This is a genomic window from Kaistella gelatinilytica (genome assembly GCF_015679325.1).
GTDB classification, from domain to species: Bacteria; Bacteroidota; Bacteroidia; order Flavobacteriales; family Weeksellaceae; genus Kaistella; species Kaistella gelatinilytica.
The window spans coordinates 173,015-288,357 of record NZ_JADPVI010000002.1 but is presented as its reverse complement, the minus strand read 5'-3'; the positions used below and the strand labels follow the sequence as shown (position 1 = coordinate 288,357).

The following is a 115,343-nucleotide window of genomic DNA, read 5'->3' as shown; positions in this document are numbered from 1 at the left end:
ACAGCTTCCTGGGCTTCGAATACGATCACTTTAACCGGAGCTCCACAGGAATCAGGATCATTTGATTACAGCATTCCTTTAACAGGAGGTTGTGGTTCGGTGAACGCGAAAGGTAGTATCACTGTTAATGAAATAATACCCGCTTCTGTAACGATAACGGTTTCGCCCACGAATATCATTTGTGCAGGAGCCAAAACACCGCTCACTTTCACCGCATCCCCGGTTAACGGCGGAACAGCTCCAGCTTATCAATGGAATGTTAACGGTAGTCCGGTGGGGACCAATAATTCTCAGTTTACGAGTACTACTTTAAATCCTAATGATGTGGTAAACGTAATCCTTACCTCTAATGCGAGTCCGTGTCTGGCGGCTTCACCTGCAACCTCCAATTCGATCACTATTATTACTCAAACTACCATTTACACTGGATTCTGGACCATCGCGCCGGCTCCAAATTTATCAGCAGAGATCCGAGCACCTTACACGACGACCCTTAACGGAAATCTGGATGTATGTTCATTATTAGTGACGAATAACGCAACAGTTGCCATCAATTCCGGAGATTATTTTAAGATCCAGAATCAGGTAAAAGTAGATGCAGGAAGTATTTTAAAAATTGAATCAGAGGCTAATCTTATTCAGGTCAATGACCTGTCGGTTAATTCCGGTTCTATCATTTCAGAAAGGGAATTTAAAATCGGCGCCGCACGGGTACAGTATAATTACGTCGGTTCACCGGTAGCTTTTGAGGCGGGACAAAATTACCGAACTATTTTTCCGGCTTCAACGACTACGGTACTTTACCATAATCAGGCAAATAATACCTTTGCAACTTCATCTGGTGCCAATATTCCGGGAAGAGGTTCGGCAGTAAAAGAACCACCGGTGACCACTGTTTTAGTCGGAGGAAAAACCACTGCTCAATTTAAAGGAGTACCGCAAAATGGGTATATCTTATTCGGTATTGTGAACAGCGATATTAATACAAAAACTTTAGGGTATAATCTAGTTGGTAATCCATATTCTTCCAACATCGATTTACGAAAGCTCTATGACATTAATGGGGGAAAAACAGATGCTGCACAGATCACGTCTTTAAATATCAGTCCCACCTTTTATTTATGGGACAATAATACCAATGCCCTATTTCAGCAGCAGTCGAATAGTTATAATGGGCAGTCGTATGCGCTGTTTAATGTGCTCACGGGGTCCAACGGTACAGGGACAGCAGCCGGCTCCCTAAATGGAGGCGCGACCACAGGTACTAAAATCCCTACAAAAATTGTAAAGGTGGGGCAGGGTTTTATGACACGATCTTTACTGAGTACCTACAATTTTAAATTTAATAACAGCATCCGAACCAGCGAAACTTCCAGTGTGGATTTTTTAGGAAAAGGAAATTCCGCTACTCCGGATGACCGCTACTGGCTGAAGATGACTGCGCCTTCAGGTATCGCCTCAATGATCGCTGTTGTTTATTATACGGGAGGAAATAATCTATTCGGCGCAGAAGATTCCCGCTCTATGGGTAATTCTGATGGAATTTACAGTATCGTTGAAAATGAAAAGACCGCCATCAACGGCAGAAGTGCTTTTAATACAAGCGATACCATTCCTTTAGGTTCCCAGCATTTTGTGGATGGCAATTATACCATTGGCATTGAGGCGGTAGAAGGAATCTTCGAAAACGGTCAAAATATCTACTTGAAAGATCTGCAAACTGGGATCATCACGAATTTGAGCGAAGGCAACTATACTTTTGCGGCAAACGCAGGTGAAAGTACGGGTCGATTTGAAATTATTTATAGACCTGAAATTTTTTTAGCAACCAACGACACTACGAAAAATCAAATTATTGTTTATCGTGATGGCACTGATGTGATCATCAGATCACCAAAAATTATTTCAAATGTAAATATTTACGATCTGTCTGGAAAACTGATGATGGATATGATGCCTAATAATGAACTAACAAAAATAGACATTTCAATGGTGCCCAACGGCATTTATATTTTGAGAATTAAAAATAAAGATGGTGAGATCGTAAACCGAAAATTTATTCGGTAAATTCATTTGACGTTTCAGATTTAAAAATCCTCTTCGGGGGATTTTTTCTAGTTTAAGGACCTTTTTCATGTCGACGACATTTCCCATCGGTCCATTCATTTATGAAGCAGAAAATTATTTTTAAAAATAGTGGTGCCCTTATAAAAAGAACATAAAAATATTAATGAGCATTTCGCTAATGACATTAGCTCTAGTTTTGTCTTAAAATAAGAAAAGATAATTTTCCTTTCCGCGTAGCATATAAGAACTATGTAAAACGTAATCATTTAGCATTATGATTGTTACGAATTTTATGACGATTACAGGTAAATTTAACCGAAAGATTGCTAATTCTTTGATATTGTACGCTTTGCATAGCTTTAAAAAGCTTTATTAATGGCGGTTTTAATTTTTATTTAAATTATTATCATGTTATGTACGCCATAAAATTAAATTGCCTAGATTTGCAGAATAGATTACATAATCGCATTATGTAAATAAATTCCCTAAAAATAATTAATCAATTTTGTGGCGAAATCAAAATTTCATGCAGATTAGCCCATCCAATACTTACTAAAATTACGCTTATGAATTCATTTAAACTCTTTTTTTTAGCGCTGTTTTGCAGTTCTTTTTATAATGCGCAAGTGGGCGTAAACATTCCCGCAAATACTGCAGTGAATTCGTCTGCTGCCTTTGAGATCCAGTCCGGGAGCAGCGCAAAAGGATTATTGACTCCGAGAATGACGACGGTAGAGCGAACTGGCATTACAACACCGGCAAATGGGTTGCTAGTTTTTGATACGAATTTAAAATCTTTTTATTACTACGATGGTACAACTTCAACCTGGGTAAGGATCAACAGTGATGTTAATGGAAGAACAAATTTCAAAAGAATTAAATCTACAGATGTCCTATCTACGGTTTTAGCGGCAGAACTTGTAGCTGGAGGAAATGTCAAATATAAGTTGAATACTAATACCCTGTATGAAATTAATGGAACAGTAACTTTTGATAAATCTATAGATTTGAATAATGCCTATTTACAAGGTATAGATTCGGGAGATGATATCTTAATTTCGGGTGGAAATGTTTTTGACGGAGCTACTGGCGGAACAATTAAAGGTTTAACTATTCGTTCGGTTGGTGGAAAGGTTTTTAATATTTCTGGTCCTAATACTAACACAGAGAATTTAATTTTCAGAGATTGCATCGTGGCAAACTCTGCAAGCGTTGGTTCAGTTAATAATATGGGTTTAGTATTTTTGAGTATTGTACAATTTTCTGGCAATACAACAGGAATTACTTATAGTAATATTAACCAGCTTCTGCTGAGTAATTTGGGTTGGTTTGGAAATAATACAGGAACATTTGAAACATTAACAGGGACATTTGGTTTAGTTGAAAAACAAGGAGGCTTTAGTGCTGTAAACGGAACAGCAGTTGGATTTGATGTGTCTTCCAATCCAACTATTACTGGAGATGCCGTATTAGAATCAGTCGTTTTTACGGGTGCAAATGCTGTAGGATATATTAAATCTTACACTACAGGTACTTACAATGGGTATAATTTTAATAATAAGTGGAATATTCGTAGTGCAGGTATTCCTGTAGAAACAGACGCTGTGGCTGTTGGCGGTGTTAATTTAGATTCCCCTTACGGGACAGGAGTTACGACTACTCTTACTTCAACTGCTGTTAAAATCGCAGGTGCAACTGTTCCAAATGATTTTTTTAGAGCTTCAATTGGAGGTGCAGACAATCGCTTAAAATATCTGGGAAGTAAGAAAAGATTTTTTACAGTAAATGCTGTAACTTCATTCAGAGGTACTGCAGCATCAAATACAATTTATGTTTTCTATATCGCTTTAAATGGGGCGGCTGTTCAAAAATCCAAAACTTATATTTTTACTAACAATGCTACTGATGTGGTTGCAGTTCCTGTGCAAACAATTTTAGAATTATCTCCGGATGATTATGTCGAAGTTTTTGTCCAAAGGTATAGCGGCACTAGCGATATGCTTACTGTATCTTTAAGTTTATTTATGAGATAAAATCTGAAGCTTATAATTATTTAAACTTCATAAAAATTAAAATGAAAAAACATATACTATATATTTCGACGCTTTTTTTTTCGGTAATAGTTTGTGCACAAGACGGCACTCTCAAAATTGAAGGAACAGGCTCCATTAAAGTTTTTACTACGGCTTCTCTTACAGTGAAGGATAAAATTACCAACCTAGGAGATGGTACCAATTTTATCGTCCAATCAGATGCGAATCTGATCCAGATCAATAATATAAATACCAATGTTGGTAATATTAAATCGGAACGGGACTTTAAAATAAGTGAAGAACGAAAACAATATAATTATTTAGGATCACCAGTTGCATTTGCCTCCGGAGAAAGCTATAAAACAATTTTTCCAGGTTCTACAAATACGCAAGTCCTCTACCATAATCAAACTACAAATACCTTTGTAACTTCCTCTGGTGCCAATATTCCGGGAAGAGGATCAGCAGTAAAAGAACCGCCAACAACTACTGTATTAGTAGATAAGAAAACAACTGCAAAATTTTTAGGTGTTCCCCAAAGCGGGAACATCAGTATTGGAATTGCGAACCGAGACACTAATATTTCAACCTATGGTTATAATTTAGTTGGTAATCCCTACGCATCAAATATTGACTTAATAAAATTGTATGCTCTTAATGGAGGTGACCCTCAAAGGAACATTAGTGCAACTTTTTATTTATGGGATAACAATGTTAATGATATTTATGTACAGCAGGGAAGTGGTTATATGGGCCAAGCTTATGCAATTTACAATGTGCTTACAGGAAATAGTGGGACAGGAACTGCTGCTGCAGGGACTTCAGGTGGTATTTCAGGAACAAAGAAACCAACCAACATTATTAAAGTAGGTCAAGGTTTTATGACAAGATCTTTAAAAACTACTTACGATTTTAGGTTTGACAACACGATCCGAACCAATGAAAACGCAGGTGTGGATTTTCTTGGAAAGAGTGGTTCAATGGTGGAGGACGACCGGTATTGGTTGAAAATGACCGCCCCTTCTGGTATTACGTCGACGATTGCTATCGTTCATTATCCTGGTGGAAATGACCTTTTTGGTCCGGAGGATTCCAGATCATTGGGTGGCTCAGATGCGCTTTACACTATTGTAGAAGACGAAAAGCTTGCGATTGATGGAAGAAGCAATATGAAAATCACTGACATTATTCCTTTAGGATGCCAACATTTTGTAGGAGACGAGTATATTATCGGAATTGACACTGCAGAAGGCATTTTTGCGAATGGTCAAAATATATATTTAAAAGACAAACAAACAGGTATCGTTACGAATTTGAGTGAGCAAAATTACCGCTTTTCTGCTAATGCAGGAGAAAGTGCCGGAAGGTTCGTGATTATTTATCAGCCCGAAACAATTCTGTCGACTACAGCTTTAAATAAAGACGAGTTCATCGTTTATAAGAATGGCTCCAATTTCATCTTAAAATCTGAAAGTAAAAAAATCGACGAAGTTGAAGTGTTCGACGTCGTGGGGAAATTACTAAAAGTACTGCAGCCTAACAGTAAACAGGCTACATTAGATGTAACCACCTTAATAAATGGAGTTTATATTTTGAAAGTGACCATTGGTGGGAAAATAATGACAAAAAAAGTTATTAAATAAATAAATTTTTATCGACGATTTTTAAAAAGCCAGACAAGAGTCTGGCTTTTTCTTTTCCTAAATTATTAATTCCTGTTAATAATATTTTATGAAAGGGTGTTTTCACCCTCTATTAATTTACACGCTTATCGTAATTTTATATCCACACAAATACACTTACGATGAAAATTATTTACTTCAATTTCTTTGCAGAATTTTGTAGAAAATTCCTTTTTATGGGATTGCTTATTTCCACGATTTCTCAAGCTCAAACTACATTGGCCACTTATGATTTTACTGATAATTTAAATCCGAATGCAGGAGCCATTGGAGCTCCTTCGCTAAAATACTACAATTCATCAGGAATTCAAACGGCTCCTTCTTACACGAATGGAACAAATGGGAGTAGAGTATTAAATACAAGTGATGAAGGGTCTTACGTGGAACTTACTATTGATACTTCAGGATATAATGGAATTAATGTCTCATGGTATGGAGAGGTTAATTATGGATTTTTAAATCAAGGAGATTGGGATTTATACGCAAACACAGGTTCTGGCTATGGAACATCATTGCTAACGATGGATCTTTTTAATTTTATTATCTTCTTTTCAGATGCAAGAACAGAGAATTTTACTTTAGATAATTCTGCAGACAATAATTCTACTGTAAAAATCAAAATTAAATGTGATAATATCAATTCTAATATCAGACTTGATAAATTGGTGATTACAAGTCGGAGTCCAAAAATTAATGTCTTTGGTTATAATACCACCAATGTTTTAACTCAGATTCCGGTAAATTCACCAGCAGCTACTATCTATGGTACTGATTTCGGCATGGTGATCACTTCCTCTATAAGTACTACCGGATATTCCGATCGCGTTTTCAGAATACAGAACAATGGAGCTGCAGTTCTAAATATTTCCGCTATTAATTTTACGGGGCTTAATGCTGCAGATTTTTCAATCGTTGGAGCCTTACCAACCACTGTGAGTAGTCTAGGAGGTACTAAAGATTTTACAGTACGATTTAATCCATCTTCTGATGGTAAAAGTTCGGCTTTACTCAACATTTTTTCAAATGCAGATCCTTCCCCGTATAGTTATTATTTAGAGGGAAGAGGAGCAAGTTGCAAATCAGAAGATCTTCCTTTCAAGAATAATACAATGGAATCGGGAATCCAGAGTTTATCTTCAATTGCAGATGGGACAAGCACGTTCAATAAAGTTTCAGGCTACAGTAGAAATAGTACTGCTTCCAACTCAAACAATTTAGGCGGAGGTGGTACAAGACTCTATGGACCTGGTACCGATACTACCAATTATAATTTATTTACAAGTAGCAATTCTTCCTGGTACATTAGAGGAGAAACTTCTACTGTTAATTTTGGACCAGTTGATGTAACCAATGAAAAAGGGGTGTCTATAAGCTTTAATGTGGCTGCATTTTCTTCAACGAGTGGTGCTATTTTTGATAACAATGATGTGGTTAAACTAGAGGTTCTAGATCCAATAACTAATTCTTGGTCATCTGAAGTTGAAATTAGAGGAAATAATTTAGTGACACCCAGAAACTCACGTTTCTCATTTACCTCAGGGTCATATTTAGAAGGAACGTACGATGGTAACAATTTACCTATTGGAGGAGTAGGAAAAATTTCGGCTGTAAAACTTAAACTTCTCAGTAGTAGTAATTTTACTAATTTGGCTTTTAGAATTACTGCGACGAGTAACAACAATACAAGACTATGGCTCATCGATGATGTAACTGTTTCTACAGCCAACGCAATTTTTAAAACTTATACTGGAACAGGATCGACTGGTTGGAAGAATTCAGCGAATAATGATACTTCAATACCTATAATTGAAGAAAAAGCTATCATTAATGCTGATTTTACGGGTAATTTAACCGCTTGCGAATGTGAAGTTCTTCCATCCAAGGCAGTGGTAATTAATCCAGGTAATGTAGTGCGATTAGAAAATAAACTCAATAACAATGGTTCATTTATGATTGAAAGTGATGGTAATTTGATACAAAATGATAATACTGCAATAAATTCAGGAAATATCACCTCAAAAAGGGATATCAAAATCGGCGCGTTGCGAAATCAATATAACTACTTGGGTACACCTGTCGCATTTCAAGCTGGAGAATCTTATAAGACTATTTATCCAGGTACCACTTTTGTTTTGTATCATAATGAAACCAATAATATGTTTTATAATTCTTCCGGTGTCAATATTCCGGGTAGAGGTTTGGCTGTTAAAGAGCCAACGGGAACTGGTGCCAATACGGTAACCGCTTTGTTTAAAGGAGTACCACAAAATGGAAATATAGGCATTGGTATTACAAACAAAGATACCAGTGTAAATATTTTTGGTTTTAATTTAGTCGGAAATCCTTATGCCTCCAATATTGATCTTTTAAAATTATATGAAGTTAATGGAGGTAAAACAGGCAGTTCACCAACTACATCGCCCAATATCAGTTCTACCTTTTATTTCTGGGATAATAACGGAAATACGCAAACAGCTCAGCAGGGAAGTGGTTATTTGGGACAATCTTATGCCCTTTTTAACGTACTTAGCGGCATCAATGGAACAGGAACTAAGGCCACCTCTGGAAGTAAAACGCCCACTAATATCGTAAAAGTAGGACAGGGTTTAATGACAAGATCTTTAATTGCCAACTATAATTTTAATTTTAATAACAGCATTCGAACAAATGGTACTTCTGCTACTGATTTTCTTGGTAAGAGCGGTTCAGCTGTTCAAGATGATCGATACTGGCTGAAAATGACCGCGCCATCCGGCATCACCTCAACAATTGCTGTAGTGCATTATCCAGCAGGAAATAATTTATTTGGACCAGAAGACTCGCGTTCTATGGGCGGGTCAGATGTTATTTACAGCATGGCCGAAGAGGAAAAAGTAGCCATTAATGGAAGAAGCAGTTTGCAAAATACTGACATTATTCCATTAGGAACTCAACATTTTGTGGATGGTCAATATACTATTGCTATTGATACCGCAGAAGGCATCTTCGCCAACGGACAAAATATTTATCTCAAAGACAAGCAGACCGGTATAATTACAAATTTAAGTCTGGGCATTTATACCTTCGCCGCTCTTGCAGGCGAAAGTACCGGCCGATTTGAAATTATTTATAAACCTGAGACGATTCTTGCAACTAATGCTGCAGTAAAAGAAACACTTATTGTTTATAAAGACGGAGCTGAAATCGTGGTGCGAAATGCTGCAGAAAACATAAGCAATGTGGAGGTTTTTGACACCAGTGGCCGACTGATCCTTGAACTCAAGGGTTCTCAAAAAGAATGGCGTTTTCCTGCACAGCGCTTGCTTAACGGTATTTTCCTCGTCAAGGCCACATTAAAAACGAGAACAGTTTTGACCCGTAAAATTAGAAATTAGAATAAAAAACTTCATTTCATCAAAGCGTCTTTTTTAAAGGCGCTTTTTTTTGGTACTAACGGTACTAAGAAATTTTGGGTGTATCTGAAAGTATTAGGTCAATAAGATTTTCTGGGAAATGTTTTAACCACTGAATTTTAACGAATTCAGATCGGTTTAAAACCGATCATTTATTGATCACATTGAAGTTTCTTGAGATTATGTCATTAAGTTTTTAAAAACAGGTCGTACATTTTATCGACTGAAATAAATTGCTTTTTTATAAGCATATAGATCAATACTTTATTTTTCTGTATAAATATTTACCTTAAAACATTTCAATTCAATAAAAAGATCACTATTTTGAATTAAAAAAGTATTGCAATACACATGAAATGCCTGGTTAAATAAAGTGTACCGTGAAGTGCCAAAAATTTTTTACACCTCTATTTTTAGGTTAATCTATTGATATACAGAAGTTAAATGCAAGGGCCTTTGTAGAATTCTTAAATCATAATAAATTATTTTTTCCTTTTAGTTCAACATAATGAAAAAAACACATATATTTAACACTTCTTAACACAATGATGGATATAAAAAATAAAAACACATTTTTTATATGCATATACCTTTACCGACTTTAAAATCGCAATTCGCGGCATCTTTCTCTTTTCTAGGAGATATTATTTTACCTACTCACAAAATTAAAATCAAAACGACGCTCTTAGTGGGATTGATAACGCTCTTTATCAGTTCTAATGTTTTTGCGCAGACAACCATTACTTTCACAACACCTGGTGCAGGAACGTGGACAGCACCTATTGGCGTGACCTCCGTCACTGTTGAGGTTTGGGGTGCAGGCGGTGGCGGACAGGGAGTGAAATCACCCGGACAGTCTGCGACAGGGGGAGGTGGTTCTGGAGGAGGATTTGTAAAATCAACAATTACAGTTGTACCTGGAACGATATACAATTTATTTATTGGAAGTGGGGGTGATGGCAGTGAAAGTACATTTAATAATGGGAGTTCGTCCTGGTTTATAAATAATTCCTCAATTCTTGCTATTGGTGGTAATGGCGCATCACTTTTTGCTTTTGCTACTAATGGTTTCGGTTCTGCTGCACCCACCGCAGGGAATATTGGTGGAACATCAATTACTACTTATGGCGGCAGTGGGGGAACATCAACCTCAACTACTTCTGATAGTGGTGGTGGAGGCTCAAGTGCTGGTAATAGCGGTGGAAATAATGCGGTTGCAAATGTCGGTGGGTCAGCTCCTGCAAATGGATATGTCGGCGCAAATGGAATCAATACTAATGGTGTACAAGGAAATCCGGGAGGTATTGGCGCTGGAGGATCAGGAGCCAAGAAAGGAACGGGAAGTGCATCGCCAAACGGCGGTTTGGGTGGTAGTGGCCAAATAAAAATCACGTATTGCCCCACTTATTCTGCCGGACCCAATCAGACGTTGGCAACATGTGCAACGACAGCAACGCTAGCAGCCGCGGCAGTCTCCTCACCTGCAACTGGTGCATGGACTGTAGTTTCGGGATCAGGTTCAGTTACAACTCCTACTTCTCCAACTTCGGGCGTTACTGGTATTGTACCAGGTACTCCGTTAGTTTTAAGATGGACAGTAACTAATGGTAGTTGTGGATCTTCCTCTAGCGATGTTACAATTACTTCACCAAGACCAATAATTACTAATCCGGCTACAGCTAGTACTTGTAGTGGAACAAGTACAAATATAACCCTTACATCAAGTGTTCCAAGTACCTACACTTGGACTATTGGTACGATAACGGGTACCATCACAGGTGCAAGTGCGGGAAGTGGTTCGGTAATTAATCAGGTTTTAACTAATCCAAGTACTAGTACTGCAGGATCTGTACAGTATTTAGTGACACCAACCGCTACTACAGGTTCTTGCGCCGGACCAGCTTTTACTATTACGGTAACTGTAAACCCGGCACCAGCGGCCACGACCGTTTCTGGTGGTGGCACTTTTTGCGGAAGTACTACAATAACCGCCTCGGGTGGAACTGATGGCATCATTTATTTTCAAGGCACTACATCGGGAGGAACATCAGTTGCAACACCGTCATCCTCTCAAACTGTAGCTGCATCTGGAACCTATTATTTTCGAGCTCGATCTGCTGGAGGATGTTGGGGAATTGAGGGAAGTGTGGTTGTAACAATATCTTCCAGTTTGAATGCAGTTGCAGGAAATCCAATTCCAGCAAATACCTCTTCAAATGTATGTTACACCGGTACAACATCGACTACAAGTATATCATGGAGTGCAGCGGCAGGCGCAACTTCATATGATGTCTATTTCGGAGCCGGAACTTTGCCGGGAAGTATCACTTCTAACGTTGCAACGACGAACTATACTACTGGAACTTTACTTTCTAATACCACCTATTATTGGAAAGTTGTACCTCGTAACGGTTGTGGGATCACTACCGGAACTCCTTTAATCTGGTCCTTCAAAACGGCTGCAGTTGCTTGTCCATCAATCTATTGCAAACCGACAACTGACACTCCTGAAAATACTTATATTACAGATGTCCGTTTTTTAGGCACACTCAATGATGTACAAAATAACAATAGTGGTTTTAGTGGAGGGTATCAAGATTTTACAGGTTTGCCTAACAAGACCATACAGGCAGCAGGCGAAGGAATTAATGTTTTTGTGCAAAGCAATGGCGTAGATTCTATCTTCAAAGCCTGGGTAGACTGGAACAAAAATGGGTTATTTAATAATACGGGTCCAGTAACTTCAACCAGTGAACTGGTTTATACATCAAGTGGAACGAGAGCTATTTCTACCACTTTTGGAATTGTAATCCCAGCGGGCACTGCACCGGGAGATTATACCATAAGAATCAGAAATTTTCGGTTCGCGGATGCAGGGCAGCCCACAGGTTATAATGGAAATGACACCTACGACTCCTGCCAGAATTTTACCGGGATCCAATATGGTGAAGCAGAAGATTATACCATTACCGTTGTCGCTAATTGTGCAGCCAACTTACAGACGGTGAGCAATGCCATCTTTTGTGGTCCCGGCGCACTTACTCTTTCAGGTAAAGGAACTGCAGGTACAACCAATCTCCGATGGTATGATGCCGTAACCGGCGGAAATCTTTTAGCACAAACTGCGGTAGATGGATCGTTGAACGCTTCCTATACTACCCCTGCTATAAGCGCAACAACAACTTACTATGTTACTGCATTTAACGGTACGTGTGAATCTATTTTTAGAAGACCTGTGGTGGCCAGAATCAGACCCATCCCAAATATTTCTTTTGATCTTCCACCCGGCAATGCCAACTTTTGTGGAGACGATAATACTTTAAAGCTAACTTCCGCTGCAGAGCAGGAGGAAATCATCCTTATAGAAGAAAATTTCGATTCCGGCTTAGGCGTTTTTGGGGTTTCAACAGGGCCGGGTGATAATTCTACAGTTGGACAAACGCAGTGGCAAAATCAAGGCAGCATCTTTACTCCACTGGGATCTATCTGGAAACCAGCCGTCAGTTCAGGTTTTGGTGGTAATAAATTTGCCTTTGCAACTTCAGATTACAATACAAGAACGATACACACCATATTGACGAGCACAGGGAGTTATGACACGACAGGTTTTACGACGTTAAAATTGAATTTCTCTGCGTTTTACTCTTTTTACGGTGATACCTCGACTCTTGCAGGAGGTACGGTCGAGAGTCTTTTTGTTGAAGTTTCAACCAATGGAGGGACTATCTGGACTCCTGTAAAAACATATGATTACAGTTTGGGGATCGGAACGCTGTTTTCTCAACAAAGTATTGATTTAGCAGCATATAGAAATATCCCAAATCTTCAGATCAGGTTCCGATATATAGCGTATTGGGGAGACGGGGTTGCGCTCGATAATATCAAACTATACGGAGACAAACCTTTAAATACTTCTTTTGTGTGGACGGCTCCTAATATTGGGATTTACCAATCAAACTGTACTACGCCTTACGTTAATGGGACACCAACTTCCTCAGTCTGTCTCAAACCAACTGATATTCAACTTCAAACCATCGCATCGTGGAATATTTCTGCTTTGGCAACCCTAAGTAATGGCTGTACAAGTACCGGAGTAATTGCCGTACAGAATAACAATAAAGTATGGGATACTGCTTCCACGGATTGGGCTGTGACCAATTGGCAACCTGTTGGTGACGTTCCTGATATTACGAAGTGCGTCCTCATCAAACAACCAGTCAATATTAGGTCGGGTTTAAAGGGTTTGGCTAAAGTGGTTAAAATAGAATCGCCTTCAGGTAAACTAACCATTAATGGGAATGGCTCTCTGACCATTCAAAACGGATTGGTCAACAATGCTGGAGTTGATAATGTTGTCATTGAATCTGATGGGAATCTTAAACAGGTTACAGACAATCCTATCCCAGCCAATTCAGGTTCGGTAACGGCAAGAAGAAACATCAAGTTCCGCAGCGTTTCGACCAGAGATGAATACAATTATTTAATTTCACCAGTGGTGGGGCAGAGCTTGAAAACGCTTTATCCCGGCGTCCCTACGACCGCCACTTATCCTTATATTCTCTATCACAACGAGACCAATAATTTCTTCTACAATTCTTCCGGCGCTTATATTGCGGGGAGAGGTCTTGCGGTGAAAGAACCCAGTGTTGCCCACGTTGCTGCCGATAATAAGGATGCTGAATTTAAAGGTCCACTTGGGAATGGCGTGGTGACTTTCCCTCTCGCGTATACGAATAATACACACGGTTATAATCTGGTGGGGAATCCTTATGCGTCTAATATCGATCTGCAGGCGTTGTACACGTTGAATGGCTCGTCAAAAATATCCTCTACCTTCTATTTTTGGGACAATGGTGCCAATAATGTTTATGTTCAAGAAGGAAACAACTATGCCGGTCGTGCTTATGCCGTTTATAATGCCGTTTTGAATACAGGAAATGCGGCTGGATTTATATTGCCGACGTCACAAGTTATTGGTTCGAAAGTTCCCAATAATATTGCGAAAGTAGCCCAGGGATTCATGGTAAAAACACCATCTGCGGGTCAAACATTAACTTTTAATAATTCGGTCCGCGTTGTTGATAATACGGGTGTAAAATTCTTTAGCAAAGATGCTGCTCCCGAAGTCAACAGGTACTGGCTGCGACTGATCTCTCCAACGAATGCCGTTAATACCATTGCGCTCGTTTATTTGAATGAAGGTTCTACCAGTTTCGGGATGGATGATTCTGAACTTAATGTTTCAAGTTCCGATATGTTCTACAGTTTAGCAGAAGACCACCAGTTGCAGATCGAGGGCAGACCCGATTTCGTTCAGACCGATAAAATAATTTTGGGAAGCCAACATTTTGCTACTGGTAATTACACCATCGCTCTGGCTGAAAATGAGGGTATATTCGCCAATGGTCAAATTATTTACTTGAAAGACAAGCAGACTGGTATTATGACCAACCTCAGTGCGGGAAGTTATACTTTCGCTGCAAATGCAGGACCGAGTACCGGAAGATTCGAAATTGTTTACTTGCCGGAAACCGTGCTTGCGACCGATTCAAATGTTAGAGAAACGCTCGTTGTTTATAAAGACGGTACCGATTTCGTGGTGCGCAATGCGGGACAGAATATTACTGCTGTTGAAGTTTTCGACGCGAGTGGAAGACTGATGCTGAAGAGAAGCGGTTCTCAAAAAGAATGGCGTTTCTCAGCGCAACAATTCATCGAAGGTGTTTTTGTTGTAAAAGCGACTTTAAGATCTGGAGAAGTTTTAAGCCGAAAAATCCGGAAATAATCTTCAGTCATCTAAATTATAACAAAAGGCGTCTTTTTCGAAAGACGTCTTTTGTTATGGAATGGTAGTCGAATCTTCTGCGATCCTGCAATTCCTTATGGAGCAAATGCTTTGTTTAAAATTTGACTATCAGTTTGGGAACATAAATTTTGTTTCTATGCTTAAACCTTATTTAAAAAAAAAAGATCAGTCGAAAAGTTTCTCCGCCAATGTTGACTCCCGAAACTAAAATTCCCTTGAGATAACTGCTGGTAGTTTTCACCTCTGATAAGTTAAATGCTGCATAGAACTTTTCCCGGGCACATAGAGATAAATGTTTGCTTTCTTGTTCGTTCAAAAAATAAATTTTCATGTAAAATGGATAAGATTTTTTGAGAGGAATGTTTTTGCGGAATCAATTTATTTTTAAAGTTTTGACATTTCTATGGGTACAAAACGATGCAAAAATTTAAAAAAATAAAAGGGTATGCGCCGATATTTAGTGCTATGAACGATATTCAGGGAAAAAGTTGAAGTAATTAGCATCAATGCAAAACTTTACCGATTAATTTATCGTAAGTGAAATAAGGCTCCTTTATGGAAAACCCAATGATATAAAGGTTTCCTTTTAAGAAAACCATTATTTTAAGGAAATACATAAAATAAAACCGATTATGTGTTGTAAATGTTGAAAAAAGATTAATTTTGCCCTCTCTTTTTTACACAAATATTTATATGAAAAAATCTTTACAGTCTTTGAAAGTATTGCTAGCGGTACTTTTTGTGGTTTTGGGTGCGAGTGCGAGTGCGCAATCAAACGCAATTTATGAAAGTTATGTAATTTTGAGCATTAACGGCGGTTTAAACGCTTATTACGATATGGGTGTTGCAACTCCAAATCCTGATTTCCAAGGAGCAACACTAGGTCAATTCACTCTGGGGCAATCATTAGTTTTAAAGGGAGGACAAAACAAAACCGTAAAGTGCAATAGTGGCGACACCACTGGTGGAAATTTATATTACAGAGTTTACCTAACATCTGCTACACCTTCCGGAACATTTACTTCTTTACCAATGAATTTTCTGTCAGATGATCCAGGTGCAGGACCTGGTTGTCAAAATCAATCTTGGCAAGGAACAGGAGGCACTGCTAATTTACTAACTGGTTTAGCTGCCGGTAATTATACTGTTGAAGTTTATTCTGATGCTCCTGGTTCACCTGGAACTGCTTTTGCGAGCAATGGCGGTGCAAACTACAAAGCAACATTTACAGTAAATCCTATAACGGTTACCTCAACAACTGGTACAAGTTCACCAATTGCCTCTTACGGTACTGTTGCTGCAGCTGTTACTGCTATTAATACAGCGGGCATTCATACAGGAACTGTAGTTTGTTCTGTACCTGCAGGATATACAGAAACTGCACCTGCGGGAGGTTATGCAATTACAGCATCAGGTTCTGCTGGAAATACAATAACTTTTGTAAAAAATGGGGCAGGAGCAAATCCAACATTTACAGCTTTTACACCGCAAGCAAGTGGTTCAATAGTAGATGCAGTTTTTAAAATTGTTGGTGGTGATTATATTACAATTGATGGTTTTACTTTACAAGAGAATGCATCTAATACAACTACAACTGTAGGCTCAAATAATATGACTGAATTTGGGGTAGCTCTTTTATATGCTACTTCTACAAATGGAGCACAATTTAATACAATTCAAAACTGTACTATTTCTTTAAATAAAACATATACAAATACGTTTGGTATTTACAGTAATACAACTCACACTGCAACTAGCGGAACAGTTACAGCTGAGGCAACATCTTCTGCAGGAGCTAATAGTAATAATAAAGTTTACTCTAATAACATAAGTAATACTAATTACGGAATATTCTTTACTGGTTCTGGAACTATCGCTGCATCAATAGATATTGGAAATGACATTGGAGGTAATGTTGCTGTTACTGCAAATACAATTTCTAATTTAGGAGGGTTAATTGCTGCTAGTGGATACTCAAAACTGTCTGCAACTAGTTATGCTGCAATCACAATGAACCAACAAATTAATGATAATGTATCCTATAATTCTATTAATACCGGTTTAGTTTCATCACCTGTAACTGTATATGGAATTTTGAAATTTTATGGTGTTTTAGCTCCAACAACTGGAACTATAACTTCCACAATAAATAATAACACAGTTACTATTGCTGATGCACCAACCACAGCAACTACTGGTGGTATAGTTGCAATAAGTAGTCAAGGTTTAACTCCTTTGTTATCTACAGCTACTATTTCTATTAATAACAACACAGTTCAAAATAGTGTTTTAAGTGGAAGTACTGCTACAACTACTACTTTTGCTTGTATATCTAATTCATCATTACCGGGTACTTTAAATATTGTAGGTAATAATATATTAAATAATTCTTATACAGCTACCTCTGCAACAACAGGACAATTTCAAGGAATTATAAATAGCGGTGCAGCTGGAACTATTAATTTGAATTCAAATATTATAAGAGGTTCAATAATTAATACCAATACAACTGCTACAGGACCATTTTTTGGAATTGTAAATTCTGGAGCTGTTGTTACAGCAATTAACATGAACTCTAATCAAATGGGAAACGCAAGTGGCAACGCTTTAACCTTTTCGTTAGCGGCAACTAATAGTGTTTTAGCAATTAATAATCAAGGAGGTGCTTCTACCGCAGTTTTAACAATTACTGGAAATGATGTAAGAGGAATAACTCATTCAGTTGCTGGTTCTTCATCACACACCTACATTCTTAATTCCTCAGCTACATTTTCTCAAAATATTAGTTCCAATACTTTTACAAATCTAAATGTAAATACTAGTGGGAATGTAACTTTTATCGCAAATGATGTTGCATTAAGTGCAACGGGAACTTGTACTGTAAGTAACAACTCAATTGTTACTGCTTTTAATAAAGGTGGAGCTGGAGGAACCGTCACAGGTTATTTAACAACAACAGCGCCTAGTTCAGCTGTTGGTGCTGTTAAAAACGAACAAAATAATAACTTTTCAAATGGTACTGTTACTGGTACGACAATAGTAAATCTTTGGACAGATTTAGAAGGAGCTCCGGGTCCTTCGAAAAATATTACAGGAAATACATTTAGCAGTTGGTCTTTGGGTTCAGGTGTTTTCACTGGTATTCAAACTAATTATTCTGGGAATGGTAGTAATGTTTCTAATAATTTAATTAGCAACGTAACAGGATCCGGTGCGATGACGGGAGTGTTAATAGGTACGAGCAATGGTGGTGCTGCACAGACCATTTCTGGGAACACCATTTCATCTTTGGTTTCATCTGGTGGTTTAGTTCTGGGAATTACAAGTGGAACTTCCTCTGTCACAGCTTTAAATGTAAGTGGCAATAATATTAATGGTTTATCTTCAACAATAACCGGTGCAACAAGAGGTCTTAACTTTACCGCCGGTGCAACTCTAAATATATTTAAAAATAAAATTTATAATATTTCCGGGAGTAATGCAGGAAGTATTATTAGCGGTATTGGCATCTCCTCTGCGACCACCGCGAACGTTTACAATAATATTATCGGAGATTTACGCTCGACAGCTGGGACACAGACTGCTCCTGCAGAATCAGTGATAGGTTTGAATTTTGCTCAAACCTTAGGAACAATAAACGCGCATTACAATACGGTCTATTTGAATGCGTCCAGTTCAGGTGCAAATTTTAGTACATCCGCATTATATACCAATACTGGTGCAACTTTAATTTCAAGAAATAACAATTTAGTAAATCTTTCTACATCTTCAGGAACTGGAAAAACAGTAGCATACAGAAGATCCAGTAGTACTTTAACCTCTTATTCGACTACTTCAAATAACAATAACTTATTTGCAGCGAATTTATATTTTGATGGAACAACTCCACAAACTACGTTAGCAGGTTATAAAACTGTAATGTCCACAAGAGATCAAGAGGCAGTTTCGGAAAGCCCTACTTTTGTTAGTACATTAGGATCTGATCCCACTTATTTGCATATTAATACCACAACGCCAACTTCATTAGAAAGTGGTGGTATTCCTGTTGCGGGAGTGACGGACGATTTTGATGGTGATGTTCGAAATACTTCTACACCAGATATCGGTGCCGACGAATTTACGGGTGTTCCATTAACTCCTGTAATCACTTTATCTACGAATGATATACCCGCAGGAAATATAGTTGCCGGGACAAATTCTGCACCAATATATAGTTTTGCGATTGGCGTAACAACTAATAGCGCAAAACTTACAGGTTTAACGGCTACAACTACAGGAACATACCTATCTGCCGATGTTACGAACTTAAAAGTTTATTATCAAACATCTGCAATATTTAATTCAGCAACAGCAACTTTATTGTCGACCTTAACAACTCCGGGCGTAGCTGGTTCTAAAACATTTTCATCATTTACGGCGCAGTCTATTGCCGCAGGAAGTACGGGTTATATTTTTATTACAGCAGATATTCCTTGTGGAGCAATCGCTACAAATACGATTGCGGTTAATGCAATTACTGCAACAAATACCACCTTCGCTTCTGGCACTGCAACTGGAACACCAGCAGCGGGTAACTTGCAAACTATTACCGTCGCAAGTCCAAATAATGTAACCTTACCTGCAGCCAGTGTTGCAAATGCTTCCTCAGTGATTACTTGGACTAACCCAACCGGTTGTTACAATGAAATAATGATTGTGGCAGCTACAGCATCAAATACTGGAACACCAACAGGAGATGGCACTGCTTACACCGCGAATTTAGCCTATGCAAGTGGGACCGGACTAGGAAATGGTTTTGTAGTTTATAAAGGAAGTACTTCTCCACAGACAGTTACTGCGTTAACTAATGGGACCGGATATTATTATAAAATATTTACCAGAAATGGAACTGTATGGAGTGCAGGTGCAGAAGTATCTGCTACTCCGTCATTATATTGTATTCCTGTTTCTGCAACTTCAACATATTACATTAACAATTTTGCAACTACAGGAGGAATCAGTAATATAACAAATTCGAGTTCTGGATATTCTGGAACAGGGTACGGAAATTTTACTTCGCAATCTGTTAGTCAGAATGCCGGCTCACCAATTAATTTTACCGCATCTTTTGGGGCATCTGGTACCTATACATTTGGTTTTGCCATCTGGGTTGATTTTGATGATAATGGTGTTTTTACTGGTGCTGAACGATTATACGTTTCTCCAGGTTATTCTTCCAGTTATTCAAATAGTTTTGTTGTACCGATCGGAGCACCAGTTGGAAATCATAGAATGCGAATTTTAGCTGATTACAATAATTCTGTACCAAGTAATCCATGTGTTTTTAACTCAAATAATGGCGAGGCAGAAGATTATATTTTAAATGTAATAGCTACAATAGTTCCGACAATCACTTCATTAGGGTCAACGTCAGGTTGTGTAGGTAGTTCAATCACGATCAATGGTACTGGTTTATCTGGAGCAACCGCGGCGAATGTAAAAATTGGCGGTACAGCGGTAACTTCTATAACCTCAAATTCGGGGACCGTTCTAGTAGCGGTCATTGGAAACGGAACTACTGGAACTGTAAGCGTTACAACTGCGGGAGGAACTGCAACTTCTGCTGCAACTTTTACGGTGAACCCAGCGCCAACAGTTTCTTGGGCAGTTAAGACAGCAGATGTATGTCAGGATGCATTAGCAACCACGACTACTTTGCCATACACCGCAACTACAGATTCACCAATATCATACAGTATTGCTTGGAATGCATCACCTGCGAATTCTTTTGTGGCAGTTAATGATCAAGCAAATACGTTTAATTTTGGTGCGGGAAGTATTACCATTAATGTTCCTGCTGGAACCGCAGCAGGTACGTATACGGGTACGATTACTGCAAAAAATGCAAACGGATGCGTAACTCTGGGAACGCAAACCTTTACGCTTAAAGTTAATCCAAAACCAACATCAACAGCATCGAATACAGGACCATATTGCGTTGGAAGTACAATTCAATTAACAAGTGGCTCATCAGGGAATAGTAATTACGCATGGACTGGTCCAAATGGATATTCCTTATCCGGAGCAGGCGGTGTTGGTGTAAATGAAAATTTTGATGGCTCAATACCAGGTTGGACTTATACCGCAGATCCATTTACATCAACTTCCTCTTCATGCTCTGGAAATTACAGTTTGTTATTTACTGGTCTTGGGCAATATGGCATATCCCCAATGTTAACAAACCCACAAATTTTGAGCTGTAGCTATAGAACGAGTACTAATACAAATGCTTGGTCTGTCAATATACAAATAAGTGATGTTACTGCTACTTCTCAGACTTCTGGACCTTGGATTACAGTAGGTATGATTAGTGCGCCAACAGGAAATATTACTAATTGTACACCAATAACTCCAATTAATTTAAGTGCTTATCCAGGTACTCGTTATGTAAGATTTATTGATACAAGAGGTACAGGTACTGCTCAAAGAGGTATAGACGATGTAGTGATTTCGGTATCTTCTGCACAAAATCCAACTATTCCAAATGCTACAACTTCAATGGGTGGAACCTATACCTTAACAGTAACTAGTTCTGATGGTTGTACAGCGACTGCAACGACAGTTGTTGCAATTGATACTCCGACCGTCGCAGGAACCGCCTCAAGTGATCAGGAACTTTGTTCCGGATCTACTCCAACTGCATTAACATTAGCAGGCAAAACAGGAGCGGTTGTAAAATGGCAAAGTGCGACCGACAGTGGCTTTACATTGGGGGTAACAGATATCGCAAATACAACCACCACTTTGACGTTAGGGGCAGCAACTACTACCACTTATTATAGAGCGGTGGTGCAAAATGGATCATGTTTAGTTTTAAATTCGAATGTTATTGAAATAAAAGTAAATCCTTTACCTTCAGCAATTACTTCAATCACCGAAACCACTTTATCGGAAGGTGCAGCTACTGCATGTGATCAGGATTATGTAAAATTAGAGGCCAATGGAGGAGTATTGTTTACGCCTTCGACTTTACTTTCCGAAGATTTTACTTCAGTAACTACAATTCCTGCAGGATGGGCTACGCAATTAGCCGATCCCAAAACGACTTGGAGTGGTAATAGTAGTGTACTAGCAGGAGGAACAGCGAACGAGATGAGACTAAATGCATTAAGTTCTGCAGCGGCTGATAACGGAATTTACGGCTTAAGTTCTACAGTCATTAATGCAACAGGAAAATATAATATATCATTGTCATTTAAAAGTTATCTCAGTACATATAGTTTTGCTGCCTATCCCTTTGCCATTAAAATTCAGAGTTCTTTTGATGGATCTACTTGGACAGACCGTTGGGTATATACTCCGATAGCAAACGGCGTTTTACCTGCACAAACAATCAATGTTGATTTAAGCAGTGCTTTAGATGATCAACCTGCGGTTTATTTACGATTTGCTTTAGTAGGTAAACCATTTGGATTGAACAATTGGTATGTTGATGACGTGGTTGTGACGGGTAAGCTAAAAAACAGTCAGGTTATATGGTCTCCAATTACTGGACTTTTCAACGACGCTTTACTTTCTGTTGTCTACACAGGAGATATTAGAAGTATCGTTTATGCTGCCTCAAACAATCCTCAAGTGTATACTGCAACAGCAGGTTCCGTTTCGGGTTGTCAGCGTACAGCAAACAGCACAGCAGTATCACTCACTAAAAAAGTATTCACCGGTTTAGCTCCCCTTCCTGCAGATCAAGTTCTTTGGAATGTACCTGAAAACTGGACGAACAAGCAGATCCCTACCATTACAAAATGTGTGATCATACCGTCTGGTAAAAATGTGCTCGTGAATATACCGGATGCAGTCACGAAAAATGTGACAGTAGATGCAGGTGGAAAACTCACCATCAATGCAGCGCAGACTTTAACCGTAAAAGAAACTTTTACCAACAATGCCGCAGTGGGCGATGTCATGATTGAAAGCGATGGTAATCTGATTCAGGTTGATAACGGAACGAATGTTAAACCGATTTCCGCAAGGAGAGTTATCACCATCAAAGACAATACGCAGTATAATTATTTGATATCTCCTTTAATTGGGACCAATCTTAAGACTGCTATTTATGAAAGTGTAACGACACCAAATGCACCGCTTACCCTTTATCATAATGAAGCCAACAATAAATTTTATAGTTCATCTGGTGCTTATATTTTAGGAAGAGGTTTAGCTGTGAAAGAACCTGGATCTGGTACTATTGTAAATGCTTTATTTACCGGAGTTCCAATGAACGGATCATTTGCTTATCCTTTGGCTAATTCCAATGTAGGAGCAGCTACTGATTTAGGTTATAATTTAACTGGTAATCCATATCCATCTAATATTGATTTAATTCAGTTGTATAATTTACCCGCTGTGCCGTCACCAAATCCGACTGATAAAAATTCGAACAATATCAATGCAACTTTTTATTTCTGGGACAATTCTGCAAATGCCTCCGGTACTGCACAGCAGGGAAGTACCTACAATGGTTCATCCTACGCTATTTATAATGTGACTGCCGGAAATGCAGGTACTGGATTACCTGCCGGAACTTTATCTGGGACAACGCTGCAAGACAAAACTCCAACGAATGTCGTTAAAGTTGGGCAAGCTTTCATGGTGAAATCTGCAGAACAAGTCTACAAAAAACTTTACTTTGATAATACCATCAGAGTGGGAGATGGAGGAAAAGGGTTCTTCGGAAATCCGACAAAACAAGGAACGCCGTTAGTGGATGATCGCTACCGTTTGAAATTTGCTGCACCTTCCAACATTACCACCGAATTAGCAGTTGTTTATTTTGATGCAGGTACTAATGATTTCGCAAAAGATGATTCTCAGATGAACGGTTCACCGTCCGATATCCTTTACACGATTATTGGTGATCAAAAAGCAGTCATCAACGGAAGATCAACTTTTGTCAATACAGATGTAATTCCATTAGGATCAAACCACTTTTCTACAGGAAATTATACCATAAGTCTGGGCACGAAAGAAGGCATCTTCGATAATGGCCAGAACATTTACCTGAAAGACAAGCAAACCGGGATCATGACGAATCTGAGTGCAGGAAGTTACACGTTTGCCGCGAACGCAGGTGAATCTACCGGAAGATTTGACATTGTATATCAACCTGAAACGGTTCTGGCAACAGAAGGCACCGTAAAAGAAAACCTGATCGTGTACCGTGATGGAAGTGATTTCGTAGTGAAAGCAAAAAGTAAAAAAATCACCAGTTTAGAAGTATTTGACACGGCGGGAAGATTGATCCTCACTTTGAATCCAAACAGCATCAAAGCCGTAATTCCTGCGGAGAAAATAGTGAATGGGGTTTATGTGCTGAAGATCAACCAGAACGGACAGATCACCTCTAAGAAAATTATCAGATAAAAAATTGATCGATCAACCACAATAAAGCCAAATACTGGTTTTGGCTTTTGTTGATGGTGTAGAAATTTTGTAGGTTTGCATCAGTATTTATTTACAATAAATGATATGCTTTGAATATTCAATAAGGCAGAAGCGTTGAACTTATAAATAATTATAAAATAAAGTTTAAAAAAACAGAAGGTTTTCACCTCTAATTAATATATTTGCGCAAATAAGGTAATGAAAAATATACTATATCTCTTCTTCATTTTAATCGGTGTCTTCAGTTATGCACAGCATGGACCTAATCCTTTTGCAGAAAAAGAGTCTGATAATGCGTTTAACCGGACAAACGCTACAAAAGATAATGAGACGCAGGCTAATGACGGGACAGCTTTTGATCCCGGTGGCGGAAATCCCGGGGATCCACTCCCTATCGACAATTATATTCCGTTGCTGGCGGTCACCGCGGTAGGAATTATTTTATATTCAACACGAACGAAGAAAAAATTGCTATCCTAATTGATCATCTAAAATTTTTGCTACAAGCACCTTATTTTATTAAATAGCAGTAAATGATTTACTCCAAGTATTTGAAGCCTTCGATCGACTTTTCGATTGCCGGGGTTTCTCTTCTCCTTATCAGTCCTCTATTCCTCCTGATCACTGCTTTACTGGTGGTCAATAATAAAGGAACAGCCTTTTTTATTCAGAAAAGACCGGGGAAAAATGGCAAGATTTTTCATATCATCAAATTTAAAACGATGACTGATCAAAAATGTAAAGACGGTATACTGCTCGATGATTATCATCGCTTAACCTTCATCGGAAAAGCCGTACGAAAAACTTCATTGGATGAAATTCCGCAACTGATCAATGTTTTAAAAGGGGAGATGAGTCTGGTTGGTCCGAGACCTTTGTTACCGGAATATCTTCAGTACTATAATGAAGAACAAAGCAAAAGACATATCGTAAAACCCGGAATCACCGGCTGGGCACAGGTGAATGGCAGAAATGCGCTCTCCTGGGAAGAGAAGTTTAAATTTGATGTTGAATATGTGCAGACTTGCTCTCCGCGGCTTGATGCGAAAATATTATTAATAACGATACAGAAAGTAGTTCACCGACATGGCGTGAATGCGAATAACTACATGACGATGGAAGCGTTTAAAGGTTCACAAGCATGATCTTATATGGTGCCCGAGGTCAGGCGAAAGTCATTTATGATCTCATTCTTTCTAACAATCACCTTTTGGAATATTTGGTAGATGATAATCCACCGGATCATTTTCCACACAATCTGGCTGTTTACAGGCCGACTCCGGAATTATTAAAAGATAAAAGTCTTATCATAGCTATCGGTGATAATTTTTTGCGGGAGAAAATTTATCACGAGATCAAGCATTTATGTGAATTTGAAACCATGCGGCATTACAGCGCTTACGTTTCCCGTTTTACAGAAGTTGGTGAAGGAACAGTGATTATGCCTCAAGTCTGCATTAATGCAGAAGTAAAAATTGGCAGACACTGCATCATCAATACCGCCGCAATCATTGAACACGAATGTATTATTGAAGATTTTGTGCACATTTCACCGACTGCAGCTTTGGCAGGTAATATTTTGGTTAAGAAAGGCGCACAGATCGGGTTGGGAGCTAATCTCATTCAGGGAATTACGATTGGAGAAAATGCAATCATCGGCGCAGGCTGTGTAGTGTTAAAGGATGTGCCCGCAAACGCAGTTGTCGTAGGAAATCCCGGCAGAATTATTAAAATGAATGGCGTAGAAAATGAACAATAAAATATGGCTTTCTTCTCCCCACATGGGAGGTACAGAAATGAAATATATTCAGGATGCTTTTGACGAAAACTGGATAGCCCCTTTAGGACCCAATGTTAACGGCCTCGAAAAAGATCTGGAAACTTATCTGGGAAAAGAAGTGCATGTGGCTGCTTTGAGTTCAGGGACCGCTGCGCTGCATCTTGCCTTAATTCTTCTGGATATCAAACCCGGCGATTTTGTGATCTGTCAAAGTCTTACTTTTTCAGCCTCCGCCAATCCTATTATTTATGTAGGTGCAGTCCCTGTTTTTGTTGACAGTGAGAAAGAGACCTGGAATCTTTGTCCAAACGCTGTAGAAGACGCTATCAAATTTGGAATATCTAAAGGTAAAAAACCCAAAGCGATCATCACCGTAAGTCTTTACGGAATGCCTCATAAAGTGGAGGAAATCGCAGAGATCGCTGCACGCTACGAAATCCCCATCATCGAAGACAGTGCCGAAGCCCTGGGAAGCACTTATAAAAATCAAAAATGCGGAACTTTTGGCGACCTTTCTGTCATCAGTTTCAATGGAAATAAAATTATTACTACTTCTGGTGGTGGTGCTTTGGTGGTAAAGAATCAGGAATTTAAAAATAAAGCTGTTTTTCTCTCCACGCAGGCAAAAGATGATGCTCCGCATTACGAACATACCAATATCGGTTACAATTACCGCATGAGTAACATCTGCGCCGGAATTGGAAGAGGTCAAATGGAAGTGCTCGAATTAAGGGTGCAGCAGCGAAGACAAAATCACCTTTTTTACAAGGAACTCTTTAAACACGATCCGCGGTTTATTTTGCATACAGAACCTGATTCAGATTATTTTTCTAATCACTGGCTCAATCTCATTTATGTAGAACCCGGCAAAGATTATGACCGTGAAACGCTCAGGCAAAAATTCCTGACCCACAATATAGAAACCAGACCGATCTGGAAACCGATGCATTTGCAGCCGATTTTTAAGGGGTCTCATTACTTTGGCGGAGATCTGGCAGAGAGACTTTTTCAAAACGGATTATGTCTTCCATCGGGTTCCAATATGACCGAAAACGATTTTCAGAGAATCACCTCTACCTATGAGGAACTCGAGTATTTAGATTAAAAGCACGCTATTACGCTGTTTTTTTTTGTAAATTTGCAAACTATTGAAAATACAAAAATGCAATGCAGAAAGTTGGTTTCAACTATAACAGTCCATTAATATTTACATTACAATGAGTTATCGCAGAAGCTTGAACAGCGTAATCTATGGTGGTGATAATATGGTAAATCTTTCTGATGTAAGATATCTGCCAAGGTGGATCATTCTAATGATTGATATTTTACTCATTTTTTGTGCTACGTTTTTTTCCTGTTATATCATTGAAAAATTAAACTATAACACAAAGGTTTTTTATAATAATGTACACATGTATACGCTGGTTATGGCCATAAACGTTGCGTTCATGTACATTTTCAGAACCTACGCGGGAATTATCCGTCACTCTACTTTTATCGATTTATTTAAATTATTATTGGCGACTTTTTGCAGCACGTTAACCGTTGCGGTGATCAGTTACAGTTATTTTTTAGTTTCGGGTTTCAAGCTGATCAGTGCGCACGTACCTTTCTTAACGATTTTCTTTGCGTCTTCCTTCATGATCCTTTTCATGTTCCGACTCTTTGTAAAGGAGTTTTTTCATATTATAAGAGAATTTAGAAGAAGCACGCTGAAAAAAAGAATTTACGTCTTAGGAATTGATGAAACCTCTATTGCGGTAGCAAGAGCGGTTCTTGATAATCCCAATTTACCGTATGAGATTGTTGGTTTTTTAACCCAAAGAAATGATTCGCGCAGAGCGCAACTTTTGGGGAAGCCAATATTCAGTAAAGAAAAGATTGAAAAAAACACAAAAGAAAATTTGGCTTTAGACGGCGTTTTGATTATCAAAGAGATGATGTCTAAAGAAGAAATGAATTCCTGGGTGAATCTTTTTCTGGAAAAAGACCTTCAGATCTTCAAATCTCCTTCTGTACAGAAGCTTCGGGACAGTGATTTGGTAGGATCTATTAAAAATCTACAGATCGAGGATCTGCTCAATCGTAAGCCTATTAAAATAGAGAGCGTAGAAGTGAGCAGCAGACATCACGGCAAATCAATTTTGATCACTGGAGGAGCGGGCTCTATCGGTAGCGAAATTGTGCGACAGGTTTCCCAGTTTAACCCTGAATTAATCGTGATTTTGGATCAGGCTGAAACGCCACTTTATGAGATTGAAAATGAAATGCGCGATAAATATCCGCATATCCATTTTAAGTTTGTTCTTGGTGATATTTCTAACCGCCACAGAATTGAACCACTGTTTCAGAAATACCAGTTTTCAATGGTTTATCATGCTGCTGCGTATAAACATGTTCCTTTGATTGAAGAAAATCCACATGAGGCAGTTTTAGTGAACATTCTCGGAAGCAAAAATCTAGCAATTTTAGCCAGTAAATATAAAGTGAACCGGTTTGTCATGATCTCCACGGACAAAGCCGTGAAACCGACCAATGTGATGGGTGCTTCTAAGAGAACGGCAGAACTGTATGTGCAGTCTCTTCAGAATTGCGAAAACAATGTGACCAAATTTATCACCACAAGATTTGGGAATGTACTCGGTTCAAACGGTTCTGTCATCCCCCATTTCAAAAAACAGATTGAAAATGGTGGTCCGGTGACCATTACGCACCCCGATATTGTCAGATATTTCATGACCATCCCGGAAGCCTGCGAACTTGTACTGCATGCGGGAACCATGGGAAATGGTGGGGAAATTTTCGTTTTCGATATGGGTGAACCGGTAAAAATTCTGGATCTGGCAAAAAGAATGATCAAGCTCTCAGGATTTGATCCTAATACCGAAATTAAAATAGTTTATACCGGTCTTCGTCCAGGGGAAAAACTCTACGAAGAACTATTGAGTGATGACGCTAAAACGCTACCCACTCATAACGAAAAAATAATGATCTCTAAAGACGCCAATATGGAATTTGCAGATATTGACAAATATACCAATCATATTATCAAAGCTGCTTTGAGGGGAGAGAAAATAGAAGTGGTTCAAATGCTGAAAAACATTGTCCCGGAATTCAAAAGCAACAATTCAATTTACGAAATTTTGGATAAGTAATATAGAATTGTATATTTGCAAAATTCCATTCAAAAATTACCTATGAGTAAAAAGATATTCCCATTTATTATCTGCGCTTTATTAACTTTAGAGTCTTGCAAAACCAAGAACACGACGAGTGAAATTAATTATATGCAGAACGTAGAGCAAATTGCTGCTAATGTAGCATTAAATCAGCCATCTACAATTCAGAAAGGTGATAAACTCGGAATTTTTGTTACCGCGAAGGACATGGAAGTGGTTCGTCCTTTTAATCAAAATTATTATAATAATGAGCTTTCTACTACAGCATCTGCTGCGAACACTCAGAAGGAATACTTGGTAGATTCACAAGGCAATATTACCTTTCCTGTAATAGGTGATGTTAGTACGACCGGTAAAACAGTAGAGCAATTGAAAGAGTTTTTGTATACTAAAATTGCTAATTATGTAAAAAACCCTACTGTTAATGTTACACTTGCTAATTTTAAAGTAACCATTTTAGGTGAGGTAAACAAACCTGGACAATATTCTATTCCGGAATCAAATACAAGTTTACTTAGCGCAATAGGACTTGCGGAAGATCTTACCGTATATGGTAAGAGAGAGGATGTTTTAATGGTACGTAATGAAAATGGAGTTATTACAAAAGCGCGTATCAATCTCTTGGATTCAGATTTCTTTAATTCTCCTTACTTTATGTTGAAACAAGGTGACGTGATTTATGTATCTTCCAATAGTACAAAAGAAAAAATTGCCCGGCAAGATCCAAATACAGGTATTTATATAGCAATTGCCGGTACTCTCGTAGGACTTGCGGGAATCTTCATCACTATTTTTAAAAAATAACTTTTCAGAATTTAATACATGAGCCAATTCTCAAGTTCAGAAGTGGAAACTTCCAAAGATGTAAGTCTAAACGATGTAATTAAGCCTTATTTGCAAAGATGGTTATGGTTTGCAATATCACTTTTACTATTCATATTACTCGCTTTTTTTTATATAAAAAAAACTACTGCAGTTTATAATACTAAATCAACTATTTTAATTAAAGATGCAAAGAAGTCTGGTGGTGAGTTTGCTGTATTGTCAGATCTCTCTGGGCTTAACTCTATGGGTACGAACAGTATAGAGAACGAAGTTGAGGTTTTGAAATCAAAAAAAATGATGCGCGAAGTAGTTACAAAACTGGGATTACAAACCAGCCTTTCTGCAAAAGATGGCTTAAAGCAAAAAGAATTATACAAGGAAACGGCACCGTTACTTATTCAACTTGTAAATGAGAAAAATTTTGATGATCCTGTAGTACCAGTTGAAGTAGAAATAAATGATGATAAAATTAAACTTACTTCAGCAAATTTAACATCTCCTATAACTACTACTTTTAACAAAACCATCAACTTACCATTTGCAAATATTATTATACAAAAAAACCCTAAATATATTCCTGCAAAAAAGGGTCGATTGGAAGATTTGACTTTTGGTTACAGTTCTACAGAAGCAACAGTGAGCAGCTTCCAAAAGATGACAAATATTAAGCTGGTTAACAAAGATGCAACGGTTATTGAACTATCAATGAATTATCCAAATAGGGTAAAAGCTAAAGATGTCATTAATAAACTTGTACAAGTGTACAATGCTGATGCGATTAATGATAAAAATTCAGAATCAATGAAAACGAAAAATTTCATTGATGACAGAATTTCTATTATTGCAAATGAATTAGGAGAAGTTGAAGGACAAAAAGAACGTTTTAAGGTTGCTAATAAAATCACAGATCTTGCTGCGGAAGCTTCTATAAGCCTCAACAATTCAGCAGGTGCAAGGGCTCAACTTTTGGAAATAGAAACACAACTACAACTTTCAAATGATCTCGCATCCTACCTTTCAAAACAGGGAACAAATCAAACCTTGCCTTCCAACATTGGATTAAGTAATCAAACAGCAGGATCGAATATAATAACTTATAATCAACTTGTTTTAGAGCGAAATAGACTTTTAGAAAATGCTACAAGTCAAAATCCAATTGTAGAAGATTTGACGAAACAGATTAATATTTTGAGAAGATCAATTTCCGACGGACTTGTGAAAAGCAGAGATGCGCTCTTATTAACGAGAAATCAAATACAGGATCAACAAAATGTAGTTAATTCAAAAATCACAAAAATTCCAACGCAAGAAAAATTGTTTAGGAGTATTGAGCGGCAGCAACAAATTAAAGAAAGTCTATATCTTTTACTGCTCCAAAAAAGGGAGGAAACCGCAATTGCTTTGGCAGTTACGGCTCCAAAAGCAAAAATTGTAGATTACGCTTTTAGTTCTGATAGTGCCGTATCTCCAAAAAAATTGATGACCTTGCTTGTCGCAATCTTTTTCGGTTTAGCCTTCCCTTTCGCATATATTTATATTAAAGAATTGCTCAATAATCGAATTAGGTCTAAAAAAGATATTGAGAAACTCTCTCATATTTCGATTATGGGTGAGTTGCCGAAAATAGGAAGAGGAGAAGCGGAATTGGTTGGTAAAAATGATATTTCTTCGATGTCAGAGGCATTTAGGATATTAATTACCAACATGAATTATATGTTGCCTAAAAAAGATACCAGTAAAGTGATCTTTGTAACTTCAACAATCAAAGGGGAGGGTAAAACTTTTACTTCTGTTAATTTAGCGCTCACTTTAGCAAATGCCTCTAGAAAAGTAATCGTAATTGGCTCTGATATTAGGAACCCACAGTTACAGCGTTATGATCCTAGTAAAAAAAGATCAATAGGACTTTCAGAATATTTGTATGACGAAAGTATGCAGTTAGAAGATATCATACATTTGTCATTTTTTAATGATCACTGTGACGTGATTTACTCAGGAAGTATCCCTCCCAATCCAACAGATTTGCTTTCTAATGGTAGATATGAGAAATTAATCGAGCAGCTAAAGTTAGAGTATGATTATATTATTTTAGATACCGCACCATTGATGTTGGTAACAGATACTTTTCTTATCTCCCAGATGGCAGATGCTACATTATACGTTGTGCGATCTGAATTTACAGAAAAAACATTGATTGATTTTGCAAACAAACAAGTTGACGCAAAGAAAATTAACAATGTCGGATTCGTTTTGAATGATGTCAGTAAAAATAATTTTGGATATGGTAACAAATACGGGTATGGTTATGCAGCTGAAGAAAAAAGTTTTTTTCAAAAATTAAAAGAAAGATTTTAACTTATAGTATGGATATTCTTAGTCTAATTGGAAGAACAAATGGTTTATTTGATGAAGATATCCTTACGCATGAAAAGGAACTTCAGGAAATTATTTCCACCTCTTCTTTCCTCGTGATTGGTGGTGCCGGTTCCATCGGTATGGCAGTTACTAAGGAGATCTTCAAACGTAACCCGACCAAACTTCATGTGGTGGATATCAGCGAGAATAATTTGGTGGAACTGGTGAGAGATCTCAGAAGTTCTTCTGGATATATTGACGGTGATTTCAGAACTTTCGCTTTAGACATAGGTTCTGAGCTTTATGATGCCTTTATTAAAAGCGATGGGAATTACGACTATGTTCTTAATTTATCTGCTTTAAAACATGTCCGTTCAGAAAAAGATCCCTTCACGCTCATGAGAATGATTGATGTGAATATCTTTAATACTGATAAAACCTTAGGGCAATCCATCGAAAAAGGAACGAAAAAATACTTTTGTGTTTCCACAGATAAAGCGGCGAATCCCGTTAATATGATGGGAGCTTCCAAACGAATCATGGAAATGTTCCTGATGAGAAAAAGTTTAGAAATTACAATCTCAACCGCTCGATTTGCGAACGTAGCGTTTTCTGACGGATCTTTGCTTCATGGATTTAATCAAAGAATACAGAAAAGACAGCCAATTGTGGCACCAAATGATATTAAAAGATATTTTGTAACTCCAGAAGAATCTGGTCAACTTTGTTTAATGTCAACGCTTTTTGGAGAAAACAGAGATGTTTTTTTTCCAAAATTAAGTAAACATTTACACTTGATCACTTTTGCAGAGATTGCAGAAAAGTATCTGGAACAAATTGGATATGAAGCCTATATTTGCGAATCAGAAGAGCAAGCCAGAGAAATGGTAGAGGAATTGGCAACAGATAAAAAGTGGCCTTGTCTTTTTACCAAAAGCGATACTACGGGAGAAAAAGACTTTGAGGAATTTTTTACAGACACCGAAATTCTGGACATGGATCGGTTTCAAAATTTAGGAATTATTAAAAATGACCTAAATATCGAAACCGATAAGATTATTTCCTTCGAGTCCACAATTGCAGAAATGCGTCATCACAGAACATGGAAAAAGGAAGATGTGGTCGATTTATTTAACAAAATGATCCCAAATTTCAACCATAAAGAAACAGGTAAATATCTAGACTCTAAAATGTAAAATAATGGATAGCATTGACAAAACAATTTCATTCATCCAGGATACTTTTCATACGAAAGACTTTATTCCTCTTCATGCACCTTATTTCGGAGGGAATGAAAAAAAATACTTAAATGAAACAATTGATTCTACTTTTGTTTCTTCAGTCGGCGCATTTGTAAATAAATTTGAAAAAGATTTTGCCAAATATACAGGCTCCAAGTTTGCAGTTGCCTGCGTTAATGGAACCAATTCACTTCATATCGCCTTAATTCTTGCCGGAGTAAAATCTGAGGACGAAGTTTTATCTCAATCCTTAACTTTTATTGCTACAGCGAACGCAATAAGTTACATTGGTGCTCAATCCGTTTTTATTGATGTTGATCGGGATACAATGGGGATGTCTCCAAAAGCATTGCAGTCATTTCTTGAAAAATTTGGGCAAAAAAGAGAAGACGGTTTCACCTACAACAGCACGACCGGGAAAAAAATCGCAGCCTGCGTTCCGATGCATACTTTTGGATTTCCACTCAGAATTGAAGAATTGGCAGAAATTTGTAAAAATTGGAATATTTTTTTAGTTGAAGATGCCGCCGAATCTTTAGGAAGTTACTATAAAAGCAAACATACCGGAACGTTCGGCAGAATAGGAGTTTTTAGTTTCAATGGAAATAAAACCATTACTTGCGGTGGTGGTGGAGCTTTGATAACTGATGATGAAGAACTTGCAAAAAGAGCAAAACATCTAACCACACAAGCGAAAATTCCTCATGCCTGGAAATTTAGTCATGATGAAATTGGATATAATTATAGAATGCCCAATTTAAATGCAGCTTTAGCATGTGCACAGTTGGAACAGCTGGATCAGATTTTAGCAAATAAGAGAGAACTTGCAGAAAAATATAAGTCATTTTTTTCTGAAACGGATTACCATTTCGTGACAGAACTTGCAGATACAAAAGCAAACTATTGGTTGAACGCCTTAATGTTACCAAGCAACGAAGAACGCGACGAATTTTTGAGAAGAACCAATGAAGGTGGAGTCATGACGAGACCAATCTGGGACTTGATGTCAAGTTTACCAATGTTTGAGAATTTTCAAAATGACGGTCTGGAAAATAGTAAATGGCTAGAAGAACGAGTAGTTAATATTCCAAGTAGTTTTAGACCTTCTAATGAATAAAATTAGAAAAAATATCATACTAATTGGTGGTGGCGGTCACTGCATCTCTTGCATTGATGTTTTGGAATCTACAGGCAATTATAATATCAAAGGAATACTGGATCTTCCCTCAGAACTGGGAAAAAAAGTTTTGGATTACGAAGTGATTGGAAGTGATGATGACTACGAGAAATTTTCTAAAATGGGATATTGTTTCTTGATAACGACTGGACAAATAAAGTCTGCAGATCTCCGAAAAAGGATATTCGACCAATTAAATGCGATTAATGCCGAAATTGAAACAGTAATTGCTTCTACCGCAAAAGTTTCTAGATATGCGATCATTTCTAAAGGAACAATTATTATGCATTACAGTTTTGTCAACGCAAACGTTCGAATCGGAGAAAATTGTATTATTAATACCGCCTCAGTTTTAGAACATGATGTTGTGGTAAGCGACCACTGTCATATCTCAACGAAATCGATTATTAACGGCGACTGTGTTATGGGTTCTGAAACCTTTATTGGAAGCAATTCCTGCATTTCGAATGGTGTGCAAATTTGCGATCATGTTTTGATAGGAGCAGGAAGTTTGGTTTTACATGATATAAAACACTCCGGAACCTATTTTGGAAATCCATTGGTAAAAAAGTAAACATGAGCAAAGTTTTAATTATAGCTGAAGCAGGAGTTAATCATAACGGAAGTTTAGAAAATGCATTTCTGTTAATCGACGCGGCAGTGGAAGCGGGAGTTGATTTTGTTAAATTCCAAACCTTCAAAGCTGAAAACCTTGTTTCTAAATCGGCAAAGAAAGCCGCTTATCAAATCGAGAATACGCAAAATGCAGAAGAATCTCAGTTAGAGATGCTGAAAAAACTGGAACTTAGCCATGATCAACATCAAGAATTAATTCTGTATTGCAGTAAAAAAGAAATTAAATTTTTTTCTACAGCATTTGATTTAGAATCGTTGCAGTATTTAAAAGATATTGGATTAGAGATCGTAAAAATTCCGTCTGGTGAAATTACCAATTTACCTTATCTAAGAAAAGCGGCTAAATTATTTAAAGAGGTGATTATTTCTACAGGAATGTCAACTTTAAATGAAATAAAAGATGCCGTAGAAGTTTTCGAGCAGGAAGGAATTTCACGAGCAGATATTAGAATTTTACATTGTAACACTGAATATCCTACACCCTTTGAGGATGTTAATCTTCTCGCAATGTTATCTATTCAGAAAGAATTCAAGACAGAGATTGGATATTCTGACCATACAGCGGGAATTGAAGTTCCTATCGCCGCAGTTGCTTTAGGGGCGAAAATTATTGAAAAACACTTCACCTTAGATAGAAATATGAAAGGTCCGGATCATGCAGCGTCATTGGAACCTCATGAATTGAGGGATATGGTATCCGCAATAAGAAATATAGAGTTGACAATTGCAGGAAGTGGGATTAAAGAACCTTCTGCTTCTGAAATTAAAAACAAAGTAATTGCAAGAAAAAGTATCGTAGCACAAAAAAATATTAAAAAAGGCGATATATTTGCCGAAAATAATATTACCGTTAAAAGGCCAGGTAATGGAATTTCCCCCATGAGATGGGATGAAGTTTTGGGTCAAGTCGCACCTCGGGATTTTAATGAAGATGAACTGATTGAATTAGAATGAAAATTTGTGTAGCAACAGGAACTCGAGCTGAATACGGCTTGCTAAAACCTTTAATCCAAACTATAAAAAATGAACCAAAGTGGAAACTACAGATTTTGGTGACCGGTGCACATCTTTCTCCTGAGTTTGGACTTACTTATAAAGAGATTGAAAAGGATAATTTTACAATTGATAAAAAGGTAGAAATGCTCCTCTCCGGTGATACTCCCACTTCAATAGTTAAATCGATGGGAATGGCAATGATAGGATTTTCAGATGCATTACAAGATTTGAAACCTGATCTTTTAATAATCCTTGGTGATCGGTATGAAATGCTTTCTCTTGCTTCTTCTGCCTTGATTTTCAATATACCAATTGTTCATCTTCATGGTGGTGAAATTACAGAAGGCGCATACGACGATGCGATCAGACACTCTATTACCAAAATGAGTCATCTCCATTTCGCTTCTACCGATGAATATAAGAATAGGATTATACAGTTGGGAGAAGATCCAAAATATGTATTCGATGCAGGAGCAATTGGTTTGGACACTGTAAAAAATTTAAAATTATTAGATAAAAGCGCACTTGAAAATGATTTAGAAATTAAATTTAAAAAATATAATTATCAAGTCACTTTTCATCCCTCAACATTAGATATAGAGTCGCCAGAAAGACAATTTGAAGTTCTGTTAAAGGCGATTGATAAACAACCAGACAGTTTCTTCATTTTCACCAAATCAAATGCTGATAGTGGTGGAAGAATTATTAATCAGATGATTGATTCGTACGTTTCAAAAAATAAAGATAAATCAAAAGCATTTACTTCTTTAGGAAATTTACGGTTTTTGTCTTTAGTAAAAATGTGTGATGCCATAGTAGGTAACAGTTCCAGCGGAATATTAGAAGCTTCTTCATTAAAAACACCCACAATTAATATCGGAGACAGACAAAAAGGAAGAATTCAGGCAAAGAGTGTTATCAATGTAAAGGTGGAAGAAGACGAAATTCTTAACGCCTTTGAAAGTGTGAAAAGAAATTCAGTAAATAAGGAAGGAATGGACTTTTTTAATCCTTATGGCGATGGAACTACGACAGAAAAAATAATGAAAGTTCTTCGATCAATTGATTTGAAAAAGTTCAGAACTAAAAAGTTTCATGATTTGAAAATTTAAATATGGAGTCATTTACAGAATATATTATTTTACAGAATCAAAGTGTTAGAGACGCTTTAATTAAGCTGGACAATCTGTCTTCAGATGCGATTTTATTTGTGGTAGATGAGGAAACAAAACTAATTGGCTCCTTAACAGACGGCGATTTGCGACGCGGATTTATCCGGGGTCTTGATTTTGAAAACTCGATCACCGATTTTATTCAGCCCAATCCACGATTTATTTATGAAAATGAATTTAACCAGGAAAAGCTTACTGATTTTAAAGAAAATTTATTCAAAATAATTCCCATTCTCAATCAAAAAAATCAAATTGTTGATATCCTTAATTTCAGGTTCAGAACAACTTTACTTCCCTTAGATGCTGTTTTAATGGCGGGTGGAGAAGGAAAACGATTGAGACCTTTAACAGAGAATACACCGAAACCTTTGCTAAAAGTTGGTGACAAACCGATCATTGAATATAATATTGACCGCCTTGCGAAAGTAGGAATTGAAAATGTGTTTTTGAGCATTAATTATCTTGGCGAACAACTGGAAGACTTTTTTGGAAATGGAGATTCTAAGAAATTAAAGATTAAATATCTGAAAGAAGAGAAACCGCTTGGAACCATCGGATCAGTTTTGTTGGTGGATGATTTTGAACATGATAATATTTTGGTGATGAACAGCGATTTATTAACCAACATCGATTTCGCAGATTTTTACAAAACTTTTATTGACGCAAATGCTGATATGGCAGTAGCAGCAACTTCTTATCACGTTGATGTTCCATATGCCGTTTTGGAATCCGACGAAAATCAAAAAGTACAGAACTTAAAGGAAAAACCGCGATATACTTATTTTTCGAATGCGGGAATCTATATCATTCGGAAAAAATTATTATCAATGATCCCAAAAGATCAGTTCTATGATATTACAGATTTAATGGAGAAAGTAATTGAAATGGATTACCATCTTATTACTTACCCAATCAATGGATATTGGCTGGATATTGGAACCCATGCAGATTTTAAAAAAGCACAGGAAGATATTAAACATATTAAAATTTAAAAATGGCAGATTTTTTAATTACGATTTGTGCAAGAGGTGGTTCTAAAGGAATTCCTGGTAAAAATATCAAAATCCTTAATAATAATCCATTGATTTATTATTCCCTAAAAGTTGCAGAACAGTTTGCTGTTAAAATGGGAAATACTCAGATTGTCCTTTCTACAGATGATGCTGAAATTAAAAATGTAGTAGAAGAAATTTCCTCTGCAACCGATATTGACTACTCCCGTCCGGAAATTTTGGCAAATGATACTGCCGGGAAATTAGATGCAATAGCCGACGCTAAAAATTATGCAGAAACGAAGTATCAGAAAAAGTATGATTTCGTTATTGATTTAGATGTTACTTCGCCCCTGAGAAATTTAGCGGACTTGGAAAATGCTCTTCAATTTTTACAGGAGAATTCAGAAGCTTTCAATATTTTTTCGGTAAGTCCTGCCAATAGAAATCCCTATTTTAATATGGTGGAGGAAAATGAAGACGGATTTTATTCTCTTTGTAAAAAAGGTCTTTTTCTGACGAGACAATCTGCTCCAAAAGTCTATGATATGAATGCCTCTTTTTATATTTTTAAAGATAAATTTTTCAAGATAGAAAATAAGACGGTTATTACAGAGAAAACTTTGGTGTACGAAGTTCCTCATATTTGTTTTGATCTGGATCATCCCATTGATTTTGAGATTATGTCTTTTCTGATGGAAAATTCTAAATTGAATTTTGATTTTGTAAAATAATGAAAGTACTAATTGTTGGATTAGGATCGATTGCCCGTAAACATATTACAGCAATCAAACAATTGACGGAAAATGCCGAATTTTTCGCCTGGAGATTTTCCAGAGATTCCCCAACTTTTGAAAACGTTATTAATTTGTTTAGTGAAGATGAGGTAAAAGAACATACTTTTGACTTTGCCATTATTTCTAATCCGACCAGTGAACATAAAAATTCTCTCTCTAAATTATTGGATTTAAAAATACCGCTTTTTATTGAAAAACCCTTGTTTGAAAAAATTGGCGAAGAAGAAAAAGAAATTGTCCAGCGCATCGAAGCTCTGAAAATACCAAGTTACGTTGCATGTAATCTGAGATTTTTAGAATGCATTCAGTTTATAAAAAAAGAAATACAGGGTAAGAGAATCAATGAGGTCAATATTTATTGTGGAACTTATCTTCCAAACTGGCGTCCTGCAGAAGATTTTAGAAAATCATACAGCGCAAATAAACATTTAGGAGGAGGTGTGCATATTGATTTAATTCATGAATTAGATTATACTTATTGGTTATTTGGGGCTCCAGTAAAAACGGATTCTCAATTCAGTCATTCATCATCTTTAAATATTTCCGCCTTTGATTATGCCAATTATCGGTGGCAATATGAAGGCTTCACGGCAAATGTAATTTTAAATTATTATCGTAAAGATTCTAAAAGAAGTTTAGAAATCGTTTGCGAGCACGGAACTTATCATGTTGATCTGTTAAAAAACGAAGTGTCCTTTATGGAAGAAAAGATTTTTTCATCTTCTCAAAATATTTTAGACACCTACCAAAGCCAAATGGATTTTTTCCTGAAATATACTTTAATGGGAAATGATCTCAATTTTAATACCGCTGCTGAAGCTTATGAAATATTAAATTTATGTTTACATCAATCTTAAAAGATAAAGTGATCCTCATTACCGGTGGCAATGGATTAATCGGAAAGCATATTGTACAAGGTGCCAAATCTTCTGGTGCAACTGTGGTCAATGTTGATATTGGCAATAGACACAATGAAGAAAATGGAGAACTTAATTTTGATATTACTACGGAATCAGGCATTCAGCAGTTGATTGATACAGTAATGTCCAAGTACGGTAGAATCGACGGACTGGTTAATAACGCGTATCCAAGAACTGCAGACTGGGGAAATAAAGTAGAAGATATAAAGTTCGAATCATGGCAAAAAAATATCGATCTGCAGATGAACAGCATTTTTCTCCTCTGTCAAAAGACTTTGGATATCATGAAGGCGCAGAATTCTGGATCGATCGTCAATATAGCCTCTATTTATGGAGTAGTGGGAAATGATTTTACCCTTTACGAAGAATATGGAGGTACATCTCCTGCAGCATATGCAGCAATTAAAGGTGGACTGATTAATCTTACTAGATATTTAGCTTCTTATTATGGTAAATATAATATAAGACTGAACTGTGTTTCGCCGGGTGGAGTTTTAGATGAAAAGCAGCAAAAAGCTTCTTTTATAGAGAATTATTCTAAAAAATCGCCGTTAAAAAGACTCGCGAATCCAGAAGAGATTGCACCATCTGTGATTTTTTTACTTTCAGATTTAGCTTCTTACATTACTGGACATAACCTGATGGTAGATGGCGGCTGGACTGCAATATAAAAACAATTAATGAAAACAATAAGAGTTATTCCCCGATTAGATATCAAGGGACCAAATTTGGTGAAAGGAATCCATTTTGAAGGTTTAAGAGTATTGGGCAAACCTGATCAGTTTGCTAAATTTTATTATGAAAATGGTGCAGACGAACTGTTTTTTCAGGATACTGTAGCAAGCCTTTATGATAGAAACAATCTACAAGACATTATTTCTAAAACAGCGAGACAGATTTTTATTCCATTAACTGTTGGCGGTGGGATCAGAACAATTTCTGATATTCAAAATGTACTAAGAGCAGGTGCAGACAAGGTTGCTATTAATACTGGTGCAATCAATAATCCCAATTTTATTAGAGAAGCGTCCAGAAAATTTGGTAGTTCGACGATTGTAATCGCAATTGAAGCAATTAAAAATAATGATGGCTCTTATTCTGCCTTCACTGATAATGGTAGAGAACATACCGGTGTTGACGTATTTGAATGGGCGAAGAAAGTTGAAGAATTAGGAGCCGGTGAAATTGTAATTAGTTCCGTGGATCGGGAAGGTACTGGAGAAGGCTTTGATATAGAATTGAACAGAGCAATTGCTCAAGCAGTCTCGATACCTGTAATTGCGCATGGAGGCGCAAAAGATCCAAAAAATATTGTAGATGTTATCTCTAGTTCAAATATTGATGGTGTTGCGATTGCTTCAATATTACATTACGGTTGTATGACTGTTCTGGCGGAAACTCAAGTTGAAAATTACAGTTCAGAAGGAAATGTTTCTTTCTTAAATTCCGGTAAAATTCCAAAGTATATAGATCCATCAACCATTCAGAAGATCAAGTATGAAATGGCAATGTCAAATATTCCAACACGATTAACGTCATAGAGATGAAAAAACAAATTTGTATAATTGATTATAAATTAGGCAATCTATTCAGTGTCAATCAGGCGCTTATAAATATCGGTTTAGATGTAGTAATATCATCTGATAAGGAAACCATTTTAAACGCAGATGCTTTAGTTTTGCCAGGAGTAGGCGCTTTCGGCGATGCCATGAATCATCTGCGCAATTTGGATCTTATCGGTCCTATAAAAAATGCGGTTACTTCAAATAAACCTTTACTGGGGATTTGTCTGGGACTTCAATTATTATTTTCTGAAAGTGAAGAGTTTGGATTAGTAAAAGGATTAGATATTATTAAAGGTAAAGTAACAAAATTTACTAGTATAAATCTGGAAGGAAATAAAATAAAAATTCCACAAATTGGTTGGAATAATATTTCACCGCTAGAGGATAAAAATTGGGAAAATACCCCTTTACAAAATATTACGAAAGAAGAATATCTTTATTTTGTACATTCTTATTATATTGTTCCAGAGGAAAATGTCGGGCTGTCCGTAACTAATTACGATGGACATAAATATGTTTCAAGTATTTTGAAAAACAATATCTTTGCCTGTCAATTTCATCCCGAAAAGAGCGGAAAAGTAGGTTTGCAAATATACAATGACTGGGCATTAACAAATAACTTAAAATAAAATTCATCAATGCAAAACGAAAAACGAGAAGCTTTTTATGGATTACCTGCTGAGGTGAAATTTTGTTCTCAGTGCGTAATGAGTAATCAGAGACCTGCCTCCGCAATAGAATTCAAACATACTAAAGAAAGCAAAAAGACGACCCTTAATTTTGATGAAAACAGCGTTTGTGATGCTTGTAAAAATGCAGAGCAAAAGGAAAAAATTAATTGGGAAGAGCGAGAACGAGAACTAGTTGCGCTTCTCGATCAACATCGCAGTACTGATGGAAGTTATGACTGTTTGGTTCCAGGTAGTGGTGGTAAAGATAGCGCTTATCAAGCTCACGTGTTGAAATATAAATATGGCATGAATCCTTTAACTGTCACCTGGCCTCCCATTTTATATACAGATTACGGGTACAAAAATTGGAAAAATTGGATTGATAGTGGTTTTGATAATATTTCTTTTAATAGAAATGGAAAAACGATGAAATTGCTTACAAAGCTTTCCATTGAGAATTTATTTCACCCTTTCCAAACCTTTATTCTAGGTCAAAAAAATCTGGCTCCTAAAATAGCAGCTAAGTTTGGAATTAAAATGATATTTTACGGAGAAAATGAGGCTGAGTATGGTAATCCGATTGCTGATAATGCAAGTTCTTTACGAGATAAATCATATTACAGTTTTAACAATCTTGATGAAATTTACCTGGGTGGAGTTTCTATAAAGGAATTACAAGATGATTACAAAGTACCTTTGAATGATTTGCTTTCTTTTTTACCCGCGAGTGCACAGGAATTAGAAAAATCTGAAATTGACGTCCATTATTTAGGGTATTATCTTAAATGGACTCCACAAGAAGTGTATTACTATGCCGTAGAGAATACTGGGTTTAAAGCTAGACCTTTCCGAACACAGGGAACTTACAGCAAATATAACAGTATTGATGATAAAATTGACGATTTGCACTACTATACAACTTATATTAAATTCGGAATTGGTAGAGCAACTTATGATGCTTCGCAGGAAATTAGAAATAAACATCTTACAAGACAAGATGGTGTTGCATTAGTCAACAGATTTGATGGCGAATTTCCAGACCGCTATTTTGATGAGATCATGGATTATTTAGACATTGATCCTGATTATTTCAAAAATGAACTTTCTGATAAATTCCGTTCACCTCATTTGTGGGGAAAAGATGACAATGGATTATGGAAACTTCGGCATAATGTTTCCGCGACAGGGCTTAATGATTAACGAATAAAAATAAAAATATGAAATATTGTACTAAATGCGTAATGCCGGATACGAGACCCGGAATTACTTTCAATTCAGAAGGAGTTTGTTCAGCTTGCCAATCTTATGAAAGAAGGGATAAGACGGATTATGATGCAAGATTCGAGGAGCTTAAAAAATTATGTGATCAGCATAGAGGTAGAAACGGTGAAAACGGCTACGATTGTATGATCGCTGTTAGTGGTGGAAAAGACAGCCATTATCAGGTTCATATGTTCAAAGAAATTTTAGGAATGAATCCTTTATTGGTGACTGTGGAAGATAACTTTCCGATGACTGATGCCGGAAATCATAATATCAAAAACATTTCTGAAGCATTCGGTTGCGATATTATCAGCATGAAACCAAATATCAAAGCGCAGAAGTTAGCAATGAATTACACTTTTGCTAAATATGGTAAACCTACTTACTTTGTGGACCGGTATATTTATACGTATCCGCTTCACATGGCTGTAAAATTCAATACTCCTTTACTTGTTTACGGAGAAAATGTTGGCTATGAATATGGTGGAGATAATGCAGTCGAAACTTTTTCTGCGAAAGATCAGATCAATAATGGAGTAGGAACAGGAATTCCGACCGAAGAATTGTTAGAAAATGGTCTCAGCATGAAGGATCTTAACTTTTTTGAACCACCTTCCGCGGAAGATATTTCTAAATTGGAACCTATTTATTTAAGCTATTTCGTGGAATGGAACAGCTTCAAAAATTATGAAATTGCCAAAACAAAAGGGTTTCACGATTTAACACATGAATGGATCAGAACGCATCACGTTGAAAATTTTGATCAAATTGATACGAGGGCTTACCTTGTGCATTCTTGGATGAAATATCCAAAATTCGGTCATGCTTCTGCCACAGATTATGCAGCAAGAATGGTAAGATATGGTTTAATTACAAGAGAAGAAGCATTTGAACTTGTGAAAAAACATGACCATGCTTTAGATCCATTGGCGGTTAGAGACTTTTGTGATTTTATGAATTATTCCGAAGTAGATTTCTGGAACATCATCGAAAAATCATATAACCACGACTTGTTTGTAAAAAACAAAATGAGTCAGTGGGTTTTGAAAAATTAATTTATGAGGGCATTGCCAGGAAAAGTTAAACATACTTTTATTACTTATAAGACACCCATTGTCTATGCTTCAAGTTCCATAATTAAAGCATTTGCTACTTTGGTAGCAGGCTTTTTTATCGCGAAATTTATTTCTCCGGAAGATCTTGGATTATGGACTACACTATCGTTATTTATTATCTACGCTTTGTTTTTACAAGGCGGGGTAATCAACGGTTTGAATCTGGAATTGCCCTTGTCTTTTGGGGAAGGAAAAAATAAGAGAGGAAGATTAATGGTAAGTGTAGCGCAAACATTTACGCTCTACCTTTCTGTTGCTTTTTTTTTAGTTGGAATCTTACTATATTTCTTCTTTCCATTTGAAAGTGACAAAGTTAAATACGGTGTTTTAGCAGTCTCTTTCATCATTGTATTTACCTTTTATCAGAATCATTTGCTTTCAACATTTCGTTCCAATAATTCATTTTTAAAGTTATCGTATTTACAGATTGTTGATGCTGTCGTAAATTTAATTACAATACTTTTAGTATTTTACTTCTCTTATTATGGGATGTTGCTGAAGGCAGTGATCGTTATCATCCTGTTTGTTATCCTTTTACATATTAACAGACCCATTAAGGTTATTATGAAATGGGATAAAAAAATTTTTTTAAAACTATTTAAAGTTGGATTTCCGATATTTATTTTAGCATATGCAGAATCTTTAGCATTAACTTTTGATAAATTGATGCTTATAAGATTTACAGATCTGAAAAATTTAGGATTTTATTCTTTCGCCCTCTATGCCCTTGTTTTTTCTACTTTATTTTCCAATTCTATTGCGAGTTATATCTATCCCAAAATGTCTTTTCAATACGGAAAGGACAAAAATAAATTGATACTTTGGCAATATGTAAAAAAAATAACAGCCTTATTGCTAATCATTCAAATCCCGCTATTCGTGGTGGGCTATTTTGTAATCCCGAAAGTAGTGACTGATTTTTTTCCTAATTATATTGAAAGTATTGTTCCCATGCAAATTTTATTATTTGCCGGAATTATGAAAGGTTCTGTAATAGGGGTCAATGTTATTTGGAGTATGAAAAAATGGAAGTATATGATTATTTATCAGGCCTCTTATTCGGTTTTGGTCGTGGGATTTATTTATCTGTTTATCAATCTGTACTCCAATAAAATTATAGGTGTTTCTTTCGGTTTAATGTATGCAAATATTGCAAATCTAATAATGGGTGTTTTTCTCTCTTACAAAGCAACACACACCAATTAAAAATACAGAGAACAGTGCATTTCAATCAATTAACCTACCCTGAAATAACTAAAAAATTTTTAAAATTTGAGGAGAAATATAATCTTCTGTTTTTAAAGGTGGACGGCGTATTTCCTTGGCAAATTGCAAGAATTTCTATTTTTTTACACATTGTTGATCAATTGATTCCCGGCAGTACTGCACCAATCAACAAATCGAAAAAGAAACAACTAAAGGATTTGCTACACCGTTTGTTTATTAATGTTCTTTTTTTTAACCCATTTCTGGACTTCAAGCATAAAAAAGTTCTCGTTATTGAAAGTGGTAGAAAATATAGAGATGAAGGTTCCTATATCGATATCTATACGGAATATTTATGTCAGCAGTTAGATAAAGATCATGTTACGTACACGCGTTATGAAAATAATTATAACATTGACGATGCTCTTATCAAAAGGAAATTAAATATTAAGCATCTAGACTTTATACTACTTTTTTCTAAGTTAAAGACCAAATTTATAAAATCCAGTTGGAGTGAAATCGATGTTCAGAAAATCCAGGAAATCACTCACGCTCTTGAATTTGAGTTTGGTTTAAAAATAGATCTTCCTCAAATTTTTGACGATGAAATTAGGAGATTTAAAGCGGAAGTAAATCTTTACAGCAAACTTTTCCGTTTAAAAAAAGCGGAAGAGATCTACATCACTAATTCCAGCGAAAAAGCGTCCGTCATTGAAGCTGCAAAAAATAATGGGATGCTTGTTAAAGAGTTGCAGCATGGTTTAATGAGTGATAAAGATGTAATCTCTAATTATCCGTATACCAATTCTGGAAGTTTACGTTATTTCCCGGATCAGTTCTATATTTGGGATAATGTGGATATGTTTTTTAGTAAATTGCCGCTCGAAGAAAAAAATATAATTCCTTTTAGAAATCGACACATTGAAAGATATGTTCAAAAAACAGCAAACATTTTAAAGGAAGAGAAGACCATATTAGTGATCTCTCAACCTTATGGATCCGCTGAAATCCAAGAATTTATTAAAAGCAACCACATAATTCTTTCGGAATATTCAATCATTTATAAAATGCATCCTTCAGAAAATGAACAGCTTTTTTCCACCTTCAAAAATGAATTTAGTGAGGTTCCTAATATCCGGTTTGTTAATAATGAAGAGTCGATGTATGTTCTTCTAAAAAAGGCAAAATATGCTTTGGGAATATATTCTTCTTCACTTTTTGAAGCGAAGGCTTTTGATTGCAAAGTTATTCTGCTAAATTTGCCGGGCGTAGAAATGTCTTTCCCCTTGTTAAGAAATAGAGAAAATAAATTAATTGACATTAACCGAAAAGTTTCAGATATACTGATCTAGAAAAATTATATAAATGACATTAATTCTTATTATTTTTTCCGTATTATTTTTATTATTGTTAAAAAACAAATCGTTAGCGGTGCTTTTGATTGTTGTTCAATTAGTATCAATTATCGGAACCTATTTTTTGGGTCGGGAAATGAAGGTTGAGACAGGAAGTGATTATGGCTGGCTTTTTTTAATGCTCTTGCTTCTCTTATTGATTATACTACCGTGGAAATATTACTACAAAACCAAAGATATTGTTGATATCGATCCCAAAAAATTAAAAATAATAACCTACTTTTTAATTGGAATTAATTCAATAGTCTTCGTTGTTTTTTTAATTGCCGCAATCACTGTGCAAACAACTGTTGAAGACATAAATGAGTTCAAATATGCAGAGGGTGTTTCGGTCGATTTTTACTATAACAAACTTCCTTTCCCGCCAGTTTTTTTTAATTTTGCAATTATTTTTTATTATTTCTCCTATTTTATCCTCCCATTGCATTTTTATTATTTGTACAAAAAGAAAGTCTGGCTTTCGGTGATTTGTTTTCTTCTCTCCTTCAATATTGTTTTATATGGACTTACGTTTTTTTCCAGAGCGGTGGTAGTTCAATATGCATTGTTATACATTTCTTTTTTATTTTTATTATATGGAACTTTAGCTCCACGATTTAAAAGAATTTTAAAGTTTTCACTCATTTTTCTAGGGCTCATCGCAACAGCTTATTTCATCAATATTTCCCAACAGCGGTTTGAGCAGGATGTTAAATCATCGAAAACTTATTCGAAAGGTATTCCTGTTGAAGCCATCACGCAAGATCCTGTAGTTTATGGCTATCTAGATTACACTTCTCAAGGGTTTTTCAATGGTTATGAAGTACTTCAGTTATATGAAGGAGAAGGTTTTGGAGGTACATTGACTTTTGAAAGCATTCTTGGCTTTGTTTCTACCCCAATGCAAACTTATGAACGAAATAAATACAGGGCAAAATTATGGCCGCGACATTATTCTTATAGTTTTAATGGGTTTCCCGCATATACTGTTTATGATTATGGGATTATAGGCAGTATCATTTTTTGCCTACTTTATTTCGTTGTGGTTAAAAGAATGAGACCAAAAGAAAATGGAATCAAGTTAAAAAATCTTTTTTTAATCGTGTTGCTGATACAAATTCCATTAATGTCTATTTTTTATAGTCAGGTAGGTGGTTTGTTGATATCATTTATATTGTGGATTCCGCTTTGGATTTATCTTAACTTAAAAATAAAGCGATGAAAATTTTAGTTGTCGGGATATTCCTAGAGAGCGGTTTAATCGAAAAATATAATCAAATATCGGATGAAAATGCTAAGATTTCAGTGGCTGCAGTTAAATACTCTAAAATGATTAAAGCAGGTTTTGAAGAAAATTTGGGCCCAGATATTGACCATGTTTTTTTAGCTCCGATCGGAATGTATCCTCGATGTAAAACCTTGAGATGGAACCGACGAAATATTGATGGAATTCAATATTTAAAGTTTATTAATATCTTTTTCTTAAAACAGTTGACCATCGCATTGGATCTAGTATTAATGATGATAAACTGGAATCGAGAAAATAAAAATCAAAAGAAAATTGTAGTCTTTACATCGATCTATTTGCCATTTCTATTTGCGATTATTCCTTTTAAAATTTTTAGTAATATTAAATTTGTTTCGTTCGTTCCAGATCTTCCTGCTCACAGTTTTTCATATACGACAGACGGGAGTTTTCTGAAACGGAAATTAATACCCGCCTATATTTATTTAGCAAATAAATTAAATGCTTTAGTTGATTATTACGTATTTATCACCAAGTATATGAGTGATATTTATCCTAATAAACCTTTTACAATTATAGAGGGATTCGTTGACGTAAAAAAAAAGACAGTTGAATTACCTCACAAATCTTTTCCAAAAGCCGTCTTATACTCTGGTTCACTTTTTGAGAAATTTGGTATCAAAAATCTACTGACTGCTTTCACGCAAATTGAGGGAGATTATGAATTATGGCTCTTCGGAGGAGGTGATATGACTGCTGACATCATTGATTATGCGACGAAAGACAAACGGATAAAATATTTCGGGAACCGACCCAATACTGAAATTTTAAATTATCAGAAAAAAGCGACATTACTTATTAATCCGCGTTTTAGTCACGAAGAATTTACGAAATATTCTTTCCCTTCTAAATTAATGGAATATTTATCTTCTGGTACAGCAATTCTTACGACAAGACTTTTGGGGATACCAGATGACTACCAAGATAAATTTTATTTTATAGAGGATGAATCTGTCAGTGGATTTAAACAATCAATAGAAAATTGTTTGAAAAAAAATACAGACGAATTAGAAACATTTGGTAACAATGGAAAGAATTTTGTAATGAACAATAAGAATTATATTTCGCAAATCAAGAAATTAATAATTGATCTTAAAGACTTTTTTAAAATAAATGATTAAATATATTTTTATTTCGTTTTTTGTGGTGTTTTCAAGCTTCGTAATTTTTAATTGTATGGGAAATAATCTTCCTAAATTAAATACTGAATCTGATACTTCGCACAATAAAATTATTAATATTGAGCAATTTCAAGTTTTTCCTATCAAAGGATCTTCAGAAACCGATGAAGTTAAATATGAGCGCTGGCTTAATATTAAAAAAGCTTTCGAATATTGTATTGAAAATAAATATGATCTTTATTTCCCCAAAGGAACTTATGATGTAGGGGTTAGAAACTTTCCATTTCGACAAGAAGAAGGTAAAGGAAACCAAATGAAGGATTGTAAATCAATAACTATTTTTGGCGACGGTCGAGGAACTATTTTAAAAACGGCTTCAGTATTTGGAGCAGATGTTCTACAACTCAATATGGTGAAGAATCTAACAATCAAAAATTTTGATATTACTGCGGAATTGTCTTCAACAAAAAAAGCTGGTTCCAATGGCATTTCGATCACCAATGGTTTTGATAATATTGTGTTAGATAATATTTACATTTATAATCTTCCTGGAATCGACAAGGGGAATTATATCGATGGTGGAAAAGGATTGACTTTGCAATTCGATCCGAATATTGATAGCGTCAAAGGAAGTTTACTCGCTACCAACATCAAAGTGAAAAATTGTGCTTATGGATTTAGGTTTGATGCAGTTTCTGTGAGTGATATACTAAAAGGAAATATCAACATAAAACTTCAAATAGAAGCAGATCGAACTTTCCAAGGCTTTTCAATGAGTTTTGGCGTTCCCACAGAAAATGTGAAACCAGGCTCTAAGTTAGTAATGGATGTAGATGCAGTATTATCAAATTCGCAGCAATACGTTTCTTTCTCTAGAGTTATTGGGGGTAATTACCGTTTTACTTTAGATAAAACAATTGATAATAAATACATCAATAAAGATCAGAACAATAAAGTTTGGTACAAAGCAGATCCGTTGTTTTTTGCATTTCTATCCAACTATTCCAAAGATACCAATACTACTATTAGAGGAAATGTTGGTGCGGTAGATAGTAAAATTTGGATGGGTGCCGTGGGAAGTGTTGTTGAACCTTTAAACTTAAAAAATAGAACAGAGAACAATATTTTTAATTTTGATATTGTGGGTATTTCTTCTGATGAAGATTTTAAGCTAATAGAATATCAGGGTAACTCAATTAATAATTCGAAAATTAATTTTACTCCGCGAACATTAAAAAAGAAATTAACTTTTGAAAAAATAAAAAAGAACAATTCAATTATTATGAAATAATAATTGAATTGTTCTAGGACACTGGACAAATTTAACGGTAAATAGAACTTACTCAATATTATCCTTAACTTTCTTCAAATCAAATGTTTAGTTATAGAATATGAATTTTGTAAAAAATAATTTATAAATGGCAGCAGAGATAAGGTGCTCCTCGAATTTTTAGCTGATAGCACAGAAAAAGAGAATATCAATTGCTAATATTTATTTTAGGAAACACCATCCAAGGGTGATTTTTATTTTATTCCAGGTGATAGGTAAAAATTCCTTACGGCATTACTATGTGATAGACATCGTTTTTAATATTAAAATAAATTAAAATTTTCAGTGCTGTTAATCACCTATTTCCACAATCGTTTATTTTTAGTTAATGCAAAAACAGTTTCCCTTTTCAACAATATGAAGATTGAGGTTATTAGCGGTTATCCTCGAAATATTTTAAAATCAAAACATTGTTGATTATGTTAATTTAAAGGGCTTGAAGATTTATCAGGTCATTTGAAATAAACAAAAAACAAATAATATATAGTATTTTTGCATTTTTAAATTTTTGATTTTCTTAATCTTTAAGATTTAATGAAATCTATAAATATTAAGAAAATCTGTAGGCAAACACAATAATATGTTAAAATTAGTTTATAGTGATAATTAATCTTATTAAATTGAATTTTAATATGAGGGTTAACTTGCTTTTATTTAATATTGCATAACTTAATTTAGTAATGAGAAATGAACTACTTATTGATGCAATGTACATCAATAACAGCGGAGGAAAAATACTATTGGATTATCTTTTGGTTGAGTTAGAAGCTTCTGGAAAAAAATGCTTTTACCTCCTTGATAAAAGAGTTGAAAACACCGTTCCCTATCTGAAAAATACAAAAAATGAAGTCCTTTTTTTAGAAGCTTCATTGGTAAAGCGTCATCAATTCTATACCAAATATCAGGATCGCTTTACTTCAGTTCTTTGTTTCGGAGACTTACCTCCCAATATTAGATTAAAAGCAAAAGTTTATACCTATTTTCATCAACAGCTTTATATCAGTGTTCCAAAAGATATGCCTGTTGTTCACAAATTTTTGTTTTCTTTAAAAAGGAGTGTCTTAAAAATTCTTTTTAAAAATTCTGATTTTTGGATCTTGCAGACGGAAGTGATTAAGAAAAACTTTCAAAATAAATTTAAGGTAGATGATGACAAAATCCTGATTCTCCCTTACTATCCAGAAATAATAAATAACGCACAAGTCAAAAGGGAAAAAAATTCTTTTGTATATATAAGTAATGCGACTCCGCATAAAAATCATAAAAGACTGATTAATGCCTTTTGTAAATTTTATGATGAAAACAATTGCGGAAAACTTATTGTCACTGTAAATACGGACTTTGAAGAATTATGTAAATTCATTGAAGAGAAAAAACAATTAAATTATCCTATAGAAAATATCGGTTTTGTTGATCGTGATTCTTTGGGAGCAATTTACCAGTCGTGCGAATATTTAATTTATCCGTCTTTAGCAGAAAGTTTCGGATTGGGTATTGTAGAGGCAATTGAAAACGGCTGTAAAGTTATTGGCGCTGATTTACCTTATTTATATGCAGTTTGTGAACCAAGTTTAATTTTTGATCCTCTCGACGAAAAAGCCATAGAGAGTGCTTTTCAGCAAGCAATTACTACGGAAACAGCAGCCTCGAAATCATTGGTAAAAAATAACATAGATGAATTGTTAAATATTTTGTAGCCGTTATGATTATTTTAAACTTATTCAAAAAAATTGTAACAGAAAATATAATTAATGTGAAACGAGATTTTGAGTATTATCATTTATTTCGAGAAACAAAGACAATTCTTTAAATCTGGTTTTACACCGATAATAAAAAAATATTTTTTAATAACCATTTAAATAATAATTTAATGAAGATATGAGGGGTAACCACATTCAAATTATCTAAACAACTATTAATTTCTCGAACTGTTAAATTTTCATAAATTATTGTCTATAAATATATATCTTTACAAAAAACTACAAATGATAAGCCGACCCTTTCAAGTCTGTACGAAAACAATTATGGATACTAGTGATCCTCATATTGTTTTTAACGAGAAAGGGGAAAGTGATTATTACCTAAACTTTATCAACAATCTTCAGCCTTCTTGGCATACAGACGAAAGAGGTCATCGATACTTGATGAAGATTGCAAAGAAAATACAGAAAACTACTAAAAATAAAGATTACGACTGTGTTATCGGCTTAAGCGGTGGTTTAGACAGTTCCTACACAGTCTATGTCGCGAAAGAAATTATGGGACTTCGTCCACTTGTATTTCATGTAGATGCAGGTTGGAACACCGATCAAGGTGTTGGAAATATTGAAAAAATTGTAGAAGGTTTAAAGCTCGATCTTTACACAGAAGTCATCAATTGGGAAGAGATGAAAGATTTGCAAACTGCTTTCTTGAAATCTCAAATTGCAGATCAGGATTTACCACAAGATTACGCCATTTTTTCAGCCCTTTATAAATTTGCAAAAAAGAATAAAATCAACTACATTTTTACAGGAAGTAATATATCTACGGAATGTTGTAGAGAGCCAGAAGAATGGGGCGGATTTCCAGGTATTGATACTACTTTAGTAAAAGATATTCATAAAAAATTTGGAAAAAGACCGCTCAAAACTTTTCCTCTGGTAGATATTTTGTCCTATAAGATTTATTACAAATATATATATATGGTATGGAAGTCTTTAAACCACTCAATCATGTTCCTTACATCAAAGCAGATGTGGAGAAATTTCTTCAAGAAAGATTTGGTTGGGAACCTTTTATTCATAAGCACAATGAATCCAGATTTACAAGGTTTTTCGAAGACTATTGGTTGCCGAAAAAGTTTGGATTTCATAAAAGGAAAGCACATTTTTCCAGTTTAATTTTAACAGGTCAAATGGATCGTCAAGAAGCCTTGGATCGTGTTTCTAAACCAGAACATTCTGAGGAATTTTTAAAGAAAGAATTTGAGTATGTTGCGCATAAATTGGAAATGACAACACAAGAATTGGAAGAGATTTTTAAAGGAGAAAATAAAACTTTTCGAGACTATAAAAATAAAATAGAAATTATTAATTTAGGAGCGAAATTCATGCAGAAATTCGGTTTAGAGAGAAGGCTTTTTAGATAAATGGTTACGATTATAGATTATGGTGTCGGGAATATTAAGGCCTTTGTAAACGTTTTTAAAAGGGTAAATATTCAGGTTCAAATTGCCAAAAATATTCTTGATTTAGAAAAAGTTGAAAAATTGATTCTTCCTGGAGTGGGGCATTTTGATTATGCAATGGAAAAACTTAATAATTCTGGCATGAGAGAGCAATTAGACCATTTAGTTCTTCAGGAGAACATTCCCGTAATGGGAATTTGTGTAGGATTGCAAATGATGGCAAACCGCAGTGATGAAGGGAAAATGGACGGTTTGAAATGGATCGATGCATCGGTGAAAAAACTCGATGAAACTAAAATTCAGCAAATCACCAAACTTCCACATATGGGTTGGAATGAGGTCAAACCGATGAAAGATATTCCGCTTTTTAAAAACTTAGAAAAGGAGGCAATCTTTTATTTTCTCCATTCTTATTATTTCCACTGTCATCATTCAGAAGATATTCTTGCGGTTTCAGATTACGGAATTGAATTCGCTTCCGCTGTTCATCATCAAAATAAATTTGGCGTTCAGTTTCATCCGGAGAAAAGTCACCAGTTCGGGGAGATTTTATTGCATAATTTTGCAAAATTGTAAATTACATGCTTAGACCCAGAATAATTCCCGCCCTTTTAATTCAAGACAAAGGTTTGGTGAAAACCGTCCAGTTTAGCAATCCCAAATATGTAGGAGATCCAATTAACGCAGTGAAAATTTTCAATGAAAAAGAAGTTGATGAACTCGTAATTTTTGATATTGACGCTACAACAAAAGGTTTGGAACCAGATTATAATTTATTAGAAAGAATTGCAAATCAGTCCAGAATGCCACTATGTTATGGAGGAGGCGCGAAAACAGTGGAACAGGCGCAAAATATTTTCGGTTTAGGAATAGAGAAAATTGCCTTAAGTTCTGCAGTTTTGCAAAATCCCAATTTAATTACCGAACTTGCAGAAAGAGTAGGTTCCCAAAGTGTCATCGTGGTTTTAGATGTCAAAAAAAAATTATTTGGAGGTTATGAAGTTTTCACACACAACGGGAAAAAATCAACCGGCATCGATCCTAAAGATTTTGTTGTTCAAGCTCAGAATTTGGGAGCCGGTGAAATCATTATTAATTCAATCAACCAAGATGGAATGATGAATGGATTTGATATGAATTTAATTGATAAAATAAGAGAGAAAATTTCGCTGCCATTGACGGTTTTGGGTGGTGCAGGTTCTTTGGAAGATATAGAAAAAGTAATAAAAAGACACGGAATTATCGGAGTTGCAGCGGATAGTTTTTTCGTATTTAAAGGAATTTATAAAGCGGTATTAATTAGTTATCCGTCAAAATTAGCAAAAAAAATATTATTAAATGAGTATAGAAATTAACGGCAAAATCCTCCTAATTACTGGAGGTACTGGTTCATTTGGAACTGCGGTTCTTAATAGATTTTTAAAAACAGACCATTTCAAAGAAATCAGAATTTTTTCCCGTGATGAGAAAAAACAAGATGACATGAGAAATCTCTATAAAGACAGCAAAATAAAGTATTATATTGGTGATGTCCGAGATTATGCAAGTGTAGAACCTGCAACCCGTGGAGTGGATTATATTTTTCATGCCGCAGCTTTGAAACAAGTTCCATCTTGCGAATTTTTCCCTATGCAAGCTGTAAAAACTAATGTTGAAGGAACTCAAAATGTAATTCGTGCAGCTGGTTACAATAAAGTTAAAAAAGTAATTTGTTTGAGTACGGACAAAGCGGCGTATCCTATCAACGCAATGGGAATTTCTAAAGCGATGATGGAAAAAGTTGCCGTTGCAGAATCCAGAAATTTGAGCGATACTACTGTTTGTTTAACAAGATATGGAAATGTTATGGCGTCGAGGGGTTCTGTAATTCCTTTGTTTTTAAATCAGATTCAGAAAGGAGAAGAAATTACGATTACCGATCCTAATATGTCTCGATTTTTTATGTCTTTGGAAGATGCGGTAGATTTGGTTTTATTTGCATTTGAAAATGGAAATGCTGGTGATCTTTTCGTAAACAAAGCTCCTGCAGGAACAATTGGAGATCTGGCAAAAGCTTTAATGGAACTTTCTGGTAAAGAAACGCATGTGAAAATTATCGGAACCAGACATGGGGAAAAATTATATGAAACCCTTTGTACAAGAGAAGAAATGGCAAAAGCAGAAGATATGGGCGATTTTTACCGGGTTCCAGCAGATAATCGGGATCTGAATTACGCGAAATATTTTTCAGAAGGTGAAGAAGAAGTCGCGATTATCGAAGATTATCATTCTCACAATACCAAACAAGAAGGCGTTGAAGGTTTGAAGAAATTAATTTCTACCCTTCCATTGATCCGAAAAGAAATTTTCGGCGAAGATGTTTTGCAATATCCCTATTAAACTAAAAGCCGATGGAACCAACCATTATTAAAGGAAATCATTTCAAGGATGACCGAGGAACTGTTATTTTCAATAATGATTTTAATGCTTTGGGAATCAAAAGAGTTTATACCTTAGAAAATAATTCAACAGATTTTGCACGATGTTGGCAAGGTCATAAAATTGAGCAAAGATGGTTTTCGGCGATTTCTGGATCTTTTACAATTAAATTAATAGAAATTGATTTATGGGAAAATCCCTCTAAAGATTTAAAGGTTTTAGAATTTGTCCTGTCAGCAGAAAATTTAGATGTTCTTCATATTCCAAAGGGTTTTGTAACTTCTATTCAAGCGGATGAGGAGCAGTCGAAATTATTGGTTTTTGCAGATTATGAATTAGGGGAAATAAAAGATGAATTTAGATTTCCAGCAGATTATTTTAATTAAAAAAATTGATTCATGAAGAAGATAGGAATTACCGGTCAAAATGGTTTTGTAGGTTCGCATTTATACAATACTTTAGGTTTAAAACCTGATGAATTTGAACGAATAGATTTTCAAAAAGAATATTTTGAGCAACCCGATCAATTGGATGATTTTGTAAAACAGTGCGATGTGATTGTGCATCTCGCTGCTATGAACCGTCATCCTGATCCAGAAGTTATTTACCATCAAAACGTAGAATTGGTGAATCAACTCGTTTGTTCTTTAGAAAGAACTGGGTCCAAAGCACACCTTCTATTTTCGTCTTCTTCTCAGGAGGAACGTGATAATTTGTATGGAAAATCTAAAAAATTAGGCAGATCTCTGTTAGCAAATTGGGCAAAACTTAATGGCGGTAAATTTACAGGAATGATTATTCCCAATGTTTTTGGACCCTTCGGGAAACCCAATTACAACTCGTTTATTGCTACATTTTGCCATAAATTAACGCATGGAGAAAATCCGACCATCGATGTTGATGGTGAAGTGCGATTAATTTATGTGGGAGAACTGGTGCAGGAAATCATTAATCAAATTCAAAGTGGTGAAACAAAAGAACAATATGTTGTGCCATTTACCACCGCTATCAAAGTGTCGGAAGTTTTAGCTAAACTTGAAAACTATAAAAAATTATATTTTGATGCGGGAGAAATTCCAGAATTGATTACTCCTTTTGATTATCAATTATTCAACACTTTCCGCTGCTATTTTGATATTGAGACTCATTATCCAGTGAAATTCAGGCAAAATATTGATCCAAGAGGAGCTTTCGTGGAAGTCATCAGATTAGGAATCGGTGGACAATGCTCTTTTTCTACCACCGTTCCCGGAATCACCCGTGGAAATCATTTCCATACGAGAAAAATAGAAAGATTTGCTGTTATCAAAGGAAAGGCTCTTATTCAGTTGAGAAAAATCGATAGCGATGAAGTCTTAGATTTTTATTTAGATGGAACGGAACCATCTTATGTAGATATGCCGATTTGGTACACGCACAACATCAAAAATATTGGAGAGGAAGAATTACTTACCATTTTTTGGATCAATGAACCTTACAATGCAGAGGATGCAGATACTTATTTTGTGGAAGTTTAAAGTCAAAATGTAGAAAAATTCCGGCACATCATCTTATAATTTGGTTTAAAAATCAAGCAAATGCACCTTTTAGTTAATGAAAAATCTTATTTTTGCAAATATTAAAAAATATGAAGAAACTAAAGGTCATGACGGTCGTAGGAACCCGTCCCGAAATTATAAGATTATCCAGGGTTCTTATTGCATTAGATAATTCTGAAGCCATTGAACACACCATTGTTCACACCGGTCAAAACTATGATTATGAGCTAAATCAGATTTTTTTTGAAGATCTTGGTTTGCGAAAACCAGATTATTTTTTAGAGGCGGCCGGAATCACCGCAACCGAAACGATCGGTAATATTCTCATTAAAATCGATCCTCTTTTAGAAGAATTGCAGCCTGAAGCTTTTTTAGTTTTAGGAGATACCAATTCCTGTCTTTGTGCAATTCCTGCGAAAAAAAGACAAATCCCAATTTTTCACATGGAAGCAGGAAACCGTTGTTTCGATCAGCGTGTTCCGGAAGAGACGAACCGAAAAATTGTAGATCATACTTCTGATGTAAACTTAACGTACAGCGATATTGCCCGCGAATATTTATTAAGAGAAGGACTTCCTGCCGATCGAATCATCAAGACCGGTTCACCAATGTTCGAAGTTCTCAATCATTATCTTCCAGAAATTGAAAAATCTGATGTCTTATCGAGACTCAATTTAGAAGAAGGAAAATATTTCGTCGTAAGTTCTCACCGTGAAGAAAACATCAATTCTGATAAAAACTTCAAAGGTTTAATTGAAAGTTTAAATTTAATCGCTGAAAAATTCGGCTATCCAATTATCGTTTCTACTCATCCGCGGACGAGAAATATGATCGATAAAATGAAAGTAGTCGTTCGTCCCGAAGTTCAGTTTTTAAAACCTCTCGGCTTTCACGATTATAACGCTTTGCAAATGCGCAGTTATGCGGTTTTATCCGATTCAGGAACTATTTCTGAAGAATCTTCTATCTTAAATTTCCGAGCCTTAAATATCAGAGATGCTCACGAAAGACCGGAAGCTATGGAAGAAGCCAGCGTAATGATGGTGGGAATGAATCCCGAAAGAATTATGCAGGGTTTAACGCAATTGCAACAACAAAATATAGGTACAGAGAGAAATTACCGTCGCGTTTCAGATTATTCAATGCCCAATGTTTCTGAAAAAATAGTGCGTATCATCTTAAGTTATACCGATTATGTAAACAGAGTGGTTTGGAGTAAAGCATGAAAATTTTAATTGTTACTCAATATTACTTCCCCGAAAATTTTAAAAGCAACGACCTTTCTTTTGAACTCCAAAAAAGAGGACACGATGTAACTGTACTAACTGGATTACCGAATTATCCGGAAGGTAAAATGTATGATGGATACGGACTTTTCAAAAATAGAAGACAAGAAATTAATGGCGTTAAAATTATTCGCTCACTTCTACTTTTGCGTGGAAAAGGTGGCGGAATTAGACTTTTTCTGAATTATTTTAGTTTTGCTTTCTTCGCGTCTATCAAAGCATTTTTCCTAAATTTTAATCATAAATATGATGCGGTAATCGTACACGAACCATCGCCGATCACGCAGTTTTATCCGGCACTTTTATTAAAAAAATTACAGAACGCTCCCGTTTATTTTTGGGTGATGGATCTTTGGCCAGAAAGTTTAGAAATTGCGGGCGGAGTTAAAAATAAAGCAATCCTTGGTTTCTTTGAAAAGATGGTCATTAACTTTTATAAAAATTCAGAAAAAATATTAATTACTTCCAAAGGTTTTAAAAAATCGATTTTAGAAAAAGGAAATTTCGAAAATAAATTAGAATATTTCCCGAATTGGGCAGAAGATTCGATTTCGCAAGGTGATCAAAATTTTCCTGTTCCCGAACTACCAAAAGGTTTTAAAGTCATGTTTGCCGGAAATGTTGGTGAAGCACAAGATTTAGAAGCGATAATGAAAGCCGGTTTAGAACTGAAAAATAATCCGGAAATTAAATTGATTATCGTGGGTGATGGCCGAAAAATGTCTTACGTTCAGGAATTTATCGATATTAATAATTTACAAGAAACAGTTTTCACCGTTGGCCGATATCCTGTAGAAGCAATGGCAAGTTTTTTTGCAAAAGCAGATGTCATGTTGGTGAGTTTAAAAGATGATAAAATCTTTAATCTCACTGTTCCTGCCAAAGTTCAGGCATATATGAGTGCATCGAAACCTATTGTAGCAATGCTCAACGGTGAAGGTGCAGAAATTATAGAAGAGGCGAAATGTGGCCTGGTTGTTCCTGCTGGAGATTCAAAAAAATTAGCAGAAACAATTTTGAAAATGGCAATTTTACCAAGTTCGGAATTGAAGCAAATGGGACAAAATAGTAGAAGTTTCTTTCTGGAAAATTATCAACTCTCCAGCTGTATCGATAATTTGGAACGAATTTTAAAATTGAAAACTGTTCCAAAATAAAAATAGGACTACTAAACATCGGATTAATAAAATTTTAAACCGATCATAACATATACAAATGAATATTACCATCACAGGAATATCGGGTTTCGTTGGTCAAAATCTATCAAAATATTTGAGAGAGCACGGAAACATTGTTGATGGTTTATCTCTCCGATATGAAAATTGGAATCTGAATAAAAATGCAGAAGCGATTATTCATTTGGCCGGAAAAGCACATGATACTAGTAATTCTTCCGATCCGCAATCTTATTTTACAATAAATAGAGATCTAACAATCACTCTTTTCAATCAATTCTTAATTTCCGATAGTAAATATTTTTTTTATTTTAGTTCGGTAAAAGCGGTCGCAGATACGGTTGATGGTATTCTTAAAGAAGATTTCTCTGCCAATCCTCAAACTCCTTACGGTCGATCGAAACTTGAAGCTGAAAACTATTTGCTCAGTCAAAATTTACCTTCGGGAAAAAGATTGTTTATCATTCGACCTTGTATGATTCATGGTCCCGGTAACAAAGGAAACCTGAATTTGTTGTACAAAGTCGTTGAAAAAGGAATTCCGTGGCCTTTAGCAGCTTTTGAAAATAAACGTTCTTTTCTAAGTATCGACAATTTAAATTTTCTAATTTTAAAGATGCTTCAAAATCAGGAGACAGTTTCAGGAATTTACAATTTCGCCGATGATATAGCTTTGTCAACCAATGAATTGGTAAAGATTATTGCAAATATTTCAGGTAAAAAGGAGAAGTTATGGAAATTGAATGCTAACTTAATCTCAGGTTTGGCAAAAGTTGGAGATTTAATAAAACTGCCGCTTAATTCGGAACGGTTAAAAAAATTGACAGAAAGTTACATCGTTTCTAATACTAAAATAAAAGATACCTTAGGAATTGCATCGCTTCCTGTTTCTGCAAAAGAAGGTCTTGAAATAACCATCAAAAGCTTTAAAAAATAATGGAATATATCATCATAACTATCGCTTTTTTTCTACTGATGCTGGTTTATTTTAAAATAGCCGACAAATATAATATTATTGATAAACCTAATCACAGAAGTGCTCATACAGAAATTACACTTCGAGGTGGCGGAATAATTTTCCCGATCGCGTATGTCTTTTTCATGGGATTTGAAATGTTCATTAAAAAGTATGGTTTTAGTGAGTCACCGTCCCCCAATTACTGGATTTTTGGTTTAGGATTGCTGCTCATTTGCGGTATTAGTTTTATCGATGATATGATGGATTTATCCAGCAAAATTCGCTTGGTGTTCCATTTTGCAGCAGTGACACTTTTGCTTTATTTTATTAATGCTTTTCAGCTTTTACCTTTTTGGGCGATTCCAATTTGTTATATTTTGATTATTGGAATTTTGAATGCCTATAATTTTATGGATGGAATTAATGGGATGTCGGGAATTTATAGTTTGGTAGTTTTAAGTTCTTTGTGGTACGTTAACCAGTATCTGGTTGAATTTGTAACTGCAGATTTCATTATTTATCCGATGATCGCTGCGTTGGTTTTCCTCTTTTTTAATTTCAGGAAAAAAGCAAAATGTTTCCTCGGAGATATTGGCAGCATGGGAATCGCATTTTGGATTATTGCACTATTGGCTTTATTAATGATAAAAACAGAAGACTACAAATGGTTTCTTTTTTTAGCAGTTTATGGTGTGGAAACAATTTTAACCATCATGGAAAGATTGAAATTAAAAGAAAATATTTTCGATGCGCACCGCCGTCATTTATACCAGCTTTTTGCAAATGACAAGAAAGTCTCGCATCTTGTGGTAAGTTCGGTTTATGCTTTGATTCAGCTTTTGATGAACGTTGTTGTAATCTCTTCACATTGGTCAGACTGGGTAATTTTTTCAGTAATTTTACTTCCAGCGATTTTTTGTTACATTATGCTAAAATCTAGATTGAAAAGACAAATTTTAATTTCTAAATAAATTTATTTGATGAAAATTAAAGATACACCACTCAATGATTGCTATATTATCGAATCAACCATTTTTGAAGATGAACGTGGTTATTTTTACGAAAAATTCAATGAGCAGAAATTTGAACAATTAACTGGAATGAATGGTCATTTTGTACAGGATAATATTTCCAAGTCTTCTTATGGCGTTTTGCGTGGCGTTCATTTGCAGAAAGGTGAACATGCTCAAGCAAAACTGGTTTCCTGTCTGGAAGGGAAAGTTTGGGATGTTGCGGTAGATTTAAGAAAAAATTCGCCAACTTTTGGAAAGTGGTTTGGAATTGAATTGACTCCCGAAAATAAATTACAACTTTATGTTCCCAGAGGTTTCGGACATGGGTTTTCGGTATTGAGCGAGACAGCCATTTTTTCCTATAAATGCGATAATTTTTATGAAAAAGATTCTGAAGGAAGCGTTATTTACAACGACAAAGATTTGAATATCGACTGGAAATTACCTGAAGATAAAATCATTCTTTCCGAGAAAGATATGGCATTACCAGCTTTTGCAGAGCACAATTTTTAAAGAAGTATTATGAAGAATATTATCATTACCGGTGGAGCCGGATTTATCGGTTCGCACGTCGTTCGTGAATTTGTGAAAAATAATCCAGATTCAAAAATCATCAACCTTGATGCTTTAACTTATGCCGGAAATTTAGAGAATTTAAAAGATATCGAAAACGAACCCAATTACGTTTTTGAAAAAGCAGATATTACTAATGTTGATCAACTTAGAAAAGTTTTCGAAAAATATAATCCAGATGCGATCGTTCATCTAGCAGCAGAAAGTCATGTGGACAGAAGTATTGAAGATCCAAGTGCATTTATCAATACGAATGTGAATGGAACGGCGAATCTATTGAATTTGGCGAGAGAATTCTGGACATTAAATCCAGATCATCAACATGGGAATTTTCCAAATGAAACTCGTAAGAATTTATTCTATCATGTTTCTACCGATGAGGTTTACGGAAGTTTGGGCGAAACAGGTTTCTTTTTGGAAACTACAGCTTATGACCCAAAATCTCCATATTCAGCAAGTAAAGCTGCATCCGATCATTTGGTTCGCGCTTACGGAAATACATACGGAATGCCGTTTATTATTTCTAACTGTTCCAACAACTACGGCCCGAATCATTTCCCGGAGAAATTAATTCCATTGTGTATTTCTAATATTTTGAATGGAAAACCGCTTCCAATTTACGGCGATGGAAAATACACGAGAGACTGGCTTTTTGTTGTAGATCATGCAAAAGCTATTTATCAAATTTTCAACGAGGCAAAAACCGGTGAAACCTACAACATCGGTGGTTGGAATGAATGGAAAAACATCGATCTCGTAAAAGAACTTATCAAACAAATGGATATGAAATTGGGTAATCCGGAAGGGTATTCAGAAAAGTTGATCACTTACGTAAAAGATCGTCCAGGTCATGATTTGCGTTACGCCATCGATGCTTCAAAACTCAATAAGGAATTAGGTTGGAAACCATCTGTAACTTTCGAACAAGGTTTAGGGAAAACAATAGACTGGTTTCTTGACAATAAAGAATGGCTCGATCACGTAACTTCTGGCGACTACCAAAAATATTATACCAAACAATATTCATAGGATGAAAGGAATAATTTTAGCCGGTGGTTCCGGAACAAGACTTTATCCATTAACGATCGCAGTGAGCAAGCAACTCATGCCTGTTTACGACAAGCCGATGATTTATTATCCGCTTTCTACCTTGCTTTTGGCGGGGATTAAAGAGATTCTGTTAATTTCTACTCCGCATGATATTGATGGTTTCAAGAAATTATTAGGCGACGGTTCATCAATTGGTTGCGACATTCAATATAAAGTTCAGCCTTCACCAGATGGTTTGGCTCAAGCTTTTATTTTAGGTGAAGAATTTATTGGTGATGATTCCGTAGCACTCGTTTTAGGTGATAATATTTTCTATGGTGCTGGTTTACCTAAACTTTTGGCCAGTAAAACCAATGTGGAAGGCGGTTGCGTTTTCGCTTATCAGGTTTCTGATCCGGAAAGATATGGGGTTGTAGAATTTGATGAGAATCAAAAAGCCATTTCAATTGAAGAAAAGCCGAAAGAACCGAAATCTAATTTTGCCGTTCCAGGATTGTACTTTTACGATAATTCAGTTGTAGAATATGCCAAAAATTTGAAACCTTCGCCAAGAGGTGAATTAGAAATTACCGATATCAATAAAATTTACCTTGAAAAAGGAAATTTAGAAGTAGGCGTGATGAGTCGCGGAACAGCCTGGCTGGATACGGGGACTTTCGATTCGCTACATGAAGCGTCTGAATTTGTAAAGGTTTTGGAAAAGAGACAAGGCTTTAAAATTTCTTGTATTGAAGAGATCGCTTACAAGAAAGGATTTATCAATGAAGAACAGTTGCTGAAATCTGCTGAGAAATATGGCAAAAGTGGTTACGGAGATTATTTGAAAAATTTAATAAAATAAATTACGGTAATATATAATATGGAGAGTCAAAAATAGGACTCTCTTTTTTTCCTTAAAATTTTCAAATTATTTTTATTTTTTAAAATAGTCAATAACTTTCAGCCACTTTCAAAAAGGGTTTATAATCGATTTTATAATTTTTTTATATATTTACTTTATGGCTGAAATGTTTATTATTGGGATCTGTGTTATTTTACTGATCTCTTATATCTTCGATATTACCTCAAAATTCACCAAAGTTCCTTCTGTAATTTTCTTACTGGCAACGGGTTGGCTTCTGAACCAGGTCGGTGGACTTTTTAATATCATCATCCCAAATCTTAATGTAATTCTTCCAATATTAGGAACAATTGGGTTAATTCTAATTGTTTTGGAAGGCTCTCTGGAATTAGAACTTAATCGGTCCACTCAAAGCGTCATAAAAAAATCTGCCTTAATTGCACTGTTGCCACTCGTTATTATCGCCATCGGATTTTCTCTTTTTCTATTTTATGAGTGGGATGTTCCTTTCAAACAAAGTTTGATCAATATCATTCCTTTTTGTATTATAAGCAGTTCTATCGCCATTCCAAGTGCCATTAATCTAACCAAAGATAAGCGCCAGTTTATTACGTACGAAAGCAGTTTGTCAGATATTATCGGAGTTGTATTCTTTAATTTTGCGACTTTCGGAACAGCTATTACTTTGAGCGGTGCATTTCATTTTGTAGGTCAGTTTATGTTGATGCTCTTGATCTCCTTGGTTGCATCACTGGTTCTTGCTTTTCTTCTGGCCAAAATTGATCATCACATTAAATATGGACCAATTATTATTTTGAATATTTTAATTTATGAAATTTCCAAAATTTACCATCTTCCAGCTTTGATCTTTATTTTATTCTTCGGTTTGATATTGGGGAATATTGATGAATTAAAACATCTCAAATTCCTAAGAAATGTACGTTTCACCAAACTTAATTCTGAGGTTAAGCATTTTAAAGACGTTGTTGTAGAAGCAACTTTCATCGTACGAACTCTTTTCTTTATTGTTTTCGGCTTCGTCTTGAAAACTGAAGATATTATTAATACTGATTCTTTGGTATGGTCTATTTCGATCGTAATTGCGATTTATCTTTTACGGGCAATTTTCTTGAAATTAGGAAAAATGGATATACAGCCGCTTTTCTATATCGCACCAAGAGGATTGATTACTGTTCTTTTATTTCTAAGCATTACGCCGGAAGATCGTTTTCCTTATTTGAACGAATCTGTTGTCATTCAGGTTATTTTAATCACGACTTTTATCATGATGATTGGTCTTGTTTTCGAGAAAAAAGTGACCCCTGAAATGTTACGATTTTCTAATTTTAAAAAAGACAGACACCCAGAAGAATAATTTTTCGTTTTTATACCTTACCTTTGCGCCCAATTAATTTTATAATGCGCACAAAATCAGTAGGAAAAAAGAAAATCAATATCGTCACTTTGGGTTGTTCCAAAAATGTGTACGATTCTGAAGTCTTGATGGGGCAGTTATTAGCCAACGGGAAAGAAGTAGTACACGAAGACAAAGGAGATATTGTGGTTATCAATACCTGTGGATTTATTGATAATGCAAAAGAAGAGTCAATCAACACGATCTTAGAATATGTTGAAGCTAAAAATCGCGGTGAAGTAGAGAAAGTTTTTGTTACAGGATGTCTTTCCGAAAGATACAAACCAGACTTGCTGCGTGAGATCCCTGATGTTGATCAATATTTCGGTACACGTGATCTTCCTTTATTATTAAAGCATCTAGGTGCAGATTACAAACACGAATTAGTGGGCGAAAGATTACTCACCACACCAAAACATTACGCTTATTTAAAAATATCCGAAGGTTGCGACCGACCTTGTTCATTCTGCGCAATCCCATTAATGAGAGGTGGAAACATTTCTACACCCATTGAAAATTTGGTCATTGAAGCTGAAAAATTAGCTAAAAAAGGCGTTAAAGAATTAATCCTTATCGCACAGGATTTAACCTATTACGGGTTAGATCTTTATAAGAAACGCGCATTAGGAGATCTGCTTTTACGTTTGGTAAAAGTGGAAGGAATCGAATGGATTCGTTTACATTACGCATTCCCAACAGGATTCCCGGAAGATGTTTTAGAAATTATCAAGAACGAACCAAAGGTTTGTAATTATATCGATATTCCATTGCAACACATCAATTCAGATTTGTTGAAAGCCATGAAACGTGGAACTTCGCACGAAAAAACAGATGCTCTTTTAGCGAAATTCCGGGAGAAAGTTCCAGATATGGCAATAAGAACGACTTTGATCGTAGGTTTCCCAGGAGAAACTGAAGAGAAATTTCAGGAAATGAAAGAGTGGGTCCGTGAACAGAGATTCGACCGTTTAGGTTGCTTCACGTATTCTCACGAAGAAAATACGACTGCTTACGTTTTAGAGGACGATGTTCCACAAGAAGTAAAAGAAGCGAGGGTAGAAGAGATCATGGAATTACAGTCTCAGATTTCCTGGGAGAAAAACCAGGCGAAGATCGGACAAACCTTCCGTTGTATTTTCGACCGCAAAGAAGGGAACTATTTTGTCGGACGTACAGAATTTGATTCGCCGGATGTTGACAATACTGTTTTAGTTCCAGCCGAAAATATTTATTTATCGATCGGTGAATTCGCAGATATTAAAATAACTTCTGCAGAAGAATTTGATCTGATTGGCGAACTCGTTTAGTAAAAATTTAAAGAAACCGTTGATTTTTGATTATAAATCAATAGAATTTAATACAAAAAACTTCCATATAATATGGAAGTTTTTTTATGCTATAATGATTGATTATCAGTGAGTTTTAGCTTAATTTAACAAGATAGTATGCATTAGTTTGTTAATAAAATTAACATTTAGCAGTCAATTTTAACACAAATTAAGAACCTTTGTGAACTCCTATGATTAGTGATTAGACAGCGAACCTTAACAAAACCTTAACAATTCGTTAAGACAGTTTAACACAGTGAGTGTTGCAAGTGATGATTATGGAATAAATTTGCAGAGTCAAAACCAATAAAAATAATTCAAAATGATGAAAAGAGGAATACTCCTAATCATAATGATGATTTCAACACTCGGTCTATATTCATTTAACAAATATAATGCCGACGATGCAAAGACAAGTATTGCATCTTTCTATCACGATAAGTTCAACGGTAGAAAAACAGCAAGCGGTGAAATTTTCAGCAATTCTAAAATGACCGCAGCTAACAGAACGCTTCCTTTCGGCACCATGCTAAAGGTAACCAATTTGAGATCAGGAAAAAGTGTAATAGTAGAAGTTAATGACCGTGGTCCTTTTCATTCTTCCAGAGCCATTGATCTTTCCAAAGCAGCGTACAAATCAATAGGGGATACCAAAAAAGGAACAATGCCCGTTGAATATGAAATCATCAATGTCGACAACGATTAACTAGATGTTTAAAGAACAGAAAAGCCGATTCATTTGAGTCGGCTTTTTTTATGCTTTCTTTTGGGCGACTATTTCCGCCTTACATTCCCGCTTTTTTGTTCCACTATATTCCACAAAAAGAGCTCCACTCAAGTCGGGTCGAAGGAAGTTTTTAAAAACAAGACCCATATTTAATTAAGAAAACTAAAAACTAAAATTCACGTGTTCGAAAACCTTGCACTTACAGCTAAGTGTAACTCCTTCGCGCTCTTACAGTTATTAATCCTAAAAGAATAATCTTTGTGTTCCTTGCGTTAAAATAAAATAACTTCACAAAAGCTCCACCAGAACCGGACAATGATCCGAATGCACCGCTTCATTTAATATAACCGCTCTCGAAAGCCTTTCCTTTAAAGTATAAGACACAAAATTATAATCCAGTCTCCAACCTTTGTTATTGGCTCTTGAATTTTGTCGGTAACTCCACCAGGAATAATGATCTGGTTGCGAATTAAAATACCGGAAACTGTCGATCAATTCACATTCAGCTATGAATTTCGTCATCCATTCTCTTTCCATCGGAAGAAAGCCGGAAGTAGTCGCTAAACCTTTCGGATTGTGAATATCGATCGCTTCATGACAAATATTAAAATCACCGCAAATAACGAGGTTAGGAATCGTTTTCTTCAACTCTTTTATATAATCAAGAAAATCATAACAAAATTTCATTTTAAATTCAAGTCTGTCAATATTAGAAGCGGACGGAACGTAAACCGAAATCACCGACAGATCTTCGAAATCAGCGCGCATTATTCTTCCTTCGCTGTCGTAATGTTCAATTCCACAACCGTACTCAATATGTTTAGGTTTTACTTTCGATGCAATCCCGACGCCGGAATATCCTTTCTTTTGCGCAGAATGCCAGAAACTGTGATATCCATTTTTTTCTAAACTTTCAATATCGATCTGGTCGTTTCCAGCTTTGCTTTCCTGGATGCAGATCACATCGGGATCAGCAACTTTTAACCAACCTAAAAAATCTTTGGTAAATGCTGCTCTAATTCCGTTGACATTATATGAGATAATTTTCATTGAATTAATAATTTTGATAAAGATAATAAGCTGCAGCCAGGATTGCAACGATAAGCACAAAGTATTTCCATTTTTTCACTGGACTTTCCTCAACAAACAAACTGCTTTTTTTAGGATGATTAATGGCATTTTCTGAAAACTCCTTCTCATACTCCGCAATTTCTGGAATATGATTGAGTGCTTTTCTTACTTTAGGCCAGTCTTTATCGTTGGGATCAATAACTTTCTCAGGTTCACCATTTTCGCTGAATGTTACTGTAACATTACCGTCCTTAATTTCATAATTAACTTTCTGATTATTTTCGATTGCATTAAAATCATAGGTAAATTGCTCTTCTTTATTATAGATGCTATTCAGCAGATGCATCGTGTTAGTCATATTGAAATTGGTTTTTGTTTCAATAATTCTTATCGCCTGAAACATTTCGTCATTTTCCAGAAGGCTTAGGATTTCGTTTTTATCGATTCCAAAATCTTCCAGTGCAGTTTTTACATTTTGCATTGATATTGTTTTAAATAATTCGATATGAATGTACAAAAAAAGGCGGGAAAAATCTCTGATCTTTCCCGCCCGATAAACCCAAATAAAATAAACTATGAAAACAAACTATTTGGGTTCTAAAACACAAATCGGTATGATGACCTCTTCTAAAGAAATCCCACCATGTTGATACGTTTCTTTGTAATAATTTACAAAATGATTATAATTTTTCGGATACGCCAAAAAGATATTATTCTTTGCAAAAATATATTTTGAACTTAAATTCCCTTTCGGTAAAAATAATTTTTCTGGGTTGGAAACTGCCCAAACATCGCTTTTTTCATAGGTTAAACTTCGTCCGGTTTTGTAGCGGATATTTGTTGAGGTTTCTCTGTCACCAACAACTTTGCTCGGCTTTTTCACATAAATTGTTCCGTGATCGGTCGTTAATACGAGTTTGAAACCGTTTTCAGCCGCCTGTTTAATGATTTTTAATAACGATGAATTCTCAAACCAGTTGTACGTTAATGATCTGAATGTTTTATCATCTCTGATCAATTGATTTACAATAACATTGTCGGTTTTTGCATGAGACAAAATATCGATGAAATTATAAACAATCACCAATAAATCATTATTTTTATGTTGATTGAAATCATCTAAAATCTTTCGCTCAAAATCTGAATTCAAAATTTTCAGATATTTCATGCTTTTCCCAGATAGACCGAGACGCTTCATTTGGTCTTCTAAAAAATCGCGCTCATGTTCATTTTTATTTCCTTCTTCATTATCATTGATCCAGTAATCCGGAAATCTTTTTTCGATTTCTGAAGGCATTAATCCAGCAAAAAAAGCATTTCGCGCGTATTGTGTCGCAGTTGGTAAAATACTGTAGTAATAATCTTCTGATGTTTTATTGTAAAATCTTGTGAAAAGAGGTTCAATCACTTTCCATTGATCGTAACGAAGATTATCGATCATCAACAATAAAACTTTTTCTTTCTCAACTTCTGGCTTTACTTTTTCCTTGAACAGCGTGTGACTCATCAGTGGCTTGTCACTGGAATTCAACCAGTCTTCATAGTTGTTTTCAATAAATTTAGAAAACTGAATGTTCGCTTCTTCTTTTTGCGACTGCAACAATTCTGAAAATTCGCTGTCGAAAACCTTGTCAAATTTTATTTCCCAGTTCAGGATTTTCTTGTAATATTCTGCCCAGTCGTGGTAAGTTCTCAGATAAGAAAGTTCCATAGAAAGATTCCGGAATTCCTGTTGATATTGCAAAATTGTTTTCTGTTCTACCAAAGTTTCTTCCTGAAGGTTTTTCTTTAACGACAATAAAACCTGATTAGGATTTACAGGTTTCAAGATATAATCTGCGATCTGAGAACCAATCGCTTCTTCCATAATTCGCTCCTCTTCATTCTTCGTCACCATCACAATTTTGATGGCAGAATCTATATTTTTGATCATGGGAATTGCTTCCAGACCAGAAATTCCAGGCATATTTTCATCGAGCAAAGCCAGTACGAAATTCTCTTTTTCTATCATTTCAAGGGCTTCGTTCACGTTATTTACGGGTGAAACCTGGTAGCCTTTGTTTTCTAAAAATACAATATGAGGTTTAAGTAAATCTACTTCATCATCAATCCAAATCAATTTTGTCATACAAAAAATTCAATATTTAAAATTAAAGTTCAATGTTTTTGAACTCTGTTTAGTGCATCAAAAATACAACCAAATGTTCTTAAATTTGCCCCAAAACTTTCCTCAAAAAAGTTAAACTTGAGTTAATGAATTGTCGATAAATCTCAAAATTTCTGTAAATTTTAAATAAATTTTGAACAAATTCGCTCGTTTCTTGTTTTGTACAATCAATAATTCTAATTCAATTTTCCGACGTTTTTTTAATTGAGAGGATAAGTTAAGAACTTTGTTTTATTATAATTAATTTTGTGCTTTCTCAAACATTTAGTTCCAAAAGATGACCAATAAGCTTAAAATTATCAACGATCCGGTTCACGGTTTTATCAAGATCCCTACAGAAATTATTTTTGATGTTATTGAACATCCTTATTTTCAAAGATTGCGCAGGATTTCCCAAACGGGTTTACTTAATTTAATTTTTCCGGGCGCTACTCATACGAGATTTCATCATGCTTTGGGCGCGATGCATTTGATGTTTACAGCTTTGGAAACTTTAAAATTAAAAGGGATTGAGATTTCAAAGGAAGAAGAAAGATCTGCGTTACTGGCAATTTTACTTCACGATGTTGGTCACGGTCCTTTTTCACATGCCTTAGAAAATATGTTGATGGATGATTGGCATCACGAAAAATTGTCGCTTCTGCTCATGAATAAGATGAATGTTGAATTTAATGGAGAACTTTCAATGGCAATCAAAATGTTTCAGGGAAAATACCACCGAAAGTTTTTCAATCAGTTGATCTCTTCCCAGCTTGATGTAGATCGTCTGGATTATTTAAAAAGAGATAGTTTTTATACCGGTGTTTCAGAAGGAAATGTAAATACCCAGCGAATTATATCGATGATGAATGTTTCTGAAGATGAACTCGTCATTGATGCAAAAGGAATTTATTCCATTGAAAATTTCCTCACCGCCCGAATGTTTATGTACTGGCAAGTGTATTACCATAAAACTTCAGTTCTGGCTGAACATCTTTTAATCAAAATTCTGGAACGTGCTAAATTTTTAATTTCAGAAGGAAAAGATCTGCCTGCTTCCGAGAATTTAAAATATTTTCTTCATAAAAATTATTTTGAAAGTGCGACTGAAGAAGACATCCAAAGGTTTACAGATCTTGATGATAATGATCTGATCCAGGCAATTAAATTTTGGTCAAAAAATGAAGACTTCATTCTTTCTTATTTCTGTAAATGCGTGATTCGGCGCGAATTTCCGAAAACCATTATCTCTTCACAACCTTTTGATCCTGAATTTATTAAAGATAAGATCAAAAAAACGAATCTGAAATTTAACATTACAAATGGTGCAGAATTGGTTGACGAGATCTCCCGAAGTTTGCTGCCTTATAATAAGGACATACAGCCCATTTATTTACTCCAGAAAAATGGCAAAAAAATCACGCTTGAGAATTCTGAAAACCAGATCCTTTCCTCTTATATCAATCAGCTGAATACCAAGTATATTTTATCCTTTCCAAGAGAAATAGAGTAGAATATTTTTCACTGAAAAGGAATTGACATATTTGGGAATTTCTTATATTTGCAAGATATGGAATTTACAGCATCTCAGATTGCAAATGTTATTAACGGAAAAATTATAGGCGATGAAACTGCGACGATCAGTGGAGTTTCACCTATTGAAAGTGGCGAAGAAGGCCACCTTTCTTTCGTTGCACAAGAAAGATTTGCAGATCAAATTGAGACTTCAAAATGCTCAGTTCTCATTGTTTCCGAAAAACTAATAACAAAAGACTCTTATCCAGCAACCGTTATCGCCGTAGAAGATGCCTATCTATCTTTTCAGATTTTAATGAATCTTTATAAAGAAATGCAGGGTAGAAAATCGGGTATTGAAGACGGCGCAGTATTTCACGAAACCGCAAAAGTGGGTGAAAATGTGTATGTAGGAGCTTTTACCTGTGTTTCGGAAAAAGTGCGAATTGGCGATGAAAGTCAAATTTATCCGCAGGTTTTTATAGGTAAAAGCGTGAAAATTGGAAAAAACTGCGTTATTTATAGTGGCGTAAGAATCTATGATTACTGTGTGATCGGTGATAATTGCATCGTACATTCAAATACGGTAATTGGTTCAGACGGTTTCGGTTTTCAACCCACCAAAGACGGCTATCAAAAAATCCCGCAACTCGGAAACGTGGTGCTGGAAGATGATGTAGAAGTTGGTGCAAACTGTACGATCGATCGTGGAACTATTGGTTCGACTGTCATTGGCAAAGGAACCAAAATTGATAATTTAATTCAAATTGCTCACAACGTAAAGATCGGTCAGAACAATGTAATTGCTGCTCAAACAGGAATTGCAGGATCGACTGTGATCGGTGACTGGAACCAGATTGGTGGTCAGGTTGGGATTGTGGGTCATATTACCATAGGAAGTCAGGTGAGAATTCAGGCCCAAAGTGGAGTGAATTCGAGTGCGAAAGATAATGAGATTCTTTATGGCTCTCCCGCGATCAATGCAGGCGAATACAGAAGAAATTATGTTCATTTCAGAAATTTCAGCCAGATTGTAAAAAGAATTAATAACTTAGAAAATATCTCAAAAGATAAAACTAATGAGTGATAAGCAAAAAACTTTATCCGAAGAGATTTCTCTCTCAGGAATAGGACTTCATACCGGAAAAGAAGTAAAACTGACCATTAAACCAGGAAAAGAAAACTCAGGTTTTATCTTTGTTAGAACTGATCTTGAAGGTCATCCTCACATCGAAGCTGATGTGAATTACGTTACGACTACAGAGCGGGGAACAACACTTGAAAAATTGGGTGTAAGAATTCATACTTGCGAACATCTTCTCGCCGCATTGGTTGGTTGCGATATCGACAATGCAATTTTAGAAATGAACAGTGCTGAACCACCTATTTTAGATGGGTCATCGAAGTTTTTTGTGGAAGCAATTGAAAAAGCCGGTATCCAGGAACAGTCTGCTGTCAGAGAATATCTGGTAATAAAAGAAGTTCTTAGTTATGTAGACGCTGCGACCGGTTCTGAGCTTACCATTATTCCTTCAGATAATTACGAAGTGACGACCATGGTAGATTTTGGGACCAAAGTTTTAGGAACTCAAAATGCTACTTTAAAGGATATTGCAGATTTTAAAAATGAAATATCCTCCGCTAGAACCTTCAGTTTCCTTCACGAATTAGAAATGCTCTTAGACGCAGGTCTTATCAAAGGCGGTGATATTTCGAATGCGATTGTTTACGTCGATAAAGAATTAACTCCGGAAACTGCAGAAAAGCTGAAAAAGGCCTTTGGTAAAGATGATATTTCAATCAGACCCAATGGAATTTTAGATAATCTGACCTTAAATTATCCAAATGAAGCCGCACGTCACAAGTTGCTTGATGTGATCGGTGATTTAGCTTTGGTCGGCGTAAAAATTAAAGGAAAAGTAATTGCCAACAAACCGGGACATTTTGTGAACACACAGTTTGCAAAAAAACTGAACCGGCAGTGGAAATTACAAAGAAGAAAAAATGTTCCGGATTTTGATCTATCCAAAGAGCCGGTTTTCGATATTAATGGGATCATGAGGTTATTGCCCCACAGACCACCATTTTTATTGATCGATAAAATATTAGAATTGTCAGACAGTCATGTAGTTGGCTTAAAAAATGTTTCGATGAACGAGCCGTTTTTTGTAGGTCACTTTCCGCTGGAGCCAGTTATGCCAGGCGTTTTGCAGATAGAAGCAATGGCACAGGCAGCCGGAATTTTAGTTTTGGCAAGCGTTCCTGACCCTGAAAATTATTCTACCTATTTTATTAAAATTGATAAAGTAAAATTCAAGAAGAAAGTAGTTCCAGGAGATACTCTACTATTTAAAATCGATTTGCTAGAACCGATCAGAAGAGGAATTGTTCATATGCAGGGTTATGGCTACGTACGCGACAGTGTTGTGGTAGAAGCAGAATTGATGGCGCAGGTAGCAAAAAGAAAAGTAACGGAATGATACATCAATTAGCTGCAGTAGATAAACGTGCGAGCATTCATAAAAATGTAATAGTAGAACCTTTTACAACGATCGCAGGTGATGTAGAAATTGGTGAAGGAACCTGGATCGGATCTAATGTAACCATCATGGATGGTGCAAGAATCGGTAAAGATTGCCGTATTTTTCCTGGAACGGTCATCTCTGCAGTTCCACAGGATCTGAAATTTGACGGTGAAGATACTCAAGTCATTATTGGTGACGGAACAACGCTGAGAGAGTGTGTAACCGTAAATCGCGGTACAAAAGCACTCGGTTTCACCAAAATTGGGAAAGACTGTTTAATTATGGCGACTTCTCATATTGCGCATGACTGTATTCTTGGTCACAACGTAATTATTGCAAATGGTTGCGGAATCGCCGGACATGTAGAAATTGGTGATTATGTTGTAATGGGCGGACTTTCTGCCATTCAGCAATTCGGTAAGATTGGAAAACACGCCATGATTTCTGGCGGATCGCTCATCAGAAAAGACGTACCACCTTATGTAAAAGTGGGTAGAGATCCTATTTCATACGCCGGAATTAATTCTGTAGGCTTAAGAAGAAGAGGATTTACGAACGATAAAATTTTCGAAATACAAAAAATTTACCGCGCTATTTTTCAAATGAAAATGAATGTTTCACAAGCATCAAGTTATATTGAAAAAGAAATGCTTCCAACTGCAGAAAGAGATGAAATTTTAGAATTCATCAAAAACTCTCCAAGTGGAATCGTGAAAGGGTACGGAACAGGAAAAGATTAAATAAATTAAAAAAATAACGAGTAGAAATTAATTTTTCAACTATCAACTATCAAAATAAATGGCAACAAGCAACGATATAAAAAAAGGAATGTGTATCGAATTCAGTAATGATATTTTCAAGATCATTGAATTCATGCACGTTAAACCTGGAAAAGGTCCAGCTTTCGTAAGAACAAAAATGAAATCGGTAACCAACGGAAAAGTGTTAGACAATACTTTTTCTGCAGGTCACAAAATTGATGAAGTTAAAGTAATTACAAGAAAATTCCAGTATTTATACGAAGATGACAACGGATTTCACTTTATGAATAATGATGATTTCTCTCAAATTTATCTTGATAAAAATATGATCGAAAACTCTCAGTTTATGAAAGCTGGCGAAGAAGTGACGATCATTTTAAAAGACAGCGATGAGTCGCCACTTTCTGCGGAAATTCCACCAACTGTTTATCTGGAGGTGATCGAAGCTGATCCGGGCGTAAAAGGAAATACAGCGACAAATGCTTTGAAAAATTCAATTGTTGAAACAGGAGCAAGAGTAATGGTTCCTTTGTTCATCGAAGCTGGAGACAAAATTAAAGTGAACACCGAAGACGGAAGTTATCTGGAAAGAGTAAAATAAATCGAGTTAAGAGTTTCGCAATACGAGTTTTTTTATTCTAAACGCGAAATTTTCAATCGAAAATCTAATATTTATGATCTTTACAAAACCACAAACGCTAAAAACCATTTCGGAGATTATCGGAGCCAAAATGATTGGTGACGAAAATTTTCCTGTTTTGGGAACCAATGAAATTCATCGGGTGAAAAGTGGCGAAATTGTATTTGTGAATCATCCAAAATATTACGATAAAGCCCTTAATTCTGCTGCAACCATTATCTTAATTGATAAAGAAGTTGACTGTCCGGAAGGAAAAGCGCTTTTGGTTTCAGATGATCCATTTCGGGATTTCAACAAGATCAATACGCATTTCAGAAGGATTTACAGTTTCACCGAAGAACTTCATGATCTTGAAGTGGGCGACGGAACAAAAATTCATCCTTCAGCAGTGATCGGGAACGAGGTAAGAATTGGTAAAAACTGTTTAATATTTCCAAATGTGGTGATCGGTGACGGAACCATTATTGGCGATAATGTCATCATTCAAAGTGGAACAGTTTTAGGCGGCGACGCTTTTTATTACAGAAAACTCGATGGGAATTTCGACCGTTTGATCTCCGTCGGAAATGTAATCATCGGAAATAATGTAGAAATTGGTAATAATTGCACGATCGATCGTGGCGTTACCGATTCAACCATCATTGGTGAAGGTTCAGTTTTAGACAATCAAATTCAAATCGGTCACGATACCGTTATCGGAAAGAGATGCATGATCGCTTCTCTGGTCGGAATTGCTGGTTGCTGTATTCTGGAAGATGAGGTCACCGTTTGGGGACAAGTCGGAATGGCATCCGGAGTTCGTGTGGCGAGTGGAACCGTGCTTTTAGGAAAAACGGGCGTGAATAAAGATCTGAAAAAAGGAACGTATTTCGGACCTTTAGCAGAAAATTTCAAAGATTATTTGAAAAAAGAAATAAAAATTAAAAATCTTAAATAGATTTTGATCAAATAATGAAGCAAATATTATTAAGTAATTTTGTATTCAGAAAAATATTTAAATAAATTTAAAAAATAAAAGATGTCAGTATTAGTAAACAAAGATTCTAAAGTAATTGTACAGGGATTTACCGGAAACGAAGGAACTTTCCACGCAGGTCAAATGATTGAATACGGAACCAACGTTGTAGGTGGTGTGACTCCTGGAAAAGGTGGTTCTGAACATTTGGGTAAACCAGTTTTCAATACCGTTGCAGAATCTGTTGAAAAAGCAGGTGCAAATGTTTCTATTATCTTCGTTCCGCCAGCATTTGCTGCAGATGCGATCATGGAAGCTGCTGAAGCGGGAATTAAAGTAATTGTTTGTATTACAGAAGGAATTCCGGTTGAAGATATGGTAAAAGTGAAAGCTTATATCGCTGACAGAGATTGTAGATTGATCGGACCAAACTGCCCGGGAATTATTACTTCTGACGAAGCGAAAATTGGTATTATGCCAGGTTTTGTTTTCAAAAAAGGCAGAGTAGGAATCGTTTCTAAATCAGGAACTTTAACTTATGAAGCAGCAGATCAAGTTGTAAAAGCAGGTTACGGAGTTTCTACCGCGATCGGAATTGGTGGTGATCCAATCATTGGAACAACTACAAAAGAAGCGTTAGAACTTTTCATTAATGATCCAGAAACTGATGCGGTTGTAATGATCGGTGAGATCGGTGGTAACTTAGAAGCTGAAGCTGCAAGATGGTACAAAGCAAGTGGTTCTAAAAAACCAGTTGTAGGATTTATCGCAGGACAAACTGCACCAAAAGGAAGAACAATGGGTCATGCAGGAGCAATTGTAGGTGGTGATGAAGATACTGCTCAAGCTAAAATGGCGATCATGAGAGAAAATGGCATCAACGTAGTAGATTCTCCAGCGGAGATTGGCGCTACGGTTGCCAAGGTATTAGGATAAAAACACAACACAATATGAAAAAGATTTTAATCAGTACAGCACTTTGCGCAGCTACATTTTTATCTGCACAGATTGATTTGAGCAGTACCCGATACGGTGTAACTGCAGGTGGAACTTACTCTCGGGTAAGCAACGCTCACAATCCGTCGGGTCCGTTGTATTCTTTTTATGGTGGTTTCCTGGCGATGATCCCAATTGGTCAAAACAACCAGTTTTTTATTCAGCCCGAAGTTGAATATTTGGGAGCCGGTGAATCGGGGAAAGACAAGACTGCGCAAGGATCAACTGGATATGATGCGGTTTATGCCAATAATTACATCAGTGTTCCGATTTATTTTAAAGGGTATTTTTCTGAAGCAGAATCTGAGTTTTTTGCAATGGCAGGTCCGAAATTTAATTTTCTGATCAGCCAAAATGTAAAAGATGCCCCTTTAAGATATACGGTAGAAGGCGATCCTGCAACCGGCGTAAACGGTAAAGCAGCCACTTTTAATTTTGCTGTTGGTCTTGGTATCGGTTATTCTTACAAACGACAACTCGAAATTGCTGCACGTTATGATCTTGGTTTAAGCAATACTTATCCTGGCTTGATGAATGAAAAAGGAAGTGATTCTAACATTCAAAAGAAAAAATCTGAACAGGTTTTTAGCGTAGGTTTAAGTTATGTTTTCCGATAAGATAGAACTTTTCATTTATACAGATCCCATCAATATTACTTGATGGGATTTTTTTTGGTATAAATTTTCTGAGTTTGTGGCAGATTATTTTCCCTGGATGTCAAATAATTTTTTTTGCGGGCGGTAGTATTCTCTTTGCGGGTGGTAGTATTCTCTTTGCGGGTGGTAGTATTCTCTTTGCGGGTGCTAGTATTCTCTTTGCGGGTGGTAGTATTCTCTTTGCGGGTGGTAGTATTCTCTTTGCGGGTGGTAGTATCTACTTTGCAGGTGGTAGTATTCTCTCTGCAGGTGGTAGTATTCTCTTTGCGGGTGGTAGTATTCTCTTTGAAGGTGATAGTATTCTCTTTGCAGGTGGTAGTTTCTACTTTGCGGGTGCTAGTTTCTAGTTTGTAGTTTTGAATATATTTTTTATAAAAGCATTTATCAACTTCCATTTTTGCTTTATGATATCTGAATCCATTATATTCAGGTCCGAAAACAGACATTTTATATTCACTTTTACAATCTTGTATATTAATAGATTTTGTTAAGTCCGGATTTACTAATCTGAAAATAGCAAATAGCACTAAAACATACCCCGAAGTTTTCTGAATCTTTTTGATTTCATATCTTGTTTTAGAATTTTGCCTACCGTTTTGCTGCTTCTCGTCAGTTGCGAAACGCGAACGTGAACTTACAACAAAATTCGCAATTGCGAGAAACAACAGTTATGCGAAGTGCGACTCCATTAAATTTGCTCAAATTCAATAGTTAAATTTCTTTTTTCTGCTTTGAAGAACTTCAAGGTTTCATACTTGTAATCTGAACATAACGAAATAAATGTTTCGATATCTGAGGACGTAACATTTAAACCAAAATATATTGATTTTAAAAATGATTTTTTGAACTTCTGTAATTCAGGTTTTCTATTTAAAGTAATCAATCTGAATTCTTTTTCATAACTCCAAGTATTAGATTTACATAGCAACATTTTGTAAACTGCGAATATTCTGTTTGAACTTAAATAATTAATTTTTTCATACTCTGCATAACCGACTTCGCCTTCAGTAACATCTTCTTCTGCTAAATTTGTAAATCCATGAGATGTTAAATCACTATCAAACTCCAAACAAATTCCTTTGTGCTTATCAGCATAATGTAACCACATCAATATGTTATTGTTGATTAAGGAAAAACAAGAAACCCTTGCACCTTTTACTTTTTCTATTTGCGCTTCTTTATACATTTTTTCAATGAAACCTTCTTCTTGAATCAATTCATTAAAACCAGGATGATTTTGAAATATTAATTTTATTGTTTCTATCTCATAACTTGTGTGTTCATCTAACTTATCTGGAAGTTTAAACTCTAATAGGTTAACATCGCAATCAAAAGGGTCGTTAAAAGTAGATGGATCAGAAAATTTTATTGAATTGCTTCTTATTATTAATTCTGCTGTGCTTAACGGCGAATATTTATAAAGGATTTTTGGTTTATCGAAATTCATAAATCATCATCTTCAAGTGTGTTTTGGAGTATTTTGCATAACGTTTGAGTATTTCTGTTGGCGGGGACTTTTTATAAATAGTCTTTGTAAATATAACAAATTGGACAATTAGCGAAAATCTTTATGATAAACTTCCAACTGCCTAATAGAAATACCGTGTTGACGGCAGTTTTTTTATTCAATGCCGAATAATTTTCCATTAAAAGTATGAGTACAGCAATTACAAAATGGTATCATATCTTTTGCTTTTAGATTTGGATTCGAGATTTGTAAAATTCCGATTTTGTCAACATACAAACCAGAGAAATAAGAGGATTCTCCAGTTCTTACAAAATCTTCTTTTTCATCTTCTCTTAAAGCGACCATCCCAAATATTGCATCAGAACTATTTAATCTAGATTTTGCTTCACTAAAAACGTTGTCCCAGTCCGATCCAACTTTTGACAACAGAAATCTGTACAGTGGTGTGTAATCTAAACCTCTTTCTTTTCGACCAAACATTTTTCCTTTCGTTTGTTCTAATGTTTCCTTTTTACTGTTTCGTGTACTTTTAAAATCTCCACCAAAATTATGATGAACATTATATGTTTTAGTATTTACTTTTCTAAATAATTTAGATTTTTCTTTGTTCATTTTTTAATTAAAATAAAAAATCTGACTTTTTTTTTGCGAAATATTTTTTGATTGGAGTCGGTTTAAAATTTGTCACCAAACTATCTTATATGTATCATTTCGTGATACTTTATTTAATCGCTAAAATAACAAAAATTCCTTTCAAATCATCGAAAGGAATTTTTATGGGTATTTTTTAAGTTATAATTCTACTATCAATTAACTAAGACCTGATCCATTTCCAAAGTTCTTTCGCAGTTGCTTTATTTCCGTACATCAAAATCCCCACTCTGTAAATTTTCGCCGCCAGATAAATCATAAGCAGCGTAGAAGCGATCAATAAAAACATCGACAATGCAATTTGCCACGCTGGAACTCCAAACGGAATTCTCGCAATCATCGCAACGGGCGAAGTAAAGGGGATCATCGAAAGCCAAAAACCAAGCGGACCTTCCGGGTTATTCATGATCGTGAAACTTCCATACATTCCCAACATTAATGGAATAATCGCAAATAAAGTAAATTGCTGCGTTTCCGTTTCGTTATCTACCGCAGAACCGATTGCTGCGTACATCGAACTGTAAAAAATATAGCCGAGTAAAAAGAAAACGATAAAGACAAAAATAATAAGCGGAAAATTCAAGTCTAAAAGAATATGGGAAACTTCCGTCGCAGTTTGTTTGAAATCAAATTTCTGCATCATTTCCGCCGATTGTTCACCACCCGGAATCTGTTTTTGCATGGCCGAAAATCCGGTATTCAGAAATAGTGCGCCAATGACCGACATGGTGATCCAGATGCTGAACTGGGTTACTGCAACCAAAGTTACGCCCAAGATTTTTCCCATCATTAATTCAAAGGGTTTCACTGAGGAAATGATGATCTCAACAACACGATTGTTTTTTTCTTCCAAAACGCTTCGCATCACACGAACACCATAAATGATGATGAACATGAAAACGGCGTACATGAGAACCATGCTCAAACCCGATTTTACGCCAAAATCCAGATCAGAATCGCCTTTGTTATTATCGACAATGTTTTGGGTGTTGAGATCGAAATTTTTATCCAGATTACTCAGTTGATCTTGAGAAATGCCGAGTGTTTTTATTTTTTCTTTCTTGATGATTTTTGAGAGATCTGCGACGACACTTGATTTGGTGTCAAACCCAATTTTTTTATTGATGAGCAATTGAGAATTTTTTTCCAGGTTATCGAAATTATTATTTTCCAGTTTTGGAATGATCAATAATCCTTCAATTCCGGTCATATCTTTCAAAGTTGCAGTTAAAGCCCGTTCGTTTTCCTGGGGAACAAAAACATATTTGATGGCTTTTGTACTTTTTAAATTTGCTACAAAAAGTCCGCTTTTATCAACTACATTAAAGGTGCTTGAACTTTCATTGGCTTTAAACATAAAGGCAATCAAAAGTCCGAAACCGATCATCAGAACCGGTGCAAGAAGGGTAAGAATGACAAAAGATTTTTTCTTTACCTGCGTAAGATATTCTCTTTTGGTGATGAGAAATATATTTTTCATAAGTTATAGTTGATTGTTGATCACTGATAATTGATAGATGATGTTATTAAATCAATAAGCCATCAATCATCATTTATTGTTGTACTGCGTTAATAAAGACTTCATTCATGCTCGGGATTTTCTCGTCAAACGATCTTATTTTCCCGATTTTCATGAGTTCATTTAACAGTAAATTCTGGTCGTTATCATTTTTTAGATTGAAGGAAACGAGCTGATTTTCGGTCGAATAATCATTAATCTGAAACTGATTTTTAAAAAGTTCAAATTTCTCCTCATTGACTTCGGCAAGCGTAATTCCAAAAATATTTTTCTTGAATTTTTCGCGAACATCAAATACTTTTCCGTCTAAAACTTTCTTTGCATTGTCAATCAGCGCTACGTAATCGCACATTTCTTCGACGCTTTCCATTCGGTGAGTTGAGAGGATGATCGTCGTGCCGTTATTTTTTAATTTCAGGATCTGGTCTTTAATTAAGTTTGCATTTACCGGATCGAAACCTGAAAAAGGTTCATCCAATATCAACAGCTTCGGTCGGTGCAATACCGTGACTACAAACTGAATTTTCTGCGCCATTCCTTTGGAAAGTTCGCTCAGTTTTTTCTTCCACCACTGATCGATCTGTAATTGTTCGAACCAGTATTTGGCTTGCGACAGTGCATCGCTTTTACTCATTCCTTTCAACTCCCCAAAATAAAGAATCTGGTCGCCAACAGACATGTTTTTATACAAACCCCGTTCTTCCGGCATATAACCGATTTGTTTGATGTGTTCGGGATTCAGCTTTTGATTATTGATATAAACCTCGCCAGAATCAGCCTGTGTAATTTGATTGATGATTCGAATGAAAGTCGTCTTTCCAGCACCATTTGGACCTAATAATCCGTAAATGCTGGCTTCAGGAACATCGATAGAGAAATTTTCGAGCGCCAGTTTTTTTCCGGCGTTATAAGTCTTCGTTACATTTTCTGCTTTAAGCATCCAATTAATTTTATAGATTAGTCTTTAAATAACATTGAAAGTTACGGAAATATTGATAAATATTAGAAAACTTCATTTAGGTTTTTCCCAGATTCAGCGGTCGTGATTTTAGTCTTTTTAAAATTTAAGGTGCTTTCAAATAGTAATTCAAATTGATGGAAAGTTTTATAATTGTATTTGAAAATTCTTCCTGCTTGTGCTAACTAATGTTTGTGTACATTTATTGAAATGAATTTCGAATAAAAATTTGATCTGTATGAAAAAAACATTTTTACTATTTTCAGTTTTATTTTTCACTAATGCTTTTGCTCAGAAAGCAGATTTCATTAATCCAAAAGGAAAATGGTATTTGGGCGCAGAAGCGGGCCTCAATATCATCAATGAATATGCTGTAGATCAAAAAGATGTTTCACTTCAGGGAGGAGTTTTGGCAGAATATTACATTGGAAAACAGTGGAGTTTGTCGGCACGGTTAAAATATTTTAAGACGGGACTCGCTTTTTACAGACCAGATACGCACAGTGGAAGTTGGCTTGATCTGGGAAGTGATGAATCTTTTGGCACTTTTCGGGGAGCTGTAATTTCAATGCCGGTCGATATAAAGTGGGAATTTAGATTATATAAAAATCTTCGCGCTAATCTAAAATTGGGAGTTGCTTATAATATTGAAACCAAAAGTGAATATAATTATTCGGAAAATCTTAGCACCGAGTATGCAAAACAATTCGCAAGTTTAAATTCGGGAATAGGATTAAACTACTTCGTTGATGAAAAACTGGCAATTTATGCTGATTACGAATATTATTTATTGGGCGGTTATAAAGGTTCTACCCATTTTATTATCTTAAATGGAGGTTATTATCCACAGAATGCGCTGCTTAATTTTGGTGTAAAATATAATTTTAAAAAGTGATATTTGAAGAACTAAATCAGTAAATTTTGAGTGAGCTTTTCGACGCTATTGATAAATATTTAAAAAGCTTTAACCACTCAAAAACTCAAATCCTCAATAACCAAGATTCAAACCTGGCTCTTTTTACTTTTTACCTAGCTCTTTTTCTAACTGGAAAACTCAAAATCTTTATAAAACGCATCAGCTTCTGCGATCACAACATCCATTTCCTCCAGAGTAAAAACTTCTAAAAATTTACGTCGGAAATCTTTAAAATGAGGGATCCCACGGAAATAATTGCCGTAATGTTGACGCATTTCGATGAGTCCTAATCTTTCACCTTTCCATTCCATACTCCATTCTGCGTGTTGACGAATAGCTTCTAATCTCTGAGTAAGGGTAGGTTCGGGTAGAATTTCTCCCGTTTTGAAAAAATGTTTGACTTCATTGAAGATCCAGGGATAACCAATTGCGCCGCGACCGATCATAATGCCGTCGCAGTCGTATTTATTTTTATAATCCCAGGCTTTTTGGGGAGAATCTACATCACCATTCCCGAAGATCGGAATATTAATTCTGGGATTGTTTTTTACTTTAGAAATATAATTCCAGTCCGCTTCACCTTTGTACATTTGAGCGCGGGTTCGGGCGTGAATCGTTAAGGCTTTTACGCCAACATCCTGCAGTCTTTCAGCGACTTCCATGATATTGATGGTTTCTGTATCCCAACCTAAACGGGTTTTTACGGTCACCGGCAGATCGGTAGAATTTACAACGGCTTTTGTAAGACGGATCATGAGATCAATATCTTTTAAAACTCCAGCACCGGCTCCTTTACAAACCACTTTTTTTACGGGACATCCAAAATTAATATCAACAATATCCGGGTTTACTGCGGCTACGATCTTGGCAGAAAGCGCCATTGCTTCTTCATCACCACCGAAAATCTGAATTCCAACGGGTCTTTCATAATCGAAAATATCGAGTTTTTTCATGCTTTTCATTGCGTCCCGAATAAGACCTTCTGAAGAAATAAATTCAGAATACATCATGTCTGCACCGTGCATTTTGCACAATCTGCGGAATGGTGGATCTGAAACATCTTCCATGGGAGCGAGCAACAAAGGAAATTCTGGCAGTTCGATATTACCGATTTTTATCATGGTGCAAAGGTAATTTTTTTGTGCGAAATGACGAAAAGTGAATTTCAGATAAAAATTTCTATAAAAAAAAACAGACTTCAATGAAATCTGTTTTAATATATTTTTAGAAAGAAAATTTAATCAAAATCGTGATGGGTATCATCTTTTGAATTACGGTGTACAAACCACATTCCGATCGTTAAACCAACTACACCTGCGACAGCGGTCATCAAAGCAGTTTCTATTTTATCGGCATTATTGTTACCGATGTAATTCATTAAAAATAAAATGATGAAAGTAATCATTGCGATCACCAGAAATTTAGTGCTTTTAATATCCATTATCTTAATTTATAAGAGATCATGATTCCACCTTTGTACGGAAGGAATTCTCCGCTTTTGTTCCAGTCGCGTCCGTCGTCATCGTACCGAACATCCAGACCGTGAACACGACCTTTGTAAAAACTTTGTATTGTTCCTGCTCCAAAAAACAGATCCATATTCCATTTTTCGCTAAGTTGAAACTGATATCCGACGATTGCACCAAGCATTATTGCGTATCCATCCTGATAAACATCCGCTCTGTTATAAACCGGAGATGTCGGTGTATACTGATAAATACCGTCTCCCCAATAATTGTATTTTTGAATGATAAATCGCGCGGCAGAAAGATTGGCACCGACATACCAGTGTTTGAATGCTTCCTTAAAATAATATCTGCCATCAATACCGATCATGTAAACCTGCGCATCTTTTCCAGCAAATGATTTCCAGGGAGAAACAAAAATTTCACCTTGAATCGTCATTTTTCTATTGAGTTGGTATTCAAGTCCGGCATTCAAAATTCCGACCGGAAGAAAAAGTGCGTTTGCTTTGATGTATAATTTTTTTGGAGCGACAGTAACAGTATCCTGAATTTGACCACTTACGAAAGATGCAATGGAAATGGATAGGGCCAGAATTAATTTTTTCAAAATAGAATTGTTATTTTAAAGTTTCTAAAAGTTTCGTCGCCAAAGTTGCATCTTTTCCCTGCGTTACAGCAAGATTTTTCGCAATTTCGGCATACATTTTTGCATTGTCTTTATTCCCGGTTTCGGCATATAATTTTGCAAGGATGTAAGTGTTTTCAGCCGTTTCACTTTTCATGACTGCTTTTTCGGCCCATTCTTCTGCCTTTTTAAGAGAAACGCGGTTCGAAACATGCTCACTAAAGATCCAGGCTGCTTTTATCAATTCTTCGGTATCAAAACTATCGGAATTTTTGTAATATTCCAAAGCTGCTTTTTCGTACCCAGTGTAATTTGAAACAGTGGGATAGAATAATACTTTCATTCTGTTCAACGCAGTTTCCGCGTCGTCTTTGCCAATTAATGGGATTGCATTTTTGTAGAAATATGCATCATTAATGACACCTGTCTTCTGGTCTAAAGAAGTTTCCAGAATTTTAGAAATCTTGATATTCGCATCAAATTGTTTGTAAATATCTTCTGACATTAAAGTAATGATCTCTGCTTTTTTATTGACGAAAACTTTATAATTAGGGTCATTCGGAGATTTTAGAAAATAAAGCAGCATGCCTAAATCATCCTTCGTTAGCGGATCATTTTTTTTGACCTCGAAATATCTCTCTGAAACTTTTTTAGCCAGATCATAATCATTATCCGCATATAAGCGCATCATATTCAATAAAAACTCAGGATCTTTTTCTCCTTTTTCGAAAAGTTCTTTGTTAGAGGAAGTCGCATATTTAGGATTGTTGGCTTCTTTAGCAATGGTCAAAAAATCCTCTTCGCCCATGTAACCCATATTTTTTAAGACCACTTCACCATCACCATTCAGAAAAAGAAAACTCGGATAGGAACGAATTCCATATTTCATGGCTAACTGTGGACCTTCCCCTTTTTCCATGTCAAATCTTGCATTGATAAAATTGCTGTTGTAATAATCTGCAACTGATTTTAGAGGAAAAACATTTTTTTCCATCAGTTTACAAGGACCACACCATGACGCATAAGCATCGATGAAAACAATTTTTTTCTCTGCTTTTGCTTTGGCGAGAATTTCTTTGAAACTTGTTTGCTGAAAGTTGATCCCTTCCTGCGAAAAAATCAAAATAGAAATACATAATATAAGGAGTGAAAATATTTTTTTCATTTTCATTAAAAATTTGATGCGAAGATAAATATAAAAAAATAACAGAACTATTTTTTTGAAGCGGTTGTTTAAATCTTGTTTAAAGTTTAAAGTTTAAAGTTTAATGCAGTTGCAACTCACTGTCAAAGATTTAAACTTTGCCAAAAGAGAATTTTAAAATTATCGCGGTAATTAATTCCCCTTCCTTTACAAAAGAAAAACTCCGGAGATAATCCGAAGTTTTCAATTATTAGTAAACGTTTCTAATCAATTTTAAAAGAATCTTTCAAAGTAACCGTTCTGTTAAAAACCATATTTTCCGCGGTAGAATCCCTGTCTTTCATAAAATAACCAATTCTTTGAAACTGATAAGGATGTCCTATTTCTGCGTTTTTAAGACTCGGCTCTGCAAATCCTTTTACGGTTTTTAAACTCTCTGGATTAATGAATTGCATGAAATCATTTTCTTTTTCTGCATCTGGTTGTGGCGTGGTAAAAAGTCGGTCGTAAATTCGGATATCCACAGGAATCGCATGTTTTGCAGAAACCCAGTGCAACGTTCCTTTTACTTTCCGCAAACTTTCTTCTGTTCCGCTTCCTGATTTGCTTTTCTCATCGTAAGTGGCGTAAATGGTTGTGATCTTCCCATTTTCGTCTTTGTCTACGCTTTCTGCCTTAATGATGTAAGCAGATTTCAAACGGACTTCACCACCTAATTTTAAGCGGAAAAACTTTTTATTCGCTTCTTCCTGAAAGTCCTCTCTTTCGATATAAAGTTCTCTTGAAAAAGGAATTTCCCGCGTTCCGGCATTTTCCTCTTCCGGATTATTTTCGGTTTCTAAATATTCCTCTTCATTTTCCGGATAGTTCGTGATCACCAGTTTTACAGGATCTACGACCGTCATTACTCTTGTTGCAATTTTATTTAGATCTTCGCGCACGAAAAATTCAAGCAACTGAATGTCTATTAAATTTTCCCTTTTCGCAACACCAACTCTTTCAATGAAGTTTTTAATAGAAGTTGGAGTGAAACCTAATCTTCGCATTCCGGAAATCGTCGGCATTCTGGGATCATCCCAACCTGTAACTGCATTTTCTGCAACCAGACGCTGTAATTTTCTTTTGGAAGTGATCATGTAAGAAACATTCATTCTTGCGAATTCGCGCTGTTTATTTCTTACCGAATTTTCTTTATAAACCTGATCTAAATACCAATCATAAAGTGGACGGTGATTTTCGAATTCCAGGGAACATAATGAGTGCGAAATTTGTTCAATGTAATCTGATTCTCCGTGTGCCCAATCGTACATCGGATAAATTTTCCATTGATCGCCTGTTCTGTGATGAGGTCTTTTCAAAATTCTGTACATCACCGGATCGCGCATATTCATATTCGGCGATTTCATATCAATTTTTGCACGAAGCGACATCGAACCTTCTTCGAATTCGCCATTCTTCATTTTCTCAAAAAGGTCTAAACTTTCTGCTACAGGACGGTTTCTAAAAGGCGAATCAACACCTTCTTCGAAGGGATTTTTTCTTTGTTCTGAAATTATTTCTGAAGATTGCTCATCTACGTAAGCTTTTCCGTCATTGATCATTTGAACTGCCCAATCATATAATTGGTCGAAATAATCAGAGGCATATAATTCCTGATCGTATTTGAAACCTAACCAATCGATATCTGCTTTGATCGAATCTACAAATTCCTGTTCTTCTTTTTCAGGATTCGTATCATCAAAACGAAGATTTACAGGTGCGCCATATTTTTCGCCCAGACCAAAATTAATACAGATCGCTTTGGTGTGACCAATATGCAAATAACCATTCGGTTCTGGCGGGAAACGAAAACGCAATTTCTCTTTCGGGAAACCTGCTGCAATATCTTCTTCTATTATATGCTCAATAAAATTGAGGGGTTTTTTATCTTCTTCCATTGTTTTTCTTGTAGTGCGCAAATTTACAGATTATTGAGGGAAAGAAAAACTTGCAATCTCAATTTTTTCACAACATTGAGTTCTAATTACGTACAATTGATGAATTATGAATGATTTCAGCTAATTATTTTTGATTATCAATCAAAATACAAAAAAATAGTTTTAATTTTATGCGAAAGTTTAAATTGTCTTGTATTCCCGATAATATTTATTAAAAAAATCGTATTGGTAGTCTGCGAAAGTTTGTAATTTTAGTTAAACGAGTAATTTTTAAAGAAAAGAATTTATGAAATTGTAAATCTATGTTTGTTGCTGCTGTATCAATTACATATATCATCCTTCTTTATCTCTGCTTCTTAATTTCTTTTTTCCATCGAAAAAGAGATTATTCCTACATTTTCGTGTATTTTCTTATTGTAGCACTTATCGAGACTACGACTTATTTTTTCAAGGTAGAAATAAATCACATTTATACGGCCGCTTCCTTTTTCTACATTGGGTACTTTACTTATTATTACGCAAAACAAATTGAGAAGCAAAAGAAACTAATTATTAGTTTAGGCGTATTGGCTTCGGTCATTAGTGTTGTATTTATAATTTTTTCTGAATATTCTTTTTCGATAGCCCTCGGCGTAACGGTCGCCGTATTTTATATTACACTTGCACTTTTTTGGCTTTTTGATCAAATAAGGAATGTGCAGAAAGTTTATATTTTGAAAAAGCAGGCATTTTGGGTAAGTACAGCACTGCTTTTCTGGAGCATTATTTTTTTATTCAGAATTACCCTTATGCATTGGCTTGCAGCTAATGACTATTCTTTTTTAGTCGTTTTAGATGATATTTTTAAAGTATCAGTCGTCTTAACTTATGTATTCTTTCTTATTGCAGTTACCCGTAAATATTAGAATGAAATGAGAGCTTTACCGGTCGAAATTAAATTTTCCATAATTATTGCTATTCTTTTGATGGTGATAATTGTAGTATTTTTAATTTTTATCATTGTTCTGTATTACCGCCGGCAAATGATCTTCAGCAAAGAAGAAAGGTTGAAAGAAATGGAATATCGAACTCAGCTTTTACAACAGGAGATCGATTACCGAAAAAAAATGCAAAGTGAGCATGACCGTGTTTCCCATGATCTACACGATGATCTTGGATCAGGAATTACTGCTTTGAAACTTCAAACCCAGTTTATTAAACAAAAAACGACCGATATAAAAATCAGTCAGAATATTGAGGAGTTGCTGCAAACTTGCGATGAATTAAATGTTTCAATGCGGCAAATCCTGTGGAATTTGAAAGTCGGAGATGACAATTTGGAAAATTTCGCCCAGCGAATAAGCCATTACGCCAAAAACTTTTTTGCAAAAACCAATATTAAAGTACATATTTTTAAAGAGGAAGTTGGTTATGATCACATCTCCGCAGATACGCGCAGAAACCTATATCTGTGCATAAAAGAGGCGCTCAATAATGTTTACAAGCACAGTAACTCCGAGAATGTAGAGGTTCATTTCAATAGAGATGGCAAAATTTTCACGGTTGATATAAAGGATGATGGAGTAGGGATCACGCCGGATGCAGCTTACGGAGATGGAATTGAAAATATGAAATCCAGAATGGTTGCGCTGTGTGGAAATTTAAATTTTGTTCCGTCAGAAAAAGGCCTACATGTAAGATTAAATTTAGATCTTCAAAATGATCAAGATAGCATCAAAAATGTCGAAAAGGTTTGACTTAAATATGATGTTTAGCTCTTCGTAACAATTCTTTAAATGTGATTATAGACACAGGGGTTTTTATTTGAAAACCTGATCTCTAAATCTTTATTCATAAAATCACCGGGATTATTTTGTATTGTAAAAAATAATACTACTTTTGAGTCGAATTAATATTATGTTAAATCGACGTTTCTATTTATAGAAATTATCGTCTTCTTAAAAAGCTCAAATTGAAACTCCTGCTTTTATAAAGTAACTGGTTTTCTGCGAGTAATTTAGTTCACTATCTTCACTGATATCCCGCCCAAACACAAATTTTGAAAGGTAACAACAAAAAATAACTGTAATATGCAGACAAAACTATTTTTTCTTATTTGTACCTTTTTATTAAACTGCTGTCCTTTATTAGGTCAGCAATTTTGTGCAGGTGCGAAAATAACAGATGCTTTAGGAAATGAAAACCCAGTCATTAACTGCAGCTATCCGCTCAATGGAAAATGTTTTCAACTGAAAACCGAGATCCCGGTTTTTAATAAAACTGATTCATACAATGTTTCCTCCGAAACCTTTACGCCTTACGGTGATTTTAACGCGGGAACTGCACTTCATGCGAATGGTGATGATTTATTTTTTACCAAAGTAGATATCCCTTTTAATTTTTGTTTTTTTGGAAATAACTACAACTCAGTCATAATAGGAACCAATGGCGTTATATCATTTGATGTTTCTCAACTTGGAAACATTAATTATCCTAATGTAGAAGATTTAAACCCGAATACCTCGCTCCACAAAAGCAGTATTTTTGGTGCTTTCAGTGATATCGTTTTTTCTCCTAATGATGATTCCGAGATTTATTACAGCATTACTGGTACGGCGCCCTGTCGTAAACTAATCGTCAATTTTTATAAAGGTAGAATTGTTGGATGTAACGAAACTGCTACCTCTCAAATTGTCTTATCTGAAGGTTCAAACAGTATCGAAGTTTTTGTGAAAAATAAGCCACTTTTATGTCCTTCTGCAAAATTTAAAAATTCTTTAATAGGAATTATAAATGAAGACAGAACCGTTGGATATTCTCCGCCGGGAAGGAATACAGGTATTTGGACAGCGGAGAATGAAGCATGGAAATTCACTCCTTCAGGTTCGGCGATCACGCCGCAAATTTTATGGTTTAATTCAAAAAATGAATCAATTGGTGCGGGTAATACGGTAAATGTTTGTCCCGAAAAAAATGAAGTTTATACGGTAAAAGTAAAATACCCGATGTGCGGAGATTTTGATTATACTTTAGAAGCCAGTACAAATGTTACATTTGCGCCAGATTACCCATTGACAAAGGATTTTACAGCTGTTCTGTGTGGTACTAATTCATTAAACATCAATTTAGAAGATTATAAGAGCGATCTCACTCCTCAAAATGCAAATAATTTTATTTTTACGTATCATAATTCTTTGGCAGAAGCACAAAGCGGCGATAATCCGCAACCTATAACTTTTGTGCTTTCCGGTAACAAAACTTTTTTTGTACGTGTTCAAAACCTTTCTGATCCGTCCTGTTTCCGGACTGCGGAGTTAAATTTAAAATTACTTTCAAACAGTTTGCTTACTAATACATTGGCGATCTGTGATATTAATAATGACGGCGTGGAAAGCAGTTATCAGCTTTCGTCGCTCAATTCGAAACTATTTTCTGCTCCTATCACGGGTACGATCCATTATTTTTTATCTGCTCAAGACGCTGCCAATAATGTTGGTGAAGTATCAACGGCGAATATTGTGAATAATATCGAATTGTATGTAAAATATGACACGACGACTTGTAGCCAGATTTTCGGTCCTGTAAAAATCACTTTTATAGCCAGTCCGGTGGTAAATACGCCAATAAGTTTTACATATACTACCTGTGATTTTAAGTATGATTCTGTTGAACTCTTTGATTACTTGGGTATTATTGGACCATTGGTAACCTCAGAACAAAATGTAATTTTAAGTTTTTACAGATCGTATCAGGAAGCTTATTCAGGAAGTGGCAGCAGTATCAAAGATATTATCAAAGGGAAATATCCCGTTTTTGTCAGAGTACAGTTTCCCGGTGGATGTTTCAGTATTGCCACCGTAAATATGGATGTTACTTTTACCTATGTCGAGGCAAAAGACGATTCTGTTTACAGATGTTTTGATGGTACTGAGGATGTTACGGTTGATCTAAAAGATTATTCGCCCGCCATGCTTTTGCAGTCACCGGTTGGTATAAGTGTTTCTTACTTTAAAACCTCTTTGGATGCAGAAAATAATCAGAATCCTATATCTAATTTACAGACCATAACTAAAGACGGAAATTTAGTGAGAACAAGTTTCTACGTGAGATTTGAAGATTCAACTGGCTGTTACGCCGTAAAGGAAATTGAGATTAATTTAGTTCATGTTATTATTCATCAGACCCAGTTTGAAATATGTGATTTTGAAAATGATGGCCAGGAAAATACGACGCTCTCCGGTTTTAATAAAATGATCGTCGGATCGCAAAATGCTACCGTTTCTTATTTTATTAGTCAGACTGATGCGGAAAATAATAACAATCCTTTAACGACGTACAATATTCAAAACGGAACTAAATTATTTGTAAAAATAGTATCTTACGTTTGCTCCAATGTTTTTGAAATTAATTTAAAGTTAGTTCTAACGCCGACTGTAAAAACGGTAGTTGAGGTGGTTAAAAATTCGGTTTGTGATAATAATAATGATGGTCATGAACCTTTTGATCTCACGGGTTTGCAAAATGAAATTTACGCAGATACTGCGCCGGTTTCGTTTCAATACTATCAAACTTACGATGCTGCGAGCAATTCTTTATCTGGATTAATAGCAAATCCCACCACATTTAGCTCCCAGCATAAAAGTACCGTTTACGCGAAAGTCTCTAATGGAAATGGCGGTTGTTATTCTGTCAGTACCATCAATATTACTTTAAATTTTTTGCCGGTCATTGTCATCAAACCTGCAGTGCTTCAGAAATGTGATTTTGATTTTAATCTGAATGAATCATTTACGCTCAGTGACGCGATCCCGGACTTGTTTTCTCAGGCTCAAAATTCAATCCTGCTCGGAAATATAAATATTACGTATTATAAAACGGAGCTGGAAGCAAACAATGGCATTCCTTCTACCCAGATCACTTCGCCTGTAATTACGGCTCATTCAAGATTTAAAGTTTGGGTAAGATTTACGTCAAAAACTACATTTTGTTTTTCTGTCACTTCTATTGAATTACAAACTTACATTCCTCCCAAAGCTTTAAACTCTAAAATATCAGGGATTTGTGATGATAATTTAGATGGTTTATACGATGTTGATCTGACTAAATTTACATCAGGTATGATCTACACGCAAAGTGCTGATAATCATTTTACATTTTTTTATACTAAAGCCGAAGCTGATCAAAATGTTAATCCTATTTTAAATCCTGACAAATTTACTTTTAATGCTTCAGTGACGAGAATTTGGGTACGCGTGCAAAATATTCCAGGATGTTTTGATACTGCTTCTGTAGATTTAAATTTAGGCCAGAAAGTAAAACTGATCAATGATGGACCTTTCACTGTTACTAATACTTGTGATGTAGGAAACGATGGGACAGAAAATATTGATTTAACCCAATTTGAAAGTTCTTTGTATCGTCCTGCAACTTTCGAATATTATCCAAGTTTACTCGATCTCAATAATAATACTCATATAATAAACTCGCCGAAAGCTTTTCTTTATAATGAGAATTCTGGAGTACAAAAGGTGTTTGTAAAAATCATGTCTCCCGGATTTTGTCCTGAGAAAGCTGAAATAAATTTAAGCTTGAAAAAGACGCCGATGTTCACTTTACCTAACTATAATTACTGTCCGGAAAGCTTCGTAGATATTAAACCCGATTTTTCAAATTTGAATATCGTGACGTTTGAATGGCTGGATCCTACAGGAAAAGTTGTTTCTAAAACCAAAGAACTTTTAGGCGTAAAAACTGCCGGGCTTTATAAAATAAATGTGAGCGCGGCAAATGGCTGTACATTTTCGACCACGTTTAATGTTAAGGTATTTGAAATCCCTGTGATCACAGATTTAATCGCAAATGGGAACACCATTACGGTTATTGCTACAGGAAGTCATAAAATTTTGTACTCAAAAGATGGGATCAATTTTGTGGAAAATAATGTTTTTACCAATCTTCCTTTTGGCGTCACCACATTTTACGTGAAATTTGAGGGATCAGACTGTCTTCCAAATTCCAAGGAAGGCGTTATTTTAAATATCAGAAACGCTTTTACTCCCAATGCAGATGGATACAATGATACGTGGATCATCGATGATTTAAATGTTTTCAATGGGAAATCTGCAAATTTGAAAGTGTTTAACCGATTCCTGGTTAAAGTTTTTGAACAGGACAGCGCAAGTCGTTTTGTGTGGAACGGAACATTTAATTCACGATTGGTGAATACCGGTTCATATTGGTATCAGATCACTTTACCTGATGGCAGAACGTACACCGGCTGGGTCTTGGTGAAAAACAGGAACTAGAATTTTATAACTTAATTTTAAATATTTTCCTAAATTTTTATTGAAAGTTGATCGCCATTCAGATATAGACGTGTTTCCAAATTATTCGTAAATAATCCACCGGTTCCTAAACCTTGCGGCATCGCAGGGTTTTTGGTAAAAGTATATTGTGCAATGGCGTTCAAACCCATATTGCTTTCCAAAGCGGAGGTGATCCACCAACCAATTCCCAGACTTTCTGCCAAAGAGATCCACTCATCACTTCCGGAGAAGCCGCCAATGAGAGAAGGTTTGAGAATAATATATTGCGGTCTGATTTCTTCTAACAACTTTTTCTTTTCTTCTAAATCAACAATTCTAATTAATTCTTCATCCAAAGCAATCGGTGTTGGAGTTTCTTTGCAGAGGATCTTCATCTCCTGTAGATTTCCAGCTTTTATGGGTTGTTCAATGGAATGAATTCCTAAGTATGAAAGTTCCTGTAAAACGATTTTTGCTTCTTCAAAACTAAATCCACCATTTGCGTCAACTCTTAATTCCAGTTGGTCTTTTGGGAATTTTTGTCGCAATTGTTTTATGATCTCTTTTTCAGAATTCCAGTCCACACCGATCTTTAATTTGATGCAGTCGAAGCCTTGGTCTAATTTTTCTTCGATCTGTTGCTGCATGAAATCTGCATTTCCCATCCAGATCAATCCGTTGATTTTTATGGAAGAATTTCCAGCCGTAAATTCACTCGGAAAATATAAATCGTCCCCATTTTCTAAATTTAAGATCGCCTGTTCGTAACCAAACCACATGGAGGGAAAATGAAGCAATTCTTTTTGAATAACTTCTTTATTTTTATTGATATTTTCACAAAGCCATTGTAATTTTTCCTCGTATTCAGGAACATCATCGCAACTTAAACCTCGGAAAAGACCGCATTCGCCGATGCCTTTTTTACCATTTTCTGAAATTTCCAGAAAGAAAGTTTCTTTAGTATTGAGAACGCCGCGCGAAGTTCCGCTGGGATTTTTGAAATTGAGAATGTAATTTTTAAAAGTTGCTTTTTTCATGGAGAATTATTTGAAAAAAAATTCAGGTAAGATCTAACTTCATTTTCGGTAGAAAACGGCCTTTGATTACAGATTCGCGCTGATCATAAGTCGAAAAGCCAAATTTCTTGTAGAAATTTTCTGCGTTGGGTTCAGCTTCCAGAATAATATTTGAAATATTTAAACTCTTTGCTTGTTTCAAAAAATCCTGCATTAATAATTTGCCGAAACCCTTACCAATAAAATTTTGAAATAAAAATAAATTATCTAGCAGAAGCGTGTTTTCATCTATTTTAAGAAAGGAGTAATAACCAACTATTGAAGAATCTAAGACTAAATTATAGGTTTCGTTTTCTGCAATATATTCGGGCGTAATTGTTAATTCATTTTTCCATTTTGATAATTCTTCTCTGGAAAAACCCCAAAAAGCTTTGCCGTCAACGGTGATTTCTGTCAACGTTAAATGATTTTTTTCGGTCGCTTTTTCAATCTTAAAATTTCGCACCAAGATTTGTTAATAAAATTTACATGCTAAAATAGCCCCGATTGCAACGGCATCCTTTTTCTTTTTTTTTAGGAAAAAAGGAAAAGATATAGGGGAAAGCGGGTTAAAGCTCCTGAAAAAATGATTTAAAGAAAGAATTATTTATATTTCTGCATGAATTCCTCAACTTTTTCTACCATTTCTGTTGTTCCGCAGAAAAATGGAACTCTTTGGTGCAATTCTGTTGGTTCTATCTCGAGAATTCTTCTAAATCCATCGGTACATTTTCCGCCGGCTTGTTCTGCCAGTAAAGCCATTGGATTACATTCGTACAATAATCTCAGTTTTCCGTTCGGTGACTGCGAAGTTGAAGGGTAAATATAAATTCCGCCTTTGATCATATTTCGGTGGAAATCGGAAACCAAACTTCCGATGTAGCGAGACGTGTAAGGACGGTCGTTTTCTTCTTCCTGACAATATTTGATATAATCTTTTACGCCTTGTGGGAATTTGGCGTAGTTTCCTTCGTTAATAGAGTAAATTTTTCCTATTTCCGGGAATTTCATGGCTGGATGAGAAAGATAATAGGTTCCCAAACTTGGATCGAGGGTAAAACCATTCACGCCATTTCCGGTCGTATAAACGATCATTGTTGACGACCCATAAACGACGTAACCTGCAGCAGCTTGATTCACTCCTTTTTGTAAGAAATCTTCGATTCCAACGGGAGTTCCGGGTTCTGTAACTCTTCTGTAAATGGAGAAAATTGTTCCTACAGAAACGTTTACATCGATGTTTGAAGAACCATCTAAAGGATCGATCAACACTACATATTTGCTTAAATGTGCGTTCGGACCGGTTTTAACTTCTATATAATCATCATTTTCTTCAGACGCTATCCCGCACACAACTTCTCTTTGTGACAAAGCTTCTATAAAAATTTCGTTTGCCAGAACATCTAATTTTTGCTGTTCTTCACCTTGAATATTTTCACTGCCCACTTTACCGATGATATTTGCGATTCCGGCTTTGTTTACCTGGCGGTTGACCATTTTCGAAGCGAGTCGAATTGCACTTAAGAGGCGGGAAAGTTCACCTGTGGAATACAGAAAATCTTCCTGCTTATCAATAATAAATTCACCGAGCGTCTGAAAATTTTGTTCTGACATTTTTTTGCTTTTTGGATAATTACAAATTTCGGAAATATCTTTGAATCTTTCGGCTTTTCTTTTCAGAAAAATCAAGGAAAACAGGTTTATTTGGAGTCAATGCTTAAATAATTGTGCGTTTCTGGAGAACTTATTTGGAACCTTACTTTTTTTATTAATAATGTCCATTTTTTTATTTCGCCTTAAAATGATATTTTTGAATTTTATTACCATTCTTAAAAAGGAGGTTTTGAAATTGTAAACTATTAATAATTAAATGTTTAATGAAAGTTTTTAAGTTTGGTGGCGCATCGGTGAAAGATGCGGAAGGGGTGAAAAATGTATCTCTTGTTTTAGAATCGGAAGGTTTTGAAAATTGTGTTCTTGTTGTTTCGGCGATGGGAAAAACAACAAATGCTTTGGAAAAGGCGGTTCAAAATTATTTTGATAAGACAGACTATCAAACTGAGATCGAAAAAGTAAAGCAAGACCATCTCGAAATTTCTAAGGGTTTGTTTCAGGAACATCATCCGGTTTTCTCGGAAATTTCTTTATTTTTTGATGATATCGAATCTTTTCTGCGCCGGAATAAATCACCCAATTATAATTTCGTTTACGATCAGGTTGTAAGTTGTGGGGAAATGATCTCCTCCAAAATCTTGAGTGAATATTTAAATGATATCCAGTTCAAAAATCATTGGCTCGATGCGCGGGATTATATAAAAACTGACAGCAATTATCGGGAAGGAAACATCAACTGGGAAGAAACGCAACGAAAAATTTCGGAATTAGATCACGATACGTGTTTTGTTACGCAGGGATTTATCGGTTCAGAAGCGAATAATTTCACAGTGACTTTGGGTCGGGAAGGTTCTGATTATTCAGCAGCGATTTTTGCCTATTGTTTAAATGCAGAAGCGATGACGATCTGGAAAGATGTTCCCGGCGTAATGACAGGTGATCCCAGAAAATTTGAAAATGTAAATCTTTTATCCAATATTTCTTACGAAGAAGCGATAGAAATGGCTTATTACGGTGCATCGGTAATTCATCCAAAAACTTTGCAACCTTTAAAGCAGAAAAATATACCTTTTTATGTGAAGTCTTTTCTGGAGCCCAAAAAACCCGGAACGAAAGTAGGATCTTCGGAGCAAAACGAAAATCAGGAAACCTATATTTTAAAAGAAAATCAAAATTTGATGCGTATTTCTACGCGGGATTTTGCTTTTATTGCAGAGGAACATTTGAGTCAGATCTTCGCACTTTTGGCAAAACATAAAATCACGATTTCCCTGATGCAGACGTCGGCGATCTCCTTCGTTTTGTGTGTGGAAGATAAATACGATCATATTGATGATCTCAATCAGGAGCTGCAGATCAACTTTAATTCAGAGGTCGTGAAAAACGTGTCGCTCTTTACCGTAAGAAATGCTAAATTAGAGGACTTAAATAAGTTCTATGAAAACAAAAATATTTTATTAGAGCAGATTTCCAAAAAAACAATACAAGTTGTAACTAACTAATAACCAATGAGTCTTATTTCTAAAAGTGATTTAATAAAAGCGTCTGGTCTGGATAAAATAGGATTCTTAAAAAATGCTGTCGCGTCGGCGATGATGAGTTTAACCAAGATCAATGAAGTCAACAGACTTTACGATTCCCTGAAGGATAAAGTTGGTAAAGATTTTTTTGATTCTTTCGTGCGGCAAAGGAATTTAAAATATATTGTTTTTACGGAGGATCTGGCTAAAATACCGAAAACAGGTCCTTTTATTTTGGTTTCTAATCATCCTTTGGGTGGAATTGATGGAATTTTGATGACGAAAATTCTTACCGAAATTCGGCCTGATTTTAAAATTATGGGAAATTTTCTTTTAGAGAAGATCGAACCCATGAAACCTTTCGTCATTCCTGTAAACCCATTTGAAAATCGAAAAGAGGTCAGAAACAGTTCGGTGGGAATGCGGGAAACTTTAAAACATCTAGAAACTGGGGGTTGCGTCGGGATTTTTCCGGCAGGAGAAGTTTCAAACCGAAATAATAAATTCAACGAAATTCAGGATAAACCCTGGGAAAAAGCCGCATTGAAATTAATTAAAATGGCGAAAGTCCCGGTTGTTCCCATGTATTTTCATGCAAAAAACAGCCATATTTTTTATCAGCTTGCCAAAATTCATCCCGATCTGCAAACTTTGATGTTGCCTACCGAAATGATGCGCGACCGGGAACAGCCAATTCGAATCAGAATCGGAAAGCCGGTATCATTAAAAGTGCTGGAAGACTATGATACCATTGAAGAAATGGGCGATTTTCTGCAGAAGAAAATTTACATGCTCAAATCCTACTATGAAAAAAGAAGGTCGATTGCTGATCAGCTGAAACTGCCTAATTTAAAACTTAATTTTCCCTTGACGAAAGAGGAAAATGTGGTGCACAATATCATCGATGAGACGCCGCAGGAAGATTTAATTAAGGATATTGAGGATTTATACAAGAAAGAAAAAATGCTTTTCAGAAATGGGATTTATGAAGTTTTTTTCGCCTCTTATTCTGAAATTCCTTCCATTATGCGCGAGATCGGGCGACAGCGGGAACTTACTTTCAGAAAGATCGGAGAAGGCAGTAACCTTCCTTTTGATCTGGATGAGTACGATGAATACTATCACCATCTTTTTCTTTGGGATAATAAAGCTCAAAAATTAGCCGGCGCATACCGAATGGCATTAGGAAGTGAAGTGATGAAAAATCACGGCATTGATGGGTTTTATACGAGTTCCCTTTTTGAATTTGATCCCGAACTTCAACCTTTCTTCCGCAAGGTCATAGAAATGGGACGAGCTTATATTTCTACCGAATATCAGCAAAAACCTTTGCCGCTTTTTCTTTTGTGGCGCGGAATTGTACATGTCTGTCTGCGAAATCCGGAACATAAATTTCTGATGGGCGGAGTAAGTATTTCTGATAAATTCTCAGAGTTTTCGAAATCTTTGATGATCGAATTTATGCGTTCGAATTACTACGATTCGGCGGTTGCACAATATATTCATCCGAAAAAGGAATTTAAAGTAATGCTGAAAGAGCGCGACAAACATTTATTTTTTGACGGCGTAGAATCTGATCTTAACAAACTCGATAAAATAATCGATGATCTGGAACCTCAAATGCGATTACCTGTTTTGATCAAGAAATACATCAAACAAAATGCAAAAGTGATCTCCTTCAATGTAGATCCTAATTTCAATGATGCAATTGATGGGTTGATGTATATTAGAATTAGTGAACTTCCGGAGAGTACAATCAAGCCCGTATTGGAAGAAATGAGTGAGCAAATTCAAAAAGAAGAAAATAATGACGTTGATAATCAATAATATTAGGGTTTTCCGACGAAAACTTTAACAAATGATTTGTGAGATAAGGATAAAGTTGTTACTTTTGCACCACTCAATTAACGAAAGGTCTCTTAGCTCAGTTGGTAGAGCAATGGATTGAAAATCCATGTGTCCCTGGTTCGATTCCTGGAGAGACCACAAAAGTTAAATTCAAATTAACTTTAAGTTACAGAAAACCCCTTTAAACATTACGTTTAAGGGGGTTTGTTTTTTAAGAGATGTTAAGTAGTATTTAAACAAATTAATACCTTTTCTGTCCCTATTGTGTCCCTAGATAATCCCTCTCATTGATATTGAAGTGAAGCAACTATACTTTTGCTTTAAATAATTAAATAATGAACATAGGATTTTTCTTAAAAGAACCACACAAAACCACCGAAACAATGCTTTATATTACTGCATCACTAAGCGGTAAAAGAATTAAGCGATCAACAGGTGTAAAAATTAAACCGTCAAATTGGACAGGTGTAAAAGTAAAAACACTCGCCGCTGATTCCGAATCTAAAAATCTAAAAATTGATAAGGTTGTAAATATTTTCAAAGAAATTGAAAGGGAGTATTTGCTAAAGAATATACCATTATCCAAAGATATATTGGAGAAGGAATTTGATAATCGAATAAAGCCTAAACCTAAAACAATTAGTAAATCTTTTTTTGATATTTTCAATGAATTTATAGAAATAGGGAAAGACTCAAAGTCTGTTAACACTATTAGAACATTTAACACTTGTAAAAAGCATTTAAAAGCATTTGGTGAGGAAGAAAATCTGGAGATTACTTTTGATATGATTGATTTGAGTTTTTATGATGATTTACTAGCATACTTCTATGAAAAGGGTTTTTTAAACTCCACAATTGGGAAGTACATTAAACTACTAAAAACTTTTATGCAATGGTCTAAGGAAAGGTCATTCCATACCAACATTATTTACAAAAAGTTTTTAGTATTTAAGGACGATTCTGAAAAGATTAAACTTAATGCAGATGTTGTGGAGAAATTGAGAATCACAGATTTTGGGGACGAATATCAGAATATTGTGAGGGATATTTTTATTTTAAGTTGTTATACCGGTTTAAGGTTTGTGGATATTCAAAATTTAAAACCCGAAAATATTGTTGATGATTTTATTAGAGTACATATTCAGAAAACGAAGGAAAATCTTGATATTCCATTAATGAAGGTTTCAAAAGAAATTATTGATAAACAAATCAAAATGTATGGTCGCATCAAAGTGCCGACAAATCAGTTTTGTAATAGGGAAATAAAAAAAATGTTTGCAGAGATTGGATTTAATAGTGTTATCGAATTCACAAAACATTCGGGAAGCAAAAATATTGTAATTAAAAAAAGTGCGTGTGATTATCTTACAATGCATTATGGAAGAGTCTTTTTTGTCACTAATTCTTTAGTAAATGGAATGGGTGAAGAATTTGTAAGGGAAATTACGGGACATAAAGATTATAAATCTTTTAAAAAGTATGTGCAGTTCAGCAAAGAAATGATTGCAGAAAAATTATTGATAGCTTGGGAAAAATAATTAAAACCGATGGTTTTTTTACCAAAAGAAAATGGTGGTGTATGGCGAAAAATTTTGGTGGTCGGGTCGTTGTTTTTTCAATCGTACCCTTTGTGCGGGTGCATAAAAATTACAAAAATTTGTGATTGGGGTGAATTTGCTGATAATATTGTAATAAAAAGACGATGACTTTATTAAAAAATTACTTTTTTAGGAATGATAGCGATAGTATCTACAAAAGTACCTGAAGAAATTTATATATTTGTAATTTATTGAGGTAAATAATAAAAAGTTTACAAATAAAATGGTGAATTCTTATAATTTTAGATTTAGAAATAAATAATATGTTATGAAAACTTTAATAATATTGCTTTTAATTATCGCATCTTGTACTAAATCTAAAAAAGCATCTGAACAACTTATAGAATCAAAAGCAGATAAAGTGCATGATACTGTTAAATTTGCCGATATGCCCCAAGAAAGTGGAAAACAATCCTTATATACTCTTTTGAATCAAAAAGTAAAAATTATTAATGTTGAAAACAGGGAGAATCTGGATATCTTTAATGGATTTAATGGATTAAAAATTGGTAAACATTATAGTGATTTTTTCTTTGACAGTGAAACCAAAATATTGCTAGACACTAATGTTGGTAGTTTTAATTACAAAGAAGTTCAATTTATCCCCAAATCGATTAATTTAAAATCAGGAACAGGTAGCATAATGTTCATAAATTTAATATTTGTTAATAATTTGCTAGAAAAAATATCGGTTAATCAAACGGAGAGTTGGCAAATAAATAAGGCTGAATATGAGACTGGAAATTTTTCTAGAGGATTAAAATTTAATAGTTTTATTCAAATTTTTAGATCAGCATTTGGAGATCCTGATAGTTTTGAGTATTTTATTTCGGGGAGAAAGCCACAAAAAATACTTGGTGATTTTGATGATAATATTAATAAGATTCATAAGCAATATAATAAAACACAAAATAATAATGAACTCACTTCTATTGATTTGGAATGGAAAAATAATCGCTTGATTTATTTCCTGTCCGTTTCGCCAAAAGATCTAAGTTATTTATCTCCAGACGATGATTTAAAGACAATTTCTTTAAGTTCTTATTTATTAATTCAAAATAAAAATTCTAAAGAAATTATAAATAAAATTACGCACGAAATTGCTGAAAAAGAAAACTTAGCAAGAGACAAGAATAGGAAAAATAAGTTAATTCAGCTTAAAAAAAATTCGATACAAACTTTATAATTCCTAAAATAACTTGAAATGTATAAATTACTGCTTATTTTCCTTCTCATAAATACCTTAGCATTTGCACAAAACAAAGGCATTATGAATTACACTCTATATAGTAAAATTGATAACGAGAAACTATCGCCAATATTAAAGTCCAATTCAAAGGTGATTTTTGATTTTGATATGAGGAAAATCACCGTTATAAGAAATAACAAAAAACAATTTTATAAAATTTCGAGTGCGATTCAACAAGGAATTTCAAGTAGTGGAGAGGATTATTCTGAAGTTATGACGATTAAAGGGAAAGATGAATTTTTAGTAAGATTATTATCAAATAGAGTAATGATTATTCGGGTAATTTCTCGAACAGGCTTAGTACTGTATAATTGATATAGTATTGCATTCTTTGAGTATTTTATACGTTTAAAAAATTTTTAACTCTATTTAAAGTTTTAAAAAATGCAGATTAATAATTTAAAAAACTTATTAGAAAAACACTCGAACAGTAATACATTATTTATCAGCGATCATTTTTTTTGTTTGGATGATAATATTCACTTGCATTTTTTTTACAATCCTAAACGATTTTGGGCTACAATAGATAAAAAAGATGTTGAGCAATATGTTATAGAAAATCTTGAAAAAGAATGTGCTATTTTAAATAATGTTGAAATAGTGGAAAATTCAAATCGGAAACCTCAAAATTACACAGAAGTAAAATCTTTCAATTTAGAAACTCCAATAATTGGAAACCATTATTCAAAACTAGGAAATCAGATTTATACTTTTAATTCTAAAATTATCATAAGAGATAATTATTATCATATAGACAATACTTATTTATCGAAGGATATTAAATATTTTGATGAAGAAGATTTAGTGACTATTTTGGACTATATGGTAATTTCGAAAACTGCTTTAAAGATAAAATCCGTGTATGAATTACAATGTTTTAAAAAGCGAAAAAATATGATTTCAATATTTGAAAATAAAATTTTTAATCTCCTTCTTACTTTTTAAATAGTGCCTAAACTCACTTAGTGAATTTTTGGATTATCTATCAGCGAATTGTCTAGTATTTCCGAAAGATTTAGTTTTAAAAATTCCTATTCTACATTTGAAAAACAGGAACTGCTTCTGTGCAAATTAGGTGAGTGAAATAAGATTTAACTTGCGTTTTAGGATCGATAAAAATTTCACTATCCCATCTTATATTTAATTCCCAGGTATCCCATTTTCTAATTTTGTGGTAGTAAGGATCAAACTGATGACAAAATATTTCAAAATGTTGTTTTTGTTTGTCACCGACAAATTCTACGATTATCGATTGTGGAATGTCTCCTTTTTTAAGATCAACACTCTCCCTTATAACTGCGTGCAATTTCATTATGCAAATGTAGATATGAATTCTATCAAAAACAGAGGAGATTGTGCTATATTTTATATCAATTTGTTATTCCTTTCAAACTTTTAGTTATTTGAATCTCTCGTAATATAGACGTTTCAGTAAACGACGGAATATCTGTTGGTAAAACGATAAAGTTTAGAAGTTCAAAAATTTCATGTGATTTTAAAGAACATAGTAATATGAAAATATATTTGAAATCTTTGTCATTAATGGTTTGCGATTCAGCATTTTGTTCAGAAATTTTATACCTTTTATAAATCTTCAATTCACTTTCTTCAAAAACATATAATCCGATGCAAAATTTATAAATTAAGCGATAAGAACTTTTAATATATTCACCTAAATCAGCTGCATTAAGCCAAGCAGATTTAATTTCTTCATATATCTTTTCAAGATTTTCTAATCGATAATTTAATTTTAAAATTGCGAAACTGCTCTTTGCTGTTTTCGATAGTCCCACGGTGACACAGCATTTTTATCTTGCCATAAACCAATCTTTTTATCTTCTGCTTGTTTCTGTAGAATACCTAAGTTTTTATCCTTCGAATATTGATAGTACCACCAACCAAATCCTGCTCTAATTATTTCCTCGGAAAGATATTTATTTTCATAATAGATCTTCGCTATGGTTCTACCATATCTGTCTTCATCCGTAGCTATAAATGTAATTTGTTTTCCAAATATTTGAGTAGACGTAAATTCTTTTGCATTTTTACCAAAAGGTTGACCGCTTTCGGGACAATCTACTTCGGCTAACCTCAAAGTTTTCTGGATATTATCTTCTAATAATACCACGACAGTATCACCATCTTTGACATGGATTACCTTTGCATTTATTTGAGCTGTATAAAAAATAGTGACGCACAAAAATATAATTAGTAGATATTTCATTTGAGATTTATTTAAACGTTATATTAAAAACACAACATATTTTATATACTTGGATACGCAGTTTCTCCATTTATTACGACAAATATAGATTTATACGTAACTTTTATAAATTTATGCATAAAAGCAATATAAATATTTAAATTACTTCGATCACCAATTAATTTTCAAAAAAAATTTCATTTTTCATATTATAACATTTTTTAAATTTTATAATATGATAAAGACAAGGAAATTGATTACAAAACACATTATCTTTGTTTTAAATAAGTTTTAATAATAAAATAAGTAATATGAAGTTAGGTTTTTCGTTTTTTTTTCTTTTATCTTTTACATATTTGTGTAGTCAGTCACTAATCGATCTAAATAAACATAAAGGATTTAAAGAAATTCATATAGGTGAGAATGTAGCAAAGTACAAAGCTAATATTTACAAGATAAGAAAAGATATTGAAAACTACAGTATGATGCCGATCACGGAAGATGATGTTTACCTATATACCAGTTCAACTACGAAAACTATATTTGGATCAGAAATACTTAACATATTTATTGTTTCTGATGTATATGATAATGTAAAAAGAATTTCCATTGTTTTAAAAAAGCCAGATAATTATAAGGTAATTTTAAATTTTTTCAAAAATGAATTCGGCAAACCTTATTTTTTAACCGCCGATAATAATGACTTGGTCTATTTGTGGAATGGAGATGAAATTTTACTGCAAGTAAAATATTCAAATTTGCGTAATGATAATCTGTATTGTACTATTGACTATATAGTTTCAAGAAAAAAAGCACAGAAAGATTTCTAAAACAAATCGCCCGTTGCGAAAAGTATTGAATAAAAATCTATTCTGAATACAGCGTATACTTTAAATAATTTTACACTACAATAAACAATAAGAAGTTTAAAAATAATCAGTGACACTACAATAAATAAAAACTATTTACTCCTTCTTATAGTTCCAATATAAAGATGATTAAAAATATCCTACTTAAAAACATTGCATCATACGATGCAGAAAATGGAGTCGAAATTCCCGATTTAAAAAAAGTTAATTTTTTCTTTGGCGCGAACGGTTCGGGCAAATCAACTATTGCTAAATATCTTAGTAACTTAACTCAAAGTTCACCACCTAACGCCATTACCGACTATGGTAGTTGCACCAATAATGGATATGACTCAGCAAATCATCAAATATTAGTGTATGATGAAAATTTCATTGATGTTAATTTTAATCAAAACTCACTATTAAGGGGCGTTTTCTCATTAAATGAAACTAATGAGATAATTGATAGGCAGATTTCAGAGAAGCACACTACAATTCGACAATTGCAGGATCAAAAGTTAAGTAAGCAGTTGTTAATTCCAAAAGTCGAGGATAATGAACTGGCGAAAAAAACAGAACTGCTCAGCTATTGTTGGACAGAAAGAAATGCTTTTTCACCATTGTCAAAACTAAATCTTGACTATTCTGGTAGTAGACCAAATCATCTTAATAAACTTAAAGAACTTAAAGATTCTGTACCAAATACCCTACCTACAATTGCAGAATTGACATCTAACTATAATGATTTATATGAAAAAGAATTGACAGAAATTGAAGTAACTGTAAATTCTACTTTGTATAGAGATTTAAGGGTTTTAGAAAAAGAACTACAACCTCTTCTTAATGAAATTATAATTGGAAATGAAGATGTAAATATAGATTCTCTAATAAAAGCGTTGAATTCTAGAAACTGGGTAGAAACAGGCGTAGAACTGCTAAACGAAAATGATTCAATATGCCCTTTTTGTCAAAAAGAAACTATTGATGCTGAATTGAGAATTCAATTCGATCAATATTTTGATGAAACGTCAAAATTACAAATTCAGCGAATAGAATATTTACTTAGTCAATACAAAATTAAAACAAATTCTATTTTAGAAAATATTATAGCGATTCAAAATATTTTTAATTTGGATAATATTGTATCTAATGTCTATCTACAATTGCAACAATTATTTAATTCAAATATCGATTCTGTTACAAATAAAATTCAAAATTCAAATGAGCGGAAGGAAATAACTTCTATTAATACACTTAAAAGTGGACTATCTACAATAATAAAAAAAATCAAGGCCAACAACCAGTGTTTAATAGAATTAGATCAAAATAAAAGTAATTTAATTTCTAAAGTTTGGATATTTATGACAGCAAACTGTAAAAATAGGATTGAAGAGTTTGAAATAAAAAAATGTAAATATGAGAGAATATATTCACTTGCAAATCAGATGATTGCTATTTATGACGAAAACATAATAATTACTAGACAAGAAATTGACGCATTGCGACAATTAACTGTAACTACGCAAGATGCAGTGGAGAATATTAATGTAATACTAAATACTTCAGGATTCGAAAGTTTCGAAATTGAAGAAAAAGAGGTGGTCAATAATATTTCACAATATTATTTAAAAAGACCTAATTCAAGTAGTGATGAGCAAATTTTCAGGACATTAAGTGAAGGAGAAAAAAGTTTTATTTCATTCTTATATTTTTATCAATTATGTTTAGGGACGGACGACATAGTCAATAATGGTACAAAAAAGAAAATAATAGTAATTGATGATCCAGTATCTAGCTTAGATAGTCAAGCATTATTTGTAGTTTCATCCTTAATTCACCAATTAATACTTAGAAAAGGAAATGATAACGTAAATAAAAAAATGTTTAAAAATGAAAATATTGCGCAGGTATTTATATTCACACATAATCTATACTTTTATAAAGAAGTTTCTTTTGATAAAAGACCGATGTGTACCGATTATTGGCATTTTAAAATATCGAAAATAAATAATAATTCTAATATTTCTGGACGATATAATAAGTCTATTAAAGACGATTATGCTATGTTATGGGACGCAATCAAGGAATTAAAAGCCAATCTTCCGCAAGATTCTAACTTAAATATTTTAATTGCAAATTCTATGAGAAGAATAATCGAAAGTTATGTACACTTCATTGGAATAGGAAATGATGCATGGAGTTCAATATTAGGTGATGATCGACAAAGTCCAGAATACTATATAAAATATGCATTTATAGCATCCCTTAATGATGAAAGTCATAGAGTAACAGCATTAGATGGTATCTATTACCAGAAAATTAGTAGTGAGCAACCACAATTGTTATTTGATGTATTTAGAGAAATATTTGAATTTATTGGGAAAAATCATTACGAAATGATGATGGACTAATTAATTGAAAATTAAAATTAGCCAACACCTCGAATTGCGAGATATTTTTTTCACTTTGCTAGCATTTAGCAACAACCATTAAAATATACAAACACACCCTTATATGGAGCAAATTTTAGATACATTATTTCACGACGCAAGTATTATATTCTTACAGGCAGATCTACAGAATATTTTAAATGATGTCAACGAAAGAAACTTATGCGGTAGACTTGCTATTCATTTAAATGACAAATTAAAAGATATTAACTTACCTGGCTATTTTGTTGACCCGGAATACAATCGAAACAGAAATGGCAGTTTGAAAACTATATTGAATGATGAATTCAATGAAATTACGATTAATTGTGATATTATTATTCATAGCAGAGGTCACAATAAAAAAGCGGATAATTTGATAGCAATTGAAATGAAAAAGTCAAACAGAAGTGATGATCATAAAAAAAGTGACAAAAATAGACTTAAAGCTTTAACTAAAATAAGTTATGACGAAATTTGGTCGAATGATGGCAAAACCTTGCCTATATATGTATGTGGCTATGCAGTAGGTTATTACATGGAATTGGATATTAAAAATAGAATTTGTCTTATCGAGGTTTATAAAAAAGGAGACAAAACTAAAGAATGGAGACAAGAATTCTGATCAAAAACAGCGCATAAGAAAGTTTAATAGTTTTGTTATGCAAAACGAGCTAGTTTTTATTGAAATTGAAAAATATTTGAACAGATATCTCAAATGTTTAAATTAAACGCAACTGCGTTATTTTTCCCAAATTCAACATGGGAATAACGAAAATAAAAAAGTGAATTTGAAAATTAGATATTTTTAGAAATTATAGGATGAAGGATTGGAAACAACAAATTGAACAGCGATTATATGAACAAAAAAACAATGTTGCCAGAATAAACATTGATAAAGCAACTGTTCAATATTCAGAAAAAATAAAACTAGGGAGAGCTTTAAAATCGTTGACAGGTGATGAAGAAATTGTGAGAGCATTTCTTATTGACCGATTAGTAAATCAACTTGACTACAAGCCTGACAACATAGAAATTGAAAAAGAATATTCTGTAAAAGCAGGACACGGTAAACTTTCACCTAGAATTGATATTCTTCTCAAGGACGATAAAGGTAATCCTTTCTTTTTTATTGAAGCAAAGGCACCTGATAAATTTGAGAAAGATAAATCCCAAATTGAAGGACAACTTTTTTCTTTAGCACAAGCAGAAGAAAAAGACTATAAAACTAAAGTGAAATATCTGGTTTACTACACATCCGACCTTCAAGAAGAAGGAATACTAGACAAGGCAATTATAATTGACTTTGAAAAGTATCGAAATTACACCGACTGGGAAAATGACGGATTTATTTCTATTGCTACAGAATTAACCGCAGGTTACGGTGAACCTAAGAAACAACCTTTAATAAAAGGACACGAAAAGCACGATTTACGAACTAAAATTAATCGGGGAGAAATTGAAGGTTTAGGGAGAAATTTACATAACGTACTTTGGGGCGGTGGTGGAACAAATGATAGTGAAATATTTTATTCACTTGTAAATATAATTCTCGCCAAAATCCAAGATGAATACGAAAAGCAGGACGAAGAAGAGTATGATTTTCAAATTTATCAGTATGGAAGCAACGTTGAAAGCTCTGAAAAAGTGTATGATAGAATCAACCAACTATACAAACGTGCATTAAAGGAACAATTAAATGTTTCAGAACAACAAAAAATTGATGATGACAACATCATCAACCGAAATAAATTTCCTTTAAATAAACTAATATATACGGTACAAACATTAGAAAATTTCTCATTTTTAGAAGGTCGTAGTTCTTTGGACGGCAAAGATATTTTAGGTGACTTTTTTGAAAGTATAACGAGAGATGGTTTTAAACAAAATAAAGGTCAATTCTTTACACCAACTCCAATAGTTAATTTTTTGCTGTATGCTTTACAATTAGACAAACTGGCAATTGACCGACTTAACAATGATAAACATTTGCCATTAATAATTGACCCCTCAGCAGGAAGCGGAACATATTTGGTTGAAGCAATGAAACTAATAACGAAGGAAGTTAAATATAAGCAGTTTGAGAAGATTAAAACAAGTAAAGACGTCAAGTGGCGTTTTGAAGAGTTGTTCAAACCAGACTACCAAGAGAACAAGTGGGCAAGAAATTACTTATATGGTTCTGAAATTAATTTTGACTTAGGCACAGCCTCTAAAGTGAATATGATTTTACACGGTGATGGTTCAACCAATATTTTTGTTAAAGACGGTTTACTTCCATTTCGTTTTTATGTCAAAGAAACATCACCTAATTATTTAGAAACTGCTACAGCTGAAAAACTCTACAACAATAAAGAAGTTAATGCCAAGTTTGATGTAGCTATAAGCAATCCACCCTTTAGCGTTGACTTAGATACACAAACCCAAAGAGAAGTGAAAAATGCTTTTATTTTTGGAGATAAAAAGAATTCTGAAAACTTATTTTTAGAACGGTACTACCAGCTATTGAAAGAAGGTGGCAGATTAGGTGTTGTGCTTCCCGAAAGTGTTTTTGATACGACTGAAAATAAGTACATCCGCTTATTCCTGTTTAAATATTTCAATGTTAAAGCGATTGTAAGTTTACCTCAATTAACTTTTGAGCCTTTTACATCAACTAAAACCAGTTTGCTTTTTGCCCAAAAGAAAACTAAAAATCAGGTTGAGCTGTGGAATAATTTGTGGGAAAAATACGGAAAAGAATGGAGCTTGTTAAAGACGAGAGTAACTGATTACGTAAAATATTTTGTTAAAGGAGAGAAACTTAATAAAAAATGGGCAAAAGATGTCATCGAAGATATTGAAAACGAAAAAATTGACAACATCAAAAGTAAAATTCGACGCTATTTAAAAGATTATCTGACTCCTGAAGATGCTGATTTAGAACTTAAACCACTTTTAGAAAAATATAGTGAAGAAATTAACAGTATTTCTAAATTTGAGAAGGAAACAGATGTTTTCGGATTCTATAACGCTTGGTGGGTTTTTGGAGAAGTTGCTAAAGATATAGACTATGATATTTTCATGGCAGAAGCTGAAAATGTAGGCTATAAACGGACTAAACGAGGTGAAAACCCTATGCCGAATGACTTATTTGATTTAGAATATGCACCTAAAAGTTTAGATACAAAAGTAATTATTAATTCTTATGATAAGAATATTAAAATTTTAAACGAACTTTTGACTGAAAGTAGAAATGATCTTGAATCGCTTGAGAAGAAAGAAACTATAACAGAAGCACTAAAAAAGAAATTTGAAAAACTAAATAAGGATATCGGAGTTCAAATTGAGAAAATTAACAATATTGAAAATGAGAAAGCCCAAGTAATTAAAATTTTTGATACCTATTATGAAAGCGATAAATTGAAAGAAAAATTTATTGAAAGAACAGATACGGTTTTGATTAATCATTTTAAAAATGGTTTACTATCTCGTTATAAAAGTGATGATATTGTTCTTCGTAGAACTGAATTGAAAACCATATTAGATAACATTCGAAAAGAAGTAATATGGGAGTAAATGTTATAAGAAAGAGACTTTCAGATTTTCGCTCAGAGGAGAGTTTACGTTACGATTATAAGTATATTACTTCCTTTGTAAGTAGTAACCAAGACTTTTATACTTATCGAAACTTATTTGACTTTGTTCCTTATGAAAAAGTGAATATTGACCAACTTGATTCATTTAAATATGCAGAAATAGGAAATGTAAACAAATTAGGTGAAGTTATGCCAGTACAACTGTTTTTTGAAGACAGACAGGAAGAAAACGAA

90 protein-coding genes and 1 tRNA gene (2 of these 91 running past the window's edge) are annotated in these 115,343 nt (G+C 34.9%); 72 read left to right on the top strand and 19 right to left on the bottom strand.

Annotated elements, in window-relative coordinates; all coding sequences use genetic code 11:
- The 49 genes from IV494_RS08535 to IV494_RS08300 all read left to right on the top strand — a co-directional run.
- A protein-coding gene (locus tag IV494_RS08535; RefSeq protein ID WP_196079739.1) for a T9SS type A sorting domain-containing protein crosses the window boundary here: on the top strand, window positions 1-2,067 show its 3' portion. Its footprint begins 1,932 nt before the window's first position; 2,067 of the gene's 3,999 nt are visible here — the last part of the coding sequence; the start codon falls outside the window, past its left edge; its stop codon occupies window positions 2,065-2,067.
- A gap of 566 nt (window positions 2,068-2,633) precedes the next feature.
- The gene (locus IV494_RS08530; RefSeq protein WP_230380031.1) at window positions 2,634-4,100 is read left to right on the top strand and encodes a hypothetical protein; all 1,467 of its coding nucleotides are present in this window, start codon (window positions 2,634-2,636) and stop codon (window positions 4,098-4,100) included.
- Window positions 4,101-4,141: 41 nt separating this feature from the next.
- Window positions 4,142-5,743, top strand: coding sequence for a T9SS type A sorting domain-containing protein (locus IV494_RS08525; protein WP_196079738.1), 1,602 nt, complete (start codon window positions 4,142-4,144; stop codon window positions 5,741-5,743).
- Window positions 5,744-5,904: 161 nt separating this feature from the next.
- The gene (locus tag IV494_RS08520) at window positions 5,905-9,156 is read left to right on the top strand and encodes a choice-of-anchor D domain-containing protein (protein WP_196079737.1); all 3,252 of its coding nucleotides are present in this window, start codon (window positions 5,905-5,907) and stop codon (window positions 9,154-9,156) included.
- A 598-nt stretch (window positions 9,157-9,754) separates the two neighbouring features.
- The gene (locus IV494_RS08515) at window positions 9,755-14,959 is read left to right on the top strand and encodes an Ig-like domain-containing protein (protein WP_196079736.1); all 5,205 of its coding nucleotides are present in this window, start codon (window positions 9,755-9,757) and stop codon (window positions 14,957-14,959) included.
- A 714-nt stretch (window positions 14,960-15,673) separates the two neighbouring features.
- Window positions 15,674-24,382, top strand: a complete 8,709-nt coding sequence (locus IV494_RS08510; RefSeq protein WP_196079735.1) for a GEVED domain-containing protein — start codon at window positions 15,674-15,676, stop codon at window positions 24,380-24,382.
- Between the two features lie 219 nt (window positions 24,383-24,601).
- Window positions 24,602-24,883, top strand: a complete 282-nt coding sequence (locus IV494_RS08505; protein ID WP_196079734.1) for a hypothetical protein — start codon at window positions 24,602-24,604, stop codon at window positions 24,881-24,883.
- A 56-nt stretch (window positions 24,884-24,939) separates the two neighbouring features.
- Window positions 24,940-25,548, top strand: coding sequence for a sugar transferase (locus IV494_RS08500; protein WP_317193002.1), 609 nt, complete (start codon window positions 24,940-24,942; stop codon window positions 25,546-25,548).
- Window positions 25,545-26,162 carry an acetyltransferase gene (locus IV494_RS08495; protein ID WP_196079732.1) on the top strand — a complete coding sequence of 206 codons (618 nt, stop codon included), beginning with the start codon at window positions 25,545-25,547 and terminating at the stop codon, window positions 26,160-26,162. Before IV494_RS08500 ends, IV494_RS08495 begins: the two co-directional genes overlap by 4 nt.
- Window positions 26,152-27,288, top strand: coding sequence for a DegT/DnrJ/EryC1/StrS family aminotransferase (locus IV494_RS08490; protein WP_196079731.1), 1,137 nt, complete (start codon window positions 26,152-26,154; stop codon window positions 27,286-27,288). Before IV494_RS08495 ends, IV494_RS08490 begins: the two co-directional genes overlap by 11 nt.
- Before the next feature lie 112 nt (window positions 27,289-27,400).
- Window positions 27,401-29,338, top strand: coding sequence for a polysaccharide biosynthesis protein (locus IV494_RS08485; RefSeq protein WP_196079730.1), 1,938 nt, complete (start codon window positions 27,401-27,403; stop codon window positions 29,336-29,338).
- A gap of 132 nt (window positions 29,339-29,470) precedes the next feature.
- Window positions 29,471-30,166, top strand: a complete 696-nt coding sequence (locus tag IV494_RS08480) for a polysaccharide biosynthesis/export family protein (protein ID WP_230380029.1) — start codon at window positions 29,471-29,473, stop codon at window positions 30,164-30,166.
- Between the two features lie 18 nt (window positions 30,167-30,184).
- A complete protein-coding gene (locus IV494_RS08475) occupies window positions 30,185-32,542 on the top strand; it encodes a GumC family protein (protein ID WP_196079728.1) in 2,358 nt (785 codons plus the stop codon).
- 8 nt (window positions 32,543-32,550) lie between these two features.
- Entirely contained in the window at window positions 32,551-33,738 is a 1,188-nt protein-coding gene (locus tag IV494_RS08470) for a UDP-N-acetylglucosamine 4,6-dehydratase (protein WP_196079727.1), read from the top strand.
- 4 nt (window positions 33,739-33,742) lie between these two features.
- The gene (locus IV494_RS08465) at window positions 33,743-34,900 is read left to right on the top strand and encodes a LegC family aminotransferase (RefSeq protein WP_196079726.1); all 1,158 of its coding nucleotides are present in this window, start codon (window positions 33,743-33,745) and stop codon (window positions 34,898-34,900) included.
- Window positions 34,893-35,534 carry an acetyltransferase gene (locus IV494_RS08460; RefSeq protein ID WP_196079725.1) on the top strand — a complete coding sequence of 214 codons (642 nt, stop codon included), beginning with the start codon at window positions 34,893-34,895 and terminating at the stop codon, window positions 35,532-35,534. Before IV494_RS08465 ends, IV494_RS08460 begins: the two co-directional genes overlap by 8 nt.
- Before the next feature lie 2 nt (window positions 35,535-35,536).
- Window positions 35,537-36,550 carry an N-acetylneuraminate synthase gene (neuB, locus tag IV494_RS08455; RefSeq protein ID WP_196079724.1) on the top strand — a complete coding sequence of 338 codons (1,014 nt, stop codon included), beginning with the start codon at window positions 35,537-35,539 and terminating at the stop codon, window positions 36,548-36,550.
- Window positions 36,547-37,704 (top strand): UDP-N-acetylglucosamine 2-epimerase, encoded by a 1,158-nt coding sequence (gene neuC / locus IV494_RS08450; protein WP_196079723.1) that lies wholly within the window; start codon window positions 36,547-36,549, stop codon window positions 37,702-37,704. The genes neuB and neuC overlap by 4 nt, the downstream gene beginning before the upstream one ends.
- Window positions 37,705-37,706: 2 nt before the next feature.
- Window positions 37,707-38,756 (top strand): nucleotidyltransferase family protein, encoded by a 1,050-nt coding sequence (locus IV494_RS08445; RefSeq protein WP_196079722.1) that lies wholly within the window; start codon window positions 37,707-37,709, stop codon window positions 38,754-38,756.
- A 2-nt stretch (window positions 38,757-38,758) separates the two neighbouring features.
- Window positions 38,759-39,490 carry an acylneuraminate cytidylyltransferase family protein gene (locus IV494_RS08440; RefSeq protein WP_196079721.1) on the top strand — a complete coding sequence of 244 codons (732 nt, stop codon included), beginning with the start codon at window positions 38,759-38,761 and terminating at the stop codon, window positions 39,488-39,490.
- Window positions 39,490-40,410: a Gfo/Idh/MocA family protein gene (locus tag IV494_RS08435; protein ID WP_196079720.1), complete on the top strand. Its 921-nt coding sequence runs from the start codon at window positions 39,490-39,492 to the stop codon at window positions 40,408-40,410. Before IV494_RS08440 ends, IV494_RS08435 begins: the two co-directional genes overlap by 1 nt.
- Window positions 40,392-41,144 (top strand): SDR family oxidoreductase, encoded by a 753-nt coding sequence (locus tag IV494_RS08430; protein ID WP_196079719.1) that lies wholly within the window; start codon window positions 40,392-40,394, stop codon window positions 41,142-41,144. The genes IV494_RS08435 and IV494_RS08430 overlap by 19 nt, the downstream gene beginning before the upstream one ends.
- Window positions 41,145-41,153: 9 nt before the next feature.
- On the top strand, window positions 41,154-42,014 hold the full coding sequence (gene hisF / locus IV494_RS08425; protein WP_196079718.1) for an imidazole glycerol phosphate synthase subunit HisF: 861 nt from the start codon (window positions 41,154-41,156) through the stop codon (window positions 42,012-42,014).
- A 2-nt stretch (window positions 42,015-42,016) separates the two neighbouring features.
- Window positions 42,017-42,667: an imidazole glycerol phosphate synthase subunit HisH gene (gene hisH / locus IV494_RS08420; protein WP_196079717.1), complete on the top strand. Its 651-nt coding sequence runs from the start codon at window positions 42,017-42,019 to the stop codon at window positions 42,665-42,667.
- Between the two features lie 9 nt (window positions 42,668-42,676).
- Entirely contained in the window at window positions 42,677-43,909 is a 1,233-nt protein-coding gene (locus IV494_RS08415; protein WP_196079716.1) for an N-acetyl sugar amidotransferase, read from the top strand.
- 17 nt (window positions 43,910-43,926) lie between these two features.
- Window positions 43,927-45,027, top strand: coding sequence for an N-acetyl sugar amidotransferase (locus tag IV494_RS08410; RefSeq protein ID WP_196079715.1), 1,101 nt, complete (start codon window positions 43,927-43,929; stop codon window positions 45,025-45,027).
- A 3-nt stretch (window positions 45,028-45,030) separates the two neighbouring features.
- Window positions 45,031-46,293 carry an oligosaccharide flippase family protein gene (locus IV494_RS08405; RefSeq protein ID WP_196079714.1) on the top strand — a complete coding sequence of 421 codons (1,263 nt, stop codon included), beginning with the start codon at window positions 45,031-45,033 and terminating at the stop codon, window positions 46,291-46,293.
- Window positions 46,294-46,391: 98 nt separating this feature from the next.
- Window positions 46,392-47,645, top strand: coding sequence for a hypothetical protein (locus IV494_RS08400; protein ID WP_196079713.1), 1,254 nt, complete (start codon window positions 46,392-46,394; stop codon window positions 47,643-47,645).
- Between the two features lie 13 nt (window positions 47,646-47,658).
- Window positions 47,659-48,909, top strand: a complete 1,251-nt coding sequence (locus IV494_RS08395; RefSeq protein WP_074781398.1) for an O-antigen polymerase — start codon at window positions 47,659-47,661, stop codon at window positions 48,907-48,909.
- Window positions 48,906-50,114: a glycosyltransferase gene (locus IV494_RS08390; RefSeq protein ID WP_196079712.1), complete on the top strand. Its 1,209-nt coding sequence runs from the start codon at window positions 48,906-48,908 to the stop codon at window positions 50,112-50,114. The genes IV494_RS08395 and IV494_RS08390 overlap by 4 nt, the downstream gene beginning before the upstream one ends.
- 55 nt (window positions 50,115-50,169) lie before the next feature.
- Complete coding sequence (locus IV494_RS08385) at window positions 50,170-51,405, top strand: hypothetical protein (RefSeq protein ID WP_196079711.1); 1,236 nt, start codon at window positions 50,170-50,172, stop codon at window positions 51,403-51,405.
- Between the two features lie 719 nt (window positions 51,406-52,124).
- Complete coding sequence (locus IV494_RS08380) at window positions 52,125-53,141, top strand: glycosyltransferase (RefSeq protein ID WP_196079710.1); 1,017 nt, start codon at window positions 52,125-52,127, stop codon at window positions 53,139-53,141.
- A 288-nt stretch (window positions 53,142-53,429) separates the two neighbouring features.
- Window positions 53,430-54,326: an adenine nucleotide alpha hydrolase family protein gene (locus tag IV494_RS08375; RefSeq protein WP_230380028.1), complete on the top strand. Its 897-nt coding sequence runs from the start codon at window positions 53,430-53,432 to the stop codon at window positions 54,324-54,326.
- Between the two features lie 14 nt (window positions 54,327-54,340).
- Window positions 54,341-54,574, top strand: coding sequence for a hypothetical protein (locus IV494_RS14720; RefSeq protein ID WP_230380027.1), 234 nt, complete (start codon window positions 54,341-54,343; stop codon window positions 54,572-54,574).
- Entirely contained in the window at window positions 54,575-55,189 is a 615-nt protein-coding gene (gene hisH / locus IV494_RS08370; RefSeq protein WP_196079709.1) for an imidazole glycerol phosphate synthase subunit HisH, read from the top strand.
- A gap of 5 nt (window positions 55,190-55,194) precedes the next feature.
- Complete coding sequence (locus tag IV494_RS08365; protein WP_196079708.1) at window positions 55,195-55,968, top strand: AglZ/HisF2 family acetamidino modification protein; 774 nt, start codon at window positions 55,195-55,197, stop codon at window positions 55,966-55,968.
- On the top strand, window positions 55,952-56,992 hold the full coding sequence (locus tag IV494_RS08360) for a polysaccharide biosynthesis protein (RefSeq protein WP_196079707.1): 1,041 nt from the start codon (window positions 55,952-55,954) through the stop codon (window positions 56,990-56,992). Before IV494_RS08365 ends, IV494_RS08360 begins: the two co-directional genes overlap by 17 nt.
- A gap of 11 nt (window positions 56,993-57,003) precedes the next feature.
- Entirely contained in the window at window positions 57,004-57,417 is a 414-nt protein-coding gene (locus IV494_RS08355) for a WxcM-like domain-containing protein (protein ID WP_196079706.1), read from the top strand.
- A gap of 12 nt (window positions 57,418-57,429) precedes the next feature.
- Window positions 57,430-58,548 (top strand): polysaccharide biosynthesis C-terminal domain-containing protein, encoded by a 1,119-nt coding sequence (locus tag IV494_RS08350; RefSeq protein ID WP_196079705.1) that lies wholly within the window; start codon window positions 57,430-57,432, stop codon window positions 58,546-58,548.
- Window positions 58,549-58,658: 110 nt separating this feature from the next.
- A complete protein-coding gene (wecB, locus tag IV494_RS08345) occupies window positions 58,659-59,795 on the top strand; it encodes a non-hydrolyzing UDP-N-acetylglucosamine 2-epimerase (protein WP_196079704.1) in 1,137 nt (378 codons plus the stop codon).
- The gene (locus IV494_RS08340; RefSeq protein ID WP_196079703.1) at window positions 59,792-61,012 is read left to right on the top strand and encodes a glycosyltransferase family 4 protein; all 1,221 of its coding nucleotides are present in this window, start codon (window positions 59,792-59,794) and stop codon (window positions 61,010-61,012) included. Before wecB ends, IV494_RS08340 begins: the two co-directional genes overlap by 4 nt.
- A 58-nt stretch (window positions 61,013-61,070) precedes the next feature.
- The gene (locus IV494_RS08335) at window positions 61,071-61,967 is read left to right on the top strand and encodes an NAD-dependent epimerase/dehydratase family protein (RefSeq protein ID WP_196079702.1); all 897 of its coding nucleotides are present in this window, start codon (window positions 61,071-61,073) and stop codon (window positions 61,965-61,967) included.
- A complete protein-coding gene (locus IV494_RS08330) occupies window positions 61,967-62,959 on the top strand; it encodes an MraY family glycosyltransferase (protein WP_196079701.1) in 993 nt (330 codons plus the stop codon). Before IV494_RS08335 ends, IV494_RS08330 begins: the two co-directional genes overlap by 1 nt.
- Before the next feature lie 9 nt (window positions 62,960-62,968).
- Window positions 62,969-63,514: a dTDP-4-dehydrorhamnose 3,5-epimerase gene (gene rfbC / locus IV494_RS08325; RefSeq protein WP_196079700.1), complete on the top strand. Its 546-nt coding sequence runs from the start codon at window positions 62,969-62,971 to the stop codon at window positions 63,512-63,514.
- Window positions 63,515-63,523: 9 nt separating this feature from the next.
- The gene (gene rfbB, locus IV494_RS08320) at window positions 63,524-64,603 is read left to right on the top strand and encodes a dTDP-glucose 4,6-dehydratase (protein WP_196079699.1); all 1,080 of its coding nucleotides are present in this window, start codon (window positions 63,524-63,526) and stop codon (window positions 64,601-64,603) included.
- A 1-nt stretch (window position 64,604) separates the two neighbouring features.
- On the top strand, window positions 64,605-65,465 hold the full coding sequence (gene rfbA, locus IV494_RS08315; protein ID WP_196079698.1) for a glucose-1-phosphate thymidylyltransferase RfbA: 861 nt from the start codon (window positions 64,605-64,607) through the stop codon (window positions 65,463-65,465).
- Between the two features lie 157 nt (window positions 65,466-65,622).
- Entirely contained in the window at window positions 65,623-66,840 is a 1,218-nt protein-coding gene (locus IV494_RS08310) for a cation:proton antiporter (RefSeq protein WP_196079697.1), read from the top strand.
- Window positions 66,841-66,884: 44 nt separating this feature from the next.
- Window positions 66,885-68,186, top strand: a complete 1,302-nt coding sequence (rimO, locus tag IV494_RS08305) for a 30S ribosomal protein S12 methylthiotransferase RimO (protein ID WP_196079696.1) — start codon at window positions 66,885-66,887, stop codon at window positions 68,184-68,186.
- Window positions 68,187-68,529: 343 nt separating this feature from the next.
- The gene (locus tag IV494_RS08300; RefSeq protein ID WP_196079695.1) at window positions 68,530-68,913 is read left to right on the top strand and encodes a septal ring lytic transglycosylase RlpA family protein; all 384 of its coding nucleotides are present in this window, start codon (window positions 68,530-68,532) and stop codon (window positions 68,911-68,913) included.
- A 309-nt stretch (window positions 68,914-69,222) separates the two neighbouring features.
- Here IV494_RS08300 and IV494_RS08295 read toward each other — a convergent pair whose 3' ends face one another.
- The 3 genes from IV494_RS08295 to porX form a co-directional block, all read right to left on the bottom strand.
- Entirely contained in the window at window positions 69,223-69,984 is a 762-nt protein-coding gene (locus tag IV494_RS08295; protein WP_196079694.1) for an exodeoxyribonuclease III, read from the bottom strand.
- Window positions 69,985-69,988: 4 nt separating this feature from the next.
- On the bottom strand, window positions 69,989-70,486 hold the full coding sequence (locus IV494_RS08290; RefSeq protein ID WP_196079693.1) for a hypothetical protein: 498 nt from the start codon (window positions 70,484-70,486) through the stop codon (window positions 69,989-69,991).
- A 105-nt stretch (window positions 70,487-70,591) separates the two neighbouring features.
- Window positions 70,592-72,133 carry a T9SS response regulator signal transducer PorX gene (gene porX / locus IV494_RS08285; RefSeq protein WP_196079692.1) on the bottom strand — a complete coding sequence of 514 codons (1,542 nt, stop codon included), beginning with the start codon at window positions 72,131-72,133 and terminating at the stop codon, window positions 70,592-70,594.
- 316 nt (window positions 72,134-72,449) lie between these two features.
- On the opposite strand from porX, the gene IV494_RS08280 reads away from it, so the two are divergent.
- From IV494_RS08280 to IV494_RS08245, 8 genes are all read left to right on the top strand, one after another.
- Window positions 72,450-73,664, top strand: coding sequence for an HD domain-containing protein (locus IV494_RS08280; RefSeq protein WP_196079691.1), 1,215 nt, complete (start codon window positions 72,450-72,452; stop codon window positions 73,662-73,664).
- 57 nt (window positions 73,665-73,721) lie between these two features.
- On the top strand, window positions 73,722-74,753 hold the full coding sequence (gene lpxD / locus IV494_RS08275) for a UDP-3-O-(3-hydroxymyristoyl)glucosamine N-acyltransferase (RefSeq protein WP_196079690.1): 1,032 nt from the start codon (window positions 73,722-73,724) through the stop codon (window positions 74,751-74,753).
- Window positions 74,746-76,146 (top strand): bifunctional UDP-3-O-[3-hydroxymyristoyl] N-acetylglucosamine deacetylase/3-hydroxyacyl-ACP dehydratase, encoded by a 1,401-nt coding sequence (locus tag IV494_RS08270; RefSeq protein ID WP_196079689.1) that lies wholly within the window; start codon window positions 74,746-74,748, stop codon window positions 76,144-76,146. The genes lpxD and IV494_RS08270 overlap by 8 nt, the downstream gene beginning before the upstream one ends.
- Complete coding sequence (lpxA, locus tag IV494_RS08265; RefSeq protein WP_039351671.1) at window positions 76,143-76,931, top strand: acyl-ACP--UDP-N-acetylglucosamine O-acyltransferase; 789 nt, start codon at window positions 76,143-76,145, stop codon at window positions 76,929-76,931. The genes IV494_RS08270 and lpxA overlap by 4 nt, the downstream gene beginning before the upstream one ends.
- A gap of 58 nt (window positions 76,932-76,989) precedes the next feature.
- On the top strand, window positions 76,990-77,553 hold the full coding sequence (gene efp, locus IV494_RS08260; RefSeq protein ID WP_196079688.1) for an elongation factor P: 564 nt from the start codon (window positions 76,990-76,992) through the stop codon (window positions 77,551-77,553).
- Between the two features lie 73 nt (window positions 77,554-77,626).
- Window positions 77,627-78,529 (top strand): LpxD N-terminal domain-containing protein, encoded by a 903-nt coding sequence (locus IV494_RS08255; RefSeq protein WP_196079687.1) that lies wholly within the window; start codon window positions 77,627-77,629, stop codon window positions 78,527-78,529.
- A gap of 81 nt (window positions 78,530-78,610) precedes the next feature.
- Window positions 78,611-79,483, top strand: a complete 873-nt coding sequence (gene sucD, locus IV494_RS08250; protein WP_039351665.1) for a succinate--CoA ligase subunit alpha — start codon at window positions 78,611-78,613, stop codon at window positions 79,481-79,483.
- Between the two features lie 14 nt (window positions 79,484-79,497).
- Window positions 79,498-80,160, top strand: a complete 663-nt coding sequence (locus IV494_RS08245) for a porin family protein (RefSeq protein WP_196079686.1) — start codon at window positions 79,498-79,500, stop codon at window positions 80,158-80,160.
- Window positions 80,161-80,195: 35 nt separating this feature from the next.
- Here the strand turns inward: IV494_RS08245 and IV494_RS08240 are convergent, their stop codons facing one another.
- From IV494_RS08240 to IV494_RS08220, 5 genes are all read right to left on the bottom strand, one after another.
- Complete coding sequence (locus IV494_RS08240; RefSeq protein WP_196079685.1) at window positions 80,196-80,864, bottom strand: hypothetical protein; 669 nt, start codon at window positions 80,862-80,864, stop codon at window positions 80,196-80,198.
- A 23-nt stretch (window positions 80,865-80,887) separates the two neighbouring features.
- The gene (locus IV494_RS08235) at window positions 80,888-81,646 is read right to left on the bottom strand and encodes a DUF2971 domain-containing protein (protein WP_196079684.1); all 759 of its coding nucleotides are present in this window, start codon (window positions 81,644-81,646) and stop codon (window positions 80,888-80,890) included.
- A 174-nt stretch (window positions 81,647-81,820) separates the two neighbouring features.
- Window positions 81,821-82,279, bottom strand: a complete 459-nt coding sequence (locus IV494_RS08230) for a hypothetical protein (RefSeq protein WP_196079683.1) — start codon at window positions 82,277-82,279, stop codon at window positions 81,821-81,823.
- Between the two features lie 202 nt (window positions 82,280-82,481).
- Entirely contained in the window at window positions 82,482-83,798 is a 1,317-nt protein-coding gene (locus IV494_RS08225) for an ABC transporter permease (RefSeq protein WP_196079682.1), read from the bottom strand.
- A 73-nt stretch (window positions 83,799-83,871) separates the two neighbouring features.
- On the bottom strand, window positions 83,872-84,777 hold the full coding sequence (locus IV494_RS08220) for an ABC transporter ATP-binding protein (RefSeq protein WP_039351652.1): 906 nt from the start codon (window positions 84,775-84,777) through the stop codon (window positions 83,872-83,874).
- 256 nt (window positions 84,778-85,033) lie between these two features.
- On the opposite strand from IV494_RS08220, the gene IV494_RS08215 reads away from it, so the two are divergent.
- Window positions 85,034-85,690 carry an outer membrane beta-barrel protein gene (locus IV494_RS08215; RefSeq protein WP_196079681.1) on the top strand — a complete coding sequence of 219 codons (657 nt, stop codon included), beginning with the start codon at window positions 85,034-85,036 and terminating at the stop codon, window positions 85,688-85,690.
- Between the two features lie 146 nt (window positions 85,691-85,836).
- Here the strand turns inward: IV494_RS08215 and dusB are convergent, their stop codons facing one another.
- The 5 genes from dusB to IV494_RS08190 form a co-directional block, all read right to left on the bottom strand.
- Window positions 85,837-86,832 carry a tRNA dihydrouridine synthase DusB gene (gene dusB, locus IV494_RS08210; RefSeq protein ID WP_196079680.1) on the bottom strand — a complete coding sequence of 332 codons (996 nt, stop codon included), beginning with the start codon at window positions 86,830-86,832 and terminating at the stop codon, window positions 85,837-85,839.
- A 116-nt stretch (window positions 86,833-86,948) separates the two neighbouring features.
- A complete protein-coding gene (locus tag IV494_RS08205; RefSeq protein ID WP_039351648.1) occupies window positions 86,949-87,152 on the bottom strand; it encodes a hypothetical protein in 204 nt (67 codons plus the stop codon).
- Complete coding sequence (locus IV494_RS08200; RefSeq protein WP_196079679.1) at window positions 87,152-87,784, bottom strand: DUF3575 domain-containing protein; 633 nt, start codon at window positions 87,782-87,784, stop codon at window positions 87,152-87,154. Before IV494_RS08200 ends, IV494_RS08205 begins: the two co-directional genes overlap by 1 nt.
- A 10-nt stretch (window positions 87,785-87,794) precedes the next feature.
- Window positions 87,795-88,967: a thioredoxin fold domain-containing protein gene (locus IV494_RS08195; RefSeq protein ID WP_196079678.1), complete on the bottom strand. Its 1,173-nt coding sequence runs from the start codon at window positions 88,965-88,967 to the stop codon at window positions 87,795-87,797.
- 242 nt (window positions 88,968-89,209) lie between these two features.
- On the bottom strand, window positions 89,210-90,883 hold the full coding sequence (locus tag IV494_RS08190) for a glutamine--tRNA ligase/YqeY domain fusion protein (protein WP_196079677.1): 1,674 nt from the start codon (window positions 90,881-90,883) through the stop codon (window positions 89,210-89,212).
- 911 nt (window positions 90,884-91,794) lie between these two features.
- Between IV494_RS08190 and IV494_RS08185 the strand changes: the two genes are divergently transcribed.
- Together IV494_RS08185 and IV494_RS08180 are read left to right on the top strand one after the other, a co-directional pair.
- Window positions 91,795-92,619 carry a sensor histidine kinase gene (locus tag IV494_RS08185; RefSeq protein ID WP_196079676.1) on the top strand — a complete coding sequence of 275 codons (825 nt, stop codon included), beginning with the start codon at window positions 91,795-91,797 and terminating at the stop codon, window positions 92,617-92,619.
- A 333-nt stretch (window positions 92,620-92,952) separates the two neighbouring features.
- Window positions 92,953-97,167, top strand: a complete 4,215-nt coding sequence (locus tag IV494_RS08180) for a T9SS type B sorting domain-containing protein (protein ID WP_196079675.1) — start codon at window positions 92,953-92,955, stop codon at window positions 97,165-97,167.
- A gap of 29 nt (window positions 97,168-97,196) precedes the next feature.
- Here the strand turns inward: IV494_RS08180 and menC are convergent, their stop codons facing one another.
- From menC to fbp, 3 genes are all read right to left on the bottom strand, one after another.
- Window positions 97,197-98,204: an o-succinylbenzoate synthase gene (gene menC, locus IV494_RS08175; RefSeq protein ID WP_196079674.1), complete on the bottom strand. Its 1,008-nt coding sequence runs from the start codon at window positions 98,202-98,204 to the stop codon at window positions 97,197-97,199.
- A 22-nt stretch (window positions 98,205-98,226) separates the two neighbouring features.
- Window positions 98,227-98,640, bottom strand: coding sequence for a GNAT family N-acetyltransferase (locus tag IV494_RS08170; protein WP_196079673.1), 414 nt, complete (start codon window positions 98,638-98,640; stop codon window positions 98,227-98,229).
- 185 nt (window positions 98,641-98,825) lie between these two features.
- Window positions 98,826-99,836 (bottom strand): class 1 fructose-bisphosphatase, encoded by a 1,011-nt coding sequence (gene fbp, locus IV494_RS08165; protein WP_039351818.1) that lies wholly within the window; start codon window positions 99,834-99,836, stop codon window positions 98,826-98,828.
- A 263-nt stretch (window positions 99,837-100,099) separates the two neighbouring features.
- Here fbp and IV494_RS08160 point away from each other — a divergent pair, with 263 nt between their 5' ends.
- The 7 genes from IV494_RS08160 to IV494_RS08130 all read left to right on the top strand — a co-directional run bounded on the left by IV494_RS08160 (window position 100,100) and on the right by IV494_RS08130 (window position 106,996).
- Window positions 100,100-101,338, top strand: a complete 1,239-nt coding sequence (locus IV494_RS08160) for an aspartate kinase (RefSeq protein ID WP_196079672.1) — start codon at window positions 100,100-100,102, stop codon at window positions 101,336-101,338.
- 6 nt (window positions 101,339-101,344) lie between these two features.
- Window positions 101,345-103,183, top strand: coding sequence for a lysophospholipid acyltransferase family protein (locus IV494_RS08155; RefSeq protein WP_196079671.1), 1,839 nt, complete (start codon window positions 101,345-101,347; stop codon window positions 103,181-103,183).
- 86 nt (window positions 103,184-103,269) lie between these two features.
- Window positions 103,270-103,342 (top strand) — tRNA-Phe (locus tag IV494_RS08150).
- Window positions 103,343-103,539: 197 nt separating this feature from the next.
- Window positions 103,540-104,742: a phage integrase SAM-like domain-containing protein gene (locus tag IV494_RS08145; RefSeq protein WP_196079670.1), complete on the top strand. Its 1,203-nt coding sequence runs from the start codon at window positions 103,540-103,542 to the stop codon at window positions 104,740-104,742.
- 328 nt (window positions 104,743-105,070) lie between these two features.
- Window positions 105,071-105,988 (top strand): hypothetical protein, encoded by a 918-nt coding sequence (locus tag IV494_RS08140; protein WP_196079669.1) that lies wholly within the window; start codon window positions 105,071-105,073, stop codon window positions 105,986-105,988.
- Between the two features lie 18 nt (window positions 105,989-106,006).
- Window positions 106,007-106,366 (top strand): hypothetical protein, encoded by a 360-nt coding sequence (locus tag IV494_RS08135; protein WP_196079668.1) that lies wholly within the window; start codon window positions 106,007-106,009, stop codon window positions 106,364-106,366.
- 69 nt (window positions 106,367-106,435) lie between these two features.
- The gene (locus IV494_RS08130; protein WP_196079667.1) at window positions 106,436-106,996 is read left to right on the top strand and encodes a hypothetical protein; all 561 of its coding nucleotides are present in this window, start codon (window positions 106,436-106,438) and stop codon (window positions 106,994-106,996) included.
- A 91-nt stretch (window positions 106,997-107,087) separates the two neighbouring features.
- On the opposite strand, the gene IV494_RS08125 is transcribed toward IV494_RS08130, so the two are convergent.
- Genes IV494_RS08125 through IV494_RS08115 form a run of 3 tightly spaced genes read right to left on the bottom strand, consistent with a single transcriptional unit; the run spans window position 107,088 to window position 108,275 of the window.
- Entirely contained in the window at window positions 107,088-107,363 is a 276-nt protein-coding gene (locus tag IV494_RS08125; RefSeq protein ID WP_196079666.1) for a hypothetical protein, read from the bottom strand.
- A 58-nt stretch (window positions 107,364-107,421) separates the two neighbouring features.
- On the bottom strand, window positions 107,422-107,844 hold the full coding sequence (locus IV494_RS08120) for a hypothetical protein (RefSeq protein ID WP_196079665.1): 423 nt from the start codon (window positions 107,842-107,844) through the stop codon (window positions 107,422-107,424).
- Window positions 107,802-108,275 carry a thermonuclease family protein gene (locus IV494_RS08115; RefSeq protein ID WP_196079664.1) on the bottom strand — a complete coding sequence of 158 codons (474 nt, stop codon included), beginning with the start codon at window positions 108,273-108,275 and terminating at the stop codon, window positions 107,802-107,804. Before IV494_RS08115 ends, IV494_RS08120 begins: the two co-directional genes overlap by 43 nt.
- Before the next feature lie 290 nt (window positions 108,276-108,565).
- Here IV494_RS08115 and IV494_RS08110 point away from each other — a divergent pair, with 290 nt between their 5' ends.
- From IV494_RS08110 to IV494_RS08090, 5 genes are all read left to right on the top strand, one after another.
- Window positions 108,566-109,084, top strand: a complete 519-nt coding sequence (locus tag IV494_RS08110; protein ID WP_196079663.1) for a hypothetical protein — start codon at window positions 108,566-108,568, stop codon at window positions 109,082-109,084.
- A gap of 164 nt (window positions 109,085-109,248) precedes the next feature.
- Window positions 109,249-111,513, top strand: a complete 2,265-nt coding sequence (locus IV494_RS08105) for an AAA family ATPase (RefSeq protein ID WP_196079662.1) — start codon at window positions 109,249-109,251, stop codon at window positions 111,511-111,513.
- 103 nt (window positions 111,514-111,616) lie between these two features.
- Entirely contained in the window at window positions 111,617-112,156 is a 540-nt protein-coding gene (locus tag IV494_RS08100; RefSeq protein ID WP_196079661.1) for a hypothetical protein, read from the top strand.
- A gap of 197 nt (window positions 112,157-112,353) precedes the next feature.
- The gene (locus IV494_RS08095) at window positions 112,354-115,089 is read left to right on the top strand and encodes a restriction endonuclease subunit M (RefSeq protein WP_196079660.1); all 2,736 of its coding nucleotides are present in this window, start codon (window positions 112,354-112,356) and stop codon (window positions 115,087-115,089) included.
- Window positions 115,080-115,343, top strand: partial view of a restriction endonuclease subunit S gene (locus IV494_RS08090; RefSeq protein ID WP_196079659.1) — the beginning only. 1,170 nt of this gene lie beyond the right edge of the window; 264 of the gene's 1,434 nt are visible here — the first part of the coding sequence; its start codon is at window positions 115,080-115,082; its stop codon lies off the right edge, out of view. Before IV494_RS08095 ends, IV494_RS08090 begins: the two co-directional genes overlap by 10 nt.

Excerpts from the sequence above, each read along its gene's own strand:
- IV494_RS08530 (WP_230380031.1), top strand. The coding sequence starts at position 2,634 with ATGAATTCATTTAAACTCTTTTTTTTAGCGCTGTTTTGCAGTTCTTTT.
- IV494_RS08525 (WP_196079738.1), top strand. The coding sequence starts at position 4,142 with ATGAAAAAACATATACTATATATTTCGACGCTTTTTTTTTCGGTAATA.
- IV494_RS08520 (WP_196079737.1), top strand. The coding sequence starts at position 5,905 with ATGAAAATTATTTACTTCAATTTCTTTGCAGAATTTTGTAGAAAATTC.
- IV494_RS08515 (WP_196079736.1), top strand. The coding sequence starts at position 9,755 with ATGCATATACCTTTACCGACTTTAAAATCGCAATTCGCGGCATCTTTC.
- IV494_RS08510 (WP_196079735.1), top strand. The coding sequence starts at position 15,674 with ATGAAAAAATCTTTACAGTCTTTGAAAGTATTGCTAGCGGTACTTTTT.
- IV494_RS08505 (WP_196079734.1), top strand. The coding sequence starts at position 24,602 with ATGAAAAATATACTATATCTCTTCTTCATTTTAATCGGTGTCTTCAGT.
- IV494_RS08495 (WP_196079732.1), top strand. The coding sequence starts at position 25,545 with ATGATCTTATATGGTGCCCGAGGTCAGGCGAAAGTCATTTATGATCTC.
- IV494_RS08490 (WP_196079731.1), top strand. The coding sequence starts at position 26,152 with ATGAACAATAAAATATGGCTTTCTTCTCCCCACATGGGAGGTACAGAA.
- IV494_RS08485 (WP_196079730.1), top strand. The coding sequence starts at position 27,401 with ATGAGTTATCGCAGAAGCTTGAACAGCGTAATCTATGGTGGTGATAAT.
- IV494_RS08480 (WP_230380029.1), top strand. The coding sequence starts at position 29,471 with ATGCAGAACGTAGAGCAAATTGCTGCTAATGTAGCATTAAATCAGCCA.
- IV494_RS08475 (WP_196079728.1), top strand. The coding sequence starts at position 30,185 with ATGAGCCAATTCTCAAGTTCAGAAGTGGAAACTTCCAAAGATGTAAGT.
- IV494_RS08470 (WP_196079727.1), top strand. The coding sequence starts at position 32,551 with ATGGATATTCTTAGTCTAATTGGAAGAACAAATGGTTTATTTGATGAA.
- IV494_RS08465 (WP_196079726.1), top strand. The coding sequence starts at position 33,743 with ATGGATAGCATTGACAAAACAATTTCATTCATCCAGGATACTTTTCAT.
- IV494_RS08460 (WP_196079725.1), top strand. The coding sequence starts at position 34,893 with ATGAATAAAATTAGAAAAAATATCATACTAATTGGTGGTGGCGGTCAC.
- neuB (WP_196079724.1), top strand. The coding sequence starts at position 35,537 with ATGAGCAAAGTTTTAATTATAGCTGAAGCAGGAGTTAATCATAACGGA.
- neuC (WP_196079723.1), top strand. The coding sequence starts at position 36,547 with ATGAAAATTTGTGTAGCAACAGGAACTCGAGCTGAATACGGCTTGCTA.
- IV494_RS08445 (WP_196079722.1), top strand. The coding sequence starts at position 37,707 with ATGGAGTCATTTACAGAATATATTATTTTACAGAATCAAAGTGTTAGA.
- IV494_RS08440 (WP_196079721.1), top strand. The coding sequence starts at position 38,759 with ATGGCAGATTTTTTAATTACGATTTGTGCAAGAGGTGGTTCTAAAGGA.
- IV494_RS08435 (WP_196079720.1), top strand. The coding sequence starts at position 39,490 with ATGAAAGTACTAATTGTTGGATTAGGATCGATTGCCCGTAAACATATT.
- IV494_RS08430 (WP_196079719.1), top strand. The coding sequence starts at position 40,392 with ATGTTTACATCAATCTTAAAAGATAAAGTGATCCTCATTACCGGTGGC.
- hisF (WP_196079718.1), top strand. The coding sequence starts at position 41,154 with ATGAAAACAATAAGAGTTATTCCCCGATTAGATATCAAGGGACCAAAT.
- hisH (WP_196079717.1), top strand. The coding sequence starts at position 42,017 with ATGAAAAAACAAATTTGTATAATTGATTATAAATTAGGCAATCTATTC.
- IV494_RS08415 (WP_196079716.1), top strand. The coding sequence starts at position 42,677 with ATGCAAAACGAAAAACGAGAAGCTTTTTATGGATTACCTGCTGAGGTG.
- IV494_RS08410 (WP_196079715.1), top strand. The coding sequence starts at position 43,927 with ATGAAATATTGTACTAAATGCGTAATGCCGGATACGAGACCCGGAATT.
- IV494_RS08405 (WP_196079714.1), top strand. The coding sequence starts at position 45,031 with ATGAGGGCATTGCCAGGAAAAGTTAAACATACTTTTATTACTTATAAG.
- IV494_RS08395 (WP_074781398.1), top strand. The coding sequence starts at position 47,659 with ATGACATTAATTCTTATTATTTTTTCCGTATTATTTTTATTATTGTTA.
- IV494_RS08390 (WP_196079712.1), top strand. The coding sequence starts at position 48,906 with ATGAAAATTTTAGTTGTCGGGATATTCCTAGAGAGCGGTTTAATCGAA.
- IV494_RS08385 (WP_196079711.1), top strand. The coding sequence starts at position 50,170 with ATGGGAAATAATCTTCCTAAATTAAATACTGAATCTGATACTTCGCAC.
- IV494_RS08380 (WP_196079710.1), top strand. The coding sequence starts at position 52,125 with ATGAGAAATGAACTACTTATTGATGCAATGTACATCAATAACAGCGGA.
- IV494_RS08375 (WP_230380028.1), top strand. The coding sequence starts at position 53,430 with ATGATAAGCCGACCCTTTCAAGTCTGTACGAAAACAATTATGGATACT.
- IV494_RS14720 (WP_230380027.1), top strand. The coding sequence starts at position 54,341 with ATGGATCGTCAAGAAGCCTTGGATCGTGTTTCTAAACCAGAACATTCT.
- hisH (WP_196079709.1), top strand. The coding sequence starts at position 54,575 with ATGGTTACGATTATAGATTATGGTGTCGGGAATATTAAGGCCTTTGTA.
- IV494_RS08365 (WP_196079708.1), top strand. The coding sequence starts at position 55,195 with ATGCTTAGACCCAGAATAATTCCCGCCCTTTTAATTCAAGACAAAGGT.
- IV494_RS08360 (WP_196079707.1), top strand. The coding sequence starts at position 55,952 with ATGAGTATAGAAATTAACGGCAAAATCCTCCTAATTACTGGAGGTACT.
- IV494_RS08355 (WP_196079706.1), top strand. The coding sequence starts at position 57,004 with ATGGAACCAACCATTATTAAAGGAAATCATTTCAAGGATGACCGAGGA.
- IV494_RS08350 (WP_196079705.1), top strand. The coding sequence starts at position 57,430 with ATGAAGAAGATAGGAATTACCGGTCAAAATGGTTTTGTAGGTTCGCAT.
- wecB (WP_196079704.1), top strand. The coding sequence starts at position 58,659 with ATGAAGAAACTAAAGGTCATGACGGTCGTAGGAACCCGTCCCGAAATT.
- IV494_RS08340 (WP_196079703.1), top strand. The coding sequence starts at position 59,792 with ATGAAAATTTTAATTGTTACTCAATATTACTTCCCCGAAAATTTTAAA.
- IV494_RS08335 (WP_196079702.1), top strand. The coding sequence starts at position 61,071 with ATGAATATTACCATCACAGGAATATCGGGTTTCGTTGGTCAAAATCTA.
- IV494_RS08330 (WP_196079701.1), top strand. The coding sequence starts at position 61,967 with ATGGAATATATCATCATAACTATCGCTTTTTTTCTACTGATGCTGGTT.
- rfbC (WP_196079700.1), top strand. The coding sequence starts at position 62,969 with ATGAAAATTAAAGATACACCACTCAATGATTGCTATATTATCGAATCA.
- rfbB (WP_196079699.1), top strand. The coding sequence starts at position 63,524 with ATGAAGAATATTATCATTACCGGTGGAGCCGGATTTATCGGTTCGCAC.
- rfbA (WP_196079698.1), top strand. The coding sequence starts at position 64,605 with ATGAAAGGAATAATTTTAGCCGGTGGTTCCGGAACAAGACTTTATCCA.
- IV494_RS08310 (WP_196079697.1), top strand. The coding sequence starts at position 65,623 with ATGGCTGAAATGTTTATTATTGGGATCTGTGTTATTTTACTGATCTCT.
- rimO (WP_196079696.1), top strand. The coding sequence starts at position 66,885 with ATGCGCACAAAATCAGTAGGAAAAAAGAAAATCAATATCGTCACTTTG.
- IV494_RS08300 (WP_196079695.1), top strand. The coding sequence starts at position 68,530 with ATGATGAAAAGAGGAATACTCCTAATCATAATGATGATTTCAACACTC.
- IV494_RS08295 (WP_196079694.1), bottom strand. The coding sequence starts at position 69,984 with ATGAAAATTATCTCATATAATGTCAACGGAATTAGAGCAGCATTTACC.
- IV494_RS08290 (WP_196079693.1), bottom strand. The coding sequence starts at position 70,486 with ATGCAAAATGTAAAAACTGCACTGGAAGATTTTGGAATCGATAAAAAC.
- porX (WP_196079692.1), bottom strand. The coding sequence starts at position 72,133 with ATGACAAAATTGATTTGGATTGATGATGAAGTAGATTTACTTAAACCT.
- IV494_RS08280 (WP_196079691.1), top strand. The coding sequence starts at position 72,450 with ATGACCAATAAGCTTAAAATTATCAACGATCCGGTTCACGGTTTTATC.
- lpxD (WP_196079690.1), top strand. The coding sequence starts at position 73,722 with ATGGAATTTACAGCATCTCAGATTGCAAATGTTATTAACGGAAAAATT.
- IV494_RS08270 (WP_196079689.1), top strand. The coding sequence starts at position 74,746 with ATGAGTGATAAGCAAAAAACTTTATCCGAAGAGATTTCTCTCTCAGGA.
- lpxA (WP_039351671.1), top strand. The coding sequence starts at position 76,143 with ATGATACATCAATTAGCTGCAGTAGATAAACGTGCGAGCATTCATAAA.
- efp (WP_196079688.1), top strand. The coding sequence starts at position 76,990 with ATGGCAACAAGCAACGATATAAAAAAAGGAATGTGTATCGAATTCAGT.
- IV494_RS08255 (WP_196079687.1), top strand. The coding sequence starts at position 77,627 with ATGATCTTTACAAAACCACAAACGCTAAAAACCATTTCGGAGATTATC.
- sucD (WP_039351665.1), top strand. The coding sequence starts at position 78,611 with ATGTCAGTATTAGTAAACAAAGATTCTAAAGTAATTGTACAGGGATTT.
- IV494_RS08245 (WP_196079686.1), top strand. The coding sequence starts at position 79,498 with ATGAAAAAGATTTTAATCAGTACAGCACTTTGCGCAGCTACATTTTTA.
- IV494_RS08235 (WP_196079684.1), bottom strand. The coding sequence starts at position 81,646 with ATGAATTTCGATAAACCAAAAATCCTTTATAAATATTCGCCGTTAAGC.
- IV494_RS08230 (WP_196079683.1), bottom strand. The coding sequence starts at position 82,279 with ATGAACAAAGAAAAATCTAAATTATTTAGAAAAGTAAATACTAAAACA.
- IV494_RS08225 (WP_196079682.1), bottom strand. The coding sequence starts at position 83,798 with ATGAAAAATATATTTCTCATCACCAAAAGAGAATATCTTACGCAGGTA.
- IV494_RS08220 (WP_039351652.1), bottom strand. The coding sequence starts at position 84,777 with ATGCTTAAAGCAGAAAATGTAACGAAGACTTATAACGCCGGAAAAAAA.
- IV494_RS08215 (WP_196079681.1), top strand. The coding sequence starts at position 85,034 with ATGAAAAAAACATTTTTACTATTTTCAGTTTTATTTTTCACTAATGCT.
- dusB (WP_196079680.1), bottom strand. The coding sequence starts at position 86,832 with ATGATAAAAATCGGTAATATCGAACTGCCAGAATTTCCTTTGTTGCTC.
- IV494_RS08205 (WP_039351648.1), bottom strand. The coding sequence starts at position 87,152 with ATGGATATTAAAAGCACTAAATTTCTGGTGATCGCAATGATTACTTTC.
- IV494_RS08195 (WP_196079678.1), bottom strand. The coding sequence starts at position 88,967 with ATGAAAAAAATATTTTCACTCCTTATATTATGTATTTCTATTTTGATT.
- IV494_RS08190 (WP_196079677.1), bottom strand. The coding sequence starts at position 90,883 with ATGGAAGAAGATAAAAAACCCCTCAATTTTATTGAGCATATAATAGAA.
- IV494_RS08185 (WP_196079676.1), top strand. The coding sequence starts at position 91,795 with ATGAGAGCTTTACCGGTCGAAATTAAATTTTCCATAATTATTGCTATT.
- IV494_RS08180 (WP_196079675.1), top strand. The coding sequence starts at position 92,953 with ATGCAGACAAAACTATTTTTTCTTATTTGTACCTTTTTATTAAACTGC.
- menC (WP_196079674.1), bottom strand. The coding sequence starts at position 98,204 with ATGAAAAAAGCAACTTTTAAAAATTACATTCTCAATTTCAAAAATCCC.
- fbp (WP_039351818.1), bottom strand. The coding sequence starts at position 99,836 with ATGTCAGAACAAAATTTTCAGACGCTCGGTGAATTTATTATTGATAAG.
- IV494_RS08160 (WP_196079672.1), top strand. The coding sequence starts at position 100,100 with ATGAAAGTTTTTAAGTTTGGTGGCGCATCGGTGAAAGATGCGGAAGGG.
- IV494_RS08155 (WP_196079671.1), top strand. The coding sequence starts at position 101,345 with ATGAGTCTTATTTCTAAAAGTGATTTAATAAAAGCGTCTGGTCTGGAT.
- IV494_RS08145 (WP_196079670.1), top strand. The coding sequence starts at position 103,540 with ATGAACATAGGATTTTTCTTAAAAGAACCACACAAAACCACCGAAACA.
- IV494_RS08140 (WP_196079669.1), top strand. The coding sequence starts at position 105,071 with ATGAAAACTTTAATAATATTGCTTTTAATTATCGCATCTTGTACTAAA.
- IV494_RS08135 (WP_196079668.1), top strand. The coding sequence starts at position 106,007 with ATGTATAAATTACTGCTTATTTTCCTTCTCATAAATACCTTAGCATTT.
- IV494_RS08130 (WP_196079667.1), top strand. The coding sequence starts at position 106,436 with ATGCAGATTAATAATTTAAAAAACTTATTAGAAAAACACTCGAACAGT.
- IV494_RS08125 (WP_196079666.1), bottom strand. The coding sequence starts at position 107,363 with ATGAAATTGCACGCAGTTATAAGGGAGAGTGTTGATCTTAAAAAAGGA.
- IV494_RS08115 (WP_196079664.1), bottom strand. The coding sequence starts at position 108,275 with ATGAAATATCTACTAATTATATTTTTGTGCGTCACTATTTTTTATACA.
- IV494_RS08110 (WP_196079663.1), top strand. The coding sequence starts at position 108,566 with ATGAAGTTAGGTTTTTCGTTTTTTTTTCTTTTATCTTTTACATATTTG.
- IV494_RS08105 (WP_196079662.1), top strand. The coding sequence starts at position 109,249 with ATGATTAAAAATATCCTACTTAAAAACATTGCATCATACGATGCAGAA.
- IV494_RS08100 (WP_196079661.1), top strand. The coding sequence starts at position 111,617 with ATGGAGCAAATTTTAGATACATTATTTCACGACGCAAGTATTATATTC.
- IV494_RS08095 (WP_196079660.1), top strand. The coding sequence starts at position 112,354 with ATGAAGGATTGGAAACAACAAATTGAACAGCGATTATATGAACAAAAA.